Annotated in this window: 100 protein-coding genes, 1 tRNA gene and 1 pseudogene (1 of these 102 running past the window's edge); 47 read left to right on the top strand and 55 right to left on the bottom strand. The window is 56.2% G+C overall.

Features of this window, described 5'->3' with window-relative positions; all coding sequences use genetic code 11:
* Nucleotides 1–595: 595 nt before the first annotated feature.
* Genes rpsJ through ACR0LL_RS11435 form a run of 4 tightly spaced genes read left to right on the top strand, consistent with a single transcriptional unit; the run spans nt 596 to nt 2,561 of the window.
* A complete protein-coding gene (rpsJ, locus tag ACR0LL_RS11450; protein ID WP_008756422.1) occupies nt 596–910 on the top strand; it encodes a 30S ribosomal protein S10 in 315 nt (104 codons plus the stop codon).
* A gap of 18 nt (nt 911–928) precedes the next feature.
* Entirely contained in the window at nt 929–1,654 is a 726-nt protein-coding gene (gene rplC / locus ACR0LL_RS11445) for a 50S ribosomal protein L3 (protein ID WP_171638102.1), read from the top strand.
* On the top strand, nt 1,651–2,268 hold the full coding sequence (gene rplD, locus ACR0LL_RS11440; RefSeq protein ID WP_171638100.1) for a 50S ribosomal protein L4: 618 nt from the start codon (nt 1,651–1,653) through the stop codon (nt 2,266–2,268). Before rplC ends, rplD begins: the two co-directional genes overlap by 4 nt.
* A complete protein-coding gene (locus ACR0LL_RS11435) occupies nt 2,265–2,561 on the top strand; it encodes a 50S ribosomal protein L23 (RefSeq protein ID WP_170609990.1) in 297 nt (98 codons plus the stop codon). Before rplD ends, ACR0LL_RS11435 begins: the two co-directional genes overlap by 4 nt.
* A 283-nt stretch (nt 2,562–2,844) precedes the next feature.
* On the opposite strand, the gene ACR0LL_RS11430 is transcribed toward ACR0LL_RS11435, so the two are convergent.
* From ACR0LL_RS11430 to ACR0LL_RS11420, 3 genes are all read right to left on the bottom strand, one after another.
* On the bottom strand, nt 2,845–3,057 hold the full coding sequence (locus tag ACR0LL_RS11430) for a DUF1127 domain-containing protein (protein WP_209505835.1): 213 nt from the start codon (nt 3,055–3,057) through the stop codon (nt 2,845–2,847).
* A 165-nt stretch (nt 3,058–3,222) separates the two neighbouring features.
* Complete coding sequence (locus tag ACR0LL_RS11425; RefSeq protein ID WP_480586714.1) at nt 3,223–3,684, bottom strand: hypothetical protein; 462 nt, start codon at nt 3,682–3,684, stop codon at nt 3,223–3,225.
* 21 nt (nt 3,685–3,705) lie between these two features.
* On the bottom strand, nt 3,706–4,074 hold the full coding sequence (locus tag ACR0LL_RS11420) for an antibiotic biosynthesis monooxygenase family protein (RefSeq protein WP_480586710.1): 369 nt from the start codon (nt 4,072–4,074) through the stop codon (nt 3,706–3,708).
* 77 nt (nt 4,075–4,151) lie between these two features.
* Here ACR0LL_RS11420 and ACR0LL_RS11415 point away from each other — a divergent pair, with 77 nt between their 5' ends.
* Entirely contained in the window at nt 4,152–4,583 is a 432-nt protein-coding gene (locus ACR0LL_RS11415) for a MarR family winged helix-turn-helix transcriptional regulator (protein ID WP_267364814.1), read from the top strand.
* A gap of 102 nt (nt 4,584–4,685) precedes the next feature.
* Here ACR0LL_RS11415 and rpmD read toward each other — a convergent pair whose 3' ends face one another.
* From rpmD to rplB, 18 genes are all read right to left on the bottom strand, one after another.
* Nucleotides 4,686–4,874, bottom strand: a complete 189-nt coding sequence (gene rpmD / locus ACR0LL_RS11410) for a 50S ribosomal protein L30 (protein WP_267364815.1) — start codon at nt 4,872–4,874, stop codon at nt 4,686–4,688.
* A 12-nt stretch (nt 4,875–4,886) separates the two neighbouring features.
* Nucleotides 4,887–5,456 (bottom strand): 30S ribosomal protein S5, encoded by a 570-nt coding sequence (gene rpsE, locus ACR0LL_RS11405; protein ID WP_209505839.1) that lies wholly within the window; start codon nt 5,454–5,456, stop codon nt 4,887–4,889.
* A 186-nt stretch (nt 5,457–5,642) separates the two neighbouring features.
* A complete protein-coding gene (rplR, locus tag ACR0LL_RS11400) occupies nt 5,643–6,002 on the bottom strand; it encodes a 50S ribosomal protein L18 (RefSeq protein ID WP_010437103.1) in 360 nt (119 codons plus the stop codon).
* Nucleotides 6,003–6,013: 11 nt separating this feature from the next.
* Nucleotides 6,014–6,547 carry a 50S ribosomal protein L6 gene (gene rplF, locus ACR0LL_RS11395; protein WP_170467582.1) on the bottom strand — a complete coding sequence of 178 codons (534 nt, stop codon included), beginning with the start codon at nt 6,545–6,547 and terminating at the stop codon, nt 6,014–6,016.
* An 11-nt stretch (nt 6,548–6,558) separates the two neighbouring features.
* Nucleotides 6,559–6,951 carry a 30S ribosomal protein S8 gene (rpsH, locus tag ACR0LL_RS11390; protein ID WP_209505841.1) on the bottom strand — a complete coding sequence of 131 codons (393 nt, stop codon included), beginning with the start codon at nt 6,949–6,951 and terminating at the stop codon, nt 6,559–6,561.
* A 13-nt stretch (nt 6,952–6,964) separates the two neighbouring features.
* Nucleotides 6,965–7,270 (bottom strand): 30S ribosomal protein S14, encoded by a 306-nt coding sequence (rpsN, locus tag ACR0LL_RS11385; protein ID WP_010437098.1) that lies wholly within the window; start codon nt 7,268–7,270, stop codon nt 6,965–6,967.
* Between the two features lie 19 nt (nt 7,271–7,289).
* Nucleotides 7,290–7,850, bottom strand: coding sequence for a 50S ribosomal protein L5 (gene rplE / locus ACR0LL_RS11380; protein WP_209505843.1), 561 nt, complete (start codon nt 7,848–7,850; stop codon nt 7,290–7,292).
* The gene (rplX, locus tag ACR0LL_RS11375; protein ID WP_010437096.1) at nt 7,843–8,154 is read right to left on the bottom strand and encodes a 50S ribosomal protein L24; all 312 of its coding nucleotides are present in this window, start codon (nt 8,152–8,154) and stop codon (nt 7,843–7,845) included. The genes rplE and rplX overlap by 8 nt, the downstream gene beginning before the upstream one ends.
* 2 nt (nt 8,155–8,156) lie before the next feature.
* A complete protein-coding gene (gene rplN, locus ACR0LL_RS11370) occupies nt 8,157–8,525 on the bottom strand; it encodes a 50S ribosomal protein L14 (protein WP_005621870.1) in 369 nt (122 codons plus the stop codon).
* Nucleotides 8,526–8,600: 75 nt separating this feature from the next.
* Entirely contained in the window at nt 8,601–8,831 is a 231-nt protein-coding gene (rpsQ, locus tag ACR0LL_RS11365; protein ID WP_209505845.1) for a 30S ribosomal protein S17, read from the bottom strand.
* A gap of 4 nt (nt 8,832–8,835) precedes the next feature.
* A complete protein-coding gene (gene rpmC, locus ACR0LL_RS11360; RefSeq protein ID WP_209505847.1) occupies nt 8,836–9,042 on the bottom strand; it encodes a 50S ribosomal protein L29 in 207 nt (68 codons plus the stop codon).
* A gap of 439 nt (nt 9,043–9,481) precedes the next feature.
* On the bottom strand, nt 9,482–10,459 hold the full coding sequence (locus tag ACR0LL_RS11355; RefSeq protein ID WP_480586707.1) for a Stf0 family sulfotransferase: 978 nt from the start codon (nt 10,457–10,459) through the stop codon (nt 9,482–9,484).
* Between the two features lie 109 nt (nt 10,460–10,568).
* Nucleotides 10,569–11,189 (bottom strand): 2OG-Fe(II) oxygenase family protein, encoded by a 621-nt coding sequence (locus ACR0LL_RS11350; RefSeq protein ID WP_480586704.1) that lies wholly within the window; start codon nt 11,187–11,189, stop codon nt 10,569–10,571.
* A 236-nt stretch (nt 11,190–11,425) separates the two neighbouring features.
* On the bottom strand, nt 11,426–11,839 hold the full coding sequence (gene rplP / locus ACR0LL_RS11345) for a 50S ribosomal protein L16 (protein WP_267364819.1): 414 nt from the start codon (nt 11,837–11,839) through the stop codon (nt 11,426–11,428).
* A gap of 12 nt (nt 11,840–11,851) precedes the next feature.
* Nucleotides 11,852–12,562, bottom strand: coding sequence for a 30S ribosomal protein S3 (gene rpsC / locus ACR0LL_RS11340; protein ID WP_209505853.1), 711 nt, complete (start codon nt 12,560–12,562; stop codon nt 11,852–11,854).
* Nucleotides 12,562–12,942: a 50S ribosomal protein L22 gene (gene rplV, locus ACR0LL_RS11335; protein WP_039538267.1), complete on the bottom strand. Its 381-nt coding sequence runs from the start codon at nt 12,940–12,942 to the stop codon at nt 12,562–12,564. The genes rpsC and rplV overlap by 1 nt, the downstream gene beginning before the upstream one ends.
* Nucleotides 12,943–12,945: 3 nt before the next feature.
* Nucleotides 12,946–13,224 (bottom strand): 30S ribosomal protein S19, encoded by a 279-nt coding sequence (gene rpsS, locus ACR0LL_RS11330; protein ID WP_005980699.1) that lies wholly within the window; start codon nt 13,222–13,224, stop codon nt 12,946–12,948.
* 3 nt (nt 13,225–13,227) lie between these two features.
* The gene (gene rplB, locus ACR0LL_RS11325) at nt 13,228–14,070 is read right to left on the bottom strand and encodes a 50S ribosomal protein L2 (protein ID WP_170531634.1); all 843 of its coding nucleotides are present in this window, start codon (nt 14,068–14,070) and stop codon (nt 13,228–13,230) included.
* Nucleotides 14,071–14,446: 376 nt separating this feature from the next.
* Between rplB and ACR0LL_RS11320 the strand changes: the two genes are divergently transcribed.
* Entirely contained in the window at nt 14,447–15,640 is a 1,194-nt protein-coding gene (locus ACR0LL_RS11320) for an AIPR family protein (RefSeq protein WP_480586701.1), read from the top strand.
* A gap of 332 nt (nt 15,641–15,972) precedes the next feature.
* Here the strand turns inward: ACR0LL_RS11320 and ACR0LL_RS11315 are convergent, their stop codons facing one another.
* Nucleotides 15,973–17,007 carry a fatty acid desaturase gene (locus tag ACR0LL_RS11315; protein WP_480586698.1) on the bottom strand — a complete coding sequence of 345 codons (1,035 nt, stop codon included), beginning with the start codon at nt 17,005–17,007 and terminating at the stop codon, nt 15,973–15,975.
* 320 nt (nt 17,008–17,327) lie between these two features.
* Between ACR0LL_RS11315 and rplO the strand changes: the two genes are divergently transcribed.
* The 17 genes from rplO (at nt 17,328) to ACR0LL_RS11230 (ending at nt 33,242) form a co-directional block, all read left to right on the top strand.
* Nucleotides 17,328–17,801, top strand: a complete 474-nt coding sequence (gene rplO / locus ACR0LL_RS11310; RefSeq protein WP_480496037.1) for a 50S ribosomal protein L15 — start codon at nt 17,328–17,330, stop codon at nt 17,799–17,801.
* A gap of 110 nt (nt 17,802–17,911) precedes the next feature.
* Nucleotides 17,912–19,276 carry a preprotein translocase subunit SecY gene (gene secY / locus ACR0LL_RS11305; RefSeq protein ID WP_480508517.1) on the top strand — a complete coding sequence of 455 codons (1,365 nt, stop codon included), beginning with the start codon at nt 17,912–17,914 and terminating at the stop codon, nt 19,274–19,276.
* Entirely contained in the window at nt 19,273–19,917 is a 645-nt protein-coding gene (locus ACR0LL_RS11300) for an adenylate kinase (RefSeq protein WP_267363761.1), read from the top strand. The genes secY and ACR0LL_RS11300 overlap by 4 nt, the downstream gene beginning before the upstream one ends.
* A 201-nt stretch (nt 19,918–20,118) precedes the next feature.
* The gene (gene rpsM, locus ACR0LL_RS11295) at nt 20,119–20,487 is read left to right on the top strand and encodes a 30S ribosomal protein S13 (RefSeq protein WP_209505862.1); all 369 of its coding nucleotides are present in this window, start codon (nt 20,119–20,121) and stop codon (nt 20,485–20,487) included.
* Nucleotides 20,488–20,502: 15 nt separating this feature from the next.
* A complete protein-coding gene (gene rpsK / locus ACR0LL_RS11290) occupies nt 20,503–20,892 on the top strand; it encodes a 30S ribosomal protein S11 (protein WP_170462414.1) in 390 nt (129 codons plus the stop codon).
* A 114-nt stretch (nt 20,893–21,006) separates the two neighbouring features.
* On the top strand, nt 21,007–22,023 hold the full coding sequence (locus ACR0LL_RS11285; RefSeq protein ID WP_480484769.1) for a DNA-directed RNA polymerase subunit alpha: 1,017 nt from the start codon (nt 21,007–21,009) through the stop codon (nt 22,021–22,023).
* 175 nt (nt 22,024–22,198) lie between these two features.
* A complete protein-coding gene (gene rplQ, locus ACR0LL_RS11280; RefSeq protein ID WP_267363765.1) occupies nt 22,199–22,621 on the top strand; it encodes a 50S ribosomal protein L17 in 423 nt (140 codons plus the stop codon).
* A gap of 110 nt (nt 22,622–22,731) precedes the next feature.
* The gene (locus tag ACR0LL_RS11275) at nt 22,732–22,995 is read left to right on the top strand and encodes a hypothetical protein (RefSeq protein ID WP_480586695.1); all 264 of its coding nucleotides are present in this window, start codon (nt 22,732–22,734) and stop codon (nt 22,993–22,995) included.
* A gap of 209 nt (nt 22,996–23,204) precedes the next feature.
* A complete protein-coding gene (locus ACR0LL_RS11270) occupies nt 23,205–24,590 on the top strand; it encodes a trypsin-like peptidase domain-containing protein (RefSeq protein WP_480586693.1) in 1,386 nt (461 codons plus the stop codon).
* Between the two features lie 3 nt (nt 24,591–24,593).
* Nucleotides 24,594–25,904, top strand: coding sequence for a replication-associated recombination protein A (locus ACR0LL_RS11265; RefSeq protein ID WP_480484766.1), 1,311 nt, complete (start codon nt 24,594–24,596; stop codon nt 25,902–25,904).
* 186 nt (nt 25,905–26,090) lie between these two features.
* Nucleotides 26,091–27,134, top strand: a complete 1,044-nt coding sequence (locus ACR0LL_RS11260) for an RluA family pseudouridine synthase (RefSeq protein ID WP_480586690.1) — start codon at nt 26,091–26,093, stop codon at nt 27,132–27,134.
* The gene (locus tag ACR0LL_RS11255; protein ID WP_209505876.1) at nt 27,131–27,802 is read left to right on the top strand and encodes an HAD-IA family hydrolase; all 672 of its coding nucleotides are present in this window, start codon (nt 27,131–27,133) and stop codon (nt 27,800–27,802) included. The genes ACR0LL_RS11260 and ACR0LL_RS11255 overlap by 4 nt, the downstream gene beginning before the upstream one ends.
* A 3-nt stretch (nt 27,803–27,805) precedes the next feature.
* Nucleotides 27,806–28,513, top strand: coding sequence for an ATP12 family chaperone protein (locus ACR0LL_RS11250; protein WP_480586687.1), 708 nt, complete (start codon nt 27,806–27,808; stop codon nt 28,511–28,513).
* A gap of 205 nt (nt 28,514–28,718) precedes the next feature.
* Nucleotides 28,719–29,735, top strand: a complete 1,017-nt coding sequence (locus tag ACR0LL_RS11245) for an amino acid ABC transporter substrate-binding protein (protein ID WP_209598866.1) — start codon at nt 28,719–28,721, stop codon at nt 29,733–29,735.
* A 128-nt stretch (nt 29,736–29,863) separates the two neighbouring features.
* A complete protein-coding gene (locus ACR0LL_RS11240) occupies nt 29,864–31,132 on the top strand; it encodes an amino acid ABC transporter permease (protein WP_480586684.1) in 1,269 nt (422 codons plus the stop codon).
* A gap of 1 nt (nt 31,133) precedes the next feature.
* Nucleotides 31,134–32,438, top strand: a complete 1,305-nt coding sequence (locus ACR0LL_RS11235) for an amino acid ABC transporter permease (RefSeq protein WP_480586682.1) — start codon at nt 31,134–31,136, stop codon at nt 32,436–32,438.
* 12 nt (nt 32,439–32,450) lie between these two features.
* Nucleotides 32,451–33,242, top strand: coding sequence for an amino acid ABC transporter ATP-binding protein (locus tag ACR0LL_RS11230; RefSeq protein WP_480484762.1), 792 nt, complete (start codon nt 32,451–32,453; stop codon nt 33,240–33,242).
* Nucleotides 33,243–33,286: 44 nt separating this feature from the next.
* Here the strand turns inward: ACR0LL_RS11230 and ACR0LL_RS11225 are convergent, their stop codons facing one another.
* The 8 genes from ACR0LL_RS11225 to ttcA form a co-directional block, all read right to left on the bottom strand.
* Nucleotides 33,287–33,784, bottom strand: a complete 498-nt coding sequence (locus ACR0LL_RS11225; protein ID WP_480586679.1) for a SixA phosphatase family protein — start codon at nt 33,782–33,784, stop codon at nt 33,287–33,289.
* Complete coding sequence (locus ACR0LL_RS11220) at nt 33,781–34,467, bottom strand: ferredoxin (RefSeq protein ID WP_480586676.1); 687 nt, start codon at nt 34,465–34,467, stop codon at nt 33,781–33,783. The genes ACR0LL_RS11225 and ACR0LL_RS11220 overlap by 4 nt, the downstream gene beginning before the upstream one ends.
* Nucleotides 34,468–34,489: 22 nt before the next feature.
* Nucleotides 34,490–35,353, bottom strand: coding sequence for an acetylglutamate kinase (argB, locus tag ACR0LL_RS11215; protein WP_267363778.1), 864 nt, complete (start codon nt 35,351–35,353; stop codon nt 34,490–34,492).
* A 60-nt stretch (nt 35,354–35,413) separates the two neighbouring features.
* Nucleotides 35,414–36,067, bottom strand: a complete 654-nt coding sequence (yihA, locus tag ACR0LL_RS11210; RefSeq protein ID WP_480547311.1) for a ribosome biogenesis GTP-binding protein YihA/YsxC — start codon at nt 36,065–36,067, stop codon at nt 35,414–35,416.
* Nucleotides 36,064–36,801 carry an MOSC domain-containing protein gene (locus ACR0LL_RS11205; protein WP_480586673.1) on the bottom strand — a complete coding sequence of 246 codons (738 nt, stop codon included), beginning with the start codon at nt 36,799–36,801 and terminating at the stop codon, nt 36,064–36,066. The genes yihA and ACR0LL_RS11205 overlap by 4 nt, the downstream gene beginning before the upstream one ends.
* Nucleotides 36,798–38,627, bottom strand: coding sequence for a membrane protein insertase YidC (gene yidC, locus ACR0LL_RS11200; RefSeq protein ID WP_480586670.1), 1,830 nt, complete (start codon nt 38,625–38,627; stop codon nt 36,798–36,800). The genes ACR0LL_RS11205 and yidC overlap by 4 nt, the downstream gene beginning before the upstream one ends.
* Nucleotides 38,628–38,753: 126 nt before the next feature.
* Nucleotides 38,754–40,289, bottom strand: coding sequence for a putative bifunctional diguanylate cyclase/phosphodiesterase (locus tag ACR0LL_RS11195; protein ID WP_480586668.1), 1,536 nt, complete (start codon nt 40,287–40,289; stop codon nt 38,754–38,756).
* 65 nt (nt 40,290–40,354) lie between these two features.
* Complete coding sequence (gene ttcA, locus ACR0LL_RS11190) at nt 40,355–41,248, bottom strand: tRNA 2-thiocytidine(32) synthetase TtcA (RefSeq protein ID WP_480586666.1); 894 nt, start codon at nt 41,246–41,248, stop codon at nt 40,355–40,357.
* 114 nt (nt 41,249–41,362) lie between these two features.
* On the opposite strand from ttcA, the gene ACR0LL_RS11185 reads away from it, so the two are divergent.
* Complete coding sequence (locus tag ACR0LL_RS11185) at nt 41,363–42,298, top strand: alpha/beta fold hydrolase (protein WP_480586663.1); 936 nt, start codon at nt 41,363–41,365, stop codon at nt 42,296–42,298.
* Here the strand turns inward: ACR0LL_RS11185 and yidD are convergent.
* From yidD to rpmH, 3 genes are read right to left on the bottom strand one after another with little or no spacing between them, the layout of a single operon-like run.
* Complete coding sequence (gene yidD / locus ACR0LL_RS11180) at nt 42,295–42,528, bottom strand: membrane protein insertion efficiency factor YidD (protein ID WP_209505895.1); 234 nt, start codon at nt 42,526–42,528, stop codon at nt 42,295–42,297. The two genes, ACR0LL_RS11185 and yidD, sit on opposite strands and share 4 nt — an antisense overlap.
* Nucleotides 42,525–42,950, bottom strand: a complete 426-nt coding sequence (rnpA, locus tag ACR0LL_RS11175; protein WP_267366122.1) for a ribonuclease P protein component — start codon at nt 42,948–42,950, stop codon at nt 42,525–42,527. Before rnpA ends, yidD begins: the two co-directional genes overlap by 4 nt.
* A gap of 26 nt (nt 42,951–42,976) precedes the next feature.
* Entirely contained in the window at nt 42,977–43,111 is a 135-nt protein-coding gene (rpmH, locus tag ACR0LL_RS11170; RefSeq protein ID WP_005980833.1) for a 50S ribosomal protein L34, read from the bottom strand.
* Nucleotides 43,112–43,380: 269 nt separating this feature from the next.
* On the opposite strand from rpmH, the gene ACR0LL_RS11165 reads away from it, so the two are divergent.
* From ACR0LL_RS11165 to ACR0LL_RS11125, 9 genes are all read left to right on the top strand, one after another.
* Nucleotides 43,381–44,139, top strand: a complete 759-nt coding sequence (locus ACR0LL_RS11165; protein WP_480586660.1) for a TVP38/TMEM64 family protein — start codon at nt 43,381–43,383, stop codon at nt 44,137–44,139.
* A gap of 3 nt (nt 44,140–44,142) precedes the next feature.
* A complete protein-coding gene (locus ACR0LL_RS11160) occupies nt 44,143–45,561 on the top strand; it encodes a dihydrolipoyl dehydrogenase family protein (protein ID WP_480586657.1) in 1,419 nt (472 codons plus the stop codon).
* Nucleotides 45,562–45,579: 18 nt separating this feature from the next.
* A complete protein-coding gene (locus ACR0LL_RS11155; RefSeq protein WP_480508479.1) occupies nt 45,580–46,962 on the top strand; it encodes an ATP-binding protein in 1,383 nt (460 codons plus the stop codon).
* 64 nt (nt 46,963–47,026) lie between these two features.
* A tRNA-Arg gene (locus ACR0LL_RS11150) sits at nt 47,027–47,103 on the top strand.
* A gap of 148 nt (nt 47,104–47,251) precedes the next feature.
* On the top strand, nt 47,252–48,442 hold the full coding sequence (locus tag ACR0LL_RS11145) for a tyrosine-type recombinase/integrase (protein ID WP_480586654.1): 1,191 nt from the start codon (nt 47,252–47,254) through the stop codon (nt 48,440–48,442).
* Entirely contained in the window at nt 48,435–48,764 is a 330-nt protein-coding gene (locus ACR0LL_RS11140) for a hypothetical protein (protein WP_425080315.1), read from the top strand. The genes ACR0LL_RS11145 and ACR0LL_RS11140 overlap by 8 nt, the downstream gene beginning before the upstream one ends.
* 98 nt (nt 48,765–48,862) lie before the next feature.
* Nucleotides 48,863–49,072 (top strand): MerR family transcriptional regulator, encoded by a 210-nt coding sequence (locus ACR0LL_RS11135; protein WP_480586652.1) that lies wholly within the window; start codon nt 48,863–48,865, stop codon nt 49,070–49,072.
* A gap of 628 nt (nt 49,073–49,700) precedes the next feature.
* Nucleotides 49,701–50,117 carry a MarR family transcriptional regulator gene (locus tag ACR0LL_RS11130; RefSeq protein ID WP_480586649.1) on the top strand — a complete coding sequence of 139 codons (417 nt, stop codon included), beginning with the start codon at nt 49,701–49,703 and terminating at the stop codon, nt 50,115–50,117.
* 31 nt (nt 50,118–50,148) lie between these two features.
* On the top strand, nt 50,149–50,784 hold the full coding sequence (locus tag ACR0LL_RS11125; RefSeq protein WP_480586647.1) for a hypothetical protein: 636 nt from the start codon (nt 50,149–50,151) through the stop codon (nt 50,782–50,784).
* 752 nt (nt 50,785–51,536) lie between these two features.
* Here the strand turns inward: ACR0LL_RS11125 and ACR0LL_RS11120 are convergent.
* Together ACR0LL_RS11120 and ACR0LL_RS11115 are read right to left on the bottom strand one after the other, a co-directional pair.
* Complete coding sequence (locus ACR0LL_RS11120) at nt 51,537–53,459, bottom strand: DUF3604 domain-containing protein (protein ID WP_480586645.1); 1,923 nt, start codon at nt 53,457–53,459, stop codon at nt 51,537–51,539.
* 308 nt (nt 53,460–53,767) lie between these two features.
* The gene (locus ACR0LL_RS11115) at nt 53,768–54,646 is read right to left on the bottom strand and encodes a LysR family transcriptional regulator (RefSeq protein WP_480586642.1); all 879 of its coding nucleotides are present in this window, start codon (nt 54,644–54,646) and stop codon (nt 53,768–53,770) included.
* A 109-nt stretch (nt 54,647–54,755) separates the two neighbouring features.
* Here ACR0LL_RS11115 and ACR0LL_RS11110 point away from each other — a divergent pair, with 109 nt between their 5' ends.
* The 3 genes from ACR0LL_RS11110 (at nt 54,756) to ACR0LL_RS11100 (ending at nt 57,143) form a co-directional block, all read left to right on the top strand.
* Nucleotides 54,756–55,022, top strand: a complete 267-nt coding sequence (locus tag ACR0LL_RS11110) for a hypothetical protein (RefSeq protein ID WP_480586639.1) — start codon at nt 54,756–54,758, stop codon at nt 55,020–55,022.
* A gap of 44 nt (nt 55,023–55,066) precedes the next feature.
* Complete coding sequence (locus ACR0LL_RS11105) at nt 55,067–55,792, top strand: haloacid dehalogenase type II (protein ID WP_480586636.1); 726 nt, start codon at nt 55,067–55,069, stop codon at nt 55,790–55,792.
* 598 nt (nt 55,793–56,390) lie between these two features.
* Complete coding sequence (locus ACR0LL_RS11100; RefSeq protein WP_480586633.1) at nt 56,391–57,143, top strand: SDR family NAD(P)-dependent oxidoreductase; 753 nt, start codon at nt 56,391–56,393, stop codon at nt 57,141–57,143.
* A 140-nt stretch (nt 57,144–57,283) separates the two neighbouring features.
* Here the strand turns inward: ACR0LL_RS11100 and ACR0LL_RS11095 are convergent, their stop codons facing one another.
* From ACR0LL_RS11095 to ACR0LL_RS11080, 4 genes are all read right to left on the bottom strand, one after another.
* Nucleotides 57,284–58,510: an NAD(P)/FAD-dependent oxidoreductase gene (locus tag ACR0LL_RS11095; protein WP_480586630.1), complete on the bottom strand. Its 1,227-nt coding sequence runs from the start codon at nt 58,508–58,510 to the stop codon at nt 57,284–57,286.
* A 437-nt stretch (nt 58,511–58,947) separates the two neighbouring features.
* Nucleotides 58,948–59,937 (bottom strand): CobW family GTP-binding protein, encoded by a 990-nt coding sequence (locus ACR0LL_RS11090; protein WP_480586627.1) that lies wholly within the window; start codon nt 59,935–59,937, stop codon nt 58,948–58,950.
* 4 nt (nt 59,938–59,941) lie between these two features.
* Entirely contained in the window at nt 59,942–61,408 is a 1,467-nt protein-coding gene (gene gntH / locus ACR0LL_RS11085; RefSeq protein WP_257599594.1) for a guanitoxin biosynthesis MBL fold metallo-hydrolase GntH, read from the bottom strand.
* Nucleotides 61,409–61,648, bottom strand: a complete 240-nt coding sequence (locus ACR0LL_RS11080) for a hypothetical protein (protein ID WP_257599595.1) — start codon at nt 61,646–61,648, stop codon at nt 61,409–61,411.
* Between the two features lie 109 nt (nt 61,649–61,757).
* Between ACR0LL_RS11080 and ACR0LL_RS11075 the strand changes: the two genes are divergently transcribed.
* The 3 genes from ACR0LL_RS11075 to ACR0LL_RS11065 all read left to right on the top strand — a co-directional run bounded on the left by ACR0LL_RS11075 (nt 61,758) and on the right by ACR0LL_RS11065 (nt 65,533).
* Nucleotides 61,758–63,119: a tetratricopeptide repeat protein gene (locus ACR0LL_RS11075; RefSeq protein ID WP_257599596.1), complete on the top strand. Its 1,362-nt coding sequence runs from the start codon at nt 61,758–61,760 to the stop codon at nt 63,117–63,119.
* 366 nt (nt 63,120–63,485) lie between these two features.
* Nucleotides 63,486–64,334, top strand: a complete 849-nt coding sequence (locus ACR0LL_RS11070; RefSeq protein ID WP_480474877.1) for an ankyrin repeat domain-containing protein — start codon at nt 63,486–63,488, stop codon at nt 64,332–64,334.
* 512 nt (nt 64,335–64,846) lie between these two features.
* The gene (locus ACR0LL_RS11065) at nt 64,847–65,533 is read left to right on the top strand and encodes a DUF6629 family protein (protein WP_480586624.1); all 687 of its coding nucleotides are present in this window, start codon (nt 64,847–64,849) and stop codon (nt 65,531–65,533) included.
* Between the two features lie 229 nt (nt 65,534–65,762).
* Here ACR0LL_RS11065 and ACR0LL_RS11060 read toward each other — a convergent pair whose 3' ends face one another.
* The 5 genes from ACR0LL_RS11060 to ACR0LL_RS11040 all read right to left on the bottom strand — a co-directional run bounded on the left by ACR0LL_RS11060 (nt 65,763) and on the right by ACR0LL_RS11040 (nt 68,803).
* The gene (locus ACR0LL_RS11060; RefSeq protein WP_480586621.1) at nt 65,763–66,086 is read right to left on the bottom strand and encodes a c-type cytochrome; all 324 of its coding nucleotides are present in this window, start codon (nt 66,084–66,086) and stop codon (nt 65,763–65,765) included.
* Between the two features lie 75 nt (nt 66,087–66,161).
* Nucleotides 66,162–66,665: an Hsp20/alpha crystallin family protein gene (locus tag ACR0LL_RS11055; protein ID WP_480586618.1), complete on the bottom strand. Its 504-nt coding sequence runs from the start codon at nt 66,663–66,665 to the stop codon at nt 66,162–66,164.
* Between the two features lie 354 nt (nt 66,666–67,019).
* Nucleotides 67,020–67,505 (bottom strand): GNAT family N-acetyltransferase, encoded by a 486-nt coding sequence (locus tag ACR0LL_RS11050; protein ID WP_480586615.1) that lies wholly within the window; start codon nt 67,503–67,505, stop codon nt 67,020–67,022.
* Between the two features lie 112 nt (nt 67,506–67,617).
* Nucleotides 67,618–68,397 carry a methyltransferase domain-containing protein gene (locus tag ACR0LL_RS11045; RefSeq protein WP_480586613.1) on the bottom strand — a complete coding sequence of 260 codons (780 nt, stop codon included), beginning with the start codon at nt 68,395–68,397 and terminating at the stop codon, nt 67,618–67,620.
* Nucleotides 68,390–68,803 carry a GFA family protein gene (locus ACR0LL_RS11040; RefSeq protein WP_480586610.1) on the bottom strand — a complete coding sequence of 138 codons (414 nt, stop codon included), beginning with the start codon at nt 68,801–68,803 and terminating at the stop codon, nt 68,390–68,392. Before ACR0LL_RS11040 ends, ACR0LL_RS11045 begins: the two co-directional genes overlap by 8 nt.
* Before the next feature lie 747 nt (nt 68,804–69,550).
* Between ACR0LL_RS11040 and ACR0LL_RS11035 the strand changes: the two are divergent.
* The 3 genes and pseudogenes from ACR0LL_RS11035 to ACR0LL_RS11025 form a co-directional block, all read left to right on the top strand.
* Nucleotides 69,551–69,829: pseudogene (locus ACR0LL_RS11035) on the top strand (3-keto-5-aminohexanoate cleavage protein); the annotation flags it as partial.
* 632 nt (nt 69,830–70,461) lie between these two features.
* A complete protein-coding gene (locus ACR0LL_RS11030; protein ID WP_480586726.1) occupies nt 70,462–70,587 on the top strand; it encodes a hypothetical protein in 126 nt (41 codons plus the stop codon).
* Between the two features lie 246 nt (nt 70,588–70,833).
* Nucleotides 70,834–71,004: a hypothetical protein gene (locus ACR0LL_RS11025; protein ID WP_480586608.1), complete on the top strand. Its 171-nt coding sequence runs from the start codon at nt 70,834–70,836 to the stop codon at nt 71,002–71,004.
* 192 nt (nt 71,005–71,196) lie between these two features.
* Here ACR0LL_RS11025 and ACR0LL_RS11020 read toward each other — a convergent pair whose 3' ends face one another.
* From ACR0LL_RS11020 to ACR0LL_RS11005, 4 genes are all read right to left on the bottom strand, one after another.
* Complete coding sequence (locus ACR0LL_RS11020; protein WP_480586605.1) at nt 71,197–72,207, bottom strand: DUF2955 domain-containing protein; 1,011 nt, start codon at nt 72,205–72,207, stop codon at nt 71,197–71,199.
* Complete coding sequence (locus ACR0LL_RS11015; protein WP_480586603.1) at nt 72,197–73,261, bottom strand: HlyD family secretion protein; 1,065 nt, start codon at nt 73,259–73,261, stop codon at nt 72,197–72,199. Before ACR0LL_RS11015 ends, ACR0LL_RS11020 begins: the two co-directional genes overlap by 11 nt.
* A complete protein-coding gene (locus ACR0LL_RS11010) occupies nt 73,258–74,337 on the bottom strand; it encodes an AI-2E family transporter (RefSeq protein ID WP_480586600.1) in 1,080 nt (359 codons plus the stop codon). Before ACR0LL_RS11010 ends, ACR0LL_RS11015 begins: the two co-directional genes overlap by 4 nt.
* Nucleotides 74,338–74,518: 181 nt before the next feature.
* A complete protein-coding gene (locus ACR0LL_RS11005; RefSeq protein WP_480586598.1) occupies nt 74,519–74,788 on the bottom strand; it encodes a potassium channel family protein in 270 nt (89 codons plus the stop codon).
* Nucleotides 74,789–75,210: 422 nt separating this feature from the next.
* On the opposite strand from ACR0LL_RS11005, the gene ACR0LL_RS11000 reads away from it, so the two are divergent.
* A complete protein-coding gene (locus ACR0LL_RS11000; RefSeq protein ID WP_480586596.1) occupies nt 75,211–77,859 on the top strand; it encodes an AsmA family protein in 2,649 nt (882 codons plus the stop codon).
* 427 nt (nt 77,860–78,286) lie between these two features.
* On the opposite strand, the gene ACR0LL_RS10995 is transcribed toward ACR0LL_RS11000, so the two are convergent.
* Nucleotides 78,287–78,862, bottom strand: coding sequence for a hypothetical protein (locus tag ACR0LL_RS10995; RefSeq protein ID WP_480586593.1), 576 nt, complete (start codon nt 78,860–78,862; stop codon nt 78,287–78,289).
* Between the two features lie 90 nt (nt 78,863–78,952).
* Here ACR0LL_RS10995 and ACR0LL_RS10990 point away from each other — a divergent pair, with 90 nt between their 5' ends.
* Together ACR0LL_RS10990 and ACR0LL_RS10985 are read left to right on the top strand one after the other, a co-directional pair.
* Entirely contained in the window at nt 78,953–79,429 is a 477-nt protein-coding gene (locus ACR0LL_RS10990) for a cupin domain-containing protein (RefSeq protein ID WP_480586591.1), read from the top strand.
* Between the two features lie 106 nt (nt 79,430–79,535).
* Nucleotides 79,536–79,937 (top strand): VOC family protein, encoded by a 402-nt coding sequence (locus ACR0LL_RS10985; protein WP_480559554.1) that lies wholly within the window; start codon nt 79,536–79,538, stop codon nt 79,935–79,937.
* Between the two features lie 83 nt (nt 79,938–80,020).
* Here the strand turns inward: ACR0LL_RS10985 and ACR0LL_RS10980 are convergent, their stop codons facing one another.
* Entirely contained in the window at nt 80,021–80,941 is a 921-nt protein-coding gene (locus ACR0LL_RS10980) for an aminotransferase-like domain-containing protein (protein ID WP_480586588.1), read from the bottom strand.
* A gap of 2 nt (nt 80,942–80,943) precedes the next feature.
* On the opposite strand from ACR0LL_RS10980, the gene ACR0LL_RS10975 reads away from it, so the two are divergent.
* A complete protein-coding gene (locus tag ACR0LL_RS10975) occupies nt 80,944–81,318 on the top strand; it encodes an EamA family transporter (RefSeq protein WP_480586586.1) in 375 nt (124 codons plus the stop codon).
* A gap of 292 nt (nt 81,319–81,610) precedes the next feature.
* On the opposite strand, the gene ACR0LL_RS10970 is transcribed toward ACR0LL_RS10975, so the two are convergent.
* Both ACR0LL_RS10970 and ACR0LL_RS10965 read right to left on the bottom strand, forming a co-directional pair.
* The gene (locus tag ACR0LL_RS10970) at nt 81,611–82,609 is read right to left on the bottom strand and encodes a HupE/UreJ family protein (protein WP_480586583.1); all 999 of its coding nucleotides are present in this window, start codon (nt 82,607–82,609) and stop codon (nt 81,611–81,613) included.
* Nucleotides 82,606–83,547 (bottom strand): peptidyl-prolyl cis-trans isomerase, encoded by a 942-nt coding sequence (locus tag ACR0LL_RS10965; RefSeq protein WP_480586581.1) that lies wholly within the window; start codon nt 83,545–83,547, stop codon nt 82,606–82,608. Before ACR0LL_RS10965 ends, ACR0LL_RS10970 begins: the two co-directional genes overlap by 4 nt.
* 192 nt (nt 83,548–83,739) lie before the next feature.
* Here ACR0LL_RS10965 and ACR0LL_RS10960 point away from each other — a divergent pair, with 192 nt between their 5' ends.
* On the top strand, nt 83,740–85,695 hold the full coding sequence (locus ACR0LL_RS10960; protein WP_480586578.1) for a DUF3604 domain-containing protein: 1,956 nt from the start codon (nt 83,740–83,742) through the stop codon (nt 85,693–85,695).
* Between the two features lie 365 nt (nt 85,696–86,060).
* On the opposite strand, the gene ACR0LL_RS10955 is transcribed toward ACR0LL_RS10960, so the two are convergent.
* The 3 genes in view from ACR0LL_RS10955 to ACR0LL_RS10945 are tightly spaced (at most 13 nt apart) and all read right to left on the bottom strand, a layout consistent with a single transcriptional unit that may run on beyond the window.
* Nucleotides 86,061–87,593, bottom strand: a complete 1,533-nt coding sequence (locus ACR0LL_RS10955; RefSeq protein ID WP_480586577.1) for a sensor histidine kinase — start codon at nt 87,591–87,593, stop codon at nt 86,061–86,063.
* Entirely contained in the window at nt 87,578–88,270 is a 693-nt protein-coding gene (locus tag ACR0LL_RS10950; RefSeq protein ID WP_480586575.1) for a response regulator, read from the bottom strand. Before ACR0LL_RS10950 ends, ACR0LL_RS10955 begins: the two co-directional genes overlap by 16 nt.
* Before the next feature lie 13 nt (nt 88,271–88,283).
* On the bottom strand, nt 88,284–89,297 hold the 3' portion of the coding sequence (locus ACR0LL_RS10945) for a DUF4153 domain-containing protein (protein WP_480586573.1). Its footprint extends 513 nt past the window's final position; only the last 1,014 of its 1,527 coding nucleotides appear in the window; its start codon lies beyond the right edge, outside the window; its stop codon occupies nt 88,284–88,286.

Genomic DNA, 89,297 nt, shown 5'->3' with positions numbered 1-89,297 from the left:
CCGTCGGCGCCGGCGTCGTGTCGAAAATCGTAGAATAATCCGTAGGCCGGGCTTTAGCCCGGCACATCGGTGAACAAACGAAGGCCGCTCCGTCAGGGGCGGCCTTTTGCTATACGCGATATAGGCTACTGCGAGGTCACTGGCATTGGCTACACAAATGAAATTCAAAGAATGGAAAAATTGGAATGGAAATATGGCGGACAGTAAGAAAAAGACTTTGCATAATTTCGGTTTTTCACATGCTGGGTTGTTACAACCTTTTCTTCAGTCACTTTGAATTGTCCGACCGTGCCTATTTGGTAAACGTTTTGCTAGTTACGTTTTGGCCGATTGCATTTGTCATCGAGACAACTTTATTTGTGAAGAAGCGTGAGATCAGGAAAGAAGAAACGCGAGCCTAATTTCGGACGCTTGACTACCTTGTCTTGGCGTAAGGTTATTTCGCCCTTGCCAAACCCCGCCAACCCCACTAATACGCGCGAGTTCTCAACAAGAACGTCAAGGCGGGGTGATTCCCGCCTTTTGGGTTCGATGAGGGTTGGCGATGCGCGTCTGTCCTCCTCTCAACCCCAACGCCTGATAAAAGGCTGTTATTATGCAAAGCCAAAATATCCGTATTCGGCTGAAGGCATTTGACTATCGCGTTCTGGATGCCAGCACGCAAGAGATCGTCAACACTGCCAAGCGGACCGGCGCGAATGTGCGCGGCCCGATCCCGCTGCCGAACAAGATCGAGAAGTTCACGGTTCTCCGTGGCCCTCACGTTGACAAGAAATCCCGCGACCAGTTCGAGATCCGCACGCACAAGCGTCTTCTCGACATCGTTGATCCGACCCCCCAGACCGTGGACGCGCTGATGAAGCTCGACCTGGCTGCTGGTGTGGACGTCGAGATCAAGCTGCAGTCGTAAGATCGGAGGGTATAGATTATGCGCTCTGGTATTATCGCAAAAAAAGTTGGCATGACCCGCCTGTTCATGGAAGACGGCAAGCAGATCCCTGTGACCGTTCTTCACCTGGACAACCTGCAGGTCGTTGCACAGCGGACCGCTGAAAAAGACGGCTACACCGCCGTTCAGCTGGGCGCTGGTGCTGCCAAGGCAAAACGCACCTCGAAGGCCATGCGCGGTCACTATGCCGCTGCCAAGGTCGAGCCCAAGCGTAAGCTGGCCGAGTTCCGCGTCTCCGAAGATGGCCTGATCGAAGTGGGTGCCGAAATCTCGGCAGAGCATTTCCTGGCCGGTCAGAAGGTTGACGTTTCGGGCACCTCGATCGGTAAAGGCTTTGCCGGTGCGATGAAGCGCCACAACTTCGGTGGTCTGCGCGCCTCGCACGGTGTTTCGATCAGCCACCGTTCGCACGGTTCGACCGGTCAGTGTCAGGACCCGGGCAAGGTGTTCAAAGGCAAGAAGATGGCCGGTCACATGGGTGCTGCCCGTGTTACCACCCAGAACCTCGAGGTTGTCAAAACCGACGCCGACCGTGGTCTGGTCTTCATCAAAGGCGCCGTTCCCGGACCGAAATCGGGCTGGGTCACCGTCAAGGACGCCGTGAAGAAGAAAGCACCGGAAGGCTTGCCTTTCCCGGCTGCTGTGAAATCGGCTGCAACCGAAGCACCTGCGGAAGAAGTATCCGCGGAAGGTGGTGAAGCATGAAACTTGATGTAATCAAACTGGACGGCGGCAAGGCCGGCGACATCGAGCTGGATGCAGACCTGTTCGGCCTCGAGCCGCGCGCGGACATCCTGCACCGTGTGGTCCGTTGGCAGCGTAACAACGCGCAGGCCGGCACCCACAAGGTCAAGACCCGCTCGGAAACCAGCTACTCGACCAAGAAGATCTACCGTCAGAAGGGCACCGGTGGCGCACGCCATGGTGACCGTAACGCACCGATCTTCCGCAAGGGTGGTATCTACAAGGGCCCGACCCCTCGTTCGCACGGCCACGACCTGCCGAAGAAGTTCCGCAAGCTTGGTCTGCGCCACGCTCTGTCGGCCAAAGCCAAAGCAGGTGAACTGGTTGTGATCGAGAACGCCGAAGCCGAAGGCAAGACCGCCGCACTGGCCAAACAGGTTGCAAACCTGGGCTGGAAACGCGCTCTGGTCATCGACGGCGCGACCGTGAACGAAGGGTTCCTGAAGGCGTCGCGCAACATCGAAGGTCTGGATATCCTGCCGTCGATGGGTGCAAACGTTTATGACATCCTCAAGCGTGACACCCTGGTGCTCACCAAAGCGGCTGTCGAAGCACTGGAGGCTCGTCTGAAATGAGCGCGAAGGCAGAACACTACGACGTGATCCGCAAGCCGATCATCACCGAAAAGTCGACCATGGCGTCCGAAAATGGCGCGGTTGTCTTTGAAGTGGCGATCGAAAGCAACAAGCCGCAGATCAAAGAGGCCGTTGAGGCGCTGTTTGGTGTGAAGGTCAAGGCGGTAAACACCACCGTGACCAAAGGCAAGGTCAAGCGGTTCCGCGGCCAGCTGGGCCGTCGGAAAGACGTCAAGAAAGCATATGTGACCCTGGAAGAGGGTAACACAATCGACGTAAGCACCGGTCTCTGATCCAACGCTTACAGCGACACTTTTCGGCCCCGGTGGATCACTCCTCCGGGGCCGATTTCGTTTCAGACGTCAAAGCTCTGGGTTTGCGCGTCGGGGCAGGGCGGTCACACGCCCTCCAGCGGCCGCTCAGGGCGGTTCTGGCGTTACCGGCACATTGGTGGCCCATCAACAGCTATCGCACCCTCTGACGGCCGCTGAGCGGCCTGCTCGCGGGGCAGGGCCTGCACTGGACATAGAAAAGGCGCCCTAAGGCGCCTTTGGGTCGTTTCAATTGTATGAGTGGTTACGAGCAATATACGTGCCGGTGCGCGATATCTGCGATATCGCAGCGGCGGATGCCGATATCGTCCAGCTCACGGTTACTCAGACGCTGCAACTCGGTATAGGTGCGCTGATACTCAGCAGCACGTGCACGGGCTGTTTTGATCCGTGTGATCATGTCAGCGATCCGGGTGCCGAAGTTGAAGCCGGTATGGGTCAGTGTTGCAGTTGTCATCTCTGTATTCCTTTCTCGTATCAGGGCGTATTCCCTGACGTTTCCTTTTGAGTTCCTTCATTGGATAAGGCAGAGATAGGAGCGTTTGCTATCGCTAACAACGCAGATTTTGGTCTAGCCGATATGCATCTGTTGAATGGCTATACATGTCGTGGGCCACGTCAATCACACGCCGCTTTCATTTCTTTCGCGCGTTTTATTGCGGGCGGCCATCGCCCGACCATCACGTATGCTCAGCCCCATCAGTGTCAGATTGGTCGCCCCGGCAATCAGTTCGATGATCTGTACAATATAGAAGCTGGTATCAAACGAGCCCGCGTTTGCCTTTGCGCTCAGGTAGACGGCGGCTGGAACAAGGACGATGAGCCCGTTCATAGCAATGATCGGCATCCGTTTCTTTTTGGCGAGCGCAGGGGCATCTTTTCGACGACGCCCAAGTGTCGCCCCGGATGCACCGACAATCACCATTGCAGGCACCAGAACAAAGAGCCCGCTGACGATCATGGACTTTACTGCCGCGACGGTCTCATGGTTTGCAAATAACTCACTGTACAAAGTGGATGTCCAGAATACGAGGATCGTAAGAAAGCCTACTACTCCGGCGATGGGGTGGATGGTTCTTAACATGTTGCTACTCCCAAATGAGGGTCAGGCGACGCAGTGGTTTTCGACTGCGAGCTTGCGAAGAAGATGTGGCCGGGCCACTGCGCTTGCTGGATAGTCCGCGATCCGACGCTGGAACTCGGGATGAGTGAATGCGTCGCGAAAGCTTTGCACGTTCTGCCAGATCGCGTAGTTCACAAAGGTCGAACTGCCCGCGATACCCTGATGGAGCTGGGTCGAGATATATCCCGGTTGTGATTTCATGAAATCCGCATCATGCGCCCATGCCCGAAGCAGCGCCTTTTCGTCTTCGGCGCCCACCGTAAACAGGTTGATCAGCACCACCGGTCCTTCCTCGGTCTGCATCTGATCTGCCAGCGTGACGATCGTGTCCAACTCTTTGATACGAGCCATTTCGGTTCCCTTCGATTCTGAAATATAGCAAGCTATATAAAATTGCATAGCATGCTATTCAAGTGTAAATCCAGGACATGGACTTCGAAAAAGAAAACTCGGCCGGGTATCTGGTTAATCACATGGCACGATTGTTCGCAAAGGAGTTGCAGCAACGCATTGCGCCCTTTGGCATCGTCGTCGGACAATTCCCAATCTTGCTGGAACTCTGGCTCAAAGACGGTGTGACGCAAAAGGATCTGCTGACCAAAATTGACGTCGAACAGGCGACATTGGCCAACACGCTTAACCGTATGGAACGTGATGGCTTGATCAAAAGAACGAAGAACCCTGCTGATGCCAGGGCTCAATTGATTTGGTTGACCGAGAAGGCCGCAGCACTTCGCAACAGCGCCTACGAGGCAGCTCAGAACGTAAATGCTGATGCATTACAGGTCTTGAATGACCCTGAGCGCGCACAATTCATGAACTATATGCGTCGAGTCATAGGCGGCATGCGCTCAAGGTGAATTGACGGAGGATCAGTTCACGGCACCGGCATGCAAGCCCTTAAACAAAAAAACGCCCCCGACCGAGGTCGGAGGCGTTTCTAAGTCTTCGAAGCTGCGGGCTTAGCCGCGCTCTTCGATGATCTCTACCAGATGCGGGATCTTGCGGATCATGCCGCGCACCGAAGGAGTATCCTCCAGCTCACGGGTTCTGTGCATCTTGTTCAGGCCCAGGCCGATCAGGGTTGCGCGCTGTTCGGCGGGGCGACGGATCGGCGAACCGACCTGTTTGACGACGATGGTTTTTGCCATGACGTGCTCTCCTTATGCTTCTGCTTCAGCAGCAGCCGGTGCATCGTCCCGCTTGGGCAGGATGTCAGCAACCTTTTTGCCACGACGTGCGGCAACCGAACGCGGGCTCTGCTCTTTCTGCAGGCCGTCGATGGTGGCGCGGATCATGTTGTAGGGGTTCTGCGAGCCCAGCGACTTGGACACAACGTCCTTGACGCCCAGCATTTCGAACACGGCACGCATCGGACCACCGGCGATGATACCGGTACCTTCAGGCGCGGCGCGCATAACCACTTTACCGGCGCCGTGACGGCCCTCGATGTCGTGGTGCAGGGTCCGACCTTCGCGCAGCTGTACGCGGATCATCTGACGCTTGGCTTGCTCAGTCGCCTTGCGGATGGCTTCAGGTACTTCTTTCGCTTTACCCTTGCCAAAGCCGACGCGGCCTTTCTGATCGCCGACAACCACCAGAGCGGCGAAGCCAAAGCGCTTACCACCTTTTACGGTTTTCGACACGCGGTTGATTGCGACCAGGCGATCTGCAAATTCCGGCGTTTCTTCACGGTCGCGGCCACGGCCCCGACGGTTTTCACGTTCTGCCATTTGGCATCCCTTTTTCTCTAGAGGCGCTTGCGGCGCCAATTACTCAATCGAAGTGAACCCGTGAATGACATTCTGGGGCTCCCCGATCATCGAGGCGGGCGGACCCGCCTTCAAAGTGCCGGTGCCGGGCTGAAGCCCGGCCTACGGCGTCGTATCCGGTAGGCCGGGCTTCAGCCCGGCACACCATCAGATCTTCAGGCCACCTTCACGCGCAGCGTCGGCAACAGCCTTCACTTTGCCGTGGAACAGGAAGCCGCCACGATCGAAATAGGCCTCTTCGACGCCTGCCTTCTTGGCACGCTCGGCGATGGCCGCGCCGACTTTCGTCGCCGCTTCGACGTTGTTCTTGCCAACAACACCCAGGTCTTTTTCCAGGGTCGAGGCCGAGGCCAGGGTCACGCCACGTACGTCGTCGATCAGCTGAACAGAGATGTTCTTGTTCGAACGGTGTACGGACAGGCGCGGACGACCCGCGTTGACCTTGCGAAGTTTGTTCCGAACGCGCAGGCGGCGCTTCAGAAACAGGGTTCTTTTGCTGTTTGCCATTGTCTGCGTCCTTACTTCTTCTTGCCTTCCTTGCGGAAGATGAACTCGCCCTTATAGCGGATGCCCTTGCCTTTGTACGGCTCGGGGCGGCGCCACTCGCGGATTTTGGCCGCGGTTTCGCCCACCAGCTGCTGGTCGATACCTTCCACAACGATCTCGGTCTGCTTCGGTGCGGTGATGGTGACACCTTCCGGAGCTGTGAAATCAACATCGTGGCTATAGCCCAGGTTCAGCTTCAGGGTGTTGCCCTGCATCTGCGCCCGGTAACCAACACCCTGGATCTCCAGCTCTTTTTTGAAGCCTGTGGTCACACCGGTTACTAGGTTGGCAACCATGGTGCGGCTCATGCCCCACTGCTGGCGGGCACGCTTGGACATGCCACGAGGGTCGATCTTGACCACGTTGTCTTCAACCGACAGCGTTACGTCGTCGGTGGCGGTGAAGCTGCGGGTGCCTTTCGGACCTTTGACTTCGATGGTCTGACCCGACACAGAGGCGGTTACGCCGCTGGGCAGCTCGACCGGTTTTTTACCAATACGAGACATTGCAGACCTCCTTAGAAGACGGTGCAGAGCACTTCGCCGCCAACATTGTTGGAGCGAGCGTTTGCGTCCGACATCACACCTTTCGGAGTGCTGACAATCGACACGCCCAGACCCTGACGGACCTGTGGGATGTCATTGACGCCCATGTATACGCGGCGACCGGGTTTCGAAACCCGCTTCAGTTCGCGAATGACAGGGGTGCCTTCGTAGTATTTCAGGCTGATTTCGATGGCCGGATGACCGTTTTCACCGGTCGTCTTTTCATAGCCACGGATGTAGCCTTCGTCCGCCAGCACGTCCAGAACCCAAACACGCAGCTTTGACGCCGGAGTGGAAACGGTGGACTTGCCGCGCATTTGCGCGTTGCGGATACGGGTGAGCATATCGCCGATAGGATCATTCATATCTATGTCTCCCTTACCAGCTCGATTTCACCATGCCGGGGATCTGACCAGCAGAACCCAGCTCGCGCAGCGCGATACGGCTGACCTTCAGCTTACGATAGTAAGCGTGGGGACGACCGGTCAGCTGACAACGGTTGTGCAGACGGGTAGCCGAGCTGTTGCGCGGCAGTTTCGCCAGTTTCAGACGCGCTTTGAAACGCTCTTCCATCGGCTTGCTCTCGTCATTCGCGATTTCTTTCAGCTCGGCACGCTTTGCGGCATATTTGGCCACCAGGCGTTCGCGCTTCTTCTCGCGTTCGATCATTGCTTTCTTAGCCATGTCTCAATCCTCCCGGCGCTTACGCGTTGAACGGCATGTTGAATGCTTTCAACAGTGCCTTTGCTTCAGCGTCGGTTTTCGCTGTGGTGGCAATTACGATATCCAGGCCCCAGACCTCGTCGACCTTGTCGAAGTCGATTTCCGGGAACACGATGTGCTCTTTCATGCCCATGGCAAAGTTGCCACGACCGTCGAAAGAAGGCTTAACACCGCGGAAGTCACGAATACGCGGCATCGCGATCGTGATCAGACGATCCAGGAATTCGTACATCCGGTCACCGCGCAGGGTCACTTTCGCACCCAGCGGCATGTCTTCACGGACGCGGAAACCCGCGATCGACTTCTTCGCCTTGGTTGCAACGGCCTGTTGACCGGCAATCGCAGTCAGGTCCTCGACAGCAGCTTTCGCTTTCTTCGAGTCTTTGACAGCCTCAGCACCACAACCGATGTTCAGAACGATTTTCTCCAGCTTGGGCAGCTGCATGTCGTTCTTGTAGCCGAACTCTTCTTTCAGAGCGGCACGGATGGTCTCGGCGTACTGCGCTTTCAGGCGCGGGGTGTAGGTTGCGTTATCAAGCATCGATCACGTCCCCTGTGGTCTTGGCGAAACGCACCTTCTTGTCACCTTCCATGCGGAAGCCAACGCGGGTTGCTTTGCCGTTCTTGTCCAGCAGTGCCAGGTTCGACAGCTCGATCGGGTTTGCCTGAGGCAGGCGACCACCTTGCGAGGTTTGCGACTGGCGGGTGTGGCGGATGGCGATGTTGATGCCATCGACAACAGCTTTACCGGCTTTGGGGTCAACCGAGGTGATAGTCCCCTCTTTGCCCTTGTCCTTGCCGGCCAGCACGACGACCTTGTCGCCTTTGCGGAGTTTAGCAGCCATGATTACAGCACCTCCGGAGCCAGCGAGATGATTTTCATGAAGTTCTTCGCGCGCAGTTCACGAACAACGGGGCCAAAGATACGGGTACCTACGGGCTCGTTGTTGTTGTTCAGGATGACGGCGGCGTTGCGATCGAAACGGATCGCGGTGCCGTCTTCGCGACGGACTTCCTTGGCGGTGCGTACGACGACGGCCTTGCGGACGTCACCTTTCTTTACGCGGCCGCGCGGGATGGCTTCCTTCACCGAGACGACAATGATGTCGCCAACGGAGGCGTATTTACGCTTGGAACCACCCAGGACCTTGATGCACTGAACTCGGCGTGCGCCAGAGTTGTCAGCGACATCCAGATTGGTCTGCATCTGGATCATGTGGTTTCTCCCGACCTGTGGGGGCTGGTCTGATTAAATCCCCCAGGGTTTCGACAAATGAAAAATCCCGGAAGCTTACGCTTCCAGAACTTCCCAACGTTTCGTCTTCGATTTCGGCGCGCATTCGATGATGCGTACAGAGTCGCCGACCTTGAAGGCGTTCTTTTCGTCATGAGCCCGGTATTTCTTGGACTTACGAACGGTTTTGTGCAGCAGCGGGTGCTTGAAACGGCGCTCGACCAGCACGGTGATGGTCTGTTCGTTGGCGTCGCTGGTCACGGTGCCTTGCAGGATACGCTTGGGCATCTGATTACTCCTCGGATGCCGCGGCAGCGGCCTTTTCGTTCAGGATGGTTTTGACGCGGGCAGCGTTGCGGCGGGCCGCTTTGATGCCAGCAGTGTTTTCCAGCTGACCGGTTGCCTGTTGAAAGCGCAGGTTAAAGCTTTCTTTCTTCAGGTTGACCAGTTCCTCGCGGAGCTGATCAGGGGTCTTGTCACGCAGTTCTTGGGCGTTCATCGCCTTTTTCCTTTGCTCAAAACACCAGAAGGCCCCGTACACGGGTCACCTTTGACCTGGTGGATGAATGATAGACATACGAATCGCCCGACAACGCCGGGAGACCGCAAGATGCCGCTCTATAGGGGGTTAGGGGTGGGGTGGCAAGGGAAAGTTTAAAGAATATCGCCGCTCCGCAATATGCCTGCACACCTCCCCATCGCCAGGAGGACAGCAGGTTTCCAACAAACCAACACGTAACGAAATTCCAGGTAATTCCCCGACATTAGGGCGCAACTTGAGGCTCTATCGCGAGAGCAACAACGGACCTCAGCAAATGAATTGGTAATCCCTCTGAACTATATGGAAGTCATGTAGGAATGACTGCTCGAAGAAATCATATGTGCCGGTGGGTACGCCACGCATTTGTTCTCAGGCTCCCAAGCCAGTTTTTCCAAAGTCATTTGAGCTTTCTGGCGATGGCAGATCGTATGTATTTCCAAGGGTATTTTACAGCATGATCACGCTCTGCAATGATATGATCACGCTCTGCAATGATGCCCTCGACAGTGGTGGCACCGCCAACGCTGCTGTGTTTTATCCGGCTTAGACCATCCATCGAAAGGCCGTGCGCCCGGGCGAGAGACACTAGAACATCGTCGCTAACCGCCTTTTGGCCGTCTTTTTCGAAGTAACCAAAGAATTCTCGAAGCTTTCTTTTGGCTTTGTCTGTCGTTGCGGTATTCAACACCTTCTTGGATCCCGGCGAAAATCGATCGACCGAGGCCTGACTACCGGCGTACTCCAATACATTATGACCAACGGCCGTTGGATTTTGGACCATGTCTTCATATTTTACTTCAAAATAATCTGTCTCTGTGCGCTGCAGGAACGCGGTTAAAAAAGCGTTCTGGCGATCGCAAAGCTGTATCAACTTTATCAGGAATTCCGGATCAAAACCTTCGAGAACTTCTTCAACCGATTCAGGTTTGCTCAGATTTGTTTTGTTCTCCATCCCATTGTTCATCACGTGATACAGCCCTGTCCGACTAGCGAAATACTGCGATAGCGCCTGCCCAAGAGGATTTCGAATAAGGTAAAAGCACGCCGCTTCACTGAAACGATCACGGAAACTCGCCCAGAACTTTTCGGCGTAAGGAAGCGAACGATCTTCGAGGGAGTAAGGTTCATTGAAGTAGGCTTTTGCAACGGCTGTAAGGTAGCTCTCCATGATGGTTACCGCGGTTGCTCCAGAGCCATCGCGACCATACTCAAGCTTTTCAAGCAAAAGGTCTCGATCCCAAGTTTTTTCGGGAATAGTTTGGATTTCGGCCCAGGGTTCGCCATGTTGGCCAAGGTCGCCTGCCCTGCTCAAACTGGTCTCGAACATGGTACTGCCAACCCGTTGGCTGGCAAAAACAACGCACAGCTTGCCCATTTTAGACTCCCATAAAAGACAATCCGGACATTAAGCAACCTAACGCTCGCCCTGGGTATCAGCCAAGTTTAAAAGTTCGTTCTCAAACGTCTACTGCGGTTCGGCAATGTTAGACCCACTTATAGTTGAAACTCACCGAAATCCGCTCTTCCTCGGCCAGGTTCATCGGCACCTCGTGGCGCAGCCAGCTTTCCCACAGCAGCACATCGCCCACCTGCGGCTTCATATAGATAAAGGGCTGCAAATCGCGTCGCCCGCCTTTCAGCCGCGTCGGCGCGGCCATCATACGGCCTGAGCGCGGGTCTTCCAGTTTCAGCGCACTCGCGCCCTCGGGCATCGCCACATAGGTGGTGCCGGAAATCACACTGTGCGGGTGCAGATGGCTGGAATGCATGCCACCCTCGGGCAGGATGTTGATCCACAGGTCTTCCAGCTTCAGCTCACCTTCACCCAGATCAAACTCCAGATCCTTGGCAAAAGCCGCCACATGGCTGTCCAGCGCCTTGACCAGATCGGCGAATATCGGAAACCGCCAGGGCAGGTCGGTCAGCGAGGCATAGCTGGTGTAACCGGGATAGCCGTTTTCTTCGCACCAGTCCTGCCCGGCCTCGTCATCCTCGGCGATGACAAGGCACGAGCTTTCCAACTCCTCCGCATCGATCGGGGGACCGAACTCGGACAAGGAGGCACGATAGAGGCGGGTGACGAAGAGTGATTCAATCTGTGGCATGGGGCCGTCTTAACCCAGCCGCGCGGTGAAGGCGATGGCTGTTTTGCGAGGCTCTGCCTCGCGCTCCGGGATATTTGCAGCCAGATAAAGAACGGATCCCCTGCTTCATCTGGCCCAAAATATCCCGGGGGAGGCGCGCGGCACGCGCGACGGGGGCAGAGCCCCCTATAGAAAAACCCCCGCCGGTGTTCCGACGGGGGTCAATCTTGTCACGAGCGGGGGTGCCCTCGGATCGCTTACCAGTCTTCGCGAACCACGACGCGGGTCTTGATCGGCAGCTTCATCGCAGCCAGGCGCAGGGCCTCGCGGGCGATGTCGTCATTGACGCCGTCGATCTCGAACATCACGCGACCGGGCTTGACCTTGCAAACCCAGCGGTCGACCGAACCCTTACCTTTACCCATACGAACTTCGATCGGCTTTGCAGTGACCGGAGTGTCGGGGAAGATGCGGATCCAGACACGGCCCTGACGCTTCATGTGACGCGTCATGGCACGACGTGCAGCTTCGATCTGGCGTGCGGTTACACGCTCAGGCTCGATCGCTTTCAGGCCGTAGGTGCCAAAGTTCAGATCAGAGCCGCCCTTGGCTTCGCCCTTGATCCGGCCTTTGTGCAACTTGCGGAATTTTGTACGCTTTGGTTGAAGCATATCTTTCCCTCCTTAGCGACGACCGCCACCAGCACCACGAGGTGCAGGGCCGTCCTGGAGTTCCTGTGCTTTACGATCACGTGCCTGCGGATCGTGCTCCATGATCTCCCCTTTGAAGATCCAGACCTTGATCCCGATGATCCCGTAGGGGGTCATCGCTTCGGCATGTGCGTAATCGATGTCGGCGCGCAGCGTGTGCAGCGGCACACGGCCTTCGCGGTACCATTCGGTCCGTGCGATTTCGGCACCACCCAGACGGCCAGCGACGTTCACCCGGATACCCAGGGCGCCCATGCGCATGGCGTTCTGTACGGCACGCTTCATCGCGCGGCGGAACGAAACACGGCGTTCCAGCTGCTGAGCGATCGACTCGGCAACCAGCTGACCGTCAAGCTCGGGCTTGCGCACTTCGACGATGTTCAGGTGCAGTTCGCTGTCGGTCATCGCGGCCAGCTTCTTGCGCAGAACTTCGATGTCCGCACCTTTCTTGCCGATGATGACACCCGGACGTGCGGTGTGGATCGTAACGCGGCACTTCTTGTGCGGACGTTCGATGATCACACGGGCAACACCGGCCTGCTTGCACTCTTTCTGAATGAACTCACGGATCTTGAGGTCTTCCAGAAGAAGATCACCGTAGTCCTTGGTATCTGCGTACCAGCGGCTGTCCCAGGTGCGGTTGACCTGAAGGCGCATGCCGATCGGATTGACTTTATGTCCCATTAGGCTTGCTCCTCAACTTGACGCACCTTGATGGTGATCTCCGAGAACGGCTTCATGATCTTGCCGAAACGGCCACGGGCACGCGGGCGACCGCGCTTCATGACCAGGTTCTTGCCAACCCATGCTTCGGCGACGATCAGCTCGTCAACGTCCAGGTTGTGATTGTTTTCGGCATTCGCGATTGCGGACTGCAGGCACTTCTTGACGTCCTGCGCGACGCGCTTGTTCGAGAAAGTCAGGTCGGTCAGGGCCTTCTCGACTTTCTTGCCGCGGATCATTTGCGCAACCAGGTTCAGTTTCTGCGGGCTGGTGCGAAGCATGCGCGTTTTCGCCATTGCTTCGTTTTCAGCCACGCGGCGGGGGTTCTTTTCCTTGCCCATGACTTACTTCCGCTTCGCTTTTTTGTCTGCGGCGTGGCCATAATAGGTCCGTGTCGGCGAATATTCACCGAACTTCTGACCGATCATGTCTTCCGAGACGTTTACCGGGATATGCTTCTGGCCGTTGTACACACCAAAGGTCAGACCCACGAACTGGGGCAGGATGGTGGAACGACGCGACCAGATCTTGATGACTTCGTTGCGGCCCGACTCGCGCGCTGCTTCGGCTTTTTTCAGCACGTAAGCATCGACGAAAGGACCCTTCCAAACAGAGCGAGACATGGATTAACGTCCCTTCTTCTTGGCGTGCCGCGAGCGGATGATCAGCTTCTGGGACGCTTTGTTCTTGTTGCGGGTACGCTTACCCTTGGTGTCCTTACCCCACGGCGTAACCGGCGTACGGCCACCCGAGGTACGACCCTCACCACCACCATGCGGGTGATCGATCGGGTTCATAGCAACACCACGAACCGACGGACGAACGCCCTTGTGGCGCATACGACCGGCTTTACCAAGGTTCTGGTTGCTGTTGTCGGGGTTGGACACGGCACCGATGGTGGCCATGCATTCCTGACGGACCATGCGCAGCTCGCCCGAGCTCAGACGGATCTGAGCGTAACCGCCATCGCGGCCCACGAATTGCGCGTAAGTACCGGCCGCACGTGCGATCTGACCGCCTTTGCCAGGCTTCATCTCGATGTTGTGGACAATGGTACCGATGGGCATGCCCGAGAACGGCATTGCGTTGCCCGGCTTGATATCGGCCTTTGCCGACGCGATGACCTTGTCACCAACAGCCAGACGCTGCGGAGCCAGGATATACGCCTGCTCGCCGTCTTCGTATTTAACCAGTGCGATGAACGCGGTCCGGTTCGGGTCATATTCGATCCGCTCGACGGTTGCCGCGACATCAAATTTGTTCCGTTTGAAGTCAACGATCCGGTAGAGACGCTTTGCGCCACCGCCGCGGCGGCGTGAAGTGATCCGTCCGGTGTTGTTCCGGCCGCCCGATTTGGTCAAACCCTCTGTAAGAGACTTGACCGGACGTCCTTTCCAAAGCTCCGAACGGTCGATCAGCACCAGCCCGCGCTGGCCCGGCGTCGTCGGCTTGTACGACTTGAGTGCCATGCTTTCTGTCTTCCGTTTAGCAAGTGCAGGGGAGGTCCCCCGCTATGTGATAGGCCCCCGTAGGTGCCAAAGGTATAGGGCCCCGAAGGTCCCCGGTTGCAAAATATCTAAGGCCCCGGAACGAATCCGAGGCCGCAAGATTGGGTGCGTTTAGCAGTGTTGGGGGTGGGTGGCAAGGGGGAAGCGCAGTTCTTTCTCCTCAACACAGTTAACCTCAAATTAACCTTCTGATGGGAGAGGAAAAGATAAAAAATCTTGTTCGCTTGCCTCATTCAAATGCAAAGTTTAGCTGTTTCGAAGCAGCCTCATTGCGACCCCAACGGATGTTCGGGCGTTGCGAGCATGAGTTGCGATGTAAATCGAAAAGGAACTAGTTATGCCTAAAGGTAAGATCGAGCTAAACTACCAGATTATTCGTAATCTCACATCGCCGGAAGAAAAGGCGAACGGTATCCAAACGTTCTTCGCAAACATACCGATCTTTGAACTTCGAAAGATGAACACCAGAGAAAACCTCAGAGATTACATCCCCGGTGCAGACCCATATAAACCTGCCAAACGGAACTCGGTTCACAAGGCCATTGAACAGACTATTCGGACGGAGGCCGACCGGTTCATTAACCGGAACGGTGGTCTTACGTTAACCTGTAGTGAGATTGAAGTGGACGACAAGTTAAGGGTTGCCACTCTGTCTGAGGACTCTGTGATCAATGGTGCTCAAACACGCGGAGAGGTACTTAGGTATCTCGACACATTTGAAAACGATCAGTTGGAGCTTGAATATGATGAGCCCGAGAACTTCCATGTTCGGGCAGAAATCATTGTTGACCCCGATCACTCGTCTGTTGTTGAAACAGCTATCGCCCGTAACAGTGCTTCGCCAGTGAAATCAATTTCACAAGCGGGAGGACGTGGGCAACTTGACGAGCTTGATGCAATAGTCTTCAAAGCAACTGGGGCGCACATAAAAAAATCTGAAACCGACGGCGCAGGATCGCATGATACCTTCCACATTCTGCAGGCCACCAGATTGATGATGCCTCTAGAGGTGTCCCAAAATGACACTCCGTCAGAGTTGCTTCGTCCATATAAACAGAGAGCACTTTGCTTAGAGGACTTTACTCGTTGGTATGGACAAAAAGACGTCGATGAAGACGACCTCCGCAGATACCAATTCACTTTGGACATGGCAGCGACGGCTATTGAAGAGTTTCAGTACTGGCAAAACGGTGAAATGTTCAACGGCAAGAGCATTCGCGCAGAAGTGTCCGATGGACGAAAAAAACGGACGTTCAGGAGAGACAAAAAGGGTGGAAAAATTATTTGGGTCGCCCCCGGTATGATCTTTCCGATCCTAAGTTCACTTCGCCATTTTGTTGTCCAAAAGAACGGCAAATGGGTGTTAGAGAAACCAGAGATCTTTGAGGAAAGCGAACTAGTCGATGCTGCATTGGAGCAATGGCGCGCCTCAGACACCAATCCCATGAACTTGGGTAGAAGCGCTGGTGCGTATTCTGCATTGAACTTTGTTACCCGTACTGCGAAGCGTGCAGCAGATCGAATGCAATAAGACTTGTCAAATACCCCCCGCTCTCGCGGGGGGCTGTTTTTTCTCCAAAGACGGGTCCGATCAGAGGCTGTTGCGGTCACATAAAGCCTCTCGACGCCCATCTACTCCCAACCCAAGCGCACATCAAAACCAAAGCCCGCCGCGCCAGCGACTGCCCGTCCCGGCGGGCTGGCGCTTTGGGGACGTTGGCGCCTCGCTACGAATTCACACGTATCTGGTACCATAAAGCGCGCTGATCAGCTGTTGCAGCGCCACCCCACGGGCAGTCGCTGGCGCGGCTCACGGACCGGTAACTCTGAAAACTCCGCCTGCGCTCGACGCCGCAGAAGACCTCACCCGTAAAGCGCCCGCGCCTCGGCGAAGGACAGCAGTCGGCGGCTTTGCTCATCCCACAGGTGCAGGCGCGCGTTGGCGAGGCTTTCGCGGATGGTCATCCGGTTGCTGTTGGCCAGCTCATCATGGTCGCGCAGCACTTCGGTCAGGCGATAGAACGGAATGCGGCTGTACAGGTGATGCACATGGTGGATGCCGATATTGGCGGTGAACCACTGCAACACGGACGGCAATATATAATGAGAGCTTCCGTGCAGCGCCGCTTCGTGCAACTGCCAGTCTTCATCGGCGTCCCAATGCGTGTCCTCGAACTGGTGTTGCACATAGAACAGCCATACCCCGGCGGTAGCGGCAATCAGGGTCGAGGGCAGGAAGATCAGAACCATCGGCATCAGCCCGCCAAAATAGTAAATGGCCACAAGCGCAACCAGAATGGCAAGATTGGTGGCCATCGCACTGACCCAGAACCGGACGCTGTCGGTCAGGCCCAGTGGAAGGCGGTTCTGAAACAGGAACAGATAACCGGGGCCAAAGACAAACAGGGTGATCGGGTTTCGATACACGCGATACCAGAACCGGTTCATCGGGGTTTTCGCCTGATATTCGGCCACGGTCAGGGTGTGGATATCGCCCATACCGCGCTTGCCCAGATTGCCGGAACTGTTGTGATGTGTGGAATGCGTGCGGCGCCAGACATCATACGGTGTCAGCGTCAGAACTCCGATCGCGCGTCCAACCCAGTCGCTGACCGTCCGGTTCTTGAAAAACGCGCCGTGCCCGCAATCATGCTGGATGGCAAACAGACGCAACAGAAAGGCCGCGTTGAGAACGGAGATCGCAAAAGCCAGCCAATAGCTGACCGACAGCGACATCCAGGACAAGGCCCAAAGCGCGAAGAAGGGGATGATACTGACGCCCAGTTCAAACGCGCTGCGCAGCTGATCGGGTTCGCGATACTTGGCAAGCGTTGTGACCCAGTCACGTGCAGCGGTAGCCCCAGGCTGTGTCCGGGTCGAAAGAGTGGTTTCAGTCATGCGCCTGCCAAGTTCTTGTTTGTGGCAATCCGGATAGACTACCGCCCGGTCATGGCAAGCGATATTTGCCAAAATCGCCATATTTTGTGCTCAATTTTCGGTCAGACCCCGGTGAAGGTGTCCTTTTGGGTTCACCTTGCGGGGCCGGTCGCGGGGCTTTGGCCGGTCAGGCCAAGCGGCTGGCGATCTACAGGCTTGCCAAGGGGGATCATCGGGCCTATACGCCTGCGGTGGCTTTTTGGCCGCGAGAATCAAAACCAAGAAATGCCGTGTTTGGCCCATCACGCTTCGGGGGTCATATCCGGCTTAGGAGAAGCGAAATGAAACTGAACGAATTGCGCGACAATCCTGGCGCCGCCCCGAAACGCACCCGCGTTGGCCGTGGTCCGGGTTCCGGCAAAGGTAAAATGGGTGGCCGTGGTATCAAAGGCCAGAAATCCCGCTCGGGTGTGGCCATCAACGGCTATGAAGGCGGTCAGATGCCCTTGTACCAGCGTCTGCCCAAGCGTGGCTTCAACAAGCCCAACCGCAAGGAATTCGCCGTCATCAACCTGGGCCTGATCCAGAAATTCGTCGAAGCCGGCAAGCTGGACGCCAAAGCTGCGATCACCGAAGACGCTTTGGTTGCGTCCGGTCTGGTCCGCCGCAAGCTGGACGGTATCCGCGTTCTGGCCAAAGGCGAGATCAGCGCCAAGGTTGATCTGGAAGTGACCGGTGCGTCGAAAGCTGCTGTCGAGGCAGTTGAAAAAGCGGGCGGTTCACTGAAAGTCACAAAAGCCGCTGCGGCAGAGTAAGCGCTTGTGAGCGGGCAAAGACCCGCTTACATAGACTTCAGAGTTTTCCAAGACGCCGTCCGAGCCGGAAAACGGTTCCGGGCGGCGTTTGCATAAGAGAGACCGACTTTATGGTATCAGCAGCAGAACAAATGGCAGCCAACACAAGCTGGGCTGCCCTTGGCAAGGCCACCGATCTGCGCAACCGCATCCTGTTCACGCTGGGTTTGCTGATCGTCTATCGTCTGGGCACCTTCATTCCGGTGCCGGGGATCGACGGAGCAGCATTGCGCGAGTTCATGGAACAAGCGGGGCAGGGCATCGGCGGCATGGTTTCGATGTTTACAGGCGGGGCGCTTGGCCGAATGGGCATCTTTGCCCTTGGCATCATGCCCTATATTTCGGCCTCGATCATCGTGCAGCTGCTGACATCGATGGTTCCCGCGCTCGAACAGCTCAAGAAAGAGGGCGAGCAGGGCCGCAAGAAGATCAACCAATACACCCGTTTCGGCACCGTGGCGCTGGCCACCGTTCAGGCCTATGGTCTGGCTGTTTCGCTGGAATCGGGCGATCTGGCGACCGATCCGGGGCTGTATTTCCGCATGTCGACCATGATCACGCTGGTCGGCGGCACCATGTTCCTGATGTGGCTGGGTGAGCAGATCACCGCGCGCGGCATCGGCAACGGTATCTCTCTGATCATTTTCGTCGGCATCATCGCCGAGGTCCCCGCCGCCCTGGCGCAGTTCTTCGCGTCGGGCCGTTCGGGCGCAATCAGCCCCGCCGTGATTGTTGGCGTGATCGTAATGGTGATTGCCGTCATCATGTTCGTGGTCTTCATGGAACGGGCGCTGCGAAAGATCCATATCCAGTACCCGCGCCGTCAGGCCGGGATGAAAATCTATGAAGGCGGCTCCAGCCACCTGCCGGTCAAGGTCAACCCCGCGGGCGTGATCCCGGCGATCTTTGCCAGCTCGCTGCTGCTGCTGCCGGTGACGATCTCGACCTTCTCGTCGGGCGCTGCAAACGGGCCGGTCATGTCGTGGCTGCTGGCCAATTTCGGCCCCGGACAGCCGCTGTATCTGCTGTTCTTCGCGTCGATGATCGTGTTCTTTGCGTATTTCTACACGTTCAACGTGTCGTTCAAACCGGATGATGTGGCGGACAACCTGAAAAAGCAGAACGGGTTCGTGCCCGGTATCCGTCCGGGCAAGAAGACCGCCGAGTATCTGGAATACGTGGTCAACCGCGTGCTGGTGCTGGGGTCGGCCTATCTGGCTGCCGTCTGTCTGCTGCCTGAAATCCTGCGGGGCCAATTTGCCATCCCGTTCTATTTCGGCGGCACCTCGGTTCTGATTATCGTCTCCGTGACCATGGATACGATCCAGCAGGTTCAGAGCCATCTTCTGGCGCACCAATACGAAGGGCTTATCGAAAAGTCTCAACTGCGCGGCAAAAGCAAGAAACGCGGCAGGAAGGGACCCTCTCGTCGATGAATATCATTCTGTTGGGCCCCCCGGGGGCCGGGAAAGGAACGCAGGCGCGTCACTTGGTTGAAACACGCGGCATGGTACAGCTCAGCACGGGCGACATGCTGCGCGAAGCCAAGACCTCGGGCACCGAGATGGGCCGGAAGGTTGCGGCGATCATGGATGCGGGCAAGCTGGTCACCGACGAAATCGTGATCGGCCTGATCGAAGAGAAACTGACTACCGAAACAGGCGCCGGTTTCATCTTTGACGGCTTTCCCCGCACGCTGGCGCAGGCCGATGCTCTGGCCGCTTTGCTGGCCAAGCTGGGCCAGTCGCTGCACACCGTGATCGAGATGCGCGTTGATGACGACGCGCTGGTGGGCCGGATCACCGCACGCTCAACCTGTGGTGGCTGTGGCGAGGTCTATAACGACAACACCAAGCCGATCCCGGCAGATGGCAAATGCACCAATTGCGGCAAGGAAAATGATTTCCAGCGCCGCGCCGATGACAATGAAGACAGCCTGCGCACGCGCCTGATGGAATACTACAAGAAGACCTCTCCGCTGATTGGCTATTACTACGCCAAGGGCGATCTGCGCCCAGTCAACGGGCTGGCGGATATCAAGGAAGTGACGGCGTCGATCGAGGCGATACTGGGTTGACCGAAAGTTGGGGCTTGACGGCCCCACCAAAAGCCCATATCGACCCCCATCCCTAAAGGGAATCAAGACCGCATGCGGGATTCGTCCCAATTGCCCCGACCACCTCGAATAATACTGGACCCTCTGGCGTCACTGCCACGGTAAAGTGTTGTGAAAAAAGGTTCCGGAGTTACGGAACCGCAACAAAAAGGAAAGTGACACGTGGCACGTATTGCCGGCGTAAACATCCCGACTGCAAAGCGGGTTCCAATCGCCCTCACATATATCACCGGTATCGGCAACACCTCGGCCAACGCAATCTGCGAAGCCGTGGGCATTGAAGCGCACCGCCGCGTCAATGAACTGTCGGATGCCGAAGTTCTGGCCATCCGTGAACATATCGATGCCAACTACACCGTCGAAGGTGACCTGCGTCGCGAAGTTCAGATGAACGTCAAGCGTCTGATGGACCTGGGCTGCTATCGCGGTCTGCGTCACCGCCGCAACCTGCCGGTTCGCGGTCAGCGTACCCACACCAACGCTCGTACTCGCAAAGGCCCCGCAAAGGCCATTGCCGGTAAGAAGAAATAAGGGAGGGTCTGACCGATGGCACGCGATAAGACTCGCATCAAGCGCAAAGAGCGCAAGAACATCGCATCGGGCGTTGCCCATGTGAACTCGACCTTCAACAACACCAAGATCCTGATCTCGGACGTACAGGGCAACGCCATCTCGTGGTCGTCTGCCGGTACCATGGGCTTCAAGGGATCGCGGAAATCTACTCCGTATGCCGCGCAGATGGCTGCGGAAGACGCAGGCAAGAAAGCGCAGGAACATGGCGTCAAGACGCTGGAAGTCGAAGTTCAGGGCCCCGGTTCGGGTCGTGAATCGGCTCTGCGCGCACTGGCTGCCGTGGGCTTCAACATCACGTCGATCCGCGACGTGACCCCGATTGCTCACAACGGCTGCCGTCCGCCGAAGCGTCGTCGCGTCTAAGCGATCTGGAATTAAGCTGGGGCTGTGTTTTTGCACGGCCCCAGCACGTCATTTTGAACCTCGGGCGTCTGCACCTTGTTGGTCATGGGGCGCGGGCAGGAATGGAGGGATTACATGATCCACAAGAATTGGGCAGAATTGATCAAGCCGACCCAGCTGGAAGCCAAGCCGGGCAACGACCCTGCGCGTCAGGCGACCCTGGTTGCCGAACCGCTGGAACGTGGTTTTGGTCTGACCCTGGGCAACGCCCTGCGTCGCGTTTTGATGAGCTCGCTGCAAGGCGCGGCCATCACCAGCGTCCAGATCGACAACGTCCTGCACGAGTTCTCGAGCGTGGCGGGCGTGCGTGAAGATGTCACCGACATCATCCTGAACCTCAAGCAGGTTTCCTTGCGCATGGAAGTCGAAGGCCCCAAGCGCCTGTCGATCAATGCCAAAGGCCCGGCAATCGTTACGGCTGGTGACATCAGCGAAAGCGCAGGCATCGAGGTTCTGAACCGCGATCACGTCATCTGTCACCTGGACGACGGCGCCGACCTGTTCATGGAACTGACCGTCAACACCGGCAAGGGTTACGTTTCGGCTGAAAAGAACAAGCCGGAAGATGCGCCCATCGGTCTGATCCCGATCGACGCGATCTATTCGCCGGTCAAGAAAGTTGCCTATGACGTGCAGCCGACCCGTGAAGGCCAGGTTCTGGACTATGACAAGCTGACCCTGAAGATCGACACCGACGGTTCGATCACCCCCGATGACGCACTGGCCTATGCCGCGCGCATCCTGCAGGATCAGCTGTCGATCTTCGTCAACTTCGACGAGCCGGAATCGGCAAACCGTCAGGACGAAGACGATGGTCTGGAGTTCAACCCGCTGCTGCTCAAGAAAGTGGACGAGCTGGAACTGTCGGTCCGTTCGGCAAACTGCCTGAAAAACGACAACATCGTCTATATCGGCGACCTGATCCAGAAGACCGAAGCCGAGATGCTGCGCACCCCGAACTTCGGCCGCAAGTCGCTGAACGAGATCAAGGAAGTGCTGTCCGGCATGGGTCTGCACCTCGGCATGGATGTCGAGGACTGGCCGCCCGACAACATCGAAGATCTGGCAAAGAAATTCGAAGACGCGTTCTAAGCATCTTCGGCTGCGGCGGCGGGGCCAACCTGCCGTCGCAGGTTTTGTACATTTCGGACCAATGGGGTCTGAAAGCCGGTACAAAACGTACAATCCGGGCAATCCCGCCCCAAGGTGAGCCTCTGACACGCATCGGAGGCCGGACAAAGCAAAACGCGAAAGAAGGAATTGAAAAATGCGTCACGCACGTGGTTACCGCCGCCTGAACCGTACTCATGAGCACCGCAAGGCTCTGTTTGCAAACATGGCTGGCTCGCTCATCGAACATGAGCAGATCAAGACAACTCTGCCCAAGGCAAAAGAACTGCGCCCGATCATCGAAAAGCTGATTACCCTGGGCAAGCGCGGCGACCTGCACGCCCGCCGTCAGGCCGCAGCACAGCTGAAAGAAGACAAAGACGTCGCCAAGCTGTTCGAAGTTCTGGGCCCCCGCTATGCCGAGCGTCAGGGCGGTTACGTCCGCATCCTGAAAGCCGGCTTCCGCTATGGTGACATGGCTCCGATGGCGATCATCGAATTCGTCGATCGCGATGTTGATGCCAAAGGCGCCGCGGACAAAGCCCGTACTGCTGCCGAAGAAGCCGCAGCCGAAGAATAAGCACTAAGGTCATCGACCTAATGCGCCTGCCCGAGCAATCAGGCAGGCTTTTTTTGTGCCTCAGTCAGCCAATTGTCATCATGTGGATTGTCCATTAAGTTCAAACCGTTATGACAAATAATCCTGCTGCTGGATACTCGGGCAAACCGCTCTGGGCGAAACTGGGTTTCAAACCCGGATATGCGGTCCGTACGCTCAACGCTCCTGCCCATTATCCCAACCTGACTGCAGGTGCCGACGGTGTTCTGTTCGACCCTGCAGCCGATCCTGCGGATGCGGTTCACATGTTCCTGAACCATCCGGACCAGATCGCCGAATTGGCCGCTGAGCAAATCGCCCACATACGGAGCGGAGGAATGCTGTGGGTCTCCTGAGCCAAGAAATCTTCGCCCCTGCACGCAGGTGTGACCGAGGATATGCTGCGCAGTGAAATCCTGCCGCTGGGCTGGTTCGACGTGAAGGTTTGCGCGATTGACGCCGATTGGTCCGGGCTCAAGTCCCTGCGCCGCCGAAGCTGAGCGCGCGGCTTGCATTTATTGCCTTTGCCCCGCATATCCCAAGGATAATCAAATCCGGAGCCCCCATGATCCGCGCATCCTTCATCTCTCTTATGCTTGTCATGGCCCTGCCAGCATTTGCCGAAACCCGCATCCCGCAATCGCAGTCCGAAATCTCTCTGGGCTTTGCTCCGGTGGTCAAAAAGGCCTCGCCTGCGGTGGTGAATATCTACGCCAAGATCGTGCGGCAGGGGCGGGCCAGCCCGTTTTACTCGGACCCGTTCTTTCGGGATTTCTTTGGCGGCAGCTTGGGAACGCCGCAGCCGCGGGTTCAGAACTCGCTCGGTTCCGGGGTCATCCTGTCTGAAGATGGCTACGTTGTTTCCAACTACCATGTTGTAGGCTCGGCGACCGAAATCAGGGTCGTGACAACCGACCGGCGCGAGTTTTCTGCCACGGTCGTACTGGGGCATGAAGAAAGCGACATTGCGATTCTGCGTCTGGAAGAGGCGCAAGACCTGCCCTACCTGACCCTGCGCGATTCCGATCAGGTCGAGGTTGGCGAACTGGCCCTTGCCATCGGCAACCCGTTCGGGGTGGGGCAAACGGTGTCCTCTGGTATCATCTCGGGCTTGGCGCGCACAGGTACTGCGACAGGCAATGCACGCGGGTATTTCATTCAGACAGATGCAGCGATCAACCCGGGCAACTCCGGTGGTGCTCTGATTGATGTGAACGGGGACCTGATCGGGATCAACACGTCAATTCTGACACGCTCGGGCGGGTCGAATGGCATCGGTTTTGCCATCCCCGCAAATCTTGTGGCCGAGTTTCTGAAACAGGCCCAGCAGGGCAATGACAGTTTTATCAGCCCCTGGGCAGGCATGACCGGTCAACATATGAGCGCGGATATTGCTGAATCCCTTGGTCTTGCCATCCCGCTGGGTGTTGTCATCTCGGACCTGCATGACCTTAGCCCGCTGCGTGAGGCGGGGCTTAAGGTGGGGGACGTCGTGACCCATGTGGACGGGGACGAAGTGAACTCGCCAGCCGAGATGAAGTTTCGCATGTCCGTAGCGGGGGTGGGGGGAACATCGGTTCTGACACGGCTGCGCGGCACCCAGAGCGAAGAGGTTGAGGTGGCACTGATCAAAGCGCCGGAAACCCCCGCCGCTGAAAAGACGACATTGGATGAAGACACTGTCCTGCCGGGGCTGGTGGTGTCCCGCGTCAATCCTGCGGTGATCTCCGATATGGGCTTGCCACTGTCCCAGACAGGTGTCGTTGTTGTTGATCCCGGCCCCTATGGTGGCCGCGCGGGTTTGCGATCGGGGGATATTCTTGAAAGCATCAATTCCAATGACATCGAACGTCCTGGGGATGTGGAGAATGCGCTGACAGATCCGGGTCGTCGTGTGCAGATGGGTCTTCTGCGCGGTGGCCGGTCAGTCTCATTGCGGTTCCGGCTGTAACCCGTGAGCGATCTGTTCGATACCGGGCCAACGGAACCCACCGCTGCGCCACACCGTCCCCTGGCGGACCGGTTGCGCCCGCAGTCACTGGCCGAGGTCATCGGTCAGGAACAGGTTCTTGGCCCGGATGCACCGCTGGGGGTCATGCTGGCGTCAGGCAGTCTGTCCAGCCTGATCTTCTGGGGGCCGCCCGGTGTCGGCAAGACAACGATCGCACGGTTGCTGGCGCAGGAAACCGATCTGCAATTCGTTCAGATCAGTGCGATTTTCACCGGTGTTCCGGATTTGAAGAAGGTTTTCGAAGCGGCCAAGATCAGGCGCCAGAACGGGCAGGGGACCTTGCTGTTCGTGGACGAGATCCACCGCTTCAACAAGGCGCAGCAGGACGGGTTTCTGCCGCATATGGAGGACGGCACGATCCTTCTGGTCGGGGCAACGACCGAGAACCCGTCCTTTGAGCTGAACGCCGCGGTTCTCAGCCGGTCGCAGGTTCTGGTGCTGGAACGGCTTGGCCTTTCCGATCTTGAACGCCTGACCCAGCGCGCCGAAAAAGAGCTGGACCGCGCGCTGCCGTTGACACCCGCAGCCCGCGATGCGTTGCAGGAAATGGCCGATGGTGACGGACGGGCGTTGCTGAACCTGATCGAACAGGTCTCGGCCTGGAAGGTGGATGCGCCACTGGACACGGACGCGCTGTCGACGCGGCTGATGCGGCGGGCGGCGAAATATGACAAGTCGGGCGATGAACATTACAACCTGATTTCAGCCCTGCACAAATCGGTGCGCGGGTCCGACCCGGACGCGGCGCTGTACTGGTTCGCGCGAATGCTGACAGGGGGCGAAGACCCGCGCTATCTGGCGCGTCGGATCACACGGATGGCGGTCGAGGATATCGGTCTGGCCGACCCGCAGGCGCAGGCCATCTGCCTGCAATCCTGGGAAACGTATGAGCGGCTCGGCTCTCCCGAAGGTGAGCTGGCGCTGGCGCAGGCGCTGGTCTATCTGGCCCTGGCCCCGAAATCCAACGGTGCTTATGTCGGCTATAAGGCAGCGATGCGGCTGGCCAAGCAATCAGGCAGCGAGCCACCGCCCAAGCATATCCTGAATGCCCCCACATCACTGATGAAGGATCAGGGATATGGTGCTGGCTATGCGTATGACCATGACGCCGAAGACGGGTTTTCCGGTCAGAACTATTTTCCCGAAACAATGAAACGCCCGGTTTTGTATCAACCGGTCGAGCGCGGATTCGAGCGTGAGCTGAAAAAGCGCCTCGATTACTTCGCCAAGCTTCGGACCCAGCGCAACAGCTAGGCTGGCTGGGAATGTATTGACCGCGCCCAGAAGTGGCGGTCGGCGCTGGGCCCCCACGAACGCCAAAGGTTCCTGTCTGATACCTTGACTCTTGCCGCGTTGCGCGCGAGAGACCCCCATGATTTCTGGGACACGGACAAAGACGCAATCCGGGCGGATCACCCGCGCGGCGCAAGGGGCAATGGCATGAGTGGCGTACAGATGATTACAGTCGCTGAAGGGGACGGCGATCAGCGTGTGGACCGCTGGTTGCGCCGCCTGTTCCCGCATGTCAGCCAGGGCCGCATCGAAAAGATGTGCCGCAAGGGAGAACTGCGTGTGGATGGCAGCCGGGCCAAGGCCTCGACCCGATTGGAGGTCGGGCAGGTGGTTCGTGTACCGCCATTGCCGGGGCCTGATCACAAACCGGTTGAGGTCAAGCATCGTATCTCGGATGCGGATGCCAAGATGATCCAGTCCTGCGTGATCTACCGTGATGATCACATTCTGGCCCTGAACAAGCCGCAGGGCCTGCCGGTTCAGGGCGGCAGCGGGCAGACCCGGCATGTCGACAGCCTGTCTGAGGCGTTGCGGTTTGGGTATGACGAAAACCCGCGTCTGGTTCATCGCCTGGACAAGGACACGTCAGGTGTTCTGCTGCTGGCCCGTACGCGCGAAGCCGCGAAGGGGCTGACAGCCGCTTTCCGTCACCGCGACACGCGCAAGATTTACTGGGCGCTGGTTGCAGGTGTTCCCACGCCATATCTGGGTGAAATCAAGACGGGTCTTGTGAAAGCAACCGGTCATGGCGCCCACGGCGAGGGTGAAAAGATGATCCCCGTCCATATGAACGAGATCGACAGCACCCCCGGTGCGAAACGGGCACATACACATTATGCGACCCTCTACCGGGTGGCCGGGCGCGCCGCTTGGGTGGCGATGGAGCCAATCACGGGCCGCACCCACCAACTGCGCGCGCATATGGCAGCGATCGGGCATCCGATCATCGGCGACGGCAAATACGGTGGCTCGGGGCAGGAAAACTTGGGTGATGGCTGGGGCGCACAATTGGGTGGGATCATCAGCAAAAAGCTGCATCTGCACGCGCGGCGACTGTCATTCCTGCATCCGGTCACGCGCAAACCTGTGGCCGTGACCGCGCCCTTGCCGGAACATATGAAACACAGCTGGGACACCTTCGGCTGGACCGAAGATCTGGCCGCAGACGACCCGTTTGAGGCGCTGCAATGAGCGCACCCCTGCGGCTGGTTCTGTTTGATGTCGATGGCACTCTGGTCGACAGTCAGGGCAGTATCGTTCACGCCATGACCACCAGCTTTCAGGCCGCGTCGGTACCTGTACCGACGCGAGAGGTGATCCTGTCCATTGTCGGGCTGTCCCTGCCACATGCCATCGCACGATTGGTGCCGGACCAACCTTCCTCGGTACAGAACGATCTCGTTGAAGGGTACAAGGAAGCTTATCACGCGCATCGCTTGGATTTGGGCGCTGCCAGCTCTCCACTCTATCCCGGCGCGCGAGAGGCGATTGAAGCCTTGCACGCCGTACCCGAAGTGCTTCTTGGGGTGGCAACCGGCAAATCCCAGCGCGGGCTTGATGCGTTGATCGAAGTGCATGGGCTTGAGCGCTACTTCGTCACCCGGCAGGTCGCCGACCACCATCCGTCGAAGCCGCATCCGTCCATGGTGCAGGCCGCGTTGGCCGAGACCGGTGTCGAACCCGACTGCGCGGTGATGGTCGGCGATACAAGCTATGACATGGACATGGCAGCAGCTGCCGGGGTGCGCGGCATCGGCGTGGCATGGGGGTACCATGATCGGTCTGCTTTGACCTCGGCCACCTGCATGATTGAGACCTTTGACCAGTTGCCCACTGCGCTGGCCGGGATATGGAACTGAAACATGAGTGACTGGAAACCGAAACGCTTCTGGAAAGAAAGCCGGATTACCGAGGTCGACAGTGGGTTTACGGTTGAACTGGATGGCCGCCGCGTCAAGTCCCCTGCCAAAGCGGCGTTGATCCTGCCGACCCGCGCCATGGCCGAAGCGGTTGCGGCAGAATGGGATGCCCAGCAGAAAGAGGTAGATCCGTCGACGATGCCATGCACCCGTTCGGCGAATGCGGCAATCGACAAGGTTCGGCCCCAGCACGGGGAAGTTGCCGATATGCTTGCGGATTACGGCGATTCTGATCTGCTGTGCTATCGAGCGACACATCCAACAGAGTTGCAGGAACGTCAAAGCGCCGAATGGGATCCGGCACTGGACTGGGCCGAGGCTGCGCTGTCTGCTCGCTTGCAGCCGGTTATCGGTGTGTTGCACAAGCCGCAATCTGCCGCTGCCCTGTCGGCTCTGCGCGCTCGCGTCCACGCGCTGGATGCGTTTCAACTGGCGGCGTTCCACGATCTGGTCAGCTTGTCAGGGTCATTGATTCTCGGGTTTGCGGCGGCCATGGATTGGCGCGAACCGGCCGAAATATGGCGCATTTCGAGGCTGGACGAAACCTGGCAGATCGAACAATGGGGTCACGATGACGAGGCCCATGCGGTTGCCGAAACGAAGAAAGCCGCATTTCTGCATGCTAAACGCTTCTTTGATATGTCGGTTTGATCCTTATTTTCCGATTTTTGGCCAAATGTTCAAATTGGTTGGGGTCTGATCCATCGTTTTCGATGATCCGACCCTTGACGTTTGTTTATGAATACGCCCAAACTCAGTGCCACTAAAGGGGAGACACCTTTGGAGTAACCTATCCGGCATCCACTTGCCGGGCAGAGCCGCCTCTGATGGGGCGGGAAATCAGGAAGAGGTAAAAATGAAAAAATCCGTAATCTTGGGCGCGGCAACGATTGCCGGTCTTGCTGCTGGCGCAGCCGTGGCAGGGACCGTTGACGACGTTAAAGCGCGCGGCAAGCTGAACTGTGGTGTGACCACCGGTCTGGTTGGCTTTGCTGCTCCTGACGCCAATGGCGAATGGCAGGGCTTTGACGTATCGCTGTGCCGTGCCGTTGCTGCTGCTGTTCTGGGCGATGCAAGCGCGGTAGAATTCGTTCCGACCACCGGTAAAACACGTTTTACCGCTCTGGCCTCGGGCGAGATTGACATGCTGGCGCGTAACACCACCTGGACCTTCAGCCGCGACGTCGACCTGAAGTTCGAATTTACCGGTGTGAACTACTATGACGGTCAGGGCTTTATGGTTCCCAAGGCACTGGGCGTAAGCTCGGCCAAGGAACTGGACGGCGCAACCGTTTGTATCCAGACCGGCACCACAACCGAGCTGAACCTGGCGGACTTCTTCCGTTCGAACAACATCAGCTACGAACCGGTTCCGATCGAAACCAACGCCGAGGCACAGCAGCAGTATCTGGCTGGCGCATGTGACGTATACACCACCGACGCTTCGGGTCTGGCGGCAACCCGCGCCACATTCGAAAACCCCGGTGATCACATCCTGCTGCCCGAAATCATCTCGAAAGAACCGCTGGGCCCGCTGGTCCGTCACGGCGACCACGAGTGGGGCGACGTTGTGCGCTGGACTCTGAACGCGCTGATCTCGGCTGAAGAGCTGGGCGTAACTTCGGCCAATATTGATGAACTGGCCGCTGGAACTGATAACCCGGAAATCAACCGCCTGCTGGGTACCGAAGGCACCCTGGGCGAAATGCTGGGTCTGGACGCTGACTGGGCAGCCAAGGCGATCAAAGCCGGTGGCAACTATGGCGAAGTGTTTGCCAAGAACATCGGTGAAGAAACCCCGATTGGTCTGGCACGCGGCCTGAACGCACAGTGGACCGAAGGCGGCCTGCTGTACTCGCCGCCGTTCCGCTAATATCGACGGAGAAGGGCGCAGGGCAACCTGCGCCCTTTTTCCATCCATAAGAATCACGCCCGTACGGTTTTGAGCAGGGATCAACTCTGCCGGCATATTTACGGGATGCACGGGGATATACATAGGTCATGACGACTCTCACTGACCCGCCGAAGGAGCAGTTCCGGCTGTCCATGCTCCTTTATGATACGCGGTACCGATCTGCGACCATTCAGGTCATTGCAATGATCGGCTTTATGCTTCTGGCAGCCTGGATCATTTCCAATACCATCCAAAACCTCGAAGCGCTTGGAAAACCGGTTGAGTTCGGCTTTTTCGCAGAACCGGCCAGTTACGATATCAACCAGCGCTTGCTTGAATACGATTCGCGCGACAGTCACTTGCGCGCGGCCTTTATCGGCTTGCTGAACACGCTGGTTGTGGCGGTTCTTGGTTGTATCACAGCAACGATAGTCGGTGTTTTGGTTGGTGTTCTGCGCCTGTCCAACAACTGGCTGGTTGCGCGGATCATGACCGTCTATGTTGAGATGTTCCGCAACGTACCTGTGCTGCTGTGGATTGTTCTGGCCATGGCCATTCTGATCGAAAGCCTGCCAGCACCAAGGGCGTTCCGCGGAGAAAACCCAGAAGCCACGATGAATCTGTTCGATTCTGTCGCGGTGACCAATCGCGGGGTCTATATCCCGGAGTTCCTGTTCTCGCGCAGCTTGGGTGATATCCACATATTCGGCACGTCGAGCCTGCGGTTCGATATCTCGCTGGACCTGATCGCCATTCTGATCGTGCTTGGCGGCAGCATCTTTGCGATGCGCAAGGTGTCCGCCTGGGCACAAGCCAAGCAAGAGGCATCCGGTGATCGTCCGACTATCTGGCACATCCAGCTGGGTATTCTGTTTGTGCCGATGATTGTCCTTCTCACCATCTTGGGGTTTCACCTTGGTTTCCCTGAGCTGAAAGGCTTCAACTTTACCGGTGGCACACATTTGCGTAACTCGTTGATCGCGCTGTGGCTGGCCTTGTCGCTTTACACGGCGGCCTTCATCGCCGAGATCGTTCGTGCGGGTATCTTGGCCATCTCAAAAGGCCAAACCGAAGCCGCATCGGCGCTGGGTCTGCGCCCGGGCCGGACCATGCGCCTTGTGATCCTACCGCAGGCATTGCGGGTGATCATTCCGCCCATGATCTCGAATTATCTGAACCTGACCAAGAACTCGTCACTGGCGATCGCGGTCGGATATATGGACATCACGGGGACCCTTGGCGGCATCACCATGAACCAGACCGGTCGCGAGCTGGAATGTGTTCTGCTGTTGATGCTGGTCTATCTGTCCATCTCGCTGAGCATCTCGGCGGTGATGAACTGGTACAACAACCGTGTAAAACTGGTGGAGCGGTAATATGAGTGATGTTTCATTTGTCCGCACGGAAATGCTGCCCGAGCAGGCACCGCCTGCTTCCGAGGTCGGTGCGCTGGGATGGGTCAAGCACAACCTGTTCTCAAGTTGGTTTAACACGATCCTGACGGTGGTTTCGCTTTATGCGATCTACTACGTGCTGTCAGGTGTTCTGCCATGGATTTTCCAGTCCGTGTGGAATGCCGACTCTCTCAACGAGTGCCGCGAGATCATGATGGCCACCTGGGGGTCGACCCATGGGCACGCCTGCTGGGCGGTTATCAATGACCGTTGGTTACAGTTGCTGTTCGGCTTCTATCCAAGCCATCTGTACTGGAGACCGATCCTAGCGCTGGTTCTGTTGCTGGTCGCATTGGCGCCGGTTCTGTATTCGGACCGCGTCCCAACCAAGATGCTGATCTTCACGGCAATCTACCCGTTCCTGATGCCGTTCCTGATGTGGGGCGGAACCATCTGGGGGCCAATCTCGGCCGCGCTTGGGTTTGTCGTCGGTTGGTTTGCGTATTCGGTTCTCAGCAAACAGGTGAGTGAACTGGTGGGTATGATTGGTGCGGTCGTTGCCGCAGTGATCTGGTGGCTGGTGCTATCCAGCTATTTCACGGGCGCGTTGGACTCGGTTCTGCCGATTGGCATCGAAGCTGTCGAAAGCCGTCAGTTCGGTGGTTTCATGCTGGCGATCCTGCTGGGCGTTGTGGCCATTGGTGTCTCACTTCCGATCGGTATCGTTCTGGCGCTGGGGCGTCAGTCGGACCTGCTGATCGTCAAATACCTGTGCGTGGGCTTTATCGAGTTCATTCGCGGTGTGCCGCTGATCACCTTGTTGTTCGTGGCGTCGCTTCTTCTGAACCTGTTCCTGCCGCCAGGCACCAACTTTGACATCATCTTGCGGGTGATGATCATGATGACCCTGTTCTCGGCGGCCTACATGGCCGAGGTGATCCGGGGTGGTCTGGCTGCCCTGCCACGAGGACAGTACGAAGGCGCCGACAGTCTGGGCCTGAACTACTGGCAGGCGCAAAGGCTGATCATCATGCCGCAAGCCCTGAAAATCTCAATTCCGGGCATCGTGAGCACATTCATCGGGATCTTCAAGGATACGACGCTGGTGTCGATTATTGGGTTGTTCGACGTGATCGGATTGGCATCTGCTATCCGCGCCGACACAGCCTGGAACGGCATCTATTGGGAACTGTTCGCGTTCATCGCGTTCCTGTTCTTCATCGTCTGCTTCTCTATGTCCCGTTATTCCATGTATCTGGAGCGCAAGCTTCAGACTGGCCACCGTTAAGGAGTTCAACACATGTCTGAACTTGCAATTGACCGCGAAATCGACCGTTCCAAAATGCAGGTGAGCGACGAGGTCGCCATCGAAATCACCAACATGAACAAGTGGTACGGTTCCTTTCACGTGCTGCGCGACATCAATCTGACCGTCAATCAGGGCGAGCGGATTGTTATTGCGGGTCCATCCGGGTCAGGGAAATCTACCCTGATCCGCTGCCTGAACGCGCTGGAGGAACACCAGCAGGGCACGATCATCGTGGATGGGACCGAGTTGTCGAATGACCTCAAGAACATCGACAAGATCCGGTCCGAGGTTGGCATGGTGTTCCAGCACTTCAACCTGTTCCCGCACCTGACCATTTTGGAGAACTGCACGCTGGCCCCGATCTGGGTGCGCAAGACGCCCAAGAAAGAGGCCGAAGAGCGCGCGATGCATTTCCTTGAAAAGGTGAAAATCCCCGAGCAGGCCGACAAGTATCCTGGTCAGCTTTCGGGTGGTCAGCAGCAGCGTGTGGCAATTGCCCGCTCGCTGTGCATGATGCCGCGGATCATGTTGTTCGATGAACCGACATCGGCGTTGGACCCCGAGATGATCAAAGAGGTGCTCGACACCATGATCGAGCTTGCCGAGGAAGGCATGACCATGCTGTGCGTGACGCACGAGATGGGCTTTGCCCGTCAGGTTGCCAACCGCGTGATCTTCATGGATGCGGGCCAGATCGTGGAACAGAACGAACCGGAAGAGTTCTTCAATAATCCGCAAAGCGAGCGGACCAAACTGTTCCTCAGCCAGATTCTGGGACACTGAACGGCTCAAGATGGTGGAAAGGCGGGGTTTTGCCCCGCCTTTTTCTATTCCAGCAACTCTCGCGCGGTGGTGAAGCCCAGCACGGTGCCCATATGCCATCGCACGTCCGACCAGCTGTCGGCGTTGAATGTCATCACAGTGGTTGCACAAGTCGGATAATCGAAAAAGCGCATGTGATCCGGTGGCCGTCGCACAAGGCGGTTGGCGAATTCGGCGATTCCGGGGTTATGGCCCAGCATCAACACAGTCGGTTCCGTGGCACCTGCTAACTCGCGCGACATGACTTCGGCGTCGGCGTGGTAGAGCGCATTGTGAAAGCGGACCTTATCGGCCGTTAACCCCATCCGGTCCCATGTCTCGCGAGTGCGGGTTGACGTCGAGCTTAGCACTTCATCCGGCAGCCAGCCGTTATCGCGCAGCCATGCACCAATGGCCGGGGCTGACCTGCGCCCACGCTTGCTCAGGGGGCGTTCATGATCGCCAAGTCCTGGGTTATCCCAGCTGGATTTGGCGTGACGCGTCAGGATCAGAGTGCGGGTCATGACGGGTGAAAAGCCCTCATATGATGGGCTGATTGTTCGGGGTCGCGCCCTGCGCCCGCGCTGAGCGGGCAGACGAGGCGGGCCAGACAGCCGCCTGTCATGCAGGTTTGACCCTCAGCGGTATCAAGATGGTCGTGGCAGACTGCAAGGTCATAGAAGTTTTGCGCGTTCAGCGCGCCGACAGGGCAGGCCGTCGTGCACGGGGCGGCGCAGGTGTCACAGGGGGAAACGCTAGACGCCTCAGGGATGGCAAGCTCATGGGCGAAATGCAGTGCGCCGCGATATGAGATCATCATACCGACTGTGTCATGTACCAAAGCCCCCACCGGGCTGCTGAAGGTGCGTCCCGATTTCAGGGCCCAGTCGATGAAAGGCGCATAGGGTGGACCACCAAAGGGGAAATAGGCCTGTGCACCGAACGCATGTGCCATCTGGCCGACGACTCTGGTTGACCAGCGGTTTACTGGATCAGGCCCCCGCCATTCCGGCGAGGCTTTCAGAGCAGACCAGAAATCAGGACCCGCGCCCAGCAAAATTAACGTGCCAGCGTCGAGTTGCCGGGCCGCCACGCGATGAGGATGCAGCGCGCCCATGACAATCAACCCCGCTTGACGCGCCGCGTGTTCTACGCGGCCATAGGTTTCCGCATCTGGAACTGAGGAAGGTTGCGCAAGGTCTGTCATCTTCCCTCGGCTTTTGCTGCGATCAGTCTGGCCGTATCAGCGACCCGGCGCCATGTTCCGTGAACAGTTCAAGCAAAACCGCATTTGGCGCGCGCCCGTCAAGTATCACGACGGCCCGAACGCCGCTGTGCAGGGCATCGAGGGCAGTTTCGGTCTTGGGGATCATACCGCCCGCGATGGTGCCTTCGCGGGTCATCTCGCGGATCTGGCCGGCTTTCAGCTCGGTCACCACATCGCCCGCCGCGTTCTTGACGCCCGAGACATCTGTCAGCAACAGAAGGCGGTCAGCTTTCAATGCCGAGGCAATCGCCCCGGCAGCCGTATCGCCGTTCACGTTAAACGTTTCACCCTCACGGCCCGCGCCCAGAGGCGCGATGACCGGGATCACATCATGTGAGAACAGATCATGCAGGATTTTCGGGTTCATCTCGGACGGGGTGCCGACATAACCCAGAGACGCATCCGTCTGGTCGCAGATCATCAGGTTAGCATCTTTGCCCGACAAACCCACGGCCGAACCGCCCTGACCATTGATAGCCTGAACGATCCGCTTGTTCACCAGGCCAGACAGAACCATCTCGACAACTTCGACGGTTGCCGTGTCGGTCACGCGCTTGCCGTTCACAAAGTCGGACTGGATATCAAGCTTGTTCAGCATCGCGTTGATCATCGGACCACCGCCATGCACAACAACCGGGTTCACGCCGACCTGCCGCATCAAGACGACATCGCGGGCAAAGCTCTCCATCGCCTCGTCACTGCCCATGGCATGCCCGCCCAGCTTTATGACGACGATGGCCCCATCATAGCGCTGCAGATAGGGCAATGCGCTGTTCAGGGTTGCTGCGGTGGCGATCCAGTCCCGGTTCATGTCACGTGTCTTCATTGCTAAGGTCCCTCTGACCGTCCGTGTTAGGGCCTTTGCACCGCGCTGCCAAGGGCGAAGCTATTCCAGATGCGCAATGATCGAGCGCAGGGTCGGAATCCCGTCGCCTTTTTCGGACGAGGTCAGGACGATTTCCGGGAATGCTGCGGGATGTTTGGACAAAGCCGCACGGGTTTGTTCCAGAACCTTCTCGCGCTCGTTGGCCTTGACCTTGTCGGCCTTAGTAAGGACGCATTGAAAGGTCACGGCACTGGTATCCAGCAATTTCATGATTTCAGCGTCGACCGGTTTTACCCCGTGGCGCGCATCAATCAGGACAAAGGCACGGCGCAGCGTCTGACGACCGCTCAGGTATTGCTTGAGAAGCTTCTGCCATTTTTCCACCACGTTAACCGGTGCATTGGCATACCCATAGCCCGGCAGGTCCACCAGATAGAGGTCTGGGCCTTGCGTGAAGAAGTTGATTTCTTGCGTACGGCCAGGTGTGTTAGAGGCACGCGCCAGACCCTTTGTTCCGGTTAGCGCATTGATCAGGCTGGATTTGCCGACATTCGAGCGACCGGCAAAACAAACCTCCAGCCGGTCAGGGGCGGGCAGGCCCGTCATGGCGACCACGCCTTTGACAAATTCAGACGGGCCGGCAAACAGCTTGCGACCGCGTTCTTTGGCGAAGTCATCCGGCTCTTCGGCCAGCGGAAACGGAAGCGTGGTCATAGCACCTCCAGCGTATCATTCAGGCGGATTTCACCACCCTGAATGACTTCTGCATAGACACCGAAATCCTGATGATCCCAGCTATTCAGCGCGCCCAGAGTATCCGCGTCGCGTTCGCCGGTTTCCGGATTTGCAGTGGTGGCCAGACAGCGAATAATACGCTCGCGCACCCGGAGCACGGTTTCGCCAATGCGAAGGTTACGGCCCAGCCAGTCGAATTCATTCCACTCAGGCAGGCCTTCGAACCAGATGTTCCCGCGCCATCGCGCCGCAGACAAAGACTGGCCCAGCTTTTGTTCAACAGCGCGATGAGACGCCATGTTGCACAGGCTGATTGACGGGAAATCGGTATCGGTCATACCGCGTCCGGGCACCCGGACAATTCGGGTGGACGCAGCGCGATCCGAGGGCATAAGCGGTTTTACCCAGTCCAGGAAAACCGATTCCTCTGTGTCCGGATGAAAGCTCAGATCCGGGCGGTCCGGGTGGCGCAACGTGACCTGCTCGCCGTCCAGTTTCGCCCAAATCGCCATCAGCTTGGGGGCTTTTGAACCGCGGCTGAAATTTACACATGGGGCCCATTCCGTTCCGTCGGTCTTGGCCGCTTCATGGGCAACGGCCCAAACGCGATCCCCGGGCATGGTCTGCCCGGGGTTGAGGGTAATCTGGCTCAGGGCTTCGCGCCCATGGCTTTTGATCGGGTGACGCCAAAGGCCTGAAACTGTTCCGCTCATTTCTTGTCCGTGTTTGGCAATCGCTTAAATCCGGATTTGATGTTTCCGAACACGTCCGGCGTATAGCCCTGACTGCGCATGATCAGATACTGTTGGGTAAAGGTGATCGTGTTGTTCGCAATCCAGTACACGACCAGACCGCTGGCAAAGCCGCCCAGCATGAACATGAAGACCCAGGGCATCCACGCGAAGATCATCGCTTGTGTGGCATCGGTTGGTGCCGGGTTCAGTTTCTGTTGCAGCCACATCGAGATCCCCAGCAGCAGCGGCAGAATACCGATAAAGATCAGCGCCATCAGGGTGTCCGGTTGCGGGCCAGCCCAGGGCAGCAAGCCAAAGAGGTTCATGATCGAGGTCGGGTCAGGTGCGCTCAGGTCCTGGAAGGGGCCGAACCACGGTGCCTGACGCAGTTCGATTGTGACGAAGATCACCTTGTACAGTGAAAAGAAGATCGGGATCTGCAACAGGATCGGCAAACAACCGGCAGCGGGGTTCACCTTTTCCTTCTTGTACAGCTCCATCATGCCCTGCTGCATCTTCTGGCGGTCGTCGCCCGCGGCTTCCTTCAGGGCTTCCATCTGCGGCTGTAGTTCCTTCATCTTCGCCATCGAGACGTAGGATTTGAAGGCCAGCGGGAACAGGATTGCCTTGATGATCAGCGTCAGGCCGATAATGGACCAACCCATATTGCCGATCAGCGCATGAATGTTGTGCAGCAGCCAGAAAATCGGCTTGGTCAGGAAGAAGAACCAGCCCCAGTCGATGCTGTCGATGAATTTCTGCACACCGTCAGCCTGGTATTCGCGGATGGTCTCCCACTCTTTTGCGCCGGCAAACAGCTGCGTTGTCACCTGCTCGGTCGCACCCGGCGCCACGGTCAGCGTCGGAAGTACCGTTTCTGTCTGGTAAATCTTGCGACGCGAGTCGTATTTGGCAGCCGCCTTGAACGCAGAACCGGGTTCCGGGATCAGCGTGGTCATCCAGAAGTGATCAGTGAACCCGATCCAGCCGTTTTCCTTGACTTGAAACACCTCGGCCTGAGCGCGCTCGCCCGGGTCGATATCGAAATCACGAACGTCACCATAATCCACTTCGGTCAGAGTGCCGTCGGCCATACCGATCACACCCTCATGCAGAATGAAGAAGTTCTTCAGGTCCGGCAGGTCCCCGTCTTCGCCAATGCCGTGGCGCGCAAGAATGCCATAAGGTGCCAATCCAATTTCAACCCCGGTGGCGTTTTCGACAGATTGCGTGACCGTGAACATGTAGTTCTCGTCAACCGCGATGGTGCGGCGGAACGTCAGACCATTGCCGTTTTCCCAGGCCAGCGTCACAGGTGTGTCAACACCCAGGGTCTCGCCCTGCTCAAGCGTCCAGATGGTATTTGGTCCGGGAACATCTGCACCGGTCAGGCCCGCGCCAGGAGCCCAGCCATAGAGGGCGTAATAGGCGGATTGCGATCCGACTGGCGACAACAACTCGACAATCGGAGAATCCTCGGCCAGCGAGACCTTGTAGTCTTTCAATGACAGCTCGTCGATCCGACCGCCAGCAAGGGACAGGCTACCGGTCAGGCGGGGCGTGTCGATATTGATGCGGGGCGCTTCGGCCTCGGGTTCAGCTTCGGTAGCTGCCGCGGTTGCCTCTCCGACAGTACTGGTGTCGGCCGCACTGGGCGCCTGAACCTCACTGCCTTCGACGCTGGTTACTTCAACCTGATCCGTGGTTGTCGTCTGTTCCGGAGGGGGAAACAGCACGAACCAGACCAGGATCACGAGAAAGCTGAGCGCGGTTGCGAGGATGAGGTTCTTGTTCTGATCGTCCATCGGGGACAGCCACCTTGAGCAGTGAAAGACACCCGCAGGGTTCAACAGAGTGCAGACCCAAAGGTCAAGCGGAATCGCCCGTCATTTCGTCACGGAGGGGTCTTCTTTGTCGCGATTTCCGGTTCCCTACCGCGTTTTCCGCCCGATTTTGGGAACACCGTCGACCTTGTTGCGGTAAGACGTGATCCAATCCTTGGTTTTTTCGAATGGCATGGGCTTACCGATGCCAAACCCCTGAACATGATCGCAACCCAGTTGGGCCATTAGAGCGTGCTCACCCGGCGTTTCGACACCTTCGGCCAGAGTTTCCAGATGCAAACGTTCTGCCATCATCAGAATGGCGCTGGCAAGCTGTTGCTGGCTTGGGTCCAGATCCGCTTTGGCAACAAATGACCTGTCGATCTTGATGCGCGATACGTTGAACCGTTTGATGGAACCGATCGAGGCATGTCCTGTCCCGAAATCGTCCAGATCAATACAGCACCCCATTGCGGCAAGCCCGGTGACGTTGCGGGTGATGACATCGTCGGGCCGTCTGGAGAACACGGTTTCCAACACCTCGACCGCCAACCTGTCAGGGGTCAGATCGAATTGATCCAGTTCCCATTTCAGACGGTCGATCAGGCCCGGATTGCGCAGTTCGTCAGATGAAAAGTTGATTCCGATGCGCGGCACCGACAGCATGGACCGATCCCAGTCGCGCATTGCGGAAAAGGAATGATGCCGCATGGCCTGACCCAACCGGTCCATCAGTTCGGCCTGTTCGGCAAAGGGCAGGAACACATTGGGGGCAAGAACCCCTTTTTTCGGATGTTCCCAGCGGGCCAGAGCCTCAAACCCGCTGATACGCCCGGTATCGGTTGAGATCTGGGGTTGAAACCATGGACGGATCTCACCGCTGTCCAGCGCCGCTTCGAATTCTTTGCGCAAGTTGATCCTGACCTGTGCCCGTCTGCGCGTCTGAGAGGAAAAAGCGCGAATCGTGGATGGCCCGTTTTGTTGTGCCTCCAAAAGGGCGTTATTTGCGGCCTCCTGCCAATCGATTGCAGAGCCGTCAGTGATATTGCTGCTCAGGCAAAAGCCAATGGAACAAGACATATACACGCCGGTGCCATTCAGCATGATGGGATCTTCTACGGCGTTTTGCATACGACCCGACATCTGAATACAAGCTTCCAAATCCAGTTGCCGCGCCGGGTGCAGAACAACCATCATCCTGTTTCCACCCATCCGGGTTGCGCAATCATTTGAGCGGATCATGGACAAAACGCGCGAGCAGAATTGCTGTGCAACGTGGTTTGCCGCCGCCTGTCCGTGCAGATCAAACAATTGCGTAAAGTCATCCAGAACCACCGCGAAACAGGCCGAGTTTTCCCCCTTCAGGCGGGCGTCGGCAAATACCTTCTCCAAAACTATTTCAAACTGGTCCTTTGACAGCAGACCGCCTGGACGCCAAAGCCCCTTACGCGACGGATTGGCTGCGAACGCATTGATGCCTGCGACGATCAGAGGCAAAATCAGGGCCAGTGCAAACAGGGCCTGTTCTCCCCCAATCCAGAATGCACTCAGACAAAGCGCCGGAACAAAGGCCAGCGCGGCTGGGCCGCCCAGAACGGTTTTCAACGAATGGACAAAACGGTCGGTAAGGGGATGGTTCCGCATCAGCTTTCTGGCCTTGGGCATGATCTGCACAAGGCAAAGCCTATGAAACCAGTCTGAGTCAGTCGTTAACGCAGAAACGGAATCTCATCCAAATTCCCGGAATTTTCGATGGAATTTAGCGAAAGGTTAATGAAATCAAATAGCTTTCCATCCAGAAGGTGCGATGGCCGCGCATTTGTTAACGCTCGGAACATAACCTGTCGCCGACCCGGGCTGTTCTTTTCCCATTGATCCAGAATCTGTTTGACCTGCTGGCGCTGCAACCCATCCTGACTGCCGCACAGGTCACAGGGAATGATCGGGTATTGCATCGCCTTTGCAAATTTCTCGCAATCGGCTTCGGCGACATGGGCGAGCGGGCGGAATACAAAAAGATCGCCTTCTTCATTCACCAGTTTCGGCGGCATCGTGGCCAGGCGGCCGCCGTGGAACAGGTTCATGAAAAACGTCTCAAGGATATCGTCGCGGTGATGCCCCAGGACGACCGCCGAGCATCCCTCCTCGCGCGCGATGCGATAGAGGTTGCCACGGCGCAAACGGGAACACAGGGCGCAATAGGTCCGGCCCTGCGGAACCTTGTCCATCACAACGGAATATGTGTCCTGATATTCGACCCGATGCGGTACGTCCATTCGACCCAGAAACTCGGGCAGGACCGTGGCCGGAAAGCCCGGCTGGCCCTGATCCAGATTGCAGGCCAGCAGATCGACAGGCAACAGGCCCCGCCATTTGAGCTCGTAGAGAACGGCCAGCAATGTATAGCTGTCCTTGCCACCGGAAAGACAGACCAGCCAGCGGGGCGGCTTGCCATCCTTGTCGTGGGCGGACGGATCCACCATCCCGTATTGCTCGATCGCTTCACGGGTCTGGCGCACAATGCGTTTGCGCAGCTTCTTGAACTCGGTTGTCGAGGGCGCGCCGGCAAACAGCGGGTGGATATCGTCTGCATCATCAAACATGCGCCGTGGTTACAGCGGACCGAAGGCCCGGGCAAGGCGTAGAAGCAGGATCAACCGCGTTTGGAGCGTAGTTGCACCCGTGTTATCCTGCGCGTATTTTTCAGGAGGTATATTATGGACTATTTCTTTTCGGTCCGCGCCCGCAGCGGCGATCACTATTCAAACAAGATGGGTGCCGCGCGATATCTCGCTATTCCGGGAAATGTCGGGCAACCGGCACGGCAGCATGAAATACCGCAGTCTCAATGGATAAGCCGGATTCAGGCCGAAGCCGGGGCGACGGCTACCGAGAATGGGCATATTGTCGTCTTCGTGCACGGGTTCAATACCGAGCAATATCAGATGCTGGAACGTCACCGCAAAATACGCACCGGTCTTGAGGCGCATGGCTTTAACGGTGTGGTCATCAGCTATGATTGGCCAAGCGATGGATCGGTTCTGGGCTATAACGTTGACCGGGCTGACGCGCGGCGCGCGGCAGAAAAATTGTTCAGTCACGGGATCACGCGGCTGTCCCGGATGCAGACCGCGGATTGCCGGTATAGCGTCCATGTTCTGGCGCATTCCATGGGCACGTTCTTGGTGCGCGAAGCCATGGATTATGCCGATGACGACCATGAAACCGCGCAACACAGCTGGATGACCAGCCAGATCGCGTTTGTCGCGGCGGATGTATCCGCGAAATCGTTCCGCGACGGCAGTTCCAAGACGTCCTCTCTGATGCGACGTTGTACCAGGCTGACATGCTATTACAGCCCCTTTGACGAGGTTTTGTCGATTTCAGAGGTCAAGCGTGTCGGAGTATCGCGCCGACTGGGCCGTGTCGGAATGCCAAACGACCGGCCTGAGAAAGCGGTTAATCTGTATTGCGGGTCCCATTTCAAGAATACCCGCGATGAATACGGGGATGGGCCTTCTGTGACACACAATTGGTATTTTGATTCGCCCCGGTTTTTCGAAGACCTGCACCATACGTTGATGGGGAAACTGGACCGAGAGGTCATTCCGACCCGCAGTTTCACCGACCGCGGCAACCTGGCGTTGATTTAAGGGTCGGTATTGTCGGGCACCGGATCGTAACCGTCACCGCCCCAGGGGTGGCATCGGCATATCCGGTGTGCAGCCAGCCACGATCCCCGGATCGCGCCATGTTTTTCCAATGCTTCCAGTGCATAGGCCGAGCATGTGGGCTGATAGCGGCAGTTGAAACCAACCCAGGGGCTGAAAATCAGCCGGTACGCGCGAACGGGCAGGGCGACGATATGGGACAGAAAGGTCATTTGCGATCCGCATGCACTTTGCGAAGCGCATACCGCAAGTCGCTCAACAGGACGTCATAAGGAAGATCGGCGGTTACATCAGCCCGCCCGATCAGCACATAGTCCCAACCTTCAAGACCGGACACAGGCAAGACGGCCCGTGCGACTTCTCTCAGGCGGCGCTTGGCACGATTGCGGGCCACGGCGTTGCCGACTTTCTTTGAGCAGGTAAAGCCAACGCGCAGCCCCACCGCTTCATCCGGAGCGCGTCTGCGGGCCTGCACCATCATCGAAGACGTTCCCTGCCTGCGCGCGCGGGCGGCTTTCAGGAAATCGGCTCTTTTTTTCAGGATCGTCAGGGATGTGGGTAGACAAACAGAAGCCGCCGGGGGCGTATTCCCGGGGTGGTTCTTACCATCCTCAGGGGCCTCCGGCGGCGTCATGTTCATACCCTGATCGGTGGGCGGTTTTACGCGCTCAGCGATTTGCGGCCGCGGGCGCGGCGTGCGTTCAGGATCTTGCGGCCGGCTTTGGTGGCCATGCGCGCGCGGAAACCGTGGCGGCGTTTGCGAACCAGGTTCGAAGGCTGATAGGTGCGTTTCATCGCTCCGTCTCCAATCTATAGCGGTCGGGTGCGGCGCGGATTCGCCTGGCCCTAGTGTTCGAAGCCCGTCCTCTACTGCCAAGCGAAGTGTAAGTCAAACCCCAACGGTCCGGTTTTCGCGGCTTTTGCAACAATTCTGTAAACCGGATGCAGAAAAGATTTCAAATCGGTCGATTATCGTCTGAAACTGTCACGTTCGCGGCCACATAGATCAAGGCACCGTGAACCCCCTGTTGCCAAAAGCGCAAGCAGCGCATGTTGGGCGTAAGATGAAGCAAGAAGAACCGGAAGACCAGATGTCCGAAACAAGCCACGTTCCACGAAACGGGTTGGCGCGCCATATCCCCTTGCTGGTGATTCTCGGTGTCGCCGCGGTGGGGTTTTTCACGCTGGGTGATTACCTGACTTTCGAAACCCTGCGCGACAACCGCGAAGCGTTGCTGGCGTGGCGGGACGCAAACTATTGGGCCATGGTGGCCGGGTTCGTTGCCGTCTATATCGTAATCGTCGCGTTTTCGCTGCCCGGGGCTGCTGTCGCCTCGATGACCGGCGGGTTCCTGTTTGGACTGTTTGCCGGAACGGTGTTCAATGTATTTTCGGCCACTATTGGCGCATCGGCCATCTTTTTGGCCGCCCGCTGGGGGTTGGGCAATGCTTTGACGGCCCGGCTGGATGCCTCAAAGGGGACGATTGGGAAGCTGAAAGACAGGTTGCGCGAGAACGAAATCTCGGTGCTGTTCCTGCTGCGGCTTGTCCCGGTTGTGCCGTTCTTTGTGGCCAATCTGGTGCCTGCGCTAGTGGGCGTCAAATTTCGCAATTTTCTGATCACGACGGCGCTGGGCATTGTTCCGGGGGGTATCGTTTACACCTGGATCGGTGTTGGGCTGGGCGGTGTGTTCGACCGTGGCGAAACACCGGACGTTTCTTTGTTGTGGGAACCCTTCGTCATTGGCCCCATTGTCGGCTTGTGTGTGCTGGCTGCTTTGCCGATTGTCATCAAGTCCCTGCGTGGCGGAAAGGACGCCTGACCCATGCAACACCTCAAGACAGATATCCTGGTCATTGGGGCCGGGTCCGGTGGGTTATCGGTTGCGGCCGGTGCCAGCCAGATGGGTGCGAAGGTGATCCTTCTGGAAGGGCACAAGATGGGCGGCGACTGCCTGAACTTCGGCTGCGTCCCGTCGAAAGCGCTGATCGCAAGCGGCAAAGCGGCCTTTGGTCAGGCGCATTCCGCCGCGTTTGGCGTGGCCGATGTAAACCCTCAGATCGACTATGCGGCGGCGAAGGATCATGTGCGGGATGTGATTGCCCAGATCGAACCGATGGACAGCCAGGAGCGCTTCGAAAGTTTGGGTGTCCAGGTGATCCGCGAATATGGCAGCTTTATCTCCCCGACCAAAGTGCAGGCCGGAGATCATGTCATCACCGCGCGCCGGATCGTGATTGCGACCGGGTCGTCGCCAATGGTTCCGCCAATCCCTGGTCTGGACACTGTACCTTATCAAACAAACGAAACCATCTTCGACCTGCGCGAGCGTCCGGAACACTTGCTGATCATTGGCGGTGGTCCGGTGGGTATGGAAATGGCGCAGGCTCATGTCCGTTTGGGCAGTAAAGTAACAGTCGTTGAAGGGCAGAAGGCGTTGGGCAAAGACGACCCCGAGGCCGCGTCCATTGTGCTGGAGGCTTTGCGCAGTGAAGGTGTCGTGATCCACGAAAACGCCGTGGTGGCCCAGATTCGCGGAAAGGATGGCGTTGTGGAGGTCGTGACCGAGAACGGCGATATTCACCGGGGCTCTCACCTTTTGATCGCCACAGGGCGCAAGGCCAATATCGAGCGTCTGAACCTGACTGCGGCGGGAATTGACCGCACCAGAACCGGAATCAAGACGGATGACAGCTTGCGGACGTCAAACCGCCGGGTCTATGCGATCGGCGATGTCGTGGGGGGGCTGCAATTCACCCACGTTGCCGGGTATCATGCGGGTATCATCATTCGATCCGCCTTGTTCAGCCTGCCCACCAGGGCGAAAACGGCGCATATCCCATGGGCAACGTTCACCGATCCTGAACTGGCGCAGGTTGGTCTGACCGAAGCTCAGGCCCGCGACCGGCATGGCGACAGGCTGGAGGTTGCGCGCTTTGATTATCACCACAATGACCGCGCTTTGGCCGAGCGCAAAACCAAAGGGTTCATAAAGGTCATGGTGGTGAAGGGCAGGCCCGTAGGCGCCACGATTGTGGGCCATCAGGCGGGCGAGTTGATAAACATGTGGTCGCTGGTTTTGGCCAATAATCTGAAGATGGGGCAGATAGCTGCTACGGTTTCACCCTATCCGACAATCGGAGAGCTTAACAAACGCGTTGCTGGCGCTTATTTCTCTCCAAGGCTGTTTGAGAATCAGACAGTTAAACGTGTGGTCAGGTTTGTTCAGCGTTGGATTCCCTGACCTGTAAAGGAGCGTAAATTGAACTCGCTGTCGGGCCGATTTCTGATCCTGACGACGGTCTTCGTTATGTTGGCCGAAATCCTGATCTTTGTCCCGTCGATTGCCCGGTTCCGCGAGGATTTCCTACTGAACCGTCTAGAACGCGCTCAGATCGCATCGCTGGCTTTGTTGGCAGATGATATGCTGGCCGAAGATCTTGAGGCGGAATTGCTGGCGAATGCCGGTGTCTACAACGTTGTGTTGCGTCGGGATGAAGTCCGCCAACTCATGCTGTCGTCTCCGATTCCAGAGGCAATCACCAAAACATTTGATCTACGGGATGCCGGTCCATGGATTTTGATCCGGGATGCGGTGAGCCGGATATTCATACCTGAAAATGAAGTCATTCGTATCATTGGCGAGCCGGTCAAGGGCGCGGGGCTGCTGATCGAGGTCACCATCGACAGCGCTCCCCTGCGTATGGCGATGGTTGATTACGGCCTGCGCATTCTGGGGCTGTCCTTTGTCATCTCGATCATCACGGCGTCCTTACTGTTCCTTGCGGTGCGCGTGGTTCTTGTTCGGCCCATCAAAAGCGTGGTTGGATATATGCAGCGCTATGCCAGCGCACCCGAGGATGCGCGCGGCATCATCTCTCCGAATTCCAGAGTGACAGAATTGCGCGAGGCGGAAGAAGCGCTGAAGATGCTGCAAACGGAACTGACGCAGGCTCTCAAACAGCGCGAGCGGTTGGCGCAACTGGGTGGGGCGGTTGCAAAGGTCAGCCATGACCTGCGCAACATTCTGACATCGGCGCAGCTGTTCACGGACAGGATCGAATCCAGTGATGACCCGCTGGTCCGGCGAATGGCTCCGAAGTTGGTGAATTCGATCACCCGTGCTGTATCGCTGTGTGAAAGCACATTGGCATTCGGCCGTGCAGAAGAGCCTGCGCCCACCTTGACGATGGTGCCCCTACGGACAATTGCGGCTGACGTCGCCACCAGCGAACAGCTGGCAGTCGCAGGGGGCTGCGTCGAGATCGTGAACGAAGTGCCGGAAGATCTGATCGCCCGCGCCGACCCCGAGCAGTTGTTTCGTGTCATCATGAACCTCGTGCGTAACGCAAGACAGGCGTTGGAAGCCTCGGGTAAGCCGGGTCACATCACCATCGTCGGGTGTGAATATCAGGATGCCTGGTGTCTTGAAATTCGCGACACCGGGCCGGGTCTTCCGCCAAAAGCACGTGAAAACCTGTTCACACCGTTTCAGGGTGGGGTCCGCAAAGGAGGCTCTGGCCTGGGCCTTGCAATCTCTCAGGAACTGGTGCGCGGGCATGGCGGTAACCTGACACTGAAAGAGACCGGACCCGAAGGAACGATCTTTGAAATCAGGCTTCCGCGTGGAGACATGACTTTTTGATTTTTTTTTGAAGAATCGGCTTGCACGTCTTTGACCACAGGTCTAAACAGCGCCTCACCAACGCGGACCGATAGCTCAGCTGGATAGAGTACTTGACTACGAATCAAGGGGTCGGGGGTTCGAATCCTCCTCGGTCCGCCACTTGGTGATTTTCCCAAATTTTGATGAACCACATTAGGTTACTCAAACTCTAGAGTTTTATGGCTGTAGCCGCGCTGCTGGGTTTCATTGGATTTTATCCGATGACACAGGTATACTTTCATTGAGTGGTATATTTTGTGGTATTTTCATGGTTGCGCTCAGCGGGAAACTGACAAAGAAGCTGGTTGAGAATCTCGGCCCGGGTCGGCATGGCGACGGTTCTGGCCTGTACCTTGTTGTCGATCCCTCGGGCGCACGGCGCTGGATCGTGCGCGTAACGGTCAAAGGGCAGAAGAACCGCAAGGGCGCTCCGCTGCGCACAGATTTCGGTTTGGGCGGCGCTGATGTCGTCACTCTGAACCAGGCCCGCGAGAGGGCTCTGGAATACAGGCGAATGGCGAAGGCCGGGTTGAACCCGCGCTTCAACGCGCAGCGAGAAATCCCGACCTTCGAAGAACTCAGTCGTCAGGTTCACATCGATCGCTTGCCGACATGGAAGAATGCCAAACACGGCCAGCAATGGCTCAACACCCTGCGCGACTACGCGTTCCCTAAGATCGGACGCATGCCCGTGGACAGTATAGATCAGCCCGAAGTTCTGATGTGCCTGTCCCCCATCTGGACCGAGAAACACGAAACCGCAAAGCGACTGTCGCAGCGGATCAAGACGGTGCTCGATGTGGCAAAGTCCAAGGGTTTCCGCTCGAGCGAGAACCCGGTGACCGCGATCCGCGAAGGCAAGGTGCTGCCCACCGTCAAGGCCAAGGTCCAGCACCATGACGCGATGCCGTGGCAGGAGGTGCCCGCGTTTTATGCCGAGTTGCAGACCCGTTCAGCCATGGCCGCTAAAGCCCTGCAGTTCACCATTCTGACCGCCTGCCGAACCTCTGAGGTGCTGGAGATGAAATGGCCCGAGGTCAATGTCGATGCACGTCTGTGGACCATTCCGGCGGAGCGCATGAAGGGTGGGCAGGTCCATCGTGTCCCTCTCACCGATGAAATGCTGTTAATTCTGGAGCCGCTGCGCGCGTTGGCCTCTGACTCTGTGTTCGAGGGGCAAAAGCGGCATCTGCCCTTGTCGAACATGTCCATGCTGATGCTACTGCGTCGGATGCGGCAGGACGGCGTTACTGTGCATGGCTTCCGCAGTTCGTTTCGGGATTGGGCCGCGGAGGCTGCAAACGCGCCGCGCGAACTGGCAGAGGCGGCTTTGGCTCATCAGATCGGGTCGGATGTGGAGCGGGCCTATGCACGGTCGGATTTGTTAGAGCGCCGGCGCGAACTTATGCACAGTTGGTCAAGCTACTTATTGTACAAGCGTGATGGCGCCGATGGCTAAAGTGGAGACAATATTGGCTTTAAGGTTCGTGTTGGCCGAGAAGGTTTACCCATTGCAACCCGAACTGGTTCGAAATGACACAAAGACTGCGCAACTAGTGCATCGCTACGTTCAAAAAGTTCAATCTGAAACCCATGAATGGTGGCGAAAAAAGGCCACGGAAAGATCCAGGTTAGAGGACGAACTTTTGGATTCCAGATTTGCTTTAGAACCTTTGTTCAACATTTCCGAGGATACTTTGAGAAAGTACATTGCGGAGCTTTGGAAAATTGGAGAGTTCACCGGCGACGTCTGCTTCCGCAGTGTCAAGGGCAAAGAGTAATTTTTTCCGTTTTGGAAGAATGGGAAGACTACTGTTCTCAACTTCTAATTTTTGTGAATATTGGGTGCCATCGCAACTGATCCAAGAGGATTTCAACGATGGCAAACGTCTTCAATGACGACCGGGTCTATTTCCCAGAAGACCCTGAAATGCAGTTGCTGGGAAACCGCGAAAAGCTGGCTCAATGGCGCCACCGCATGTGTGGTCCGGCCTTCATCCGCATCGGTCGGCGCATCGCCTATCACGGCGCTGATCTGAACGCCTGGCTGACGGCCCGGCGCACCGATCCCAACAACGAGGCTGCATAATGAAAAACCCCAACTCCAAGCGCGGAGATGGGGCTTTTCCAGTGACATCAACTGCCACCCTAGCAAGTTCAGTTGATGCCACAGGATGCCCCGCTCCGACAAGACAAAACGAGCGCCGGTACTACTGGTCGCCCCAGAGCCACTCGGTCGAACGAGTGATCATTCGGAAAGGAAGGATCGAGCATGGCTGATATGTCCTTCTCCAAGTCGAACAGTACCAGTCACAACAGGGGGGCAGACACTGGCCCTCTTTGCCAAACTGATCACCGGGAAACCGCCGAGAACTACCGGGGCGAACTCTTTCGCCTCGGCAGTTACCGGGTTGCCGTATGCCGGGATGGCATCCAATGGCTGTTTCAGCGTCAGAGGCCCCAATTTCAGGCCGGGGGAGCGGCATGGGACACGCTCGGGTACTGTGTGTCCAAATCCGGTCTAACCCGGCTCGTCCGGGCGTATATCGGCTGCGACATTTCGGAATTGGATGCCCTTCCCGAGCATTTCCAGCGGAGGTGTCGCGATGAGTAGGCGCCGGTCTACCAAAGGCAAACGGTCGGATGAGGGCCAATATGTTCCTCTGCCCTATGCCATGATCAAATCTCCGGCGTGGCGGGCTTTGTCGGGACCTGCAGTGAAGCTCTGGCTGGAGCTTCACACCCGCTTCAACGGCAGCAACAACGGCAAGCTGTTCCTGTCGATGAACGAAGCGGCAGAGATTCTAGGCCTAGGTAAGGCCACCGTTCAACGCGCTTTCGAGGATCTGCAGGACAAAGGCTTCCTTGTGCTGGAGCAGGAAGGCAACTGGTATCACCGTCGCGCCCACGAATGGCGGTTAACGACTAAGACCACACAAACCCGGTCCGGCAAAAAAGCCGCCACTAACAACTGGCGTTTCTGGCAGCCCGAAAAAACAAAACGCGGTTCTGGTACGGACCCGTCAGCATCCTCTGTGGTTCCGTTTGAGAACCCAAAGACCCCGCATGGTTCCAAATCAGAACCCGTCAGGCCGGTTTTTCGTCGGTCCTTCGGTTCTGAATCGGAACACTAATACTAACCACTCCCTGTTACGCGAGGCGGACATGAGCAAGGCACAGAAAGACAATGGCAATGATCTGCAGACAAAGGACCCCGAGCTTACCGAAGCGGAGACCAATGCGGTTGCCGATCTGAGGGAACGGAAGCGATCACGCGTCCGGGCCCCGGATATCACGTTGGATTTTGATGAAGACACACGAAGGCTCACGGTGGGGCACACAGGAAAAGACCCAACGGCGGCCTGCGCATTGGCGATGCATGAGCTAGGCACAGTCGATTATCGGTTCTTCGAAGGCGTGATGGATCAAGTCGCGACTCTCGGGCAACAGGACAGCTCTGTTTCTGAGGCAGCATCAAACTTCGTGATGTCTGTTGTTGCCGGGGTTGGGCCGCGAGACGAGATCGAAGCGATGCTTGCGATCCAGATTGGCGCGATCCATCAGGCGACGATGATGATGGCACGCCGCCTGAACCACGTAAAAACTCTCACGCAGCAAGACTCGGCGGAACGGGCGCTCAACAAACTTGCGCGGACCTTCACTAACCAGGTTGAAACCCTGAAACGGTATCGCTCCAAGGCAGATCAAACCGTCCGGGTCGAACGCGTTGAAGTCAAAGAAGGTGGTCAGGCAATTGTTGGAAACGTGCACAACGGGGGGCAGTCGGATGACAAAAAGTAACGACAACCTCATGGACCCCACCAAACGGCTCAATGATGCGCCCAGGTGCACAGCAACGGCGAAGTCCACTGGCAAGCGGTGCCGCGCACCCGCCGTTCAAGGCTGGAGTGTTTGTCGCATGCATGGGGCTGGAGGTGGGCAAGCCGCTGGGCCAAGCCATCCGTCATGGAAGCACGGAGAACGATCGAGAGAAACCGAGGAAATGCGCAAGACGATCAATGAACTTATCCGCGCTGACAGGGAACTGCAGAAATTGATCGGCTGACCAGGCACTGCCTCGCAAGCAAGGTTAAAGCAGTCATTCGACAGAGCTGTTTCGATGGCCGCTTCGAGCCCAAACTCCCGGTTGGTGATCTGCGCAAAAACTGTCGCGATGCGCGGTTAGCGGACATTGCCCGAATTGGTCATTGCTCTTGGATGCCGGTGATCGAAGTACCTGCTTTGGCGTTACAGCTTTCGCATTCCCGCCATTCGTACGACCTGCAGTGTTTTCGGGATCGGCAATGACCGGGTCGCGGGACAAACCGGCCGAACGACAATCGACGCAACCCGCGCATGAGCGGTCTTTCAACGAAAGAAAGCGAATGACCGCTCTTGAATTAGAGTGCCCGACTCCTCTGAGAGGACCGACCCACCTGCGGAAACTGCAACTTACCTGTCGTTACAAGTTACCTCTCGTTACAAGCCCTCTGATGACGCTTCAAGTAACAGAAAAACGGCCCAAGGAAACCAACTGAGCAAAACAAGTGTCATCAGCCGGGCGTATACCAGATTGGCGACGTATAAGCTCGCTCCTGCGTCTCTGTCGGCGCTTCTTCGGGCAGCGACGCGCCCATTCGGAAGGCATCGTAGACCGTCCATCGTGGTGTCGGGATTTCAATGACCCGGGCGTAGTAGAAAGCCGATTGCGAGGGATCGAAGTCGGGGTCAGTCCAGACCGTACCCATCTCTGCCTGACCAATCGAGTTCGTCCACGTGGCGCGCTCCACGTCGACGGTCGATCCGATGGCGGGCAACTTGCCGTTCGCATCGGGCTCGCGGTCCCCCGCCCAGACAACGTCATAAACTTTCTCCTGTGTCTCGCCATCGGCATCGAGCCAGCCCTTGACGATCTGAATGCGATCGAGGTTACCACCAATGGGGTCCTTCAAGGCATAGACCATGAAAGTAGGCGCTTGCGCGCCTTCCGGTGCCGCGGACAGATCACCTCCCATTGGCGTACCCTTTGCGTAGCCCGCCGTCGCGGGGGTCCGCGAGGTCAGATCATCCGTCGTATAGTTCCATCCACCGAAGAAACGCACGCCAATACGTGAACCTGTGGTGGCGTAGACCTCCTTTCGTTCCATCGCGTCGAAAATCGCTTCTCGCGTGTTATCGGTCGCCCAGACCGCTGCTAGACCCGAAGCGACCATCTCCCAGCCAAGGATCGCCACATCACCGAACTGGCCAACGATGTGCTCAGGCCGTTGCGGGTTCGGTTCGGCACCGGAGTGTTTGCCGAAGAAGTTGTCTTCCTGTGCGGTGGCGAGCGATGTATGGCTGTCGGTCGATCCGACCATGCCGAACTTGTAGGGGTTGGTGCCGAGCCGGGCTTCGAGCTTCAGGCCGGTCTTCAGCGCCTCGCGCGCGTACTCGCCCGCCAGCATGTCGTCAGTTTTCAGTTCCGACAGGTTCAAGTTGCCCTTGTCCCAGGTCTCGTAGTCTGCGAATTCGTCGTTGGGGCTGAGGAAGGGATGTGTTTCCCCGTCCCCCTTGATCTGCGTCGCCTCGTACATTGGTTCCCAGAGCGCGCGGGTCGCAACATATTCCTCGTCGAGTTCGGTGCCGTCATACTGAACGGTTTCGGGGAACATGATGCCGTTCGATAGATTCCCGTTGTGCGCCAGCGCCAGCACGTCGCCGCGCGTGCGCTCTTCGTAATTGGCCATCCAAGACCAGAGGTCTCGGGGGTTGATAGAGCCCATTGGCGCTTCAGTTGTAAATGGGTCGACCATGCCGGCCTTTTCGCCTCCGTCGCGGTAGATCACCACGCGATGCATATTCCCGCCCTGAATGAGCGAGGTCCATTCATAGCCTATGAAGCTGGTAAACAGGCCAGGTTCATAAGCCTCTTCGGCAGCCTCGATCTGGCGCTGCCAGACTGAGCGGAAAGGCTTTGAACCCGCTTCGACTGCAAGAACCGGGGAAATGGCCTCACCACGCGAATAGGCGTCGATCAGTTCCAGCGCCGCAGCCACTGCTTCATTCCCGCCATTCGCCACCATGGTAGCAATACGGTTGCCCTCGGGATCCGACATGATGGCCGGGTCCTGCGCGTAGATCATATCGAAGAGACCCATGTTGTCGGAATGGTCGGCGACCACCAGCCAGTCAAGCGGCCGCGACAACCTTGCCATGAAGCCTGTCGTGGCTTCCACTTCCTGTCCTTTGGCGAAGCGATAAGCGGCTCGGGCGTCCAATCTGTTGCCAAAGGCACCCGCATCAAAAGAAGTAGAAGTGTGCAGGTGGGTATCTCCCCACAACGGGCGGTCGGGTATGCCTCGTTGGGCGTAAGGAGAATACGACTTGCCGGGGAAAGCCTTGCTAAGGCTCGATCCCTCAGGTGTTGGTTCGAACGGCAGAGCTGCTGTACCGCAGACGGAAAGTGCTGTCGTTATCGAAAGAAGTAATCTCATAGTGTCCCCCACATTCGGTCCGCATCAAGCTTACCACAGGATGCCCGCACAAGGCTAAGTGAAGTGTGATTTTTTTGTATTCCTTTGACTCGGATCTGGCATCAAAAGCGGACACTCGCGCCGAAAATGCAAATGTCGGGTCCTAATCTAGCGCAAACAGACACAGTAAGATCATGACTTCGGCTTTGGGCTCAATCCCGTCATCCGATTCAAACACTAAGGATATGGCGACACCGACATCCCGCAATGACCGGGGTGCGGGACAAACCAGCCGTAAGGTTGTCTGCAGTGAATGTCCGCAATGTGGTCTATTCAGCGGCACTAGATGAAGCATGTACACGAAACTCGCGTGCGATTTCTGAGACCAGTGCCTTGACTGGAGCAGACCTACTTTTGGGATTGACCCGTGCAACAAATGTAATGCTTGGCGGAGATGGGAATAGGTTTTCGATCACATCCATGTCTTCCGTCACATGCATTCCGTTCAACAATGCAATGCCAAGCCCTGAACGAACACCCGATTGAATGCCTGCAGCGCTGGGGCACTCGAGGACTTTCTCGAAGGTCCGTCCTTCTTGCAGCACCTCCGAGAAACCCCACATTCGGTAAAAGCAATTGATATCGAATGAAAGAAACGGAATTGGTCGAGAGAGGTCTAGTTCATAGTCTTTGGATTTGACCCAATGAAGGGTGTCATCAAAGAGAGCCTGATCTTGGGGCTCTATGTCTGTTGTGAACACCTGCATCATCGCAAGATCAAGCTCATTTGCTTGCAGCCAAGCTTGAACATTCAGGCTTTGGCTGGTCCGCGTTCGCACACTTACAGAAGGGTACAACCGCGTAAACCGACCAAGAATTCCAGCAATGTCGCTGGTCGTAGCATCTTCGGTCATGCCCAGACGAATGGCTCCATTCAGGGTTTTTTTGCCCAAATCTGAAAGCGCTTCGTCATGCAGATTGATGATACGCAAGGCATATTCATGAAGGCGTTTTCCGGCATCCGTGAAAAGTGGCCCGCCGGATTGCCGTGCCAAGAGATTGCAATCCAATGCACGCTCTAACCGTTTGATTTTGTGGCTCACGGCTGATTGCGACACACCCAATTGTCTCGCCGCATTGGTAACACCGCCATTGCTGCCAATGGCACATAATGCACGCATAGCATCGATTTCCAGCCGTTCAGCCAAGGCGTCTCCTTACATGACAAATAGGCATTGATAAATGACGATCATTCATTTGTGTCATATCTTAGCTTCGGTTATCCAATCTGCAAAGCCCAATATGCGAGGAAGCCCCATGGCCGACATTAGCCCTCAAGACCCGATAACGCTTGACCATCGCAAGCTCACGGCTCGGTTCGAAGTCATCGGCTCCATTCTGGCCATGGTCTATGCGATGTCGATTGCAATGAACATTGGTGCAGAGATGCTTGGGTTCTCCTTGCTCTTGGTGTCGTCGGCACTGTTCGCAGGATGGGCAATTTTAGACCGGCGTTGGACGTTCCTATTGCTCCAGGTGTTCTACGCAACGTCGGCAATCATTGGTTTGATCCGTTGGGCCTGAACAAAATTCAGCGAAATCACTCAGACCAAAAAAGGAGAGACACTATGAAACTGACGGACTTCAAGGTTCTAGCATTCGACGTTTATGGCACGCTGATCGACTGGGAAAGCGGTATGATCACGGCTCTCAAACCATTGACGGACAAGGTCAGTCAAAACCTGACGCGCGATGATATTCTTGAAGCACACGCTTATCATGAATCCACGACGCAGCGCTGGACACCCAACAAGAAGTACTTTGATCTTCTGGCTGTCGTTTATCGTCGTCTGGCTGAAGAATGGGGTGTCGAAGTGACTTGGGAAGAATGCCAGGCATACGGCCTGTCCGTGCGCCAATGGCCTGCGTTTAATGATAGCCGTGACGCACTCGCTTATCTCAAACAACACTATAAACTGGTCGTCCTGACCAACACTGACAATACGAGTTTTTCAGGCTCTAACGCCCGACTCGGCGTCCATTTTGATGGTGTTTACACCGCTGAAGATATTGGCAGTTACAAGCCATCTGATCGAAACTTTGACTACATGTTGGAAACGCTTGTAAGGCAGGGTTTCGCCAAGGAGGACATTCTTCATACAGCAGAAAGCATGTTCCACGATCACGGCCCTGCCAATAAATACGGGCTGGCCAATTGCTGGATCTATCGCCGTCACGAAAAAGAAGGGTTCGGGGCAACAATGAACCCCGGAGAGATGCCCAGGTATGATTTCTGTTTCAACAGTATGGTGGAACTGGCTGAAGCGCATAAGACAGAATTGTCAGGCGCGTAACTGAAGAAGCAGTCATTCGCTGCACGTGCGGAAAATCGGAAGGTTGGGCTCGTTCCCGTCATCTGATGGTTTCTGTCGGGCATTCAGGGTTCGAACGGCCGCTTTTTTGACAGGCCTGAGATCACGTGGCGTTTGCGGCAAATAACGGGGGGTCACCAGGGGCGATAGTCACCACAGTCGCTAACCGCAGTTACCAGCCATTCGGACAAGAATCCCGAGCGGCGGCTCCGTCCGCAAGTCGGACATAGCCGAATTTTTAACCAGCGTCTGCTATTCGCAGAAAGCGGTCATTAAGAGCAGAAAGTTCGGTTTTTCGTAACCGAACGGCCGTTTAGCGGCGCGTAGTCGTCTTCTGAGAAAAACAGTCGGATGACCGTGTCGAGCCCAGTGTGACGAATGCCGCGCTGCGGCAAATTGGCCGCTGTGGGCGCTATACGTTCACCATCAAAGCAGAACTTCGTGTCTCTTCAGCGCGCAAAAAAATGCGTCAAAATTACTTGCACTTGCGATCTGTGATTTCTAATTGGTAGAGGCGAACTTTATGGGGTGACGGCAGACTGGCTTTACGGAAGTTTGGTTTCAAGGGTCTCGGAAACACATGATCACATTTGATTTTTCAGGCCGTGTGGCGGTTGTTACTGGTGCTGGAGGCGGCATGGGTCAACAGATCGCCAACATGATCCTTAATGCTGGCGGATCTGCCGTCATGATCGACCTGAAACCCGAACCTGACGACCTGGGCGGCACTGCCGATCAGCGCCTTTACGTTCAGGGCGACGTAACCGACCACGTTTTCGTTAACGCCACGATTGCAAAGAGTGTCAAACGGTTCGGGCGTATCGATTATCTTGCAAATGTGGCCGGTGTTCTTTGGTTTGACCGCGATGCTTCGCTGCTCGACATGGATATGGATGTCTGGAATCGGGTGTTCGACATCAATCTTAAATCCATGGTGCACATGGCGCGCTCGACAGTTCCGCATATGCGCAAAACTGGAGGGGGGGCGATGGTTCATTTTTCGACCACACAATGTCTGCGCGGCGACCCTAAGCCCCAAGATGCGTATTCGACCGCGAAGGCGGGAGTCGGTGCATTGTCAAGATCACTTGCGATGCAACTCGCCGCAGACAACATTCGCTCGAATGCGATTTATCCCGGCCTGACGTTGACGCCGTTGCAAGATCGATGGGATACAACTGAAAAAATTGATGATGTGGGGCGATGCGTGCCGCTAGGCCGCATCGGCACCCCAAAGGAACTCGCGTCAGCAGCCGTCTTTTTGCTGTCAGAGGGCGCGTCCTACATCACAGGCATTGACCTTATCGTCGATGGAGGTTTGCTCTTAAAGTGACATGGTTTCGGAGATTAGGGGTTTGATGCCGCCCAGGGCAGCGTCCTACGCTAAGGAAAGGTTTCCCGAACCAATCGTTCACGCATCGCGCGGCGAAAGAGGGATAAGAGCACAACCTCCGAGCTCGCATTTCACCTGCCTTAGCCGACGGTTCGAGACTTCGAAGCCCTGGCGGCGGCGCACCGTGCTTGAAATGGCTCGCAAAAGGGATCGACCTGTCCAAATCGGTCTGGTCGGAATGGATCAATATCAAAAGCAGGTTGCTGTCCCAACATCAGATCGCTGACTGCATCACCCATCCCGGCTGATAGGGTAATACCTGAACCGCAAGCCCCAGCCGCGGCATAAAAGCCAGACACGCCGGGAACAGACCCCAGAATGATTTCCCCATCCGGAGTGTAGGATGACAACCCGCACATGTAACTGGAGAATTGGGCGTTCTCAATTGCCGGGAAGAAGTGTTCCAGGCCTTCGTAAGCATCCGCAAGTATATCCCAGTGTTCCTCTCCTGTTGTCGGCGAAAAGGCGGCGGGGTCATCTGGTAACTCACGGGCGTCGAAAGTGGCGGAAGATGATTCCTGTACGCCTAGGATCAAACCGCCAACTTCGGGACGCGTATAAGCGGCAATATCGGGAAGGATCGTTACCGGATGCTCTCCTCCATATGTTTCAGAAGGTTCTGTAATCCAATAGTGGCTTCGCACCGGCGCCATGGGTAACGGAAAACCGATGTGTTGCGAGAACACCGCTGCCCAGGCACCACAGGCATCGACGACGGTGCCACAGGCAATCTGTCCGGCATCGGTCATGGCACCCACTACCTTGCCCTTGCGCAACAAGATATCCCGCACATTCGTGCGTGGGCGCACCACAGCACCACGCTCCCGCGCAGCGCGGATATAGAACATGGTCAGAAGATATGGATCAATATACCCGTCGGTGGGCAGGAACGCCGTTTTGAGAATAGTTCTGGTATTCAACCATGGAACCATTGCGCTAACTTCTGTTGAACTCGGCCACTCAACCGGAATATCCCGTCGCGATGCATCGCGCGCCATGGCGTCAAGTTCTGCCACGCGATTTTCTGATGCAGCAATACGAAGGCTGCCCACCTTGTGATACCCCACCCTCTCCCCCAGCTCTTCTTCGAGTGCAGGAATGGTTTCGACGGTTAGCTTCGCCAGAGGCGTTTTTGAAAACTTGGTAGACGTTTGCAGAACCAATCCGGCGGCCCGACTCGACGCCGCACTAGCCAGGTCGTTGCGCTCCAACAGCAGGATTTTCCCAGCGCCCTTGCAGGTAAGGTGATAGGCGATTGAGGCGCCGACGACACCGCCTCCGATAATTGCGTGATCAAATGTTTCCATGAAGACCCCACGCGGGAGAAATAGTCGACGATTCCATCTTCACGACACTACGCGCAGGAAGGTAGTCCGTCATCAAGAGAAACCGTCGACGGCCCGCTCATGGCAGAAAGCGGACTCTGCGGTCTTGTTGGTGAACCGCAGCTTTGTCCGCAAGTCGGACATAGCCGAATTTTTAACCAGCGTCTGCTATTCGCAGAAAGCGGTCATTAAGAGCAGAAAGTTCGGTTTTTCGTAACCGAACGGCCGTTTAGCGGCGCGTAGTCGTCTTCTGAGAAAAACAGTCGGATGACCGTGTCGAGCCCATACTACCCGTCTGTGGACCGCGAAGCACCGGTCGCGAAGGGCGGTCTCCCGACCTACGCTGCGATCTCAACGAAGGTCCGGTTCGCTCTTTTCGACGGTATTTGGCAAGGTAAACGCGGAAAGAGTGGTCTCCTTTATGCCACTTCGAGGAACACTCTTCCCAAGGTGTCTTCCGAAACGGCTCCGGGCGCGCCGATCGCCACGAGGCGGGTTTCCGGCTTGCGCGTTCCCCACTTCTCGTCTCGGGAAATGTCGATACGCTTGCCGACGACTTGCACGACAATACGGTGCTCCGGGTCTTCCTCGCTATAGACAAACCCTTTCACCCGGTAGACCTCACCGGGCAGTCCCTTGATTGCGTCTCGCAGGCCGGAGAGATTAACGGGAAGATCCGAGCGTAGCATCGTGGTCGAGAACTTCGCCGCGTGGTCATGGTGATGCGCATGTTCGGGGCAACCGCAGCCAGGGCCATGGGCGTGGTCTGACGGTTCCGCATCCAACTGTTCGGCGGCAAAGCGTCCGACAGAGAGCAGGATGTCGAGCGGCACCTCCGCGTTGACTGCTTCCACCAGCCTGTAGCGACGGAAGCGCGATCCAAGCCAGTCATGGACCTTCTGCACCGTCTCCCGATCCACGAGGTCGATCTTGTTGAGGATGACCATGTCCGAGAAGGCGATCTGGCGCAGTTTCAGTTCCATCTGCTCGGGTGCCGCAAAGATCTGCTCTGCATCCACGAGGCACATGATGCTATCGAGGCGGATCGTGTCACGGAAGCGCTGGTCGGTGAAAGTCATGGCAATGGAGGACGGGTCCGAGACACCACTTGCTTCCAGCAGGATGTATTCCGGTCGCTCCGGACGGGCGAGCACCGCTTCAACCGTCTCGATCAAATCGTCCCGGATCGAACAGCAGACGCAGCCATTTGCAAGACTCATCACGTCGTCCTCGACGCCGACAACAAGGTCGGCATCGACATTGATCGACCCGAAATCATTGACCAAAACCGCAACGCGCAGGCCGTGGTTTCCAGTCAAGATCCGGTTCAGGAGGGTCGTCTTACCGGCCCCGAGGAAGCCGGTAAGAATGGTGACGGGAACAGCTGAAGCGGAGCCGAACTCGATCATGCGATCACTCCGCTTTCTTCTTGCGGTTGGGGATCACGTCGTCGACCTTTATGGTGAAGTCGCTCGGCCATTCCGGAGCCGGGGCGCGGAACACATCTGCAGGATAGTAGGCCTTCGGGTCGATCTCCATGTCTCGGTATTTCTGGTCCTGCTGGTCGGCGCGGGTCAGGCGCGGTGCCGGTGGTTTGATTTCGTCCGGCAACTCGATCCGGCCCTCGGCTTCCATCTTGCCAAGTTCCCGGAAGGGAGCCACAGACCCCGACTTGCCAGGCAATGTCGCCTTGCGATACCAGATCGCATCCTTGGTGACATTCACCACCGCCACGTCCAGACCCCAAGCAAACAACCCGTCGTAGTGGGCCCGAATGCCGGCGAGCATCTCGGCGTCGATATCCTCGTCCTGCGTGTAGTGAGTCACCATCGCAAGGCGTGGGCGCGCTTCGGCCATGATCTTGCCAACGGCGTAATGCGACGTGTGATGGGTATCGATGGTGTAATTGAACAACTCCTGCGGCAGGCCGTATTTATAGGTCATCAACTGACCGATATCCTGTCCGGACATCTCGGTCACAAAGACATCGGCACCCTTGCCGTATTCGAGGCTCAACTCGTCCGGTCGTCCATCGCCCGTCCACACGAAGCTGAGGCCATTCCAATCGAGCCTGTAGCCAACAGCACCGTCTTTCGCGTGACTGCGCGGCCAGGAGCGGACGGTCACACCATCCTCGTCGTAAACGATGCCGCCCTCCTTGCGGAAGTCGAACTCGTTGACTTCGATTTCGTAACCGTCGCCAATGGGGAAGACGTCAAAAGCTTCCAGATGCCATTTCAGCATTTGCTTCATTCCGTTGACCATCCCCTGTGTGCCAAGCTCAGGCGTGCGGCCGGACGGACCATGGATTCGCAGGGGTGTGTAGCCACCCGACCACGCGCGGAATGGGAAGATATACGGAATGTCGGCGTAGTGATCGACGTGCAGGTGGGTTATGAAGATGTCATTGATCAACTGTGCCGGCACCTGCATGCCGATGATGTTGCGCACACAACCCGACCCGAAATCGAAGAAGAAACGCTTGCCGTTGCCAAGTTCGACCATAATGCAGGTGCCCGCCTGATCCTCACGCGGTGGGAAGGGCGTGGAACCGCAGAAGGAAATCCGCATCTCGTCGGGGCCAAGATCCTCCGCCAACGGGAAATAGTTGGCGTTTGAACCCGTCATGTATTTGGTCGGACGGAAGTACTCGGGAAGAGTGATGCCGCCTGCCGGACGGCCGCCATAGGGGTTGGTCAATGCCTCGCCAAGCGGTCCTTCCCCCGGATGCGCCTGAGCGGCACCGCCAAAGCTGACCCCGCCGGCAACGATCGCACCGGCACCCGCCCCCTTGAGCAGATCCCGGCGGGAGGGGTCCTGCGGTTCATCGTTCTCTGTGTGGCTCGGCCGTTGCGGATCGTTGCGGTTGTCTTCGGTCATTCAGTTTTTCCTCTGTTGGTCGGGGTTAACGGAAATGCGCCGCGTCTGGCGTTCGATCTCGCGGACCAGTTCCTTTCGGATATTGGCCCATTCAGCACGCAACTCAGGACTGAGCGTCTCATCCTGTTCGCTTGAGCAGGCCAATTCATAATCATCCACGGCTTCCCTGAGCGTCGGGTGATCCAGTGCAAGTGTGAGGATCAAATCGGCGAGATCAGGCAGATCGTTACGAAGGATCAATGTTGGCTCTTAATTAGCGGCTGATAGCTTTGGAGTTCGATCCGAGGGTAATCCAGTATGCTCGCCAGTCAGAGTAAGTTGGGGTAAGTTGGGGTTAGTTGGACGCAAGATGGCGACGCATAAATTGGCGCAAGGCACTGTAAAAAAAGAACTAACGTCTGAACGTGTTGATCAGGCGCGTACCGCGTTGGCCAAGGTTGTCGAGAGCGATGTTTTTGCTGCGTCGCCCCGCTTGAGGCAGTTTCTGACCTACGTCGTCGAGGAGACACTTTCCGGGCATGGCGACCGCATTCGTGGCAAAGCCATTGCTGTAGAGGTGTACGGGCGGCGACTTGACGACAACGGCGGCGGGCTGAGCCTTGTTCGCGTCGAGGCCGGGCGCTTGCGGCGTTTGCTTCAGGAATACTATGAGGGCGAGGGAGAAGAAGATGAAGTGCGCATCCAGATCCCTTCAGGCGGCTACAAGCCTAAACTGACATTTGGGCACGCACCGCCCTCGTTCTCTGAAAAGGTAGGGCCGAAGAAAGCAGAACCCAGCGGCGCACAATCCGCCTCTCGGAGATGGATGGCCGCGATCGGAGTACTCGCCACTGCGCTGATCACGGGTGGATTCTTTGCAGCAAATCTCCGCCAAGAAGCAACTCACACCGCTGCGGACGAGAGCAATGCCAAGCTCGCTGCGCTCAGGGAACGGTCCATGGCCAGTGTGCAGGCGACCAATCTCGCCGAACAGGCGCGCGGAATGTTCTTCCCGCTCTTTGACCTGAAGCGCCAGGAGGTTGCGCTTAACACGTTTCGGCACGCCATCGATCTCGACCCTGGCCTACCCGGCGGATACGCGGGCGCGGCACAGGTCTTGGCGCTTCTGGCCTATCTGTCCAATGACGCCACACGCGCCTCCGACCTAGTTGCCGAAGCACGCAGTATGGCGGAGAAGGCCCTGGAACGCGGCCCAACTGATGGCTGGGCGAATGCCGCAATGGGATGGACATTTGCGGTAGAAGACAACCCCGATGAAGCGCTGCGCAGAGCCCGGATAGCTGTTGATCTTTCGCCGGAGGACGGCCACGTTCTGGACCTCGCGGGCATCGCGGCGCTCATTTCAAATGACCCCACATTCGCGGCAGAGGTCTCGGACCCGGAACGCCCCCGCTCTGGAAGCGGTAGGTTCGGCGCAAACAATATCTGGGGAGCGTCACAGTTGATGCTTGGGGACTATCCGGCATGTATCGAGGCGTTCTCTTTGGCGGCTGAACGCGGTTTCCCGGTCAGCGCGCCGAGCCTGATGCTGCTCGCTACCGCCTATCACGCGAACGGCGAACCCGAGGCCGCACGTCAAGCGATTGACGAAATGCATCGGACTTGGCCTGGCTTCCCTGCCAACAAAGTTGCCAGCCGTTTCTTTGAGCATGCACCGGAAACTCGATCCCGGGTTCTTGACACACTCGAAGCGTACAAGCCGAAACTATAGGGCGGGCAATCCGGCTGATATCGATCTTGGAAAGTCGCAACGTCAGATCAGAAGTTGGACGGGCATTTGGTTCACCATCAGCAATGCCCTCAACACCCGTTTGCGTTCATCCACCAAGTTTAGGCCTTCCTGGGTTCATCCCCTTGACCGGAGTCTGTCGTTCGCTGCACTATGACCAAATGTCAGCTTAGGGCCGAAAGCGCTCGTTCGTGGCGTTTGGCTGAAGGTCCGGAAAGTCCGCAAAGCAGACTTTGAGCGATTTTCCCCAAATGACCGATATGCGGGACAAAGCGGCCACTCTTTGCAAGAAATGAAATTGACGACTAGTTGTGGTATTAAGGCTCCCACAACCGGGGGGATGCCGCAATGAACAGAACTTGGAAAACATTCCTCGCGGGGGTGGCTGCGCTATGCGCCACCATGTCGACAAGTTCCGCTGAAATGATCCACTTGATGGCTCGAAAAGGCGATGTCGCAAAAGTTATGTCAGAAATCGAAAAAGGAGTGCCGGTGGATCTGCCGAGCACCACAGGCGCTCGTTTTGAAGGTTCGTCACCACTCGTAGTCGCATCTCGGTTCGGTCGTACGGACGTGGTCGCGGCCCTGTTGGAGGCTGGGGCCGACCCAAACTACTCTCTTCCCAATGCTGAGTACGAAAAAACTTTTGCATACCCAATCCATGTTGCGTCAAGCAACGGACACACAGAAGTTGTTCGATTGCTTTTGGAAGCCGGTGCTGATCCAACTGTCGTGGATCCTTGGCTTGGGACAGCACTGCATTTCGCCTCGTTGCGTGGGCACGACGAAATCGTGACCATCCTATTGGATGCTGGCGTACCTACAAGTGCAAGTATCCCTAGTGTGAAGCACTTGATTGGTAATGCCGATAGGGGCCGAGGAGAAACTCTGGCAGGTGCCTGCAAAGCCTGTCACAGCCTGGAGAACAATGGGCAAGTTCAAGCCAATGAAGGTCCGCCACTTTGGGGAGTTCTCGGGCGCACCATTGGCTCGTACGATGGCTACGAGTACTCGACGGCTTTCTCAGCGACTTCAGGTGTCTGGGACTACGACAATCTCAACTCGTTTCTTGGGCGTCCACGAGAATACATTCCGGGAACAAAGATGGACTTAGATGGAGTTTGGGTTGATCAGGATCGCGCAGACTTGATTTCTTACCTCCGGACACTCGATGAAAACCCGGTCGCATTGCCTTAACAACCAATCGAAATTGAGCGTAGGATACGTGTTGGTGAGGTCAGAAGCAGCCATCAGAAAGAGCTCGTTGGGCGTCTGCTTTGCGGACACACCGGACTCGCGCGGGTGCGGCGAATGCAAGCGCAGAAAATGTGAACCGATGTTCGCCCGCGCGGCATCGGGATTTTGCCAGCGCAGCAGATTTCACTGAAGCGGTCATTAAAGGCCAGGCTTGTGTGCAATTTTCAAACCGCCCATTCGCTGCGGTCTGCTTCAACAATCGAGACGCGGGACGAAGCGGTCACGGCCATTTGAGGCAAATCAAGGCGATGGATTTGTTGATCGTTCAGAAATACTTTGATTTCTGAAGGGTCTCTTTTGGCGCTCTGCGCTCTCTGGTCTGTCCCGAGCGCAATGTAGAAGCGAGAGTTATTTGCGTTGGTGGAATGTGCCCACCGAAGCGGACTTCGTGGCTGGCATCGAAATCCCCGGCTAGGTCAAGATGCTTGTTCAAAGGAGGCAAAGAGAGTTCCGTGTGTTTTTCGGCATCTGCAAGCTTTGCAACAGCAGCTGTTCTGGCCCCTGTCGCTACGTTTACGATCGTCGCAGCTATTCGACACGACCAAAGTTACTTGGGATTCGCAGTTTTCCCATTGTTCTTTGGGATCCAGCAGGCATTGGAGGGCGGGCTTTGGCTCGGCATTGGAGAGGGAGCACCCGAAACAACTCACTGGTATGCTGTGGGCTTCCTTTTTTTCGCTTACTTTTTCTGGCCTTTCTGGGTGCCGCTTTCGACTTATCTTGTGGAGCAAGATGAACGTCGAAAACGTGTTTTCCTTGCTTGTTCTTTTCTAGGGGCGCTACTCGGCATGTCTTTGTTCGCGCCGCTACTGTTCGTAGTTGAACCGCTACCAATCCGGATTGTTAGTCACTCCATCGACTACAACTCGCCACTGTTATGGGACGGCGTGGTATCACGAACGCTTATCCGGGTAACATATGCAATCATCGTTTGTGCGCCGATGCTATTGTCTTCGTTGATAACCGTCAGGGTGTTCGGAACTTTGATCACGCTTTCGGTTATCATCGGATTTATCGTCGCACACTATGCCTTTACGTCGATCTGGTGTTTCTTCGCGGCCGTTCTCTCCTGCTATGTGTTCTTTATCGTACGGCATGTTTCAAAACACCGTTTTCCTGGCGGACCAAGTTCGGCTTGAACCCACACTGTATGTTGCCAGCTGTCAGGCGCTTTCTGAAAAGACGAGATTGCATTTGTGATCCAGCCCATGACACTGCCAGCAAGAGTTGAGAAGAAGGTTTTTTCGGCATCAACATCTATTTCTTGCGCCGATGCTGCACCGGTCGCGGCAAGCGCCAATATGGCAGCACGAATGATAACCATTTCAACTCTCCTTTTTGGCAAAACTGGCAAGACTAGCGCAGACGTTATTCCAGCGACTTCAGATACGCGATCAAGTCATCGATTTGATCCGGTTCCAATTGGAACCGCGGCATCTCCGGATGCCCGGTGGTAATGCCTTCGGCAAAGGCCTCTTCGAGATGTTCAACGGGATAAAGCTTGTGGAGGTCTCGTAGAGGGGGAGCAACAGACAGCGCGCTGGAGCCGGTCTTTCCAACTGCGTGACACTGTGCGCAATACGTCTGCACGAGTGTTTCACCGCGATGAACTGCACGCACTGTCTGCGCTTCGGCGGCGCAGGCGAGGAGGAGAAAGGTAACGGCAACTGAGACAGGACCCAATGTCTTCATATGTTTCTCCTCCTCGACGATGTGTCAGGCGAAAGTGTCAAACAGTCGGTTTAGGGCGTGCGCCAATCCCGGCAGTTATTTCGATGAGACCTTGATTTTTCGGCTTGGGTCTTTCGGTTCGGTCTTCGGCATGGTCACATGTAGAACGCCCTTGTCGAACTCAGCCGTGATCTTCTCGACGTCCACCGTATCAGGCAAGGTCATTGTGCGGGCAAAGCTGCCATAGCTTCGCTCGCTGATGCGCAGGTCACCCCCATTATCGTGCGTGACGTTCTTTTGGCCACGCAGCGTCAAACGGCGGTCCCTGAGTTCGATCTCGACATCATCCTCGGCAAGACCTGGCAATTCGGCCGTCAATTCAATTGCCGCATCCGTCTCATTGATGTCGATGGCCGGTGACACGGCTCCAGTCATGTCAAGAGAAGGGAAACCCGTTCGCTGTGCCGCAGAGTCCATCGGAAGGAATGGTGACGCGCCACCGAAGAACCGCGACATCATGGTCTCCATTTCACGCCGAAAGTTGTCAGTCAGCGGATTGATCCAAGGGGTAATTTGCGGAGATTTCTTGTCTTCGAGCATTTGCTTTCCCTCCCAAATCTGTTCGATCAAGACATGGCGGATTCATATCGAAAAGGACGCGTTCTGACTTTGATCTTTCTCAAAACAGTGGCTTCCGGCAGATGCGAAGGTCAGCTCTTTTGCTCAAGCTCTGCGACCAACGCAGGTCGGCTCCTTCGCGAACACTACCCGGGACCGAGGCAGCGCCAATCGCGACGTGGCAACAGGTACTTTAATTTTTGTTTTTCGGTGACCGGTTTGTTTTGGATAGCGGACCCAAAATAATAAAATTGCAATTTCGGCTGAGCGGGACGAAGCTTCCCTTCGCTGCGGCTGCTGCAATGTCAGCTCACCATGGCTCAACTAACAAATGGTTCAAAGTTGCATGGACATTTCATGCCAAGTCATTCCTCCATGATCAGAGGTCGATGGGCGAAGATAGCTGTAGCCCAATCTCTGATAAAGCGGGACGTGATGCTCTTTGCACATGAGGTAGATCGCGGATTTGTCCATATTCCTCATGCGGTCGACAAATTCAGTCATCAATGCCCGCGACAGGCCTGTTCCCTGATGCACAGGATCAACGACGACAGACATGATAACAACATTTGGCGCGTCGGGGTCATGCCCCACAAGCTCCTTGAACTCCTCGTCTGACATTTCGACTTCATAGGCACATCCGCAATTGATAAAGCCAGCGATCTCGCCTCGTTCCTCAAGAATGAGGAAACCATCGGGATAGACCTCAATCCTCTTGGATATCTTTTCGAGGGTTGCTGCTTCGTCGCCTTCATAGGCAGCAGTTTCGACCTCAAAGCATCGCAGTGCGTCAGATTGCCGGGCATTTCGGAACTTGCTCATGCAAGTGACACTATGCGCGTTGGGTCAAGTTGCATATGGGGAAAAAACTTCCGTTGAGTGATCGCAAACCAATGTCGGCTTTGGTTTGGCATAACCAGACCCAAGCACGAGATCACGCTGATTTCCTAGCAGCTACGACAAATTGCGTAAGCGAGAAGAAAAAGCGACCCTCATCCGACAGCGCCTGCTGTTCATCGAACCAAGCCTGCGCCTCCGCCTCTTCTACATGCGCGTTGGCAATCGCGTATTGCTTCATAAGATGCATCATCATGATGGCAATGCCATCGGGCTTGAGTTCGTGATCGGTCAGAGTAACGGGTGTTACTGCATCAACCTCGTGTCCTTTGGCCTTGAGGATACCGGGAAGCCGTTCGGGCAGCGAGCCACTGACAAAATGCTTGTCCCAAGAGGATACTAAGTTTGACATGCGCTCGGGATTACCGGAATGCCAGATGAAGCTGCCAAAGTGCAGGTCGCTAATCACCAAACGCCCACCCGGTTTCAGGCATCGCATCGCATCGTCCAGTGCGCTCTCCACGTCGTCAATGTATTCAAAAACCTGAACCGATACGGCCTTGTCGGCGGCACCATCTGAAACTGGGAGGTTATTCGCGAGACCCTCTGCAAACTCCACGTTCTGGTGACCCTGGCAGCGGTCCCGCCCGGCTTTCAGCATGTCCTTGCTGGGATCAACGCCGATGATCTTGCCTGTTGCCCCGACGGCCCTGGCCAATTCGGCGGTCAGCAAACCGTTGCCACACCCGATATCAATGATCGTGTCACCCGGGCTGGGTTTGAGCGCGTCAAAGGATGCCTGCCGTCGGCGGGTCAGTTCGGCACCTTCATAGGCAATGTTCAATAACCGCGTAGTCTCCGCATCAAACTTAAGCATTTGGATTTCCATCAAACTGTCTAGCGCCGGTGATTTCCGTGACCCATTGTAGTCTGGAACGCGTCCAGCATTCGAAACGCGGAGCTAGTTCCGCCCGTTGCCTTATCGTTCCAGCCCTAAGGTTATACGCGGTAGGTTTATCTTCGACGCCGCAAGAATAGAGGCCGGAACCGCAATCCGGGCAGAAGGCCTGGACGCGCGGATTGCCACTGTCTCCTACCTTTACGTAGTGTTTCGGTGTACCTGTCAAAAGCTCAAAACTATCGCTTTGTACAATGGCAAGCGTACGAAAAGCCGAAGCGGACAAGGCCTGACAATCCGCACAATGACATATCCCCACCGCTGCCGGATCAAGCTCCGCCTCATAGGTGATTGCACCACAATGGCATGATCCATCTATCTTCATGACCTTCCCCCGCAATCGTCAATTCGAGCTAGCGTGCCAAATTTCACTTTGAATGTCACATACTCTGTGTCGACTGCACTCTGTGCAGGCAGCACCCTTTCATCAAAGTTCGTTAGGGCCGCATTTCCTTACTGCTGCAAAAAGCCGACATTTGTGCAAAGTGCAGCATTGGGTAATTTGGGCTCGAAGAAGACGTTCGCTGCACTTTTTATGAGTGTCTGCTATTCTTAGTTACCGGTCGTTCCGTCATGCTCGAACCTGAGGCTTTGAAGCGCCAGTTCCAATGATTAATGTGGTATATTTAGTGGTATGCATTTTAATTTCTAAGACTTTATAAATTTTTAACAATAAGTTATATAAAATGTTAGGTTGCTCCTCGGTCCGCCACTTGGTGATTGTTGAACGTCACACGAACCTGACCCAACCGTCACAGTTGGGCCAGAAACGGGGTGAACGTACGACATCTGAAGGTACCCCCGATGTTGGACATCAATTGATTTTGGCCTTCGCGTCTTAAACTGACTCAAGTTTCCCATTTTAATACTCCCGCAGAGAATTTCGTTTGATCTGGCTTCCCTTTTTTTGGAAAATCAGGGCTGATTTGCAGATCAGACAGCAAAGCTGCCTGTTTCTACCGATCTGCCACGTGGCGAACGCGGGAGGGGGCGAGGCAATGCTATTCGATAGGGGTGGTGCGGCCCGCAGGCATAGCCGAGGACATGGTCCTGTCTAATAGCGTTGCCCGAGGGGGACGTATTCGATTTCTACGTGAAGACTGTTGACCGATTGTTTGCGGGTGCGCCTTGGTGCGCTGCAGGCATTGGTGCACAGCAGGAGGTTCTTAACCACTGGGCAATTTCGTCAGGTGGCCATACGCGAACGGGTTTGGAAGACAATGTGCGACTGGATCGCAATACGTTGGCACCATCAAACGCGGCGCTTGTAACGCGGACTGCAGAGATCTGTGACCAATACAATCGCCCGGTTGCAACAGCGGCCCAGGCACGAAGTATTCTGGGCCTTTAGACCGGGTTTGCGCGCCTCAGAGAATCCAAAAACCCGGTCAAAAAGTCAGGCTGAAGGCTCGATTTTTCTATTGGGAAAGGTTTGCTCAAGTTCTGGCTCAATTGGGATCTGCTCGGCGGCCAGTTGATCCGTCTGGCGCATAGAACAGTCGAAACCGACAGGGGCTATTTCGCCTGCCTAACCGAGAGAGCAGAGAAAAGCGTCTCGGCTATAACACTTTGGGAATGGGTAATCTCACTTGCAAGATTGAGCTGACCGCCTGTGGCGTGCGGGACATCAGGTGGCTAGATATTGTCCTGTTTTGTGAAAAGACCAACACGCCGATAGAGACCTTCACGGAAGACCCCGATTTCTCGCAACTTGATGACTGACGGCCTGCACCCCGCATTCTTAAGTGTTCTCAATTGCCTGTTGAGCGCAGTCAGAAGAGCTGAGGTTGAAGGGTTGTAGGGGGTCAGAATAGCCTGCGACCATCATCCAGCGCTCCTCTTAAGGCAACTCACGACAAGTCTGGAGATCATTCGCCTAGGTGTAGTGATTTTCGTCCGGTTCCCGCTGTCGATCAGTTTGGGAACGTCGGCTTGGCCATTATTCTGGGGGCGGACCTTGGCTCTGCAATCGTAGCGCAGATCATGAATTCCCGGATTGCTTTGCTGACGCCCTTGCTACTTTTGATCGGGGTGCTGATTTTCCTGCGCAGTTCCCGGCGCGGCGTGCGCCAGGTAGGTCGGATTGGCCCTGATTTTTCTGTCGCTTGACCTTATTCGCGATGCCAGCGCGCCGCTGGCAAACAGCGAGGCCGCTTCTCCTACGACCGGCAGCGGATCATTCTCGCAGAGAACGAGATCACGCGCGGGCTGCCCGGCAAGTATGTCGACAGCTACGAATATCCCGACGGCCGGTTCGAGTTCCGCTGGAAGGGCGTCTCGCTCCCCTACTCTGTCTTCGACTAGGACCAGCGCGTCACGCACGCCGCGATCACTGAAAACAAGCATCTGAGCGCGGTGCTGGAACACATCAAGGCCGAGCAGGACAAAACCCCGCCGAAGAAACGCCGCGCGGGCAAACAGCGCACTCGCTACAAACCCAACGGCCGCCGCAACGACGGCTGGAACTCCCTCGCCGCCCGGCGCGCCAAGGAGGCCCGCAAAGCCAGCCAGAGCTGCGATGTCTGAGGTCTCCGCCCTGTCAGGCTTTGCTCACCTCAGCGCCCAGGTGGGACATTTCTACTTTGCAAGCCAAGTGACATTTTTACTTGGTTGCAACATCGCGGTTTGTTATGGCGCTGCAATTCGTGCGATGGTTGCGAAAATCGGTTAAACTGGGAACTCTGCTGGTTTCAGCGCCAAGCTTTGTCGCAACTAACTTCATTGAGTCGCCTGGCGCTCTTTTTCCGGCCAGAATTCATCCACCACGACATATGCGATGATTACAAAAAAAGCGGCGCTGGCAACTTGCAAAACTCGTGTAATGCTTTTGACGTCAGCCTCGTCTGAAAACGGTGCAACCGACCCGCCATATACGATCAGAGCCGTTGTAATAGCTGAACCTGCAGCGGCGGCGAGCGGGGCTTGTGATTTTCCAAGTGCTCCGAGGGTCAGGCAAAAGAAAAAACACAACAGAATAGAAGTGAGAATAACCGGGGCTACTACGTTTATCTCGTAGCAAATGATGGAGACTGCCGCTCCGAGAAGGTTTGCCGTCAGCATTGCTTTTGCTACGGTTTTGCCCGCGGCAGGCATCGCCGCGAGTTGCTGGCTCAGCAGCGCGACAAAAAATAGAACCAGCAATGCAGATGCGCCGGAAACAAAGAAAGCCATAGCAAATGGTACTGTGACAAGCGACATCCTGACTATGCGGCGATGTGGGTCGAAATCCGGCGACGTTGCAGCTTTCTTTTGAGCTGCCGTTTGAGGTTCAGCGGGTATCAACACGAACATCAGCGTCGATACGAAGCCTGCAAAAAGCAGGTTCAACGGTATCCAATACACGAGCACCAAAGCCAGATCCTGAGATTGCAGAACCAGGTTTGGAATCATCAAGGCCCCCATGAGGGCGATGACACCCGGCAATACTCCGGCACCAGAAACTGACCATATAAAAGATAGGATTATTCCAATGGCCACGAGGATGAGGAACACAAGAGGATATGGTGAGAAGATTGAGGAGACCAGGAAGGAGATGAACATCAATCCAATTGAAAAGACAAACAGCTTAGCAAATGCTGCCAAAGGCAATGCGGCAGGCGCTTGAAGAAAAAGGGCAGTGAAGACCGCTCCAATGATGGCGAGTGGCCACCCGAGAAACAGGCCCAATGCAAATACACTGGTAACACCCAGCGCAAGCCGAGTGACAGAGCGCCGGTCTTCAGTACGCATAGGACAGAATTGATACCACGCGGATGTAGGCACGGCCCACGAGGTTCAGCAACGAGTTGTCACTAAGATACATAATCACATCGGCCTGCCCGTTCAGTTGGAAACGAAGATCATCTTCGGCACTGCCAGCTTCATAGCCGGGTAAAATAATCCTGACCGGGAACCTTTCCGGCTCACGCAAAAATCCCTTGGTGCTTGGCGGGCTAGCCAATTTTCCGGGTTCATCACCGCCACTCAAAGACACAGCAGCACTAAAGCTTTCAATGACGCCCGGAACAATCTGACCCGGATGCATATCCAACACTACATCTACCGGAGACCCTACCGAGGCTCTTCCCAGGTTATTTTCGGTAAAGTACGCCTCGATCCAGACGTCGGTTGCATCCAGAAATGTCAGAAGATCCTGGCCGGATCTCGCATACGTTCCGGGAGCTATCAGCAGATTTGAGATTACACCTGTCGCCGGAGCACGCAGTTCAGTCCATTCAAGGTTCAGTTCCGCATCCGCCAGGGCCGCCAACGCGCGCTGGATTTTCGGGTTATCTATGCCGTCGTCACCAAGGCGCTGCTTTGCCTTTTCCAGATCCGCTTTTGCGTTCTCAAAGTTCGCCTCGGACTGTGCCAGTTGCCCTCGAGCATCATCGGCCTTTGAGACGGCAATCAACCCTTTCTTTTCGAGCGCAAATACGCGCTCAGTCTGCAGACGCATGGTGTCGAGATCACTCTGTGCCCTTGCCAGTTTAGCTTGCGCAGCGCTTACTTCCGCTGACGAGGCTCCCACTTCCTGAGTGGCAGCCTCAAGATCGGCTTCGGCTTTGTCACGATCAATTTCGTAAGGTCTGGCATCAATCCGAACCAGAACATCCCCTGCCGAGACGACCTGACCATTTTCAACGAGAACCTCGGTCACCGTCCCAGTGACTTGCGGAACGATCTGGGTCGCCACGGCCTTTACTCTAGCGTTTCCGGTGAACGGCGTCTTCCGGTCCGCGACCAGATACCAGACGAGAAAGATTAGAATGACAGCCAGTGTTGACCAGATCGTCCTCCTCATTTTGCCGCTCCTTCAACGGCTTCATCGGCTTCTGGTGAAACGTCGATCCAAACCTTAAACAACTCATAGAAGACAGCAAACAAAACTGGGCCCATGAAAATACCGATCAAGCCATAGGCCATCATGCCACCAAGAACCCCGATGAGGATCACAAGCATGGGCGTCTCGAGGCCCTTCGAGATGAACACAGGTCGTAGGAAGCTGTCCATTATTGTGACGGGAACGGCCAGTATGGTGAAGATCAGCGCTGTTCCGCCGGACATGGTACTCCAAGCGTAGATAATTACGGGTAAAAGAACCAAACCTGGCCCGATTTGTATAATTGAAAGGATCAGGCAGACAAAAGCGAGCGTGGCGGCCGAGTTAATCCCGAAAAGCACCAATAACAGCCAAACGACGACCGCCTGAATGGCAGCCACCCCGATCACCCCTTTTGTCACATTGCGGATCGTTGCACCGGCCAGTGTTACAAACTCGCCGCCTCGCGGTGCGAAGACTCGGTTGGCAAAGCGCTGGAGGCCTTGGACCAGACTCGGCCCGGGGCTGAACAACGCACCCATTATCAAAACTGAAAGCGCAAGGCCCAGAAGCCCAATACCGATCCCTAGTACTTTGCCGAAAAGTGATTTTGTGATCTCCAGGATTTGCGCGCCGTATTTTTCAAGCGCACCATCCAGGTTCCGTTCAAACAATCCCCACACGTCGGCAATCTTGCTTCCGATCAGCGGTAATTCCTTGATCCGCTCGGGCGCTGGTGGAATTTTCAGCTCACCTTTATCGGCCTGATTCGCAAATTCGGACCCTAGTTCAGCAGCACCAGACACCGCAGTTGCGACTGGCCCGAGAGTCAGAACAAGGCCCAGCAAAACCAAGATCGTCGTGGCAAGTTTTTTCCGCCCTCCCAGCTTGGACTGAAGCCAATCAAAAGCCGGGTAAAGCGCCACGCAGAGTATCGTTGCCCAGATAACCACACTTGCAAGCGGGGCCACCATGACCAAGGCGCTGTAAAGGAATAATCCGAGAAAAAGCAATCGTATCGCGAGGTCGACAATCTTCGCGTCCTGGGTCTTTTCCATTCCATCCCTCCATTATCAGTTTTTCGAACAATACATTAAAAAACCGCAATATATATATCTTTTTGAACCTCTGGCGGTCTCCTATCAACTTGAAGACACAAATGAATTTGGGTCACGGCTTGAGATACCCAATCAAGCTAGTGCCTGTGCATGAACTCATCTTGGCCTAAATAGGGAAAATCTACTTGTCCGTTTTTTCGTCGCCTTGAGACAAGATACTATCTGCAACTGTGGTCGCCGCGGTCACGAAGACACCGAGTCCCACAATGATGTACACCATCGTAAAGATCTTCCCTGCCGCGGTTTCAGGCGAGAAGTCACCGAACCCCACGGTCGAAATTGTCACTACAGAAAAGTAAATTGAGTCGAGCCAACTCCAACCTTCGACAAAGTGGTAAAAGACCGAGGCCCATAAAATCATTCCAACTGTGAAGGCAAGAATGCCTTTCACTCTACCGTCCTTGAAAGCGACGCCTATCCCACGTGTTATTCTTGTTAGTGAATTCATCATGTCCTCATCGTTTGATGAATTCACACATAGCAGTAATTATATGAATGTGGGAAATAGAAGAAATCTGACTGCCTGAAGTCAGGAGAATGCGTCCAACCGCCATAGTCAAAACTCATACAACTGTCCGTTTCTGGCATTTGAACTCACTTCAAGCCAGCCGTTTAGAAACTGGGTGTGCCGCGCGAAGCGAGCGTTTGTCAGTTGCCCGCTACTTAAAGGTTCGAGCAAATTGACGAAAGTATCAGCCGTACGGTCAAGGTAATTCAGGGTTGAGGACAGTTACCGACCGCATATTCCATTAACTTAATGATTAATTGGTCTAGGCTGCCCAATGGGTGAATCGGAATTTCTAGGAGAAAAACGTGCGATACGTTTCAAAAGGTATAATGGTTTGTTGCGCTGTCGCGTTTGTCGCTGTGTTAGCAGCTTGGCTTTTCCTGTCTTCTGCGTTGTTTTCCACTGTCAGGGCCAATTTCGTCGAAAATTTGATCTCTAAGAAACTTGGTCAGGAGGTTAGAATAGAAGATGAAGTGCGTCTGGGTCTTGGTCGGCAATTGCAGGTATCAGCGGCAGGGCTGGTACTACCGGGTTCCCGGAATGTTGATGTGAACCTGGCAGCAATCGACGAAATTGAGTTTGAAATTTCCGCGCGCGACCTTTGGAACAGTAAACTGTCGCTTAGTAGTCTTTCGCTCTCGGGTGTTCATCTGAACCTAATCGAAGACAAAGACGGCGTCGGAAACTGGCAGTCCATTTCCCACGCGGAAGTTGAAGTCGGGAAACCCGCTGAACCTAAAAATTTGCCTATGGGCGGAATTCTAACGGACCACGAAATCGACCTTAACGATATCACCGTTCTTTATCAAAGTGATCAGAACGGGTTTGAGCTGGATCTGAAGCTTCCTGAGCTGCTCTTAAAGCGTGATATGGAAACCGATGTTGCGACCGCAGTCGGGGCCGGTTCGCTGAACGGAGAGAGGTTTGATCTGAATGCGACATTCCCCATTGAAGACCCGTTTCGGATGGCGGTGAACTTTGAACAGATTTCTATTGTCGCCGAGGAAACCCCCCAAGAGAACGGTCTGCAAGTGACTACGACCGTAGAGATTGCAGAACTTGGCCAGCTTCTCGATATCCTGAAGCTTAACCGGGTTTTGGAAGGTACGGGGAATATTGGTGCAACGTTCAAATCAGTCGACGGCGTAGCACGGATTGATGACCTATCTGTATTGGCTGAATTGGAAGGCGGACAAAGCCTTTCGCTGACGGGGCAGATCGGAGAATTGGGGAACCCGGAAGACGTATCGTTGACAACCCGCATTGGGTTGTACCCTGAAGATGCTGAACCAGCCCCTGCCGCATCGCGATATGATCTTAAACTTATCGCAGTCGACATGGTTATCGACAGCGTGCCTGGGCAGGTTCCGCAGCGACAAATGGTCATTAAGACCAACGGTTTCACGTTGGACACGTCTGGCGAAGGCCCACCCCCGATTAAGTTCTCCGAGCTTTCCAGAACACCAGAAGGCGCGTTGAGGGTCGGAAGCATCAACCTGAGAATTGGGAACCCCGCCAATCCGTTTATCATTTTGAACGGTTCGGTCGATGACGCGCTTCAGTTGCAAGGAGTATCAGCTGAAGGCCTAATGGATATTCCGGCAAGCAGTTTAATCTCGCCAGAATTGTTGGGACCAGACGACCAGCTTGGTAGGTTTTCCGGTGACTTCCATTTGAACGGCGACATCAATCAGCTTTCGCTGACGAATTTGGATGGAAAGACAAGCGATACGGACGTGTGGAACCTTGAGGTGCATGGCACTGTTAAGAATGTACTTAAATTCGAGGACCTGGATTTGGCAATTGATGTCGCAGTTCCATCGGGAGCGGACCTTTTAGAGGCACTATCGCTTGAACGTGTGGAAACCGGGCAGGCTCGCCTTGAAATCAACCTCGTTAGCGAAGGCACCGATTGGAACGCGAGTGCCAGTGTTGAGGTTGGCGACTCTATCTTGCAGATTATGGCCGATCTTGATGATGCAACAAGCGACCCGGTGCTGCAGGGTTCGATTGAGAGTGATCTGATAAAGATAAATCAGATCCGACCCATCGTTCAGGCGGCCGCGCAGTTGCGGCAGATAGGTGGATCGGAGCCCGACGAGAAAGACATCAATCAAGAATCCGGCGACACTGGTCCTCTAAGAGATGTGACACTTAAACCTATCGGGCGCTCAATTCTCTTGTCCGGTATGGATATGGATGTTGATATTGATCTTCGGCATATTGAAGGAGCCAAAGGTATCAGCAGTTTGCAGAGTGAAGTGACGCTCAACGAAAATGAGCTCAAGGCCGGACCTTTGAAGTTTGAATACGGAGGTGCTCACTTCGACGTCAGCGGGCAGATGGATCTTTCGAACAACGCGCATCTGCTTACGTTGTCAGGTAACGCTGGCGGCTGGCAGCTGGATGACATTCTGCACACTCTGAACTTCAAAAAGGGCGCAAGCGGTACGATATATGCAGATTTTTCGGTGACCGGCGGAACCGATTCACCTAAGCATTTTGCAAAAAGCATGAACGGCAATGCCACAGTTTCAATGCGTGATGGCTCAATCGAGACCCAGCTTTTGGATCTGGCAGGGCTAGGGGTGCTGCCTTGGGTGTTTACCAAAGAGAAACAAAAGGTTGCTCCAATCGTGTGTTTGCGTGCGCCGATTAGTATTTCAAATGGAAGTATTTCGACGAAACAAACCACATTGGAGACAGATCATGTCCAGGTCGTCGTCTTTGGCGGTGTTAATGTGGCGGGCAAGGTTTTGAACCTAAATCTGCAGCCCCGAAAGATTGGCGAACCTCTTTCGAAGAGCCCCTGGCCCGTGACCTTGAAGGGCCCACTAGCAAAGCCGAAGATCAAGGTCAAAGACGGCCCGAAACGACTGAAACGATCGGATGGAGCGGACAAAATGCCAGCAAAAAGAAAACTTTGCGTTCCGGACATTTTACAACTGCAGTAGTGGCGGAGGCAGTCGATAAAAGAACACTTTTAAAGTTCAAAAAAAATGGCATAGCTTTCTGGAAGCGATTTTTGCTTTGGGTTTGCCCGAGGGGGAAGGCAGCGCCTTCACCCTGACGGCCAGGGGAGTTTGGCCTGTCCAAATCCCGCTGGTCCACGAAACGAAAGCGGTGGGGCCAAAAGCCCCGTCACCATTGCAGTCATACGATTTAAGAGCTTGAATTCACAGACGGCCCCCAACAGACACTCAGCGCCCTGGTCTGATGCTGCTATCGCTGCCAGTCTTGCAGACCTTGACTGTGCGCTCAGTACTTCTGTTGAACACCGCGCAGCTTGTGCGGAAGATGGTCAATTTGGTTTGGCGCTGATGTCTCGCCTGACGCGCAGTCTTTAGCTCGATCACGTTTGGCGGTCGGAAGCGGCGCACTTCATTCGGTGACCCCGAACTTGTCCAGGAGCGCCTCGGCGACATCGCGGATTGCAGCGCGCGCCGCTTTTGGGTCGGCTTTGGCGATATCATACAAAGCTATCATAGCCTCCGAACCTGATGCTGCTGTCAGCCCGTTCACCAAACGGGCCTTCTCAGTGGGTGAAAGATTTGCCGAGCAAAGGGCGTTTCTGAACATTTCGACCCGCCGCGCGCCGCGCCTGTCGCCGGGACCATGCACGAGCCAGGCATCCAAGCTACGCGCAAGGAACTGACGGAAGGCCGCTTCATTTTCGACTGAGAGGTCGAAAATATACAGAGCGACCGCAATCGTTTTTTTCCGCGCGCCCTCATGTCCTGCGACCACCTCTTCGTAAGGACGCACAGCCACGGCAAGTCCTGCTTCGTTGGCCAAAATCTGCGGGTCCGAAAAATACCGGTACGCAGTCGCGCGCGAAATTCCTTTCTCTGCCGCTGCGGCCGCAACAGTTACGGTTTCGCCACGCAACATCAGACTTCGCGCGCCCTCAAGAATCGCTTCGCGGGTTCTGGATCGTTTGCTGAGACTTGGCGCCATCAAGCACTCCAAAATAAGACACTTGCCTCAAAATGAGACATATGTATCATAATTACGTATATGCGAACTAGAATCAACAAGGAGAAGCCAATGAACGTCCAACGTCACCGCACCTACGATGTCTTGGGAAATGTCGTTAAGTTTCTGGCGTATCCTGACGAAACCGACGGCAAGTACTGCGTCATGGAGTGCATTGTTCCAAAGGGCGCAGGTGCCCCACCAAATATGCACGCCGGCGAAATGGAAGCTTTCTACGTACTGGATGGTGAAGTTGCTTTTCACGTCGATGGAGAAGACATCGTTGCGAAGAAAGGCATGTTTCTAACAGTCCCTGATGGGGCGATACACGCCTTTTCCGGTGTCTCAGAGGAAGCGAAACTACTGATAGTGAACGCCCCCGGCGTGATGCACGAGCGGTTCTTTACGTCCGTCGGATCCGAATTGCCCGAGGGCGCAACGCGGCCTTTGCCGCCGAGCGGTCCTCCAGATATCCCGGCCCTGGTTGCAAAAGCATCTTCGTTGGGCATGACGATACTCGCGCCGGAGGTTGCAGATCACCGCGCCTAAAGAGCGATGAATCGACAGCTATCAGCGGCTGCTTATGGTCAATACTTCGTTTTTTTCGAATGTCACAATGGCATCGCGTGTGCGCCCGCAAGAGAGGACCACTACCATGTTCCGCATCGCTGAAATCGCCATTCGTGTTGAATACTTGGACCGGGCAATTGCGTTCTATCAAAATTTCCTGGGTTTCAAGTTCCATCACCGCGAAGCCGGTGTGGTTTTTCTGGAAGTCGGTGCACTGAATTCGCCGCTGGGCAAAGTCGGGCACCCGCAACTTCTCGCTCTATTCGGGAGAGGACACTCCATCGATGCGTCGCTTTCAACGCTCGACCACATCGCCTTTGAGGTTCCCGACGCCCAATACGATCTGGAGCGGTCCCGTTTCGCAGACCTGAAAATGATTATTCGCGAACGCTCATGGCCCGACAGTCTGCCCTGGAATGGTCGGTCGTTCTTTGCTCAGGATCCGGACGGTAATGTAATAGAAGTCATTGCTGCCAATACCGATTAACCCAAGGCCGAACTCCTTGCGCCCCTAACCGGACATTTACCTAGAGGGGCAAAGTCTTTGACCGTTCCTTGAAGCAGACGTTTTTATTGAGCGTCACTCATCAGATCACGAAGTACTTGCGATAGTGTCTTTCCGGCCATCTGGCTTACGTTAAAACGTAGAAACGAGTTCTTTGATTGAGTTGGGCTAAAGACATTTCCGGGTGCCAGAACAACACCTTTCTTGAGAGCTTTTCGCGCGATCGCAGCAGCGTCCTGCGCGTTGGGCAGTTCGCACCATAGATAAAATCCACCTCTGGGCTTCACGAAAGGCCTTATGTCCAGCGTATTTAATTCTTCGATTGAACGCGCGCGGACGCGATCCAATTTGTCCCTAAGCGCCTCCATGTGTTTGCGATAGCTGCCATCAGTGAGCGCTGAATGTAGCAATTCTGTCACCATTGGGCTGGGGCCTCCGAAGCTGATCGCAACCTGAAGCTCAGTCAGAGACGCAATCCAGTCAGGGCGCGCTGCTATGTATCCACATCGCAACGATGCAGAAAGGGTTTTGGAGAAGCTTCCAATCGTGAGAACCCTATTCAGCCCATCCAGTGAAGCCAGCCTTGGCGAAAGATCAGGTTCGAACTCAGAGAAAATAGCATCTTCCACGATCTGCAAATCATAGGTTTCGGCCAAAGACAGCACACGGTGTGCAGTTGCTGCAGTGAGTGTCGCGCCCGTTGGGTTGTGCAATGCCGAGTTGGTCAGGTAGAGCCGTGGGCGCTCTCTCAAAAGCACGTTCTCAAATGCGGCAAGGTCGGGGCCGTTAGGCGTGTAGGGTACACTGACAATGGAAATCTGGTGCGCTCTTAGAAGGGCCTGAAAGTTGAAATAACAAGGATCATCTACCAACACGGTATCACCGGGCTTGAGAAGCAATCTACAAATCAAGTCCAGCGCCAGAGATCCGGAATTGGTGAGCAAAACAGTATCGGGATCTACCTCTATGTTCTGGTCGCACAGCATTCGTGCCACATGAGGGAGCGCAGTTGTCGCGCCGATTGGGCGGATGGCAGGTGATTTCCTGGGCGCTGGTTCTATCCTTACCTATTATGGCTGCTTTCGCGATTCTGACATGGCCACCCACGTTAAACGAGCTGACCTTGCCGGTCTGGCTCAGTCTAGGCTACGTCTCGATCTTTTCGATGCTAATCGGTTTCATATTCTGGTACCGTGGCCTTGCACTTGGCGGCACAGCAGGCGTTGGACAGCTTCAGCTTCTTCAGCCGTTCTTCGGTTTGACTCTTGCGGCTCTTTTGCTCGCCGAGCCCGTTGCGCCATCCATGATCAGTGTCACGATCTTTGTGGTGATTTGCGTGGCGTCGGCAAAGCGTTTCGCGTGACGGCTCACTCCTGCCATCCACTGCCCAAGTCGGAAGCCGGGGTCGCAGCCCGCATTGGGGATGGGGTGGATAACTCCTGCTCCACCGGCTTCGCAATACGCCATGCTGCAGTTGTCTATCGCTGCTAGAAAACCGGCAGCGGCGTTGCGACGACCGCTCAAGAGCGGTCATTTGGCACCTCGAAACTGGTCTAAACTCCAGCCGCTCTGCGCTGTTTCAGTCGATTTGTTCTGTGATAACCGTTTAAGTAACCTTTCACATAATCGCTCGGGGTGCACGGCTTTGATACCGTTCAGAACCCCAATATCCTGTCGATCACCCAGAACGCCGCCAAACTACCGATGCCGTAGCTTGTCACGCGTTCGAACTGACCGGCCCGATCCCTGATCGCAGGATAGACACGCCGGGCCGCGACACCGGCCGCCAGGATCACAACGATAAAGAGAATCTGACCAAGCTCCACACCGATGTTGAAGGCAAAAAGCGCCAATGGGATATCCCCTTTGGGCAAGCCGATCTCTCGCAATGCGCCTGCAAAACCGAGACCGTGGATCAGGCCGAACGCGAAGGAGACCACCCAGGGGAATCGCACGGTGATAGGGTCGCGGGCTTCAGTTGGTAAAGATAGCTCGTAGGCGAGGAACACGATTGAGAGAGCGATGACCGCCTCGACCGGAGGTGGGGGGACATTCAGCCAACTGAGTGTTGCTGCAGCCAAAGTAATGCTGTGTGCCAGTGTGAAAGCAGTGATCGCCCAGAACAGCCGACCGCGATCGCGGATCAGCAGCAGAAGTGCGAAGACAAACAGCAAATGATCCGAACCTTCCAGGATGTGCGTCACCCCGAGCGCGATGTAACTTGAGAGGACTCCGGCAATACCAGGCGCCTTGGGCACGGTGAAAGAGATGTCGTTAGAGGTGAGACGATGCACCTGAGTCTGCCCGGGCTCTAGTTCATAACGCACGAGCGTCTCTGTTCTGGTCTGGTCGAGCCCCAGGATCTGGACGAAACCGCCCTCCAAGCCGCGCGGGCAAGCGGTCACCCAGGCTGTCGTCCAGGCCCGCCCATCAAAGAAGGGTGGCGGAGGCGGTTTATGGGTACAGTTCTCTGGAAGGAGCGCCTGGATGGGCATCGGTTGGCCGTTTACGTCGGGTACACGCCACGTGACGCGCCAGCGCTCCTGCCCCAAGGAAGCGAGATTTAAATAGCCCGGATCAAGCGCGTGCGCCGTCACGCTGCCTGGCAGGAATGCGGCAAGCAAAGAGACTAGCAAAACGCGCAGCCAGATCATTGACCGAGCACCTGCTCTGCATCAGGTAGGCTTACCTGATAGCGCGTCAGCAGTGCCTGACCGAAGCTTTCACGCATCTCTTCCGTCTGCGTTGCACGCCACTCGGCCTCGACGCGGTCGCGGATTTCGGACAACGGTGGAAGGAAAGCCTCCGCCCGGTCGTTGACCCGAACGATGTGCAAACCGTAGCCACTCTTAACCGGTCCTTGCCATCGTCCGATTGGCAGGTCTTGTAGCGCCAGGTAAAACCCTTCTCCGAAAGTCCGGTCAATCACTGGTGCTGCTGTCATCGGAAAAGTTGGCGGTAGAAGACTAGCCGGACCCAGATTTGATGGGTCGGCACCATCTTCCAGTAACGCGATTATAGCCGCAGGGTTCCGGTCTTGGGGCAGAATGATCTGTTCAAAGGCAATTCGGTCAGGTTTCATAAACCGGTCCGGGTTTTCGTCGCGAAACGACCGGAGCACCGCCTCATCCGGCACCAGCACCACAGCGCCCGTTTCCGCCAGGAAAAGCATCTTCTGGTTCAGTCGCTGACGTATCACCGCATCCCCCCGATCAAGGCCGAGGCTCAGTGCTTCGCGGACATAGGCTTCTTCCAGTGCCCAGGACTGCATCAGGTTCTCCAGTTGCTCCACCGTGGGCGGGCGGTTCCAGGTGGCGACGAAGTTTTGAACCAGACGGTCTGCCTCGTTCTTGTCCAAGCTGATGATATTGGGCGAGGAAACAACCGGCTCGTCCTTGACAGCCGCGTAGCCGGCAAAAACAAGCGCACCGAGAAAAAAGAAATGGACGAGCGGAGATGAGATAATTTTTTTCAACGCGTTCGGCTCTTGAGTATCAGTTATTATTACCGACATAAATTCTGCGAACGGAACTATGATTACAAGCGCTTCCGAGCCCTGGAAGCATGCATGGGAGATCGCCAGGTGTTTCATCACCCGCCAACCGGGCCTGAAATGCCTGCCGCGATACAGACGCATTGAAGACGATCGGAGTGCGCAACTGGCACCAGGTGACCTGGCTTCGCGATGGCTTTGTTGCGGAGAACGGTCAGCGCGTTGACACAAATCATGACGAACCCTGCAATTTCGGATTATACTAGTAACATTGAATCGTAGGGGGGGAATATGAAACAGTTTCAACACCAAATTTTTCTGGCATCCGCGGCTCTGACCTCGACTGTTGTGCTCACAATGGCCATACCTTCAGGCGCACAGGAATGGACGCCTTCGGCGGAGCAGCTTGCAGAGTCCTACCCCGCGCCGGCCTATTCTCCCTATGCTGGGCGCTCGTTCCCGGAGCGGCCGCTCTGGGGTGATACACATCTTCATACCGGACAATCGATGGACGCTGGTGGCTTCGGCGCACGGCTGACCCACGAGGATGCATATCGGTTTGCGCGTGGGGAAGAAGTCATAGCCTCGTCCGGGCAGCCGGTACGACTCTCGCGACCATTGGATTGGCTGGCGATCACTGATCACTCGGACGGGATGGGGATGATCCTCGACGCGCTTGCCGCAAACCCTGCGGTAACGCGCTACGAGCAAGGACGGCGCTGGTCCGAAGGATTTCGATCCGGAGGTCAAAAGGCCGTGGAAACCGCGCTTGACCTGATCACAACGGTCTCGCAGGGAGAGGTAGAGGTTGATCTGTTCAACAGTTACATGCCCGGCGCGCGTCGTTTCGCGACGATCTGGTCGGACAACCTGCGGACTGCCGAGCGGTTCTACGATCCTGGCATTTTCACTCCCATGCTGGGGTTTGAGTGGACCTCACTCGTTGCGGGGAACAACATGCACCGCAACGTCATTTTCCGCGACGGGCCAGCGCGTGTGGGACAGGTCGTGCCGATGGTGATGACGCCACCATGGGGCAGCCCGGATCCGATGGACTTGTACGCTTATCTCGAGGCCTATGAAGAAAAGACCAATGGCGCAGTGCTGGCGCTGGCGCACAATGGCAACCTGTCAAACGGCGTCATGTTTCCCGTCGAAACTCGTTTTGACGGGTCCGAAGTCACACAAGAATACGTCGAGTCCCGTGCAAGGTGGGAGCCTCTCTACGAAATCACCCAGATCAAGGGCGACGGCGAAGCGCATCCGTTTCTGAGCCCCAACGACGAGTTTGCCGATTATTACAACTGGGATGTCGGGAACCTTGATCTGTCCGCGCCTAAAACTGATGACATGCTGGCGCAGGAGTATGCGCGTGAAGGGTTGAAAAGCGGTCTGGCGCTGGAAGCAAAGTTTGGGACAAATCCCTATAAGTTCGGCGTAAGCGGTGCCACCGACAGCCATACAGGGCTGGTCACGGCTGAGGAAGAAAACTTCTTTGGCAAACACACCGGTTACGAGCCGTCAGCGGAACGGATGCAACATCCGTTTATGAAGTCCGAGCATGGCGAACTCTTTGCCTGGCAGATGCTCGCTTCGGGCCTCACGGCCGTTTGGGCGGAAGAGAATACACGCGAGAGTATCTTCGACGCCATGGCTCGCAAGGAAGTCTATGCGACAACGGGACCGCGTATCGCCGTGCGGTTTTTTGGCGGGTGGGATTTTGACGAGGCAGACCTGAATTCCCGCATTCCGGCGACGGTTGGATATGCAAAAGGCGTACCGATGGGCGCCGACCTTATGTCCCCCTCCGAAGGTGCACAGGCACCAAGGTTCATGGTGGCAGCCCTTCGTGATCCAATTGGCGCTAATCTCGACCGTGTGCAAATCGTGAAAGGTTGGCTCAATGAGGACGGGACGACCGATGAGAAAGTCTTTGACGTCGCCTGGTCAGACGAACGCGAAACTGGCAGCGACGGAAAGGTTCCGCCCGTTGGTGACACTGTGGATGTTGCTTCCGCAACCTGGACCAACACCATTGGTGCCGCGGAACTTGCGACAATCTGGACTGATCCTGAATTCGACCCGGCGCGCCCGGCTTTCTATTACGCGCGTGTGCTCGAGATTCCGACACCACCTTGGTACGTCTACGACGCATACCGCTACGGTATCGACATCCCTGAAGGCGCTCCTACTTCGCAGCAAGAGCGTGCCTACACGTCTCCAATCTGGTACACGCCGCAAGGCTGACTGATTGCCAAGTTTGGGTCGAAAATAACGCGATCGACTGTTCGATGGTGCGGTTGAGGGTGGCACCGCCGCTCGTGCGAAAACAGGTCTCGGTGGAATGACACGACACAACCTGAACAATATGCTGGCGGCGGCGTTCGGAAAGAGCCATTTGGAAAGCGTCGGAGCTGTCTCACTTTTGGTAATCAACCCGAACTAATCCTTGGCAAAGTTGACGCCACTCGGACATTGATGTGCCAAAACGCGCAGCGGTGTCAGAGCGAATGGCGGCTAACGCAAAGTCTGCGACTGCGGTTCGATAGACAGAACCTCCGAGCTTCTGAACAGCAAATGTTGCCCCTTTTACAGGCGGCTTGCGCGCCCGATTAATTAAAAGTCAGAAGAAAACAAGCGCCTTGGTTGCTTGGCACAACACTGAGTTGTCCACCAATTGCTTCCATGGTCGCTTTGACAATATTCAGGCCCATACCTGTGCCACCGGCCTCTCTTTTTGTCGTAAAGAAGGGCTGCAAAACCTTGTCCTTGTTCCCTTCACTGATACCGGCGCCATTATCTGCGATTTTTAGACAGATGACACCGTCGTCCTGATAGGCTGTAAGCACGGCATTCTGTGCGCCGTGTTGCTGAGCGTTCTCAAGCATATGTGTCAGCATGATGTGCAGGGTGGGCGCCGCGACGGGTAAGGGCAGGTGATTGTTCTCAGCCTTGATCGCAAGCGCCGGGAAAGTCTGGACGAGCTGATCAGTGATGTCGCTCAGACAGCATGTACCGTTGATGGCGCTCTGATCGGCAAGGCTGAAGGCGCGCATGTTGGCCAGCAGATCCTCTATCCGCTTTCCACCTTTGTCTACAGTGTCCAGCAGGCGGTGTTTCTGCGCTGGTGGCAAATCATCGTCGCGCAGCAGCTCTGCCGCGCCTTTCAAGGCGGTGAGGGGTGACTTCAGCTCGTGGGTGACATGGGCGGTGTACGTTTTCAATCCATCCTGCTTGTCCTGCAAGCGTTCCGTCAGCGATTGAAAGCTCTGGCTCAGATCCGCGATTTCCCGCGTGCCAAGTTGGTCTGGTGGTTCCCATGCCTGACCACCGTGGCCCGCCACGTGGCTGCGCTGGATCAACAGGTGGATCGGCCGGGTGATGAACCGCCAGAACACGTACCCGATAAGCGCCGTGGATAAAGCGACAAATGCCGCGGCTTTGGCAAGGTTGAAACGTTCGCCGTACAGAAAGCGGAAAATATGGTTCGGGGTGCGGCTCAGGTAAACCGCGCCGATCAAAGTCTGATCCACGAACACTGGCATCGCCACGAAAACGCGCACGCGGGCACCGCGGCTGAGGGTATAAAGCGCAGGCGTTGCATCCTCGCGTACTCGGGTGCGCGCGACCGCGACGGTTTTCCCTGAAAGGGCCTCGCGAACCTCGTCAACATGGTCCAGCTTCTGGTCAATTTCCGCAGTACCGGCAAACACGTTCCCATCGACATCCAGCATCCGGTAACCCGCAAGGGTTTGCGCCTGGGCGGCGTTGGCGATGCGGCTTAGCGGGGCGGCGATGGCCTGATGAACCGAACCGGGTCGGACGGTTGCCGGTCGCGCGTCCGGGCGCGGCGGCAGAACCGTTTCGCGATTGACCGACAGCGATGGGAACACCGCGTGCTCGGTTGAAATTGCACTCGGACGGGGTGGCTTGATCCCGGCTGCATCTGCATAAAGCTCGGCATACGCCGCTGACATAACCGCAGCCTGTGTCAGCAGGCTTTCTTCGGTCTGTTGCACCAGTTGACTGTCGTAAAACCGGAACAGGATCAACCCGGCAAAGGGCAGGCACAGGACAATGCCCAACACCAGCAAAACGATGGTCCACAATCTGGGGCGCCATTTGCGGTTCAGCCGGGCGTGCATGCACCCATCCTGAGGCCGACACCGTGAATGGTCACGATCCCTTCGGCACAGCCGGCCTGGGCCAGCTTGGCACGGACATTGCGTATATGGCTGTCAATGGTGCGGTCCGAGACGTGGATGTTGTAGCCGTAAAGCGCATCGATCAGCTGCGCCCTGGACAGAACGCGGTCGGGACGGGCCATCAGAGTTGCCAGCAGCCGAAATTCCGATCCGGTCAGCGTCACAGGCGTTGACGCGAACCTGCACAGGTGCCGCTCTGCATCCAGGTGCAGGCTGCCTTGCGACAGCACCGGATCGGGCTGGGCAGGTGTCGGCGCGCTGCGCTTCAGGATGGCCTTGATCCGGGCCACCAATTCGCGCGGGGAAAAGGGTTTGGTCAGATAATCATCGGCGCCCAGTTCCAGCCCGACGATACGGTCGACCTCGTCATCACGGGCGGTCAGGAACAGGATCGGCACGTCCGAGGATTTGCGGATGTCCCTGCATACTTCCAGACCATCCTTTTCGGGCAGCCCGATATCCAGCACGATCAAGTCGGGGTTTTCCTGGCGGTTTGTATCAAGCGCGGTCAGGCCGTCGCTGGCCAGAAGTGGCGCATAACCTGCCTTTTCAATCGCGAACCTTGTCACCTCAAGGATATCCGGATCATCGTCGACAACAAGAATGCGTGCAGGCATCAAATGGGGTCCTTCAACTCTGCTGCCGATAATAGGCTTGGATTCGCCATCTCCGAAAGCCCCATTCGCGCCAGTTGGTGATTGCATCCTTTTTCAGATCATATCGCATCCATACGTCACAGACCTGCTGTTCGGTTCTGGTCTCATGATCACGGATAGCGGGGTAAGCATCAGCACCAAGGCTGCATATGTAACCGGTATCCTGTTGCGTCAGAGCACTGCCGTGGCTCAGATTGTAGCTGGCAATGACTGATGCGAAATTCACAAAGTTGCAGATATACAAGACCACCAGAAGCGCTGCAAAACAACGCCGCAGAAGCCAGGTTGTACCGAAGCCGCGATGGATTTGCACCACGATCAGCAGCAAACCGGTGAAAACCAGCGCCATCCATATGAAGGCGGCCACCCGCAAATAGGTAAGCGCATAGGCGTCGACGTAATGATGCAGCCGGATGGCAGCTGTCAGCACCAGGAACACGTTTTGCGCCAACCACATATAGATCAGAATGCGCAACGTCCGGTCCGCGCCGATCATGCTGTGAGTGACCAGAGTGAATACGCCCGCCATCAGGGCCGTCGCCACCAGCGGATAAGCGCCCCGATGGGCATAAGCGGCATAGCTCATCCCTTGAGGCAGGGATACACCGCCGGTCAGGATACCAAGGTCCATCACGGTTTGTACAAGGAACATCAGGTTGAACAGCAACAGCGAATTGCGCACCGAGATTGGATTGATCAGAAATGCGGCCCGGCTTGGGCCTGTCTTCGGCATGGTGGCTGGGCGGGCAATGCCGCCCAGCCATGGATCGCTGAGGTTAAGGAACGGCCACAGTAGCGAGGCCATAACACCCCAGAACAGAAGCCGCAGCCAAAAGTACCCTTCGAACAGAAGACTTGGGTCCAGCTCTGCCAGAAGGTCTTCCAGCACCGGATTGGCGGCGGCCAGCAAGGCAAGGAAGACCGTACCCAATAGCAGCGGCAAGGCCAGCGAGGCTGCGTGGCGGCGGCTGTCGGACCCAAGATCGGC

Source organism: Ruegeria sp. AI2 (genome assembly GCF_056541275.1).
Note: the sequence above shows the minus strand (reverse complement) of the source record. Positions and strands in the feature narration are given on the sequence as shown.

Excerpts from the sequence above, each read along its gene's own strand:
- ACR0LL_RS11160 (WP_480586657.1), top strand. The coding sequence starts at position 44,143 with ATGCAACACCTCAAGACAGATATCCTGGTCATTGGGGCCGGGTCCGGT.
- ACR0LL_RS11120 (WP_480586645.1), bottom strand. The coding sequence starts at position 53,459 with ATGAGATTACTTCTTTCGATAACGACAGCACTTTCCGTCTGCGGTACA.
- ACR0LL_RS11270 (WP_480586693.1), top strand. The coding sequence starts at position 23,205 with ATGATCCGCGCATCCTTCATCTCTCTTATGCTTGTCATGGCCCTGCCA.
- ACR0LL_RS10950 (WP_480586575.1), bottom strand. The coding sequence starts at position 88,270 with ATGCCTGCACGCATTCTTGTTGTCGACGATGATCCGGATATCCTTGAG.
- ACR0LL_RS11165 (WP_480586660.1), top strand. The coding sequence starts at position 43,381 with ATGAAGCAAGAAGAACCGGAAGACCAGATGTCCGAAACAAGCCACGTT.
- argB (WP_267363778.1), bottom strand. The coding sequence starts at position 35,353 with ATGAAGACACGTGACATGAACCGGGACTGGATCGCCACCGCAGCAACC.
- rpsC (WP_209505853.1), bottom strand. The coding sequence starts at position 12,562 with ATGGGACATAAAGTCAATCCGATCGGCATGCGCCTTCAGGTCAACCGC.
- ACR0LL_RS11125 (WP_480586647.1), top strand. The coding sequence starts at position 50,149 with ATGAGCAAGGCACAGAAAGACAATGGCAATGATCTGCAGACAAAGGAC.
- rplD (WP_171638100.1), top strand. The coding sequence starts at position 1,651 with ATGAAACTTGATGTAATCAAACTGGACGGCGGCAAGGCCGGCGACATC.
- yidC (WP_480586670.1), bottom strand. The coding sequence starts at position 38,627 with ATGGACGATCAGAACAAGAACCTCATCCTCGCAACCGCGCTCAGCTTT.
- ACR0LL_RS11315 (WP_480586698.1), bottom strand. The coding sequence starts at position 17,007 with ATGACTGAAACCACTCTTTCGACCCGGACACAGCCTGGGGCTACCGCT.
- ACR0LL_RS11030 (WP_480586726.1), top strand. The coding sequence starts at position 70,462 with ATGAATTCCCGGATTGCTTTGCTGACGCCCTTGCTACTTTTGATCGGG.
- rplO (WP_480496037.1), top strand. The coding sequence starts at position 17,328 with ATGAAACTGAACGAATTGCGCGACAATCCTGGCGCCGCCCCGAAACGC.
- rpsK (WP_170462414.1), top strand. The coding sequence starts at position 20,503 with ATGGCACGCGATAAGACTCGCATCAAGCGCAAAGAGCGCAAGAACATC.
- ACR0LL_RS11240 (WP_480586684.1), top strand. The coding sequence starts at position 29,864 with ATGACGACTCTCACTGACCCGCCGAAGGAGCAGTTCCGGCTGTCCATG.
- ACR0LL_RS11255 (WP_209505876.1), top strand. The coding sequence starts at position 27,131 with ATGAGCGCACCCCTGCGGCTGGTTCTGTTTGATGTCGATGGCACTCTG.
- rpsS (WP_005980699.1), bottom strand. The coding sequence starts at position 13,224 with ATGTCTCGCTCTGTTTGGAAGGGTCCTTTCGTCGATGCTTACGTGCTG.
- ACR0LL_RS11060 (WP_480586621.1), bottom strand. The coding sequence starts at position 66,086 with ATGAAGACATTGGGTCCTGTCTCAGTTGCCGTTACCTTTCTCCTCCTC.
- ACR0LL_RS11430 (WP_209505835.1), bottom strand. The coding sequence starts at position 3,057 with ATGACAACTGCAACACTGACCCATACCGGCTTCAACTTCGGCACCCGG.
- rplN (WP_005621870.1), bottom strand. The coding sequence starts at position 8,525 with ATGATCCAGATGCAGACCAATCTGGATGTCGCTGACAACTCTGGCGCA.
- ACR0LL_RS11355 (WP_480586707.1), bottom strand. The coding sequence starts at position 10,459 with ATGGGCAAGCTGTGCGTTGTTTTTGCCAGCCAACGGGTTGGCAGTACC.
- ACR0LL_RS11075 (WP_257599596.1), top strand. The coding sequence starts at position 61,758 with ATGGCGACGCATAAATTGGCGCAAGGCACTGTAAAAAAAGAACTAACG.
- rpmD (WP_267364815.1), bottom strand. The coding sequence starts at position 4,874 with ATGGCAAAAACCATCGTCGTCAAACAGGTCGGTTCGCCGATCCGTCGC.
- yidD (WP_209505895.1), bottom strand. The coding sequence starts at position 42,528 with ATGACCTTTCTGTCCCATATCGTCGCCCTGCCCGTTCGCGCGTACCGG.
- ACR0LL_RS11050 (WP_480586615.1), bottom strand. The coding sequence starts at position 67,505 with ATGAGCAAGTTCCGAAATGCCCGGCAATCTGACGCACTGCGATGCTTT.
- ACR0LL_RS11015 (WP_480586603.1), bottom strand. The coding sequence starts at position 73,261 with ATGAGGAGGACGATCTGGTCAACACTGGCTGTCATTCTAATCTTTCTC.
- ACR0LL_RS10985 (WP_480559554.1), top strand. The coding sequence starts at position 79,536 with ATGTTCCGCATCGCTGAAATCGCCATTCGTGTTGAATACTTGGACCGG.
- ACR0LL_RS11140 (WP_425080315.1), top strand. The coding sequence starts at position 48,435 with ATGGCTAAAGTGGAGACAATATTGGCTTTAAGGTTCGTGTTGGCCGAG.
- rpsE (WP_209505839.1), bottom strand. The coding sequence starts at position 5,456 with ATGGCAGAACGTGAAAACCGTCGGGGCCGTGGCCGCGACCGTGAAGAA.
- rplR (WP_010437103.1), bottom strand. The coding sequence starts at position 6,002 with ATGGCAAACAGCAAAAGAACCCTGTTTCTGAAGCGCCGCCTGCGCGTT.
- ACR0LL_RS11185 (WP_480586663.1), top strand. The coding sequence starts at position 41,363 with ATGGACTATTTCTTTTCGGTCCGCGCCCGCAGCGGCGATCACTATTCA.
- rpsH (WP_209505841.1), bottom strand. The coding sequence starts at position 6,951 with ATGAATGATCCTATCGGCGATATGCTCACCCGTATCCGCAACGCGCAA.
- ACR0LL_RS11055 (WP_480586618.1), bottom strand. The coding sequence starts at position 66,665 with ATGCTCGAAGACAAGAAATCTCCGCAAATTACCCCTTGGATCAATCCG.
- rpsN (WP_010437098.1), bottom strand. The coding sequence starts at position 7,270 with ATGGCTAAGAAAGCAATGATCGAACGCGAGAAGAAGCGCGAACGCCTG.
- ACR0LL_RS11070 (WP_480474877.1), top strand. The coding sequence starts at position 63,486 with ATGAACAGAACTTGGAAAACATTCCTCGCGGGGGTGGCTGCGCTATGC.
- rpmC (WP_209505847.1), bottom strand. The coding sequence starts at position 9,042 with ATGAACGCCCAAGAACTGCGTGACAAGACCCCTGATCAGCTCCGCGAG.
- ACR0LL_RS11135 (WP_480586652.1), top strand. The coding sequence starts at position 48,863 with ATGGCAAACGTCTTCAATGACGACCGGGTCTATTTCCCAGAAGACCCT.
- rplB (WP_170531634.1), bottom strand. The coding sequence starts at position 14,070 with ATGGCACTCAAGTCGTACAAGCCGACGACGCCGGGCCAGCGCGGGCTG.
- ACR0LL_RS11260 (WP_480586690.1), top strand. The coding sequence starts at position 26,091 with ATGAGTGGCGTACAGATGATTACAGTCGCTGAAGGGGACGGCGATCAG.
- ACR0LL_RS11300 (WP_267363761.1), top strand. The coding sequence starts at position 19,273 with ATGAATATCATTCTGTTGGGCCCCCCGGGGGCCGGGAAAGGAACGCAG.
- rplC (WP_171638102.1), top strand. The coding sequence starts at position 929 with ATGCGCTCTGGTATTATCGCAAAAAAAGTTGGCATGACCCGCCTGTTC.
- ACR0LL_RS11010 (WP_480586600.1), bottom strand. The coding sequence starts at position 74,337 with ATGGAAAAGACCCAGGACGCGAAGATTGTCGACCTCGCGATACGATTG.
- ACR0LL_RS10955 (WP_480586577.1), bottom strand. The coding sequence starts at position 87,593 with ATGCACGCCCGGCTGAACCGCAAATGGCGCCCCAGATTGTGGACCATC.
- ACR0LL_RS10990 (WP_480586591.1), top strand. The coding sequence starts at position 78,953 with ATGAACGTCCAACGTCACCGCACCTACGATGTCTTGGGAAATGTCGTT.
- ACR0LL_RS11110 (WP_480586639.1), top strand. The coding sequence starts at position 54,756 with ATGGCCGACATTAGCCCTCAAGACCCGATAACGCTTGACCATCGCAAG.
- ACR0LL_RS11245 (WP_209598866.1), top strand. The coding sequence starts at position 28,719 with ATGAAAAAATCCGTAATCTTGGGCGCGGCAACGATTGCCGGTCTTGCT.
- ACR0LL_RS11225 (WP_480586679.1), bottom strand. The coding sequence starts at position 33,784 with ATGACCCGCACTCTGATCCTGACGCGTCACGCCAAATCCAGCTGGGAT.
- ACR0LL_RS11275 (WP_480586695.1), top strand. The coding sequence starts at position 22,732 with ATGACAAATAATCCTGCTGCTGGATACTCGGGCAAACCGCTCTGGGCG.
- ACR0LL_RS11415 (WP_267364814.1), top strand. The coding sequence starts at position 4,152 with ATGGACTTCGAAAAAGAAAACTCGGCCGGGTATCTGGTTAATCACATG.
- yihA (WP_480547311.1), bottom strand. The coding sequence starts at position 36,067 with ATGACCACGCTTCCGTTTCCGCTGGCCGAAGAGCCGGATGACTTCGCC.
- ACR0LL_RS10970 (WP_480586583.1), bottom strand. The coding sequence starts at position 82,609 with ATGATCTGGCTGCGCGTTTTGCTAGTCTCTTTGCTTGCCGCATTCCTG.
- ACR0LL_RS11145 (WP_480586654.1), top strand. The coding sequence starts at position 47,252 with ATGGTTGCGCTCAGCGGGAAACTGACAAAGAAGCTGGTTGAGAATCTC.
- rpsJ (WP_008756422.1), top strand. The coding sequence starts at position 596 with ATGCAAAGCCAAAATATCCGTATTCGGCTGAAGGCATTTGACTATCGC.
- rplQ (WP_267363765.1), top strand. The coding sequence starts at position 22,199 with ATGCGTCACGCACGTGGTTACCGCCGCCTGAACCGTACTCATGAGCAC.
- ACR0LL_RS11420 (WP_480586710.1), bottom strand. The coding sequence starts at position 4,074 with ATGGCTCGTATCAAAGAGTTGGACACGATCGTCACGCTGGCAGATCAG.
- rplX (WP_010437096.1), bottom strand. The coding sequence starts at position 8,154 with ATGGCTGCTAAACTCCGCAAAGGCGACAAGGTCGTCGTGCTGGCCGGC.
- ACR0LL_RS11230 (WP_480484762.1), top strand. The coding sequence starts at position 32,451 with ATGTCTGAACTTGCAATTGACCGCGAAATCGACCGTTCCAAAATGCAG.
- ACR0LL_RS11435 (WP_170609990.1), top strand. The coding sequence starts at position 2,265 with ATGAGCGCGAAGGCAGAACACTACGACGTGATCCGCAAGCCGATCATC.
- ACR0LL_RS10965 (WP_480586581.1), bottom strand. The coding sequence starts at position 83,547 with ATGAAACACCTGGCGATCTCCCATGCATGCTTCCAGGGCTCGGAAGCG.
- ACR0LL_RS11350 (WP_480586704.1), bottom strand. The coding sequence starts at position 11,189 with ATGCCACAGATTGAATCACTCTTCGTCACCCGCCTCTATCGTGCCTCC.
- ACR0LL_RS11285 (WP_480484769.1), top strand. The coding sequence starts at position 21,007 with ATGATCCACAAGAATTGGGCAGAATTGATCAAGCCGACCCAGCTGGAA.
- ACR0LL_RS11020 (WP_480586605.1), bottom strand. The coding sequence starts at position 72,207 with ATGCGTACTGAAGACCGGCGCTCTGTCACTCGGCTTGCGCTGGGTGTT.
- rpsQ (WP_209505845.1), bottom strand. The coding sequence starts at position 8,831 with ATGCCCAAGCGTATCCTGCAAGGCACCGTGACCAGCGACGCCAACGAA.
- ACR0LL_RS10995 (WP_480586593.1), bottom strand. The coding sequence starts at position 78,862 with ATGGCGCCAAGTCTCAGCAAACGATCCAGAACCCGCGAAGCGATTCTT.
- ACR0LL_RS11195 (WP_480586668.1), bottom strand. The coding sequence starts at position 40,289 with ATGCGGAACCATCCCCTTACCGACCGTTTTGTCCATTCGTTGAAAACC.
- rplF (WP_170467582.1), bottom strand. The coding sequence starts at position 6,547 with ATGTCTCGTATTGGTAAAAAACCGGTCGAGCTGCCCAGCGGCGTAACC.
- ACR0LL_RS11425 (WP_480586714.1), bottom strand. The coding sequence starts at position 3,684 with ATGTTAAGAACCATCCACCCCATCGCCGGAGTAGTAGGCTTTCTTACG.
- ACR0LL_RS11095 (WP_480586630.1), bottom strand. The coding sequence starts at position 58,510 with ATGGAAACATTTGATCACGCAATTATCGGAGGCGGTGTCGTCGGCGCC.
- ACR0LL_RS11040 (WP_480586610.1), bottom strand. The coding sequence starts at position 68,803 with ATGAAGATAGATGGATCATGCCATTGTGGTGCAATCACCTATGAGGCG.
- ACR0LL_RS11105 (WP_480586636.1), top strand. The coding sequence starts at position 55,067 with ATGAAACTGACGGACTTCAAGGTTCTAGCATTCGACGTTTATGGCACG.
- ACR0LL_RS11090 (WP_480586627.1), bottom strand. The coding sequence starts at position 59,937 with ATGATCGAGTTCGGCTCCGCTTCAGCTGTTCCCGTCACCATTCTTACC.
- rplP (WP_267364819.1), bottom strand. The coding sequence starts at position 11,839 with ATGCTTCAACCAAAGCGTACAAAATTCCGCAAGTTGCACAAAGGCCGG.
- ACR0LL_RS11250 (WP_480586687.1), top strand. The coding sequence starts at position 27,806 with ATGAGTGACTGGAAACCGAAACGCTTCTGGAAAGAAAGCCGGATTACC.
- ACR0LL_RS11205 (WP_480586673.1), bottom strand. The coding sequence starts at position 36,801 with ATGAGCGGAACAGTTTCAGGCCTTTGGCGTCACCCGATCAAAAGCCAT.
- gntH (WP_257599594.1), bottom strand. The coding sequence starts at position 61,408 with ATGACCGAAGACAACCGCAACGATCCGCAACGGCCGAGCCACACAGAG.
- rplV (WP_039538267.1), bottom strand. The coding sequence starts at position 12,942 with ATGGGCAAGGAAAAGAACCCCCGCCGCGTGGCTGAAAACGAAGCAATG.
- ACR0LL_RS11220 (WP_480586676.1), bottom strand. The coding sequence starts at position 34,467 with ATGACAGACCTTGCGCAACCTTCCTCAGTTCCAGATGCGGAAACCTAT.
- rpmH (WP_005980833.1), bottom strand. The coding sequence starts at position 43,111 with ATGAAACGCACCTATCAGCCTTCGAACCTGGTTCGCAAACGCCGCCAC.
- ttcA (WP_480586666.1), bottom strand. The coding sequence starts at position 41,248 with ATGTTTGATGATGCAGACGATATCCACCCGCTGTTTGCCGGCGCGCCC.
- ACR0LL_RS11235 (WP_480586682.1), top strand. The coding sequence starts at position 31,134 with ATGAGTGATGTTTCATTTGTCCGCACGGAAATGCTGCCCGAGCAGGCA.
- ACR0LL_RS11100 (WP_480586633.1), top strand. The coding sequence starts at position 56,391 with ATGATCACATTTGATTTTTCAGGCCGTGTGGCGGTTGTTACTGGTGCT.
- rnpA (WP_267366122.1), bottom strand. The coding sequence starts at position 42,950 with ATGACGCCGCCGGAGGCCCCTGAGGATGGTAAGAACCACCCCGGGAAT.
- rplE (WP_209505843.1), bottom strand. The coding sequence starts at position 7,850 with ATGCTTGATAACGCAACCTACACCCCGCGCCTGAAAGCGCAGTACGCC.
- ACR0LL_RS11045 (WP_480586613.1), bottom strand. The coding sequence starts at position 68,397 with ATGCTTAAGTTTGATGCGGAGACTACGCGGTTATTGAACATTGCCTAT.
- ACR0LL_RS10980 (WP_480586588.1), bottom strand. The coding sequence starts at position 80,941 with ATGCTGTGCGACCAGAACATAGAGGTAGATCCCGATACTGTTTTGCTC.
- ACR0LL_RS10960 (WP_480586578.1), top strand. The coding sequence starts at position 83,740 with ATGAAACAGTTTCAACACCAAATTTTTCTGGCATCCGCGGCTCTGACC.
- secY (WP_480508517.1), top strand. The coding sequence starts at position 17,912 with ATGGTATCAGCAGCAGAACAAATGGCAGCCAACACAAGCTGGGCTGCC.
- ACR0LL_RS11320 (WP_480586701.1), top strand. The coding sequence starts at position 14,447 with ATGCCTAAAGGTAAGATCGAGCTAAACTACCAGATTATTCGTAATCTC.